Annotated in this window: 109 protein-coding genes and 3 pseudogenes (1 of these 112 cut by a window edge); 68 read left to right on the forward strand and 44 right to left on the reverse strand. The window is 67.1% G+C overall.

The window, feature by feature from the left end:
- Positions 1-72 precede the first annotated feature (72 nt).
- The gene (locus GBA63_RS03200; RefSeq protein WP_166173424.1) at positions 73-576 is read left to right on the forward strand and encodes a GNAT family N-acetyltransferase; all 504 of its coding nucleotides are present in this window, start codon (positions 73-75) and stop codon (positions 574-576) included.
- 130 nt (positions 577-706) lie between these two features.
- On the opposite strand, the gene GBA63_RS03205 is transcribed toward GBA63_RS03200, so the two are convergent.
- Positions 707-967, reverse strand: coding sequence for a hypothetical protein (locus tag GBA63_RS03205; protein ID WP_166173426.1), 261 nt, complete (start codon positions 965-967; stop codon positions 707-709).
- A gap of 98 nt (positions 968-1,065) precedes the next feature.
- On the opposite strand from GBA63_RS03205, the gene GBA63_RS03210 reads away from it, so the two are divergent.
- The 10 genes from GBA63_RS03210 (at position 1,066) to GBA63_RS03255 (ending at position 7,840) form a co-directional block, all read left to right on the forward strand.
- Positions 1,066-1,989 (forward strand): hypothetical protein, encoded by a 924-nt coding sequence (locus GBA63_RS03210; RefSeq protein WP_166173428.1) that lies wholly within the window; start codon positions 1,066-1,068, stop codon positions 1,987-1,989.
- A 107-nt stretch (positions 1,990-2,096) separates the two neighbouring features.
- The gene (locus GBA63_RS03215) at positions 2,097-2,669 is read left to right on the forward strand and encodes a winged helix-turn-helix domain-containing protein (protein ID WP_166173430.1); all 573 of its coding nucleotides are present in this window, start codon (positions 2,097-2,099) and stop codon (positions 2,667-2,669) included.
- Between the two features lie 75 nt (positions 2,670-2,744).
- Complete coding sequence (locus GBA63_RS03220; protein ID WP_166173432.1) at positions 2,745-3,341, forward strand: hypothetical protein; 597 nt, start codon at positions 2,745-2,747, stop codon at positions 3,339-3,341.
- Complete coding sequence (locus GBA63_RS03225) at positions 3,341-3,547, forward strand: hypothetical protein (RefSeq protein ID WP_166173434.1); 207 nt, start codon at positions 3,341-3,343, stop codon at positions 3,545-3,547. The genes GBA63_RS03220 and GBA63_RS03225 overlap by 1 nt, the downstream gene beginning before the upstream one ends.
- A 38-nt stretch (positions 3,548-3,585) precedes the next feature.
- Entirely contained in the window at positions 3,586-3,801 is a 216-nt protein-coding gene (locus GBA63_RS03230; protein WP_166173436.1) for a hypothetical protein, read from the forward strand.
- Positions 3,798-4,067 (forward strand): hypothetical protein, encoded by a 270-nt coding sequence (locus tag GBA63_RS03235; protein ID WP_166173438.1) that lies wholly within the window; start codon positions 3,798-3,800, stop codon positions 4,065-4,067. The genes GBA63_RS03230 and GBA63_RS03235 overlap by 4 nt, the downstream gene beginning before the upstream one ends.
- A 174-nt stretch (positions 4,068-4,241) precedes the next feature.
- Entirely contained in the window at positions 4,242-5,087 is an 846-nt protein-coding gene (locus tag GBA63_RS03240; protein ID WP_166173440.1) for a sigma-70 family RNA polymerase sigma factor, read from the forward strand.
- Positions 5,088-5,304: 217 nt separating this feature from the next.
- Positions 5,305-6,240 carry an FAD-dependent thymidylate synthase gene (thyX, locus tag GBA63_RS03245; RefSeq protein WP_228282281.1) on the forward strand — a complete coding sequence of 312 codons (936 nt, stop codon included), beginning with the start codon at positions 5,305-5,307 and terminating at the stop codon, positions 6,238-6,240.
- Between the two features lie 60 nt (positions 6,241-6,300).
- A complete protein-coding gene (locus tag GBA63_RS03250) occupies positions 6,301-6,660 on the forward strand; it encodes a rhodanese-like domain-containing protein (RefSeq protein ID WP_207957049.1) in 360 nt (119 codons plus the stop codon).
- A gap of 13 nt (positions 6,661-6,673) precedes the next feature.
- On the forward strand, positions 6,674-7,840 hold the full coding sequence (locus tag GBA63_RS03255) for an MFS transporter (RefSeq protein WP_166173444.1): 1,167 nt from the start codon (positions 6,674-6,676) through the stop codon (positions 7,838-7,840).
- A gap of 21 nt (positions 7,841-7,861) precedes the next feature.
- Here GBA63_RS03255 and metG read toward each other — a convergent pair whose 3' ends face one another.
- Positions 7,862-9,580: a methionine--tRNA ligase gene (gene metG / locus GBA63_RS03260; protein ID WP_228282282.1), complete on the reverse strand. Its 1,719-nt coding sequence runs from the start codon at positions 9,578-9,580 to the stop codon at positions 7,862-7,864.
- Between the two features lie 166 nt (positions 9,581-9,746).
- Between metG and dut the strand changes: the two genes are divergently transcribed.
- The 4 genes and pseudogenes from dut (at position 9,747) to GBA63_RS03280 (ending at position 11,952) form a co-directional block, all read left to right on the forward strand.
- Complete coding sequence (gene dut, locus GBA63_RS03265; protein WP_166173448.1) at positions 9,747-10,244, forward strand: dUTP diphosphatase; 498 nt, start codon at positions 9,747-9,749, stop codon at positions 10,242-10,244.
- Between the two features lie 73 nt (positions 10,245-10,317).
- Positions 10,318-10,830 (forward strand): annotated as a pseudogene (locus tag GBA63_RS03270) (DUF1990 family protein); the annotation flags it as partial.
- Between the two features lie 144 nt (positions 10,831-10,974).
- Positions 10,975-11,343: a hypothetical protein gene (locus GBA63_RS03275; RefSeq protein ID WP_166173450.1), complete on the forward strand. Its 369-nt coding sequence runs from the start codon at positions 10,975-10,977 to the stop codon at positions 11,341-11,343.
- Between the two features lie 45 nt (positions 11,344-11,388).
- The gene (locus GBA63_RS03280; protein ID WP_166173452.1) at positions 11,389-11,952 is read left to right on the forward strand and encodes a metal-dependent hydrolase; all 564 of its coding nucleotides are present in this window, start codon (positions 11,389-11,391) and stop codon (positions 11,950-11,952) included.
- Here GBA63_RS03280 and yqeK read toward each other — a convergent pair.
- Entirely contained in the window at positions 11,926-12,507 is a 582-nt protein-coding gene (gene yqeK / locus GBA63_RS03285) for a bis(5'-nucleosyl)-tetraphosphatase (symmetrical) YqeK (protein WP_166173454.1), read from the reverse strand. The genes GBA63_RS03280 and yqeK overlap by 27 nt on opposite strands.
- A 56-nt stretch (positions 12,508-12,563) precedes the next feature.
- On the opposite strand from yqeK, the gene GBA63_RS03290 reads away from it, so the two are divergent.
- Entirely contained in the window at positions 12,564-13,808 is a 1,245-nt protein-coding gene (locus GBA63_RS03290) for a competence/damage-inducible protein A (protein ID WP_207957050.1), read from the forward strand.
- 486 nt (positions 13,809-14,294) lie between these two features.
- On the opposite strand, the gene GBA63_RS03295 is transcribed toward GBA63_RS03290, so the two are convergent.
- The gene (locus tag GBA63_RS03295) at positions 14,295-14,618 is read right to left on the reverse strand and encodes an antibiotic biosynthesis monooxygenase family protein (RefSeq protein WP_166173458.1); all 324 of its coding nucleotides are present in this window, start codon (positions 14,616-14,618) and stop codon (positions 14,295-14,297) included.
- A 78-nt stretch (positions 14,619-14,696) separates the two neighbouring features.
- On the opposite strand from GBA63_RS03295, the gene GBA63_RS03300 reads away from it, so the two are divergent.
- On the forward strand, positions 14,697-15,152 hold the full coding sequence (locus GBA63_RS03300; protein ID WP_166173460.1) for a MarR family winged helix-turn-helix transcriptional regulator: 456 nt from the start codon (positions 14,697-14,699) through the stop codon (positions 15,150-15,152).
- Positions 15,153-15,287: 135 nt separating this feature from the next.
- Here the strand turns inward: GBA63_RS03300 and GBA63_RS03305 are convergent, their stop codons facing one another.
- Positions 15,288-16,418, reverse strand: coding sequence for a citrate synthase/methylcitrate synthase (locus tag GBA63_RS03305; RefSeq protein WP_166173462.1), 1,131 nt, complete (start codon positions 16,416-16,418; stop codon positions 15,288-15,290).
- Positions 16,419-16,573: 155 nt separating this feature from the next.
- On the opposite strand from GBA63_RS03305, the gene GBA63_RS03310 reads away from it, so the two are divergent.
- Complete coding sequence (locus tag GBA63_RS03310; RefSeq protein WP_166173464.1) at positions 16,574-17,806, forward strand: citrate/2-methylcitrate synthase; 1,233 nt, start codon at positions 16,574-16,576, stop codon at positions 17,804-17,806.
- A gap of 316 nt (positions 17,807-18,122) precedes the next feature.
- Here the strand turns inward: GBA63_RS03310 and GBA63_RS03315 are convergent, their stop codons facing one another.
- The 7 genes from GBA63_RS03315 to GBA63_RS03345 form a co-directional block, all read right to left on the reverse strand.
- On the reverse strand, positions 18,123-18,824 hold the full coding sequence (locus GBA63_RS03315) for a CPBP family intramembrane glutamic endopeptidase (RefSeq protein ID WP_166173466.1): 702 nt from the start codon (positions 18,822-18,824) through the stop codon (positions 18,123-18,125).
- Positions 18,825-18,840: 16 nt separating this feature from the next.
- Positions 18,841-19,332 carry an NUDIX domain-containing protein gene (locus GBA63_RS03320; protein ID WP_166173468.1) on the reverse strand — a complete coding sequence of 164 codons (492 nt, stop codon included), beginning with the start codon at positions 19,330-19,332 and terminating at the stop codon, positions 18,841-18,843.
- A 33-nt stretch (positions 19,333-19,365) separates the two neighbouring features.
- A complete protein-coding gene (locus GBA63_RS03325) occupies positions 19,366-20,721 on the reverse strand; it encodes a glutamate-cysteine ligase family protein (RefSeq protein ID WP_166173470.1) in 1,356 nt (451 codons plus the stop codon).
- A 289-nt stretch (positions 20,722-21,010) separates the two neighbouring features.
- Positions 21,011-21,439 (reverse strand): molybdenum cofactor biosynthesis protein MoaE, encoded by a 429-nt coding sequence (locus tag GBA63_RS03330; protein WP_166173472.1) that lies wholly within the window; start codon positions 21,437-21,439, stop codon positions 21,011-21,013.
- A 6-nt stretch (positions 21,440-21,445) separates the two neighbouring features.
- Positions 21,446-21,688: a molybdopterin converting factor subunit 1 gene (moaD, locus tag GBA63_RS03335; RefSeq protein ID WP_166173474.1), complete on the reverse strand. Its 243-nt coding sequence runs from the start codon at positions 21,686-21,688 to the stop codon at positions 21,446-21,448.
- The gene (locus tag GBA63_RS03340; protein WP_166173476.1) at positions 21,685-22,614 is read right to left on the reverse strand and encodes a diacylglycerol/lipid kinase family protein; all 930 of its coding nucleotides are present in this window, start codon (positions 22,612-22,614) and stop codon (positions 21,685-21,687) included. Before GBA63_RS03340 ends, moaD begins: the two co-directional genes overlap by 4 nt.
- Before the next feature lie 69 nt (positions 22,615-22,683).
- Entirely contained in the window at positions 22,684-23,220 is a 537-nt protein-coding gene (locus GBA63_RS03345) for a hypothetical protein (RefSeq protein ID WP_166173478.1), read from the reverse strand.
- Between the two features lie 340 nt (positions 23,221-23,560).
- Here GBA63_RS03345 and GBA63_RS03350 point away from each other — a divergent pair, with 340 nt between their 5' ends.
- The 9 genes from GBA63_RS03350 (at position 23,561) to GBA63_RS03390 (ending at position 31,502) form a co-directional block, all read left to right on the forward strand.
- Positions 23,561-24,289 carry a TenA family transcriptional regulator gene (locus tag GBA63_RS03350; RefSeq protein ID WP_166173480.1) on the forward strand — a complete coding sequence of 243 codons (729 nt, stop codon included), beginning with the start codon at positions 23,561-23,563 and terminating at the stop codon, positions 24,287-24,289.
- Between the two features lie 20 nt (positions 24,290-24,309).
- A complete protein-coding gene (locus tag GBA63_RS03355; protein ID WP_166173482.1) occupies positions 24,310-25,041 on the forward strand; it encodes a class I SAM-dependent DNA methyltransferase in 732 nt (243 codons plus the stop codon).
- A 44-nt stretch (positions 25,042-25,085) separates the two neighbouring features.
- Positions 25,086-25,946 (forward strand): bifunctional DNA-formamidopyrimidine glycosylase/DNA-(apurinic or apyrimidinic site) lyase, encoded by an 861-nt coding sequence (mutM, locus tag GBA63_RS03360; protein ID WP_166173484.1) that lies wholly within the window; start codon positions 25,086-25,088, stop codon positions 25,944-25,946.
- Between the two features lie 178 nt (positions 25,947-26,124).
- Positions 26,125-27,612, forward strand: coding sequence for a dihydrolipoyl dehydrogenase (locus tag GBA63_RS03365; RefSeq protein ID WP_166173486.1), 1,488 nt, complete (start codon positions 26,125-26,127; stop codon positions 27,610-27,612).
- A gap of 115 nt (positions 27,613-27,727) precedes the next feature.
- On the forward strand, positions 27,728-28,213 hold the full coding sequence (locus GBA63_RS03370) for an NUDIX domain-containing protein (protein ID WP_166173488.1): 486 nt from the start codon (positions 27,728-27,730) through the stop codon (positions 28,211-28,213).
- Between the two features lie 291 nt (positions 28,214-28,504).
- On the forward strand, positions 28,505-29,428 hold the full coding sequence (lipA, locus tag GBA63_RS03375; protein WP_323127036.1) for a lipoyl synthase: 924 nt from the start codon (positions 28,505-28,507) through the stop codon (positions 29,426-29,428).
- 19 nt (positions 29,429-29,447) lie between these two features.
- A complete protein-coding gene (locus GBA63_RS03380; RefSeq protein WP_207957051.1) occupies positions 29,448-30,425 on the forward strand; it encodes an NAD(P)H-dependent flavin oxidoreductase in 978 nt (325 codons plus the stop codon).
- A gap of 17 nt (positions 30,426-30,442) precedes the next feature.
- A complete protein-coding gene (gene lipB / locus GBA63_RS03385; protein WP_166173490.1) occupies positions 30,443-31,078 on the forward strand; it encodes a lipoyl(octanoyl) transferase LipB in 636 nt (211 codons plus the stop codon).
- Between the two features lie 70 nt (positions 31,079-31,148).
- Positions 31,149-31,502 carry a VOC family protein gene (locus GBA63_RS03390; protein WP_166173492.1) on the forward strand — a complete coding sequence of 118 codons (354 nt, stop codon included), beginning with the start codon at positions 31,149-31,151 and terminating at the stop codon, positions 31,500-31,502.
- Between the two features lie 156 nt (positions 31,503-31,658).
- Here the strand turns inward: GBA63_RS03390 and GBA63_RS03395 are convergent, their stop codons facing one another.
- Both GBA63_RS03395 and GBA63_RS24235 read right to left on the reverse strand, forming a co-directional pair.
- On the reverse strand, positions 31,659-32,183 hold the full coding sequence (locus GBA63_RS03395; RefSeq protein WP_207957052.1) for a VIT1/CCC1 transporter family protein: 525 nt from the start codon (positions 32,181-32,183) through the stop codon (positions 31,659-31,661).
- 272 nt (positions 32,184-32,455) lie between these two features.
- Positions 32,456-35,201, reverse strand: a pseudogene (locus GBA63_RS24235) (bifunctional acetate--CoA ligase family protein/GNAT family N-acetyltransferase).
- A 329-nt stretch (positions 35,202-35,530) separates the two neighbouring features.
- Here GBA63_RS24235 and GBA63_RS03405 point away from each other — a divergent pair.
- Positions 35,531-39,949 (forward strand): Ig-like domain-containing protein, encoded by a 4,419-nt coding sequence (locus GBA63_RS03405; RefSeq protein ID WP_166173494.1) that lies wholly within the window; start codon positions 35,531-35,533, stop codon positions 39,947-39,949.
- 225 nt (positions 39,950-40,174) lie between these two features.
- Here GBA63_RS03405 and GBA63_RS03410 read toward each other — a convergent pair whose 3' ends face one another.
- Genes GBA63_RS03410 through GBA63_RS03420 form a run of 3 tightly spaced genes read right to left on the reverse strand, consistent with a single transcriptional unit; the run spans position 40,175 to position 41,919 of the window.
- Entirely contained in the window at positions 40,175-40,975 is an 801-nt protein-coding gene (locus tag GBA63_RS03410) for a mechanosensitive ion channel family protein (protein ID WP_166173496.1), read from the reverse strand.
- Positions 40,976-41,341 carry a hypothetical protein gene (locus GBA63_RS03415; RefSeq protein WP_166173498.1) on the reverse strand — a complete coding sequence of 122 codons (366 nt, stop codon included), beginning with the start codon at positions 41,339-41,341 and terminating at the stop codon, positions 40,976-40,978.
- Positions 41,338-41,919, reverse strand: a complete 582-nt coding sequence (locus GBA63_RS03420; RefSeq protein WP_166173500.1) for an RNA polymerase sigma factor — start codon at positions 41,917-41,919, stop codon at positions 41,338-41,340. Before GBA63_RS03420 ends, GBA63_RS03415 begins: the two co-directional genes overlap by 4 nt.
- A 197-nt stretch (positions 41,920-42,116) precedes the next feature.
- On the opposite strand from GBA63_RS03420, the gene GBA63_RS03425 reads away from it, so the two are divergent.
- The 7 genes from GBA63_RS03425 to GBA63_RS03455 all read left to right on the forward strand — a co-directional run bounded on the left by GBA63_RS03425 (position 42,117) and on the right by GBA63_RS03455 (position 48,072).
- Positions 42,117-42,449: an STAS domain-containing protein gene (locus GBA63_RS03425; RefSeq protein WP_166173502.1), complete on the forward strand. Its 333-nt coding sequence runs from the start codon at positions 42,117-42,119 to the stop codon at positions 42,447-42,449.
- 310 nt (positions 42,450-42,759) lie between these two features.
- Positions 42,760-44,241, forward strand: coding sequence for a DUF11 domain-containing protein (locus tag GBA63_RS03430; RefSeq protein ID WP_207957054.1), 1,482 nt, complete (start codon positions 42,760-42,762; stop codon positions 44,239-44,241).
- A 38-nt stretch (positions 44,242-44,279) separates the two neighbouring features.
- Positions 44,280-45,020 (forward strand): sortase, encoded by a 741-nt coding sequence (locus tag GBA63_RS03435; RefSeq protein WP_166173506.1) that lies wholly within the window; start codon positions 44,280-44,282, stop codon positions 45,018-45,020.
- Positions 45,021-45,216: 196 nt separating this feature from the next.
- A complete protein-coding gene (locus GBA63_RS03440; protein WP_166173508.1) occupies positions 45,217-46,143 on the forward strand; it encodes a hypothetical protein in 927 nt (308 codons plus the stop codon).
- Between the two features lie 36 nt (positions 46,144-46,179).
- Entirely contained in the window at positions 46,180-47,022 is an 843-nt protein-coding gene (locus tag GBA63_RS03445; protein WP_166173510.1) for a sortase, read from the forward strand.
- A 191-nt stretch (positions 47,023-47,213) separates the two neighbouring features.
- Positions 47,214-47,645 (forward strand): CHRD domain-containing protein, encoded by a 432-nt coding sequence (locus GBA63_RS03450; RefSeq protein WP_166173512.1) that lies wholly within the window; start codon positions 47,214-47,216, stop codon positions 47,643-47,645.
- Positions 47,646-47,703: 58 nt separating this feature from the next.
- A complete protein-coding gene (locus GBA63_RS03455) occupies positions 47,704-48,072 on the forward strand; it encodes a four helix bundle protein (protein WP_166173514.1) in 369 nt (122 codons plus the stop codon).
- A gap of 7 nt (positions 48,073-48,079) precedes the next feature.
- Here GBA63_RS03455 and GBA63_RS03460 read toward each other — a convergent pair whose 3' ends face one another.
- Both GBA63_RS03460 and GBA63_RS03465 read right to left on the reverse strand, forming a co-directional pair.
- A complete protein-coding gene (locus GBA63_RS03460; RefSeq protein WP_166173517.1) occupies positions 48,080-49,093 on the reverse strand; it encodes a class I fructose-bisphosphate aldolase in 1,014 nt (337 codons plus the stop codon).
- A gap of 96 nt (positions 49,094-49,189) precedes the next feature.
- Complete coding sequence (locus tag GBA63_RS03465) at positions 49,190-49,348, reverse strand: hypothetical protein (protein WP_166173519.1); 159 nt, start codon at positions 49,346-49,348, stop codon at positions 49,190-49,192.
- Between the two features lie 359 nt (positions 49,349-49,707).
- Between GBA63_RS03465 and GBA63_RS03470 the strand changes: the two genes are divergently transcribed.
- From GBA63_RS03470 to GBA63_RS03495, 6 genes are all read left to right on the forward strand, one after another.
- Positions 49,708-51,762 (forward strand): thioredoxin domain-containing protein, encoded by a 2,055-nt coding sequence (locus tag GBA63_RS03470; RefSeq protein ID WP_166173521.1) that lies wholly within the window; start codon positions 49,708-49,710, stop codon positions 51,760-51,762.
- A gap of 38 nt (positions 51,763-51,800) precedes the next feature.
- Positions 51,801-52,031, forward strand: coding sequence for a ribbon-helix-helix domain-containing protein (locus tag GBA63_RS24240; RefSeq protein WP_407690824.1), 231 nt, complete (start codon positions 51,801-51,803; stop codon positions 52,029-52,031).
- Between the two features lie 8 nt (positions 52,032-52,039).
- Complete coding sequence (locus tag GBA63_RS03480) at positions 52,040-52,462, forward strand: PIN domain-containing protein (RefSeq protein ID WP_166173525.1); 423 nt, start codon at positions 52,040-52,042, stop codon at positions 52,460-52,462.
- Positions 52,459-52,956 (forward strand): DUF5946 family protein, encoded by a 498-nt coding sequence (locus GBA63_RS03485; protein ID WP_207957056.1) that lies wholly within the window; start codon positions 52,459-52,461, stop codon positions 52,954-52,956. The genes GBA63_RS03480 and GBA63_RS03485 overlap by 4 nt, the downstream gene beginning before the upstream one ends.
- 176 nt (positions 52,957-53,132) lie before the next feature.
- Entirely contained in the window at positions 53,133-53,552 is a 420-nt protein-coding gene (locus GBA63_RS03490) for a YeeE/YedE family protein (RefSeq protein ID WP_166173529.1), read from the forward strand.
- On the forward strand, positions 53,549-54,010 hold the full coding sequence (locus GBA63_RS03495; RefSeq protein WP_166173531.1) for a YeeE/YedE family protein: 462 nt from the start codon (positions 53,549-53,551) through the stop codon (positions 54,008-54,010). The genes GBA63_RS03490 and GBA63_RS03495 overlap by 4 nt, the downstream gene beginning before the upstream one ends.
- Before the next feature lie 59 nt (positions 54,011-54,069).
- Here the strand turns inward: GBA63_RS03495 and GBA63_RS03500 are convergent, their stop codons facing one another.
- The 3 genes from GBA63_RS03500 to GBA63_RS03510 all read right to left on the reverse strand — a co-directional run bounded on the left by GBA63_RS03500 (position 54,070) and on the right by GBA63_RS03510 (position 57,321).
- Positions 54,070-55,005 (reverse strand): acetamidase/formamidase family protein, encoded by a 936-nt coding sequence (locus GBA63_RS03500; RefSeq protein ID WP_166173533.1) that lies wholly within the window; start codon positions 55,003-55,005, stop codon positions 54,070-54,072.
- Between the two features lie 188 nt (positions 55,006-55,193).
- Positions 55,194-56,426: a trans-sulfuration enzyme family protein gene (locus tag GBA63_RS03505; protein WP_166173535.1), complete on the reverse strand. Its 1,233-nt coding sequence runs from the start codon at positions 56,424-56,426 to the stop codon at positions 55,194-55,196.
- 238 nt (positions 56,427-56,664) lie between these two features.
- A complete protein-coding gene (locus GBA63_RS03510; protein WP_166173537.1) occupies positions 56,665-57,321 on the reverse strand; it encodes a winged helix-turn-helix transcriptional regulator in 657 nt (218 codons plus the stop codon).
- Positions 57,322-57,430: 109 nt separating this feature from the next.
- On the opposite strand from GBA63_RS03510, the gene GBA63_RS03515 reads away from it, so the two are divergent.
- The 4 genes from GBA63_RS03515 (at position 57,431) to odhB (ending at position 63,362) form a co-directional block, all read left to right on the forward strand.
- Positions 57,431-58,294: a sigma-70 family RNA polymerase sigma factor gene (locus tag GBA63_RS03515; protein ID WP_166173539.1), complete on the forward strand. Its 864-nt coding sequence runs from the start codon at positions 57,431-57,433 to the stop codon at positions 58,292-58,294.
- 226 nt (positions 58,295-58,520) lie between these two features.
- On the forward strand, positions 58,521-58,844 hold the full coding sequence (locus GBA63_RS03520) for a hypothetical protein (protein ID WP_166173541.1): 324 nt from the start codon (positions 58,521-58,523) through the stop codon (positions 58,842-58,844).
- 315 nt (positions 58,845-59,159) lie between these two features.
- Positions 59,160-62,024 (forward strand): 2-oxoglutarate dehydrogenase E1 component, encoded by a 2,865-nt coding sequence (locus tag GBA63_RS03525; protein ID WP_166173542.1) that lies wholly within the window; start codon positions 59,160-59,162, stop codon positions 62,022-62,024.
- A 33-nt stretch (positions 62,025-62,057) separates the two neighbouring features.
- On the forward strand, positions 62,058-63,362 hold the full coding sequence (odhB, locus tag GBA63_RS03530) for a 2-oxoglutarate dehydrogenase complex dihydrolipoyllysine-residue succinyltransferase (RefSeq protein WP_166173544.1): 1,305 nt from the start codon (positions 62,058-62,060) through the stop codon (positions 63,360-63,362).
- 48 nt (positions 63,363-63,410) lie between these two features.
- On the opposite strand, the gene GBA63_RS03535 is transcribed toward odhB, so the two are convergent.
- On the reverse strand, positions 63,411-63,803 hold the full coding sequence (locus tag GBA63_RS03535; RefSeq protein ID WP_228282450.1) for a type II toxin-antitoxin system VapC family toxin: 393 nt from the start codon (positions 63,801-63,803) through the stop codon (positions 63,411-63,413).
- Positions 63,804-63,815: 12 nt separating this feature from the next.
- Positions 63,816-64,064, reverse strand: a complete 249-nt coding sequence (locus GBA63_RS03540) for a FitA-like ribbon-helix-helix domain-containing protein (protein WP_207957057.1) — start codon at positions 64,062-64,064, stop codon at positions 63,816-63,818.
- A 121-nt stretch (positions 64,065-64,185) separates the two neighbouring features.
- Between GBA63_RS03540 and GBA63_RS03545 the strand changes: the two genes are divergently transcribed.
- Both GBA63_RS03545 and meaB read left to right on the forward strand, forming a co-directional pair.
- Complete coding sequence (locus GBA63_RS03545) at positions 64,186-64,683, forward strand: OsmC family protein (protein ID WP_166173550.1); 498 nt, start codon at positions 64,186-64,188, stop codon at positions 64,681-64,683.
- Between the two features lie 4 nt (positions 64,684-64,687).
- Positions 64,688-65,628: pseudogene (gene meaB / locus GBA63_RS03550) on the forward strand (methylmalonyl Co-A mutase-associated GTPase MeaB).
- A gap of 248 nt (positions 65,629-65,876) precedes the next feature.
- Here the strand turns inward: meaB and GBA63_RS24245 are convergent.
- A complete protein-coding gene (locus tag GBA63_RS24245; protein WP_166173552.1) occupies positions 65,877-66,023 on the reverse strand; it encodes a DUF2256 domain-containing protein in 147 nt (48 codons plus the stop codon).
- 295 nt (positions 66,024-66,318) lie between these two features.
- On the opposite strand from GBA63_RS24245, the gene GBA63_RS03560 reads away from it, so the two are divergent.
- From GBA63_RS03560 to GBA63_RS03580, 5 genes are all read left to right on the forward strand, one after another.
- The gene (locus GBA63_RS03560; protein ID WP_166173554.1) at positions 66,319-66,786 is read left to right on the forward strand and encodes a response regulator; all 468 of its coding nucleotides are present in this window, start codon (positions 66,319-66,321) and stop codon (positions 66,784-66,786) included.
- A gap of 259 nt (positions 66,787-67,045) precedes the next feature.
- Positions 67,046-67,318: a hypothetical protein gene (locus GBA63_RS03565; RefSeq protein ID WP_166173556.1), complete on the forward strand. Its 273-nt coding sequence runs from the start codon at positions 67,046-67,048 to the stop codon at positions 67,316-67,318.
- Positions 67,319-67,330: 12 nt separating this feature from the next.
- A complete protein-coding gene (locus GBA63_RS03570) occupies positions 67,331-68,380 on the forward strand; it encodes a polyprenyl synthetase family protein (RefSeq protein WP_166173558.1) in 1,050 nt (349 codons plus the stop codon).
- Between the two features lie 361 nt (positions 68,381-68,741).
- Positions 68,742-70,979, forward strand: coding sequence for a sensor histidine kinase (locus GBA63_RS03575; RefSeq protein ID WP_166173560.1), 2,238 nt, complete (start codon positions 68,742-68,744; stop codon positions 70,977-70,979).
- Entirely contained in the window at positions 70,979-71,635 is a 657-nt protein-coding gene (locus GBA63_RS03580) for a response regulator (protein WP_207957059.1), read from the forward strand. Before GBA63_RS03575 ends, GBA63_RS03580 begins: the two co-directional genes overlap by 1 nt.
- A 234-nt stretch (positions 71,636-71,869) precedes the next feature.
- On the opposite strand, the gene GBA63_RS03585 is transcribed toward GBA63_RS03580, so the two are convergent.
- The 3 genes from GBA63_RS03585 to GBA63_RS03595 form a co-directional block, all read right to left on the reverse strand.
- Positions 71,870-72,226 carry a nitroreductase family deazaflavin-dependent oxidoreductase gene (locus GBA63_RS03585; RefSeq protein WP_207957060.1) on the reverse strand — a complete coding sequence of 119 codons (357 nt, stop codon included), beginning with the start codon at positions 72,224-72,226 and terminating at the stop codon, positions 71,870-71,872.
- 107 nt (positions 72,227-72,333) lie between these two features.
- Entirely contained in the window at positions 72,334-73,923 is a 1,590-nt protein-coding gene (locus tag GBA63_RS03590) for an acyl-CoA synthetase (RefSeq protein WP_166173562.1), read from the reverse strand.
- A 70-nt stretch (positions 73,924-73,993) separates the two neighbouring features.
- Positions 73,994-74,953, reverse strand: coding sequence for a site-specific DNA-methyltransferase (locus GBA63_RS03595; RefSeq protein ID WP_166173564.1), 960 nt, complete (start codon positions 74,951-74,953; stop codon positions 73,994-73,996).
- Positions 74,954-75,037: 84 nt separating this feature from the next.
- On the opposite strand from GBA63_RS03595, the gene GBA63_RS03600 reads away from it, so the two are divergent.
- Complete coding sequence (locus GBA63_RS03600) at positions 75,038-76,138, forward strand: glutamate--cysteine ligase (RefSeq protein ID WP_166173566.1); 1,101 nt, start codon at positions 75,038-75,040, stop codon at positions 76,136-76,138.
- 290 nt (positions 76,139-76,428) lie between these two features.
- Here GBA63_RS03600 and GBA63_RS03605 read toward each other — a convergent pair whose 3' ends face one another.
- Together GBA63_RS03605 and GBA63_RS03610 are read right to left on the reverse strand one after the other, a co-directional pair.
- Positions 76,429-77,736: an FAD-dependent oxidoreductase gene (locus tag GBA63_RS03605; protein WP_166173568.1), complete on the reverse strand. Its 1,308-nt coding sequence runs from the start codon at positions 77,734-77,736 to the stop codon at positions 76,429-76,431.
- 9 nt (positions 77,737-77,745) lie between these two features.
- The gene (locus GBA63_RS03610) at positions 77,746-78,432 is read right to left on the reverse strand and encodes a VOC family protein (protein ID WP_166173570.1); all 687 of its coding nucleotides are present in this window, start codon (positions 78,430-78,432) and stop codon (positions 77,746-77,748) included.
- A gap of 141 nt (positions 78,433-78,573) precedes the next feature.
- On the opposite strand from GBA63_RS03610, the gene GBA63_RS03615 reads away from it, so the two are divergent.
- The 3 genes from GBA63_RS03615 (at position 78,574) to GBA63_RS03625 (ending at position 80,857) form a co-directional block, all read left to right on the forward strand.
- Positions 78,574-79,749 carry an acetyl-CoA C-acetyltransferase gene (locus tag GBA63_RS03615; RefSeq protein WP_166173572.1) on the forward strand — a complete coding sequence of 392 codons (1,176 nt, stop codon included), beginning with the start codon at positions 78,574-78,576 and terminating at the stop codon, positions 79,747-79,749.
- Between the two features lie 89 nt (positions 79,750-79,838).
- On the forward strand, positions 79,839-80,318 hold the full coding sequence (locus GBA63_RS03620) for a methyltransferase family protein (RefSeq protein ID WP_166173574.1): 480 nt from the start codon (positions 79,839-79,841) through the stop codon (positions 80,316-80,318).
- A complete protein-coding gene (locus GBA63_RS03625; protein ID WP_207957061.1) occupies positions 80,309-80,857 on the forward strand; it encodes a gamma carbonic anhydrase family protein in 549 nt (182 codons plus the stop codon). The genes GBA63_RS03620 and GBA63_RS03625 overlap by 10 nt, the downstream gene beginning before the upstream one ends.
- Before the next feature lie 128 nt (positions 80,858-80,985).
- Here GBA63_RS03625 and GBA63_RS03630 read toward each other — a convergent pair whose 3' ends face one another.
- From GBA63_RS03630 to GBA63_RS03690, 13 genes are all read right to left on the reverse strand, one after another.
- Positions 80,986-81,771, reverse strand: coding sequence for a hypothetical protein (locus tag GBA63_RS03630; RefSeq protein ID WP_166173576.1), 786 nt, complete (start codon positions 81,769-81,771; stop codon positions 80,986-80,988).
- A gap of 426 nt (positions 81,772-82,197) precedes the next feature.
- Positions 82,198-82,884, reverse strand: coding sequence for a hypothetical protein (locus GBA63_RS03635; RefSeq protein ID WP_166173577.1), 687 nt, complete (start codon positions 82,882-82,884; stop codon positions 82,198-82,200).
- A 67-nt stretch (positions 82,885-82,951) separates the two neighbouring features.
- Positions 82,952-87,802, reverse strand: a complete 4,851-nt coding sequence (locus GBA63_RS03640; RefSeq protein ID WP_166173579.1) for an NAD-glutamate dehydrogenase — start codon at positions 87,800-87,802, stop codon at positions 82,952-82,954.
- Positions 87,803-87,952: 150 nt separating this feature from the next.
- Entirely contained in the window at positions 87,953-89,020 is a 1,068-nt protein-coding gene (locus GBA63_RS03645) for a phosphotransferase enzyme family protein (RefSeq protein ID WP_166173581.1), read from the reverse strand.
- A 10-nt stretch (positions 89,021-89,030) separates the two neighbouring features.
- On the reverse strand, positions 89,031-90,050 hold the full coding sequence (locus tag GBA63_RS03650; protein ID WP_166173583.1) for a phosphotransferase: 1,020 nt from the start codon (positions 90,048-90,050) through the stop codon (positions 89,031-89,033).
- Positions 90,051-90,061: 11 nt separating this feature from the next.
- Entirely contained in the window at positions 90,062-91,123 is a 1,062-nt protein-coding gene (locus GBA63_RS03655; RefSeq protein ID WP_166173585.1) for a phosphotransferase family protein, read from the reverse strand.
- 70 nt (positions 91,124-91,193) lie between these two features.
- Positions 91,194-92,864, reverse strand: coding sequence for an ELWxxDGT repeat protein (locus GBA63_RS03660; RefSeq protein WP_166173587.1), 1,671 nt, complete (start codon positions 92,862-92,864; stop codon positions 91,194-91,196).
- Positions 92,865-94,316, reverse strand: coding sequence for an alkaline phosphatase family protein (locus GBA63_RS03665; RefSeq protein ID WP_166173589.1), 1,452 nt, complete (start codon positions 94,314-94,316; stop codon positions 92,865-92,867).
- A gap of 24 nt (positions 94,317-94,340) precedes the next feature.
- Entirely contained in the window at positions 94,341-96,101 is a 1,761-nt protein-coding gene (locus GBA63_RS03670) for a sulfatase-like hydrolase/transferase (protein WP_166173590.1), read from the reverse strand.
- A gap of 17 nt (positions 96,102-96,118) precedes the next feature.
- Positions 96,119-97,945, reverse strand: a complete 1,827-nt coding sequence (locus GBA63_RS03675; RefSeq protein ID WP_228282451.1) for an ABC transporter ATP-binding protein — start codon at positions 97,943-97,945, stop codon at positions 96,119-96,121.
- Positions 97,945-98,817: a hypothetical protein gene (locus GBA63_RS03680; protein ID WP_207957062.1), complete on the reverse strand. Its 873-nt coding sequence runs from the start codon at positions 98,815-98,817 to the stop codon at positions 97,945-97,947. Before GBA63_RS03680 ends, GBA63_RS03675 begins: the two co-directional genes overlap by 1 nt.
- The gene (locus GBA63_RS03685; protein ID WP_166173595.1) at positions 98,802-101,537 is read right to left on the reverse strand and encodes a glycogen/starch synthase; all 2,736 of its coding nucleotides are present in this window, start codon (positions 101,535-101,537) and stop codon (positions 98,802-98,804) included. Before GBA63_RS03685 ends, GBA63_RS03680 begins: the two co-directional genes overlap by 16 nt.
- Before the next feature lie 436 nt (positions 101,538-101,973).
- The gene (locus GBA63_RS03690) at positions 101,974-102,663 is read right to left on the reverse strand and encodes a response regulator transcription factor (protein ID WP_228282288.1); all 690 of its coding nucleotides are present in this window, start codon (positions 102,661-102,663) and stop codon (positions 101,974-101,976) included.
- A 529-nt stretch (positions 102,664-103,192) separates the two neighbouring features.
- On the opposite strand from GBA63_RS03690, the gene GBA63_RS03695 reads away from it, so the two are divergent.
- From GBA63_RS03695 to GBA63_RS03720, 6 genes are all read left to right on the forward strand, one after another.
- Positions 103,193-104,380, forward strand: a complete 1,188-nt coding sequence (locus GBA63_RS03695; protein ID WP_166173597.1) for an acyl-CoA dehydrogenase family protein — start codon at positions 103,193-103,195, stop codon at positions 104,378-104,380.
- Positions 104,381-104,430: 50 nt separating this feature from the next.
- The gene (locus GBA63_RS03700) at positions 104,431-105,585 is read left to right on the forward strand and encodes a glycosyltransferase (RefSeq protein WP_166173599.1); all 1,155 of its coding nucleotides are present in this window, start codon (positions 104,431-104,433) and stop codon (positions 105,583-105,585) included.
- A gap of 30 nt (positions 105,586-105,615) precedes the next feature.
- The gene (locus tag GBA63_RS03705; protein WP_166173601.1) at positions 105,616-107,304 is read left to right on the forward strand and encodes an acyl-CoA mutase large subunit family protein; all 1,689 of its coding nucleotides are present in this window, start codon (positions 105,616-105,618) and stop codon (positions 107,302-107,304) included.
- A gap of 59 nt (positions 107,305-107,363) precedes the next feature.
- Positions 107,364-107,924 carry a GNAT family N-acetyltransferase gene (locus GBA63_RS03710; protein ID WP_166173602.1) on the forward strand — a complete coding sequence of 187 codons (561 nt, stop codon included), beginning with the start codon at positions 107,364-107,366 and terminating at the stop codon, positions 107,922-107,924.
- A gap of 113 nt (positions 107,925-108,037) precedes the next feature.
- Entirely contained in the window at positions 108,038-108,421 is a 384-nt protein-coding gene (locus tag GBA63_RS03715) for a PaaI family thioesterase (RefSeq protein ID WP_207957063.1), read from the forward strand.
- Between the two features lie 109 nt (positions 108,422-108,530).
- A complete protein-coding gene (locus tag GBA63_RS03720; RefSeq protein ID WP_166173604.1) occupies positions 108,531-108,788 on the forward strand; it encodes a hypothetical protein in 258 nt (85 codons plus the stop codon).
- Here GBA63_RS03720 and GBA63_RS03725 read toward each other — a convergent pair.
- The gene (locus GBA63_RS03725; protein WP_166173605.1) at positions 108,764-109,012 is read right to left on the reverse strand and encodes a hypothetical protein; all 249 of its coding nucleotides are present in this window, start codon (positions 109,010-109,012) and stop codon (positions 108,764-108,766) included. The genes GBA63_RS03720 and GBA63_RS03725 overlap by 25 nt on opposite strands.
- A 242-nt stretch (positions 109,013-109,254) precedes the next feature.
- Between GBA63_RS03725 and GBA63_RS03730 the strand changes: the two genes are divergently transcribed.
- The 6 genes from GBA63_RS03730 to GBA63_RS03750 all read left to right on the forward strand — a co-directional run.
- On the forward strand, positions 109,255-110,193 hold the full coding sequence (locus tag GBA63_RS03730) for a thiamine pyrophosphate-dependent dehydrogenase E1 component subunit alpha (protein WP_166179784.1): 939 nt from the start codon (positions 109,255-109,257) through the stop codon (positions 110,191-110,193).
- A 3-nt stretch (positions 110,194-110,196) separates the two neighbouring features.
- Positions 110,197-111,183: an alpha-ketoacid dehydrogenase subunit beta gene (locus GBA63_RS03735; RefSeq protein ID WP_166173606.1), complete on the forward strand. Its 987-nt coding sequence runs from the start codon at positions 110,197-110,199 to the stop codon at positions 111,181-111,183.
- 13 nt (positions 111,184-111,196) lie between these two features.
- Positions 111,197-112,522, forward strand: coding sequence for a dihydrolipoamide acetyltransferase family protein (locus GBA63_RS03740; RefSeq protein ID WP_166173607.1), 1,326 nt, complete (start codon positions 111,197-111,199; stop codon positions 112,520-112,522).
- Positions 112,523-112,735: 213 nt separating this feature from the next.
- The gene (locus tag GBA63_RS03745) at positions 112,736-113,350 is read left to right on the forward strand and encodes a LysE family translocator (RefSeq protein WP_166173608.1); all 615 of its coding nucleotides are present in this window, start codon (positions 112,736-112,738) and stop codon (positions 113,348-113,350) included.
- Positions 113,351-113,431: 81 nt separating this feature from the next.
- Positions 113,432-113,530, forward strand: coding sequence for a type II toxin-antitoxin system HicA family toxin (locus GBA63_RS24250; RefSeq protein ID WP_407690829.1), 99 nt, complete (start codon positions 113,432-113,434; stop codon positions 113,528-113,530).
- A 211-nt stretch (positions 113,531-113,741) separates the two neighbouring features.
- Positions 113,742-114,400: the 5' portion of a M20 family metallopeptidase gene (locus tag GBA63_RS03750; protein WP_207957064.1), read on the forward strand. It continues 577 nt past the right edge of the window; only the first 659 of its 1,236 coding nucleotides appear in the window; the start codon lies at positions 113,742-113,744; its stop codon lies off the right edge, out of view.

Genomic DNA, 114,400 nt, shown 5'->3' on the forward strand with positions numbered 1-114,400 from the left:
CGCGCGCCCGACGGGTGTAACATTCTGTTTTTCGAGAAGGGGGCAGCCATACACGCCGAAGAGGTCCAGGTTTTGAGCGGGGAGTCGATCCTCCTCAGGCCGCCGCGCGAGTCGGACGTGGAGGCGGCCTACTCCTGGGACCGCGACCCCGAGCTCGCCGCCTGGAACGGACGCTCCCCGATACGGGTCTCCCTCTCCGCCGCCCGTCGCGACTACCTGGCCCGCTGGGAGGACCGCTCCGTCAAGACGTTCATCATCGAAGCCGAAGGTGGTCCCATAGGCATGGCGACCCTCTACGACTTCCGCAGGGGGGGCTGCGAGCTCGGCATCAAGATCGGGCCCGACGCCCTCCGCGGCAGGGGATACGCCACCGAGGCCGTCGAGCTCCTGGTCGAGTACGTCTTCGACACCTTGGGCCTCGAAAACATCCGCGGCTCGACGCTCTCCCACAACCACCGCATGCAGCGCGTCTTCGAGAAGAACGGCTTCACGCAGGTCGGCGACGGCAGCCTCCTCAGCCGCTACGACAACCGCCGCTACACAGAGCTCTTCTACGAACGCCGGCGCGAATCCTGAACGCCCCGCGGTCCTGAAGGGTTGATGCCGAGCAGACGCGCTACCGACGCACCCATCGTCGAAGAGAGAAAGCTGACGGTGAAACCGATTTCCCCTCCTTCCTCCACGACGGTGGACAGCAAGAGCAAGACTATTTTCGCGAGCATGAAGACGAGAGGGCCAACGACGGAGGCCAGCAACAGCAGCGCGGCGATGCGCTGCCGCTTCGCGGGGACCTCGTCAGCAGCATTACCGGGATCAGGCCGGGCACGCCACCGGCCGCGGAGCGCAACAGGTCGGAGGCGAGCCCGAAACCAGCCAGGGCGAAGAGCGCTAGGGCCGAGACGGCGAGCAACGCGCCGAACGCGGCCAGTGAGAACAGCGCCTTCTCCACCTTGCTGTGACCTTCCACGCGGGCCCATCCTTGTTGTCCCGGGCCCTACGGGATCAGGATAGCCGATCCCCGATGCCAGGTGCATCTCCGTAGCGTCACCAGCTACAATAAGACCGATGAAGACGCAGCTGGAACTGAACGTCAGCAGCCGGGGCGCGATGAGCGGGGTGCTCACGATGGGCAGCCTCGACCCCGCGTTCGCTGCCGCCACGGGGGTGGACGGGGGGCCGGTGGCGCTCGACTTGAGCACGGTCGAGTTCGTGGAGCCTGCGGGTCTCTGCGGCCTGGCGGCGCTCTTGGAGTACCTGTGCGAGCGGTGCGAGGACGTCAGCCTCGCGCTTCCGAGGCGCGACGTGCCGGCTTACCTGGAGCGGATGGACTTCTTCAGGATTTTCGGAGATAGGATCACCACGAACGCGGACCTCGAATCCCTGGGGGAACGCCGTCGACACAACCCCGGAACGCTTCAGGAGCTCGTCAACTTCCACACCGAGGAGGAGATACCGGGCATCATTCACAGGATCTCCGAGATCCTGGAGAACCAGGGATACCGCCTGCGCGAACGCGTCGCGATCTGCTCCACCCTCTCCGAGGTCTGCGCGAACGCCGCCGAGCACGGCGTCTCCTCTTTCGGCGCCTACGCTGCCGTCCAGGCCTACCACCACATCGTCAGCGGCTCCCGCCGCCGCGGGGAGGAGGTCCTTATAGCCATCGCCGACGGGGGGGTGGGCGTGCGCGAGACCCTGTCTCGCAACCCGAAGTACGCCGAGGAGACCGCCACAGACAACGACGCCCTGCGCCACGCCCTCGAGATGGGCGTCTCCGGAACCGGTGAGATCGGACGCGGCGGAGGACTCGCCCTCGTAGCCGGCATCGCAGCCCGCTCCGGGGGCTCCCTCTCCCTCCGCTCCGGCAAGGGCCGTGTAACCGTCTACGAGAGCCGCAAGAACTCCCGCAACGTCCCCCAGTTCCCAGGCACCTTCGTCCGCGTCTCCCTGCCGAGAACAGCTGTCAGCAGTCAGCAAGAAACAAAAGGCTGAGAGCTGAAAGCTGATGGCTGAAAGCCCCAAAACACCGTTGACTTCTCCCACCCCGGCCGGTACAATCCTCTCATATGATTTCACTGACGACAGTGAGGACGGGCACGGTGCCTGAGGAGCGGGCGCGGCGGACCTTCGAGGTGGCCGGCGGCGACTTCGGGGGCAAGCTGATGGTCACGCGCCGGACGGGCCGGTCGGTGCGGGCCGCGCTCGAGGAGGCTCTGACGGATCTCCCGAAGGGTGGCACGTTGTACGTGGACACCCGCGGGGTCGAGCTCATGGACTACTCTTTCGCCGACGAGGCGCTCGGGATACTGGCGTCCAGGGTGGCGAGCGGGGAGTACGGGGAGCGGCATCTCGTGCTGGTCGAGGAGGACCGGGATCTTCTGGAGAACGTCGAGGCGTCCTTGATGCAGCGGTCGCTCGCCATGATCCGGGTGGACGAGGTGGGTGCGGAGCCGGCCATCGTCGGCAAGGTGCCCGACCACCTCGTCGACACCCTGAACGCGATCTACGACGCCGGTTCGATCACGAACACGGCCCTCGCCGCGAAGCTCGGGCTCAATAACACCGCCTGCAACAACCGGGCGACGAGGCTCGCCAAACTGGGCCTCATACACCGCAGAACCGAGACGGCCGCCCCCGGTGGCCGCCAGTACGCCTACGAGAGGATCGCCTAGTGTCCTTTTTTGCTTTCAGTCTCACTAGGTTCAGTGAAGGTAGCGACGGTGAACGGCACCGGAGGAGGTACAGCCGTGCGTGAGGAGTACATGATCGAGCGTCAGGGCAAGCGTTTCGTCCTGTACGCGGGTCTTTTGGAAGAGGCCCACAGCAGGGGACTCAGGAGCATCGAGACGGAGCTGTTGCAGGTGCCGACGGCCGAGAACGGCCAGGCGGCGATAGTCAAGGCCGTGGTCCGGATGGAGGACGGCAAGTTCGCGGGCATTGGTGACGCGAGCCCGCAGAACGTGGGGCGTCAGATCGCGCCGCACATCATCAGGATGGCCGAGACGCGGGCCAAGGCGCGGGCTTTGCGGGACGCTATCAACGTTGGCGTTACCGCCTTCGAGGAGCTCGGCGGGGAGGAGGCGCCCGGGGAGAGGTATCCGGCCGCGTCCTTCTCCAAGGAGGAGGCCGCCTCCGGCCAGGGCGGGCGTCAGGCGGCGCGCGAGGAGAACAGGGGAGAGTTGCCGGCCACGCGCAAGCAGCTCAACTACCTGGAGGCCCTCGTCTCCGACGTGGTCGAGGACGGCATCGGGAAGTTCGAAGAGATGGTGGGCAAGCCCATAGGGGAGCTCACGCGCGAGGAGGCGAGCGAGTGGATCGGCCGCCTCTCCGGGAGGGCCGCTTAGTGCGAGGCTTCGCCTGGATCGCGGCTCTGGGTGAGGAGGTCGTCTACGAGGCCGACCTCCCCGCCTGCTGCGCCCGCACCGCGCGGTCCCACGAAGACTCGTTCGAGTGCCCCGGCTGCGGGGCGATGTGGCGCAAGCCGTTACCCGTGGAGCCCGAGCACGACGCGTTCATGCGCGGGGACGAAGAGCAGAGAGGCGCGGCGTAGGAGACCTATGAAGACGCGGAGGACGGGGAGGTCCGAAGTTGCACGGGATGGGGAACGACCCCCGGCTCGCGAGGCTGCACCGGGAAGAGGTGGCGCGGGAGGTCCGGTCGCTGCGACGGCCGCGGTCGTCCGGGGCGCGGGGGACCGCGGGCCTTCTATCGGCCTTCTGGCGGGAGCTCGGGGCGGACGCCGGGCGTCTCGTCGGGGTCTTCGGGCTGTCGGTGAAGGTTCGCAAGCGGAAAGGAGCGGCGTGAGGAGAAAGAGCGCCCTCAGGCCGGACACGACGCTCGCGCCGGCGGGCGACGTGGAGGGAGAGATCTACGTGCGGGGGTTGCCGGCGTGCTGCCTGCGTTCGTTCAAGGAAGAGGCGCTGGCCGAGGCCGGCGAGCGTCGCCGGCTCGGGTTCGAGTGCGGGTGCGGCAGGAGTTGGCGGATCACATCAAGCCTCGACGACCGCGTGCTCGACCGCTTCGTCACGCACGCGGGGCCGAGGGCCGGCGGCTCGTACCCGGCGGCGTGAAGGAGCTGTCAGCTTTCAGCGATCAGCGGCGACCCGGGGTGTGAACCTTGTCCGGGTATCGGTTCCTTCTCTGGGTGAGCAGGGTTGGCCAAAGCGCAGGCTCGGGCGGTAGAGCAACGTGGAGAGAAGCTGACGGCTGAAAGCTGACAGCTAACAGCTACAAAGGGAGAAGAGATGACACAGGCGGCGCAGGACGTTCTCACGCAGTACCTCGGTAGGATCAGGGACGGCAGGTTGCTCGACGCGCGGGAGGAGAAGGAGCTCAGCCGTCGCGCGCGCGAGGGCGACGAGTTGGCGCGAAGGCGGCTCATCGAGTGCAACCTCAGGCTCGTTATCTCCATCGCCAAGAAGTACAGGGGGAGGGGCGTGCTATTCGAGGACCTGATCCAGGAGGGGAACGCCGGCCTGATTCGCGCGGTCGAGAAGTTCGACCCGGAGATGGGCAACCGCTTCTCGACCTACGCGACGTGGTGGATCCGTCAGGCCGTCACCCGCGCCGTCGCGGACAGCGCGCGCACGGTCCGCCTCCCGGCCCACGTCGTCGACGCCCTCTATCGCCTGCGCCGCGCCGAGAACTCGCTCAGCCTGGAGCTCGGCCGCGACGCCACGGAAGAGGAACTCGCAGACAGGCTCGACGTGAAGCCCCAGGAGGCCCGCCGCCTGCGCGAGGTGGGGCAGCCGATCTCCAGCATCCACGCGAAGATGGGCTCGGAGGACGGCTCCGAGATGGGCGAGCTCCTACCCGACGAGAGGAGCGGCGAAGACTACGCCCGCGTCGAGGTCGGCCAGTGGGAGCGGACGCTCGTCGAGGCCGTGAGGTCCCTGCCCGAGCGCGAGGCGAAGGTCATCCAGATGCGCCACGGCCTCGACGGCAGCGAGACCCGCACCCTCCGCGAGGTCTCCGAAGTCCTCGGCATAAGCCAGGAACGTGCCAGGCAGGTCGAGATGAAGGCGCTCAGGACCATCCGAACCGGCCGCTACGCCGGCACCCTTCGCCGCGCCCTCTCGGAGGCCGTGTAGCGCGCCGGCTTCGCCGGCGAGCACGCTACGCCCTTCGGGCTCCGCTCTCAGCGCGGCGCTTCGCGCCTCTCAGCACGCTTAGGGCCTTAGCAGGCCCTCGCTTTCAGCTCGTCAGCTTCTTGTTGAGGTGCTGACGAGCTGAAATGCTGACCGGATGACGAGCTAATCCGCCGTCGATGGGCTACCCTGTTCCCAGTTCGTAACAGAAGGGAGCCCATTGGAGACTACCGAGCGGAACGCCGCGCGCGCAGCAGAGCTTTTTGGGGAGATGGGCGGGGTCGTCCGGGATGGTTTTCCGGCCATCCACTCGCCCGTCTACCACACCGCATCGGGTACGGCCTATCTCAAGAGGCCTGGCGTCGTCGTCCTTACGAAGCCGCAGACCAACGTCGCGGGGCTCGGAGGTTTTCTCGAGGGCTTCGACCCCGAGCTTCGCTTCCCGGAGTACCTCGAAGACCCGACGGAGCTTCCGGATTCCTCCCAGCTCTGCAAGACGGCGGGCCAGCTCTGCTACGCGTCGTTCGGTCCGAGGCGCACGACGAACGAGAACGCCGGCGCGTACTTCGAGCGGTTGACCTCCGCGGGACACGGTTCTGTTCTGGAGCACGCGAGCTTCAGCTTCGTGCTCTACGGGATAAGCCGCAGCGTTACCCACGAGCTGGTGCGGCACAGGGCTGGGGCGGCTTTCTCGCAGATCTCGCAACGCTACGTGTCGGGGAGCGTCCTGCGCTTCGTGGAGCGGCCCGAGTACCAGGAGGACGAGGAGTTGCACCGGCTCTTCGAGGAGCGGGCCGACGGGGCCGCGGCCGGGTACGAGGAGATGGCACAGCGGTTGCTCGGGCGGCAGGGGGAGGGGCACGCGATGCTCTCCGCCGACCAGAAGACGGACGCCCGCAAGAAGGTGCAGCAGACGGCGCGGTCGCTGTTGCCCAACGAGACCGAGGCGCCGATGGTCTTTACGGGCAACGTAAGGGCTCTGAGGCACATCATCGAGATGCGGGCGGACGCGCACGCGGAGAGCGAGATCCGGGGCCTCGCCCTGCGTCTCTTTCTCTGCCTGAGGACGGCCGACCCGATCCTCTTCGGCGACTACGAGCTCGGAGACCTCCCGGACGGCACGGTTACGGTCTCGACCCGCAACAGAAAGGCATAGCTGCTCCCGACGGCTGCTAACATTCGGACCTTGACGTGCGATGCGAGAGGGAGGAGCGTTGTGGCGAAGAGCTACGAGGAGCTGGTCTCGGAGGCGAGGGCCGAGACCGAAGGGACGGACGTCGAGGCGGTGCGCGAGGAGCTCCGCTCCGGCGGGGGCGTCACGGTGGTCGACGTGCGCGAGCCGGACGAGTACGAGGCCGGGCACATCCCCGGCGCGAAGCCGCTGCCACGGGGCCTGCTCGAGTACAAGGCGGCCGAAGAGCTTCCTGACAAGGACGCCCGCATCGTGGTCCACTGCGCCCTCGGCGGGAGGGGCTCCCTGGCGGCCAAGAGCCTCAAAGAGATGGGCTACACCAACGTCGCCAACATGGAGGGCGGCATAAAAGACTGGAAGGAAAAGGGCTACGAGGTCGAGTAGCCAGCCCGACGGCATGCCGCGCGGGCTCCTGGCCGTCGGGCTGGGAGCCTTCGGCTTCTTCGGGCTCTTCTGGGGCGTCTTCGCGGTCCTGCTCACGGACCTGACCCGCGCCCTCTCGCTCTCGCCGGGCCCGCTCGGGTTCGCATTATTCGTAGGCGCCGGGGCTTCCATAGTCGCGATGGCCGCCCTCGGTTGGACGGCAGACCGGCTGGGAAGAAGGGCGTTTCTTCTCGTTTCGGGAGTCGTGATGGGGTTCGGGATCTCGGGCCTCGCCCTCTCGGGGGGCTACGTGGCCCTGCTCTTGACGCTGGTCGTGCTCTACTCTGCATCGGGGCTCTACGACGTCGGCATCAACTCGGCCGCCGTGGACCTGGAGCAGACGTCGGGCCGCCGCTTCATGACGCTCCTGCACGCGGCCTTCTCCGCCGGGGCGACCCTCGGTGCGGTAGCGGCCGGCGTGCTGGTCCAGGCCGGCGCCGACTACAGGCTCGTCTACCTGGGCCTGCTCCTCCCGCTAGCCGTTCTGCTCGTGGCGTTCGCGGCGACCCGGTTCCCCGCGGGTACGCGGAACACGCCAGGGAGGGATGAAGAGGGGGGGCGTTACGGGCTGTATCGGCACCTGCCGCTGCTGCTCGTCGGTGGGATCGCGCTGCTCGGGCTCGGCTCGGAGGGGGAGATGGAGCACTGGTCGGGCCTCTACCTGCGCGACACTCTAGGGCTGCCGGCGCTTCTCGGCGGGTCCGGGGTCGCCGTGTTCTACGCGGCCATGGCCGTCGGCAGGCTCGGGACCGCGGGGGTGGTGCGCCTCATTGGGAACCGGGGGACCCTGATCTGGGCCGGCTCGTTTACGGCCGCCGGGATGGTCCTCGCCCTCGCCACCCGCGAGCCCTTGCTGGTGGTCGCCGGCTTCCTGGTGGTCGGCCTCTCGCTCTCGGGCGTCGCGCCCATAGCGTTCTCCGTCGCGGGCGACCTCGCGCCCGACCGGGCCGGCGCCGCCATCTCCGTCATCACCACGATGGGGTACGGCGGCTTCCTGCTCGGTCCCGTCGTCGTGGGCGGACTCGCGGAACTGGTGGGCTTGAGGACGGCCCTCCTCACCATAGCGGCGGCCGGGCTGGTAATAGCCGGCCTCGGCTACCGGGTTCCCGTCGCCAAGGTCAGGCCGAAACAGGCGGGCTGACGACGGCCCCGCGAGGAGATGCTACTCCCCGCGCATCCTGCGGGAGAGTTCCTCCTCCGCGGCAAAAACTTCCTCGTTCTCGATCCTCTTGAATAGCGGCTTCGCCCCGGTCGAGCGGTAGCCCTCAGGCAACTCTTCGAGATCCAGGACACGGGCCACCGGTCCTTCGAAGAACTCCTGTAGCCGTCCGACGGCTTCGGGGACGTACGGGGCGGCGTGGTAGGCGATGGAGCCGAGCAGGACGGAGCAGACGTAGAGGGTCGTCCGGGTGAGCTCAGGGTCTTCCTTGCGGGTCTTCCACGGAGCCGAGGCGTCGAAGAACCGGTTGGCGCGGCGGCCCATGGCGAGAAGCTCGTAAAGCGCCTCGCGCGGTTTGGGGGCCAGCATCCGCTCCTCGTAGCGCCTCTCGAGCTCCTTGAAATCCTCGATGACGTCGCGGGCTGCGTCCGGCAGGGAGGCCGGACGCAGGGCCTCGCCGTCGGCGTACTTCTCGGTAAAGGAGAGAACGCGGTTTATGTAGTTGCCGAGGTTGCCGATCAGGTCGGAGTTCACCCGGCTCCCGAAGTCGCGCCAGGAGAAGACCACGTCGCCGGTCTCGGGCAGGTTGGAGGCGAGGTAGAAACGCAAGGGGTCAGCCGGGAAGCGGTCGAGCGCCTCGTGTACCCACACGGCCAGGTTGCGGCTGGTCGACATCTGCATCGCCCGCCGCTCGCCGTCCACCACCACTTCCAGGTTCATGAACTCGTTGGCTGGCACGTCGTGGGGCAGGATGAAGGGCTCCTCGCCGCTCTCGCCGACGCCCATGAGCTGGGCCGGCCACATCGTGGTGTGAAAGACGGTGTTGTCCTTGCCGATAAAGTGATAGAGCTTCGTCCCCGGCTCCTGCCAGTACTCGCGCCAGCGGTCGGGGTCCCCCTCCCTCTCGGCCCACTCCGCCGTCGAGGAGACGTAGCCTATGCAGGCGTCGAACCACACGTAGAAGCGCTTGTCCTCGAACCCGGGCTCGGGTACCGGGACGCCCCACTGGATGTCGCGCGTGATCGGGCGCTTCTCCAGCCCGCCGTCGATGATGCCGAGGATGAAGTTCTTGACGGAAGATCGCCAGTGTTTCTGGCTGCCCACGTACTCCCTGAGCCTGTCGGAGAACCTGGGGAGGTCGAGGTAGAGGTGCGTGGTCTCGCGGACCTCCACCGGGCCGCCGGTGACCTTGGAGTGGGGCTCTATGAGCTCGTAGGCCTCGTACCACGAGCCGCAGTTGTCGCACTGGTCTCCCCGCGCCTCCTTGTAGCCGCACACCGGGCACGTGCCCTCGACGTAGCGGTCGGGCAGGAAGCGCCCCTCGGTCGGGCTGTACATCTGCTTGCTCTCGGCCTCGGAGACGTAGCCGCCTTCCTTGAGCTTGCGGTAGAAGAGCTGCGTGTTCTTCGCGTGCACCTCGGTGGAGGTCTGCGAGAAGTTGTCGAAGGAGATGCCCAGGCGCCCGAACGTCTCGTTCATGTGCGTCCACCAGTAGTCCACTACCTCTTTCGGGTCCTTCCCCTCCCGCTCGGCCCTGAGCGTTATGGGCACCCCGTGGTCGTCGGTGCCGCAGACGTAGACCACGTCCTCCCCGCGCATCCTCAAGTAGCGCACGAAGGCGTCGGCGGGCAGGTATGCGCCCACGATCTGGCCCACGTGCAGGGGCCCGTTGGCGTACGGCAACGCGGAAGTCACGAGATAACGTCGTCTATTTTCGCTCATGGGCAAAGAATAGCACTTCGTTGTAGGTTTCAGGCTTCGGGCATCAGGTGTCAGGTCGCCCGGCTTGCGGCCTTCGGCCTTCCGCCTTCGTGCCCCGTTCGGCCCTGGGTTCTACCTGAAAGCCGAAGCCTGAAACCTGAAGCCTTCTGCTAAGATCACGCTCCGTATGAGCCCCGAGCGTACTCTCCGCGTCGCTTTTCGCCGTCTTCTGCCGGAGGCCGGCGCGCCTGAGAGGGCGCACGCCGGGGACGCCGGGTACGACCTGCGCTCGGTCGAGGGGGCACAGCTCCGTCCGGGGGGACGCGCCCTCGTCGGGACGGGCATCTCGATCGCCATACCAGAAGGTTACGCCGGGCTCGTGTTGCCGAGGAGCGGGCTCGCGGTGAAGCATGGCATCTCGCTGGTCAACGCTCCCGGGCTCATAGACTCGGGGTACAGGGGGGAGATCCTGGTCCCCCTCATCAACCACGACCGCGGGAAGGCTTTCCGGGTGGAGCCGGGGATGAGGATCGCCCAACTCGTCCTCGTCCGGGCCGCGGGTGCGACCTTCGAAGAGGTCGAGTTCCTCGAAGCCGGGACGGACGGCAGGGGGCGGGCGGCTTCGGATCTTCGGGGAGTAGCTATCAGCTTTCGGCCTGGTTTGGGTGGGACTCCGTGTTTTTGATTCGTGAGCCGTCAAAGCTACAGGTCTCCCGTATTTTCGACGGGCAGCGGGGGCGCCGTTCTCTTACGCGGAGGTTGGGGTTTCGCGGGAGGGGCCGGGGAGGGTTCCTGGATATACGGTGGACCACAGCCGCGTGAGGCTCGGTGAGGGGGAGGAGGTTTTCGGGCGGGCGGTGGGGGCGCTGTTTGCCTGGAAGATGTTCGACGTGGGATGGGCGCGTCTGTTGCCGGAGGACGCCCGCGTCGAGGTTGGAGCGACGGTCGGGGTCCTGGCCCGGCACTACGGATTCTGGTCGCTGAACCTCAGCCGGGTGGTGTACGGGATCGAGGCCGACGGTCCGGTCCGCAGGCGCGGCTTCGCCTACGGGACGTTGCCGGAGCACGGCGAGAGCGGCGAGGAGCGGTTCACCGTCGAGTGGCACGAGGACGGGTCGATCTTCTACGATCTCTACGCCTTCTCCCGGCCCGCTCATCCCCTGGCGCGGCTGGGACGCCCGTTCGCCCGCGGGCTGCAGCGACGCTTCGCGCGGGACTCCCTGAGGGCGATGGTCAGGGCCGCCGGAGGGGAAGGCGCGCCGGGGCGCTAGCGCGAACGGCCCGACGGGGGAGCGGCGGACGAATCATACGCGGGGGCCGACCGGTCCACCTTTCGGATGATGCGCTTACCGGGCTACTTCTCTACAATGCCGGGTGTTGGCAAGGTCCTGTAGCGGTCTTCCGGGGAGGAAACGATGAAGGGTAAGTTGATGGCGGCCTGTGTCGTTATGTTGGTTGGTGTGTTTCTGGTCGGAGGGGTGGCGTTGGCGGATGGGTTCAGAGGGACCTCCGGCCCGGACGAGATCTCCGGTACCGATAGGGCGGACCTGATCAGGGGCCTCGGAGGCAACGACCGCCTCTCCGGCCGCGGCGGGGACGACGACATCTACGGGGATGGCGGCTACGACAAGATCCGGGGCAACAAGGGCGACGACTACCTCGTCGCGAACGACGGCAAGAAGGATACTATCTACTGCGGCGACGGCAGGGACTTCGTCTACGCCGACCCCACGGACCTTGTCTACTACGGCTGCGAGACGGTGAGGATAGACAGGTCCAAGTAAGAGGGGGCACCCGCCCGCTTCCGAGTTGCTAGACTGCTCCCCGGATTGAACGGGACCACGCACGCCGTCTTCGGGGTCGCCGCCCTGGCCGGAGCCGCCCTCGTAGCGGGGGCGGACCCGCCCGCCTACGTCTACCCGGCGGCCGTGGCGGCGGCCTGGCTGCCCGACGTGGACAACCCCCGCAGCACCCTGGGCAACGGCCTCAGCCGCTCGAAGAACCCCATCTTGAACGTCCTGAGCAGGCCCGTTAGCTGGGTCTTGCGGACCACCTCGTTCGTGCTCGTCAGGACGGTCGGGCACCGGACGCTGACGCACTCGATCCTGGGCTCCCTCCTCTTCGCCCTGCCCGTCTACCTCTTCCTCGCTGACTACCCGAACCTCTCCCTCGCCCTCGTCGCCGGCTACGCCTCGCACGTCTTCGCCGACGCGCTGAACACGAGGGGCGTGCCGCTTCTGTGGCCGGTGGGACGGCCTTTCAGGTTGCTGCCCGGGGGCATAAAGTCCGGGGGCGCGGTGGAGGTCGCCGTCGCCCTCGGGGCCTTGATGGCGGCGCTCTACGCCATCCTGCAGCTCAACCCGTCGCTACGCGCCCTCCTCGGCCTCGTCTAGCCAGGCCAGCGTCTCGATGCTCATGGGATGCGTGGGACGGCCGCGCTCCTCGTTGTGCGCGATAGACCGCCGCAAGGACTCGGCGGCCGCCGCGCGCAGGTCCTCCCTGGCCAGGCCCCTCAAGCGCCCGACGCTCGGGTAGTCCCTGGCCGGCTCTATCTTGTCGGCGACGTACAGGACCAGCGAAAGGGACCCCATCCCGGGCCGGCCCGTAGTGTGCTCCCTGACCGCGTCGAGCACCCCTTCATCTCTCACGCCGAGTTCCCGCCGGGCCAACTCCGCGGCGACCGGGCCGTGCAAAAGCTTCGGGCTCTCCCGCTCCGGCTCTCCGATGGGCAGGCCCCAGCGTTCGGCAAGATCCAGGAACTCCTCCGAAGTGACCTCGCGGGCCGCGTCGTGCAGGAGGCCGGCGAGGCGCGCGCGGTAGGGGTCGAGTCCGTGGACCCGCGCGAGGTCCTCCGCCGTGTCGGCGACCCGTAGGGTGTGGCCGTAGCGTTTGGCCGAGAGGCGTTCGCGGGCAAAGACGTCGGCGGCCTCTGCGGGGTTGATCTTCACACGGTCTTCCATCCGGCGGATTGTAGAATAAACGGATGCAGAATGGACAGAGAGACATGAGAAGCGCCGAGATAGTAACCATAGGGACCGAGATGCTGCTCGGAGACCTGGTCGACACGAACACGGCCTGGATCAGCAACAGGCTCGCCGCCCTCGGGGTGGGCATCTACCGCCACACGACCGTTGGCGATAACACCGACCGTATCGTCGGGGCCCTCAAAGACGCCGCCTCCAGGGCCGACCTAGTGGTCACGACGGGCGGCCTCGGCCCCACCTCCGACGACCTCACAAACGCGTGCCTGGGCCTGCTCACGGGCCGGGAGATGGTCGAGTACCCCGAGGCCCGCGCCCACGTCGACGAGAAGTTCGCGAAGTTCGGCCGGGAGCCGACGCCGTCGAACTACAAGCAGGCCCTCTTCCCCGAAGGCACGAAGCTTATCCCCAACCCGCTCGGCACGGCGATGGGGGCCCTCGTGGAGTGGAACGGAACGCTCTTCGCCACCCTACCGGGCGTTCCCTCGGAGATGAAGGGGATGTTCGAGGAAACGATCGCCCCCCTGGTGAGCTCCCGCAGCGACGGCTCGATCGTCTCGAAGACCCTGCACTTCACGGGCATCGGCGAATCGGCCCTCGCCGAGAAGGTCCAGGACTTCCTCGACGCCGCCGACCCAACGGTCGCGCCGCTCGCCGGCCAGGGACGAGTCCGGCTGCGCATCACCACCCGGGCGGCCACGGAGGCCGAGGCCGAGCAGAAGATAGCGCCGGTCGAAAAGGAGATCCTCGCCCGCCTCGGAGAGTTTTTCTTCGGCGAAGACGAGGAGACGCTCGAAGGCTCCGTAGGCCGTCTCCTGCGGGAGCGGGGCGCAACGGTGGCGCTGGCTGAGAGTTGCACGGGGGGCCTGATCTCCAAACGCCTCACGGACGTCGCCGGCTCTTCGGAATATTTCGGGGAGGGCTTCGTCACCTACTCCAACGAGTCCAAGGAACGCCTGCTCGGCGTCCCGAAGGAGACACTGGTCGAGCACGGAGCCGTCTCCGAGCCCGTCGCCCGCGCCATGGCCGAAGGCGCCCGCAAGCTCGCCGGCGCCGACTACGGCCTCTCCGTCACCGGCGTCGCGGGACCGGGCGGAGGCTCCCCGGAGAAGCCCGTCGGCCTCGTCTTCGTCGGTGTGGCCGATGCTGACGGAACGCGCGCCGAGAAGGTGGACCTCACGGCGTGGGCCCGTTCCCGCACCTCCATCCGGGAGCGCAGCGCCAACCGGGCGCTAGACCTGCTGCGGCTCCGGATCGAAGGAAGATAGCTGTCAGCAATCAGCCCGCTACGGCCTGCGGCCTCCGCTCTCAGCCTTCAGCTCCCGGTCTTGCAGGCGCACTCCATCCTGCAAAAGTCTTGCTCTCGGTGCGGTGGCGCAGGAAGTACGGTTTCGTCAAAAGGTTTCAGCTGATAGCTGACGGCTAAAAGCTGAAAGCTATAAAACATCTCTTGCCGCGTGTCTATTGCGGTAGTAGAATCCTCGCTAGTCGAAAGCACGCGAGAGGAGGTGATCCAGATAGACGCATCGAGCAGTAGTAGCCGCGGGTATCTTCTGGGAGAGGTGGCTCTGACCTAGCCCCACCTAAATCCCATGTGGGATCCTGGGTTATCTCTAATCCGCCTCTCTGGTTGTTTAGGCGGACGTGCTAGAAACAAGGATACCTGCGCAAGGCTCAAATGGGTACGGCCCCCGGATCTTCTCCGGGGGCTCGTTTTTTTGGTATCGAGTTTTGGACGCCAGCTCTTCTTCTGCCTACGCTTCGTCCACGTAAGCGACCTCGTAAAGGTGGGGCTCGAAACTCTCCGCCAGCCCCGCGGCTTGTCTCATGTGTCCCACGGCTGCCGGGTCTTCTAGCATCGCCTCGAACGCCTCCTTGCTCCGCCACTGGGCGTAGTTGACGACGCGGGTGCCGTCGAAGCTCTTGTGCAAGTTGGCCGACACGAACCCCGGCCGCCGGTTCATGACCGACTCGGTCGCCTCCACGAGCAGGTCGAGCAAAGGCTGCTGATCTTCGGGCCTTACGGTGAACACGTTGATCAGGGTCACGACGTTACCACTCTGCGAGATCTCGGCCACGTATGCTCCTCTATGTCGAATTTATCAGTGTACTGATATTATATAAGGGTATTGATAATAAGAAAGGGGCAAAATCCGATGGTCGAGGACGGGACGCGGCGGCGGATCGGCTATCAGATGAAGCGGGCGCAGCACGCGTTGCGGCTGGCGATGGACGCGGCGGTCCGGGATCTGGGGTTGACGACGCCGCAGTACGCGGCGCTCGCCGTCTTGGAGGGGGAAGCGGGGTTGTCGGGGGCGGGGCTGGCGCGGAGGTGCTTCGTGACGCCGCAGACTATGAACGGGATCCTGGCGAAACTGGAGGGTGCCGGGCTCGTCGAGCGTCGACGGCATCCGGAGCACGGGCGTGTACTGCAGGCTTACCTTACGGAGACCGGAGGTGCGGTCGTCTCGCGGGCCCACGCGCTCGTGGAGGCCGTGGAAGGGCGCATGCTAGAAGGCCTCACGGAGCACGAGCGGGGGCGTCTTTTAGTCGTGCTTCGTGGCTGCGCCGAAGCACTGGAGCGCGACGATGGGCGGGCGGGGTTACCCTAAAGCGGTTAGCAGTCAGCCCGCTGCGGCTTCGCCTCCGCTTTCGGCGGTCAGCTTTCAGCAAGAACAAAAAAGCTGAAAGCTGACCGCCGATGGCTGACAGCTTTGCAGAGAGGTAGAACCTCTCTGCAAACCGCTTTAGCGCTCTTGCGCTGGGAGCCAGGTACGATCCGTCGCGCCCACGTATTCGGATTGCGGCCGGATGAGGCGGTCTTCGGACCGCTGTTCGAGGCAGTGGGCGGTCCAGCCCGCAACCCGGCCTATGGCGAAGGTCGGGGTGAAGAGGTCTGTGGGGAGGCCGAGGCCGTGCAGGAGCAGGGCCGTGTAGAACTCGACGTTGGTCTGGAGGTTGCGGCCGGGGCGGTGCTCTTCGAGAAGGCGCAGGGCGGTCTTCTCCACTTCAAGGGCGAGGGCGTAGAGGTCCCTATCCCCGTCCGTGGCGAAGAGTTTCTCTGCTGCTTCGGCCAGGACGTCGGCGCGGGGGTCGCGGACGCGGTAGATCCTGTGCCCGAATCCCATGAGCCGCTCGCCGCGCCGGAGCTTCTCGCGCAGGACGGGCTCGGCGTTCCCCGCTTCCCCGATCTCGAAGACCACGTCGAGCGCGGGTCCCGGCGCCCCGCCGTGCAGCGGCCCTTTTAGCGCCCCTATGGCCCCGACGATGGCCGAGACGAGGTCGGAGCGGGTGGCGACGATGACGCGGGCTGCGAAGGTCGAGGCGTTCATGCCGTGGTCGGAGACGGTGTTGAGGTAGGTCTCCAGAGCCCGCACGGAATCCTCTCCCGGCCTCTCGCCGTCGAGCATGTACAGGTAGTTGGCGGCGTGGCCGAGGTCGGGATCAGGGACCACGGGCTCCTGACCATTGAGCAGTCTGTGGTAGGTCGCCACTATGACGGGCAGGCGCGCGACGAGGTCGAGCGCGGGGTCGTCGGGGGCATCGAGGCCGAGGGTGCCGGCCGCCATGCGCAGCGCGTCCATCTGCGGGACGTTGCGCGCGCCCGCCGCCCGCAGGAGCTCCAGGGTTGCCGCCGGCAGCCCCCGACGTCCCGCCAGAGCCCCCCGAAACGCCGCGAGTTCCTCGGTATTCGGCAACTCGTCGTGCCAGAGGAGGTAGACCATCTCCTCAAACGAGGCGCGGCCGGAGATCTCCTCGACCGGATAACCCGCCAGCGTCAACGCGCCAGCGTCGCCGTCCACGCCGCTGATCCTCGTCTCGGCCGCCACCACGCCCTCTAGCCCCGCCACGAAAGAAGACCCCGAACTACCGCCCATCCCGATACCTCCCGTCGCACGCACGCTGGCCAAACCGGAGCCCAAACGCCCCCATGCCCACCATCGTAGGCTTTCGAAGCTTCATTATCAATATTGATCTATAAATCAATATGTCGTAGGATGCGGGTGCCATTCAAGGGTCTTGCGGGGGTGGGATGGGTTCTGGGCGCTACATGACGGCGCGGGAGGCGGCCGGGGAGTTGGGGGTGAGCCTGCCGACTCTGTACGCGTACGTGAGCCGGGGGATGGTCAGGTCCGAGGCGGTCGAGGGCGGGCAGCGCAGCCGGCGGTACAGGGCTGAAGACGTGCGGGCGTTGTTGGAGCGCAAGGAGAGGAGGCGTGACCCGGAGAGGGCCGCCGAGGGGGCGCTGCGCTGGGGGGCGCCGGTGCTCGAGTCGGGCATCACGCTCGTCGAAGGGGGGCGGCTGTTCTACAGGGGGCGTGATGTGGGGGAGTTGGCGGCGGGGAGCAGCATCGAGGAGGTGGCGGCCCTGATCTGGGCGGGCGACCCTGGCGAGGCGGATAATATCTTCGCCCGTCATGAAGACTTGTCCCGACCGCTACGTGAGACGCTCGCGACGCTGGGAGGTCTCCCGCCCGCCGAGGTCTTCCAGGCGTTGTTGCCCGTGGCCGCGGCCTGGGACCCGGTCGGGTACGACCTCAGGCCCGCGGCCGTCGCCCGCACGGGCGTGAAGATCCTGCGCCTCATGGCCCGCGCGGTCGGTGGCGACGGGACCGGGCGCACGGCCGAGACGCTCGGGCGCGGCTGGTGCCCGGGCGAACCGGACGCGGCGGCGCTCATAGACGCGGCGCTCGTCTACTGCGCGGACCACGAGCTGCCCGTCTCCACCTTCGCCGCCAGGTGCGTCGCCTCGGCGCGGGCCACCCCTTACGCCGTCGTGCAGGCCGGCCTCGCGGCCCTCGGCGGCGTAAGGCACGGGGGGCAGGTGGAGCTCGTCGAGGCCTTCCTGCGCGAGGTCGAGACGGTGGGAGACGCACGGGCCGTCGTCTCCGGCCGGCTCAGGCGGGGGGACGGAATACCGGGGTTCGGACACCCACTCTACCCGGAAGGGGACCCGCGCGGCGCCGGTCTGCTCCGGGCTACCGTCGGGTTCCATCCGGAAATCCCCGCCGTCGCGCTGGCCGACACCGTCTCCGAAGCGGTGCTCGACCTCACGGGGGAGCGGCCGACCGTGGACCTGGCGCTGGCGACCGTCGCGCGCGCCCTGGGCCTGCCGCCAGGCGGCGCCGTGGCCCTGTTCGCGGTCGGCAGGACCGTCGGCTGGATCGGGCACGCCATAGAGCAATACGCCAGCGATACCCTGGTACGTCCGAGGGCCCGATACGTCGGGCTCCTCCCTTCGGTCGTCGCGCACGCTACGCCCTGACGGGCTCCGCTTGTCAGCCCGGCGCTTCGCGCCTTTCAGCACGCTTCGGCCCGCTCCGGCTTCGCCTCCGCGGGTCCCGCTTTCAGCACGCCGCCTGACGGCGGCTCTCAGCCAAGTCGTCTGTGCGCGTTACGCCCCGCGACATCCGAACCGCCGCGCAGGGCGCAGCCCGGTCGGGCTCTGCGCGGCAAGAAGCTGACAGGCTGAAAGCGAGGCCCGCGAAGCAGGCCGAAGCGTGCTGAGAGCGGAGCCCATAGGGCGGAACGTGCTGACAAGCGGAGGCGAAGCCGGAGCGTGCGCGCCGCCAAAGGCGGCGCTACACGGGCAGTTCGAAGACGCCGAGGCCGTTCAGGATTATCAGCGAGGTGGCGAAGGAGTTGAAGGTCGCGTGGGCTATGAGGGGGGGGAGGAGGCTGCCGGTGCGTTGGAAGAGGGCGCACAGGGCGATGGCGAGGATGAAGATGGCCGGCAGTAGGACCGGCTCGAGGTGGAGCAGGGCGAAGAAGACGGAAGAGACGAGGGCGGAGAGGACGAAGGCGGTTCTGTTGGTACGGTTTGCCGGGTTCCCGCTTACCGTGGTGCGGGAGAAGACGAGGGCGCCGAGGCGGTTCAGGCCGTTGAAGATCGCGCCGCGGAAGACCAGTTCTTCGACGGCCGGGCCGAAGAGGACGACGACCAGGAGGATAGCGGGTATCGCCAAGGAGGGGTTGCTCTCCACCCAGCCGACGAGGCCGCGCATGAACGGTTGCTGGACGGTGGACTCGGTCGAGTAGCCGAGGCTGTCAAGCAGGTAGGCGCTTATTGGGTTGACGATCACGCTCATCACAATCGCCCCGACGCCGACGGCGATCCCGGTACCGATACCGGCGAGAACGCCCCCCTTGGGGCGCGAGAAACCGAGAGGCGCCAGCGAGAAGCTCGCCTTCCGGCCCAGGGCGCGGGCGACCGTAACCCCGAGCCAGAAAACGCAGATCACGAGAGCCGCGACGGCGGTGTTCGTCATAACGACGGAGAGCAACGTTCCCTGCGGGTCGTTAACGGCGCCCGCCTCCCAGGTAGATCTCGCCCGCCGCCCACCCGCCCGAGGCGTCCTCCAGCAACCGTTCCTTGAGCTGGACCGGAAGGAGCCCGATCCCAGCCAGTTCTTCCACACTGACCCAGCGCAGCTCGCGCAGGGTAGGCTCCGAGCCTGGCTCTACTTCCGGGTCGTTCCCGAGGGCGGCCTCGGACTTGCCATCCGCGGCCATCCTGGCGGTTACGTCTACCGTGTGCCGGCCTTCGCGCAGGAACTCGCCCACGTAGAGGATGCCGGAGAACCGGGCGTCGAGGCCCGTCTCCTCCGCCACCTCGCGCGTGGCGCACTCGGGGATGGTCTCGCCCGGCTCCAGCCTGCCGCCCGGCAGGACCCAGTACGGGTCCCGGTCAGGCTTCTGGTGGCGGACGAGCAGAAGGCTGCCCCCGCGTTCGATCACCGCGGCCACGCGCACCCCGAAGTCCATGCCGGTCGATGACCTGTGCTTGCCCATGCCGCGTGAGTATAACCGCGAGTTACGCAGGATCTACGACGCGCCCGCGGTCTCCCCTTCGGGTTCGAACTGCCGGTCTAGACGGGAGACCTGGGCCTCCAACTCCTCGCAGGCCCACAGCACGAGGCGGAGACCTTCTTCCCGGGAGATGAGGCCATTCTCAGCGGCGTGGGTTGCGAGGATCTCCCCCTCCGTGGTCGGGTAGGCGCCTTCCCGCGCGCGACGGTCCCGCAGCTTTTCTAGGCGTCCTTCGGCGGGCTCGGCGAACTCTAGGATGGAGTCGAGGTAGGTGGTCGTCGTGGGGTCCTCGGCGTTCCCGGAGACCGCCGCGCGGAACATCTCACCGCTGAGGCGCTCGAAGCCGGGAACGAGAAGCCTGCCGCCCGAGACCTCGAAGGTCGAGATCTCCTCGTTCGGGGTGACGGTCAGGCCGTATTCGCGGACGCGGGCGGCGGAGGCGAGCACCAGTTCGACGGCGGCGAAGGTGGCTTCGGGCAGGTTGCTGTCCAGGCCGCGGAGTTCCAGCGTGCCCTGGCGGTTCAGCCTCACCGGGTTCCAGGCGGGCCTGAGAAGGTCCCCGCCCGACTCCAGGAAGAGAGCCAGGTTCACGCCCGCTTTCTCCATGGCCGAGAGCCAGGTTTCGTAGCGGTCGAACTGCTGGCGGACGAGGTGTTCGGGGTTCCGGGCGTAGGGGCGCAGAGCCCCGACTTCCGGGAGATGCCTGTAGACGCCATCCCAGCCGAAGGCGTCGCTGCCCCGGTAGCGGGTGGTGCGGGGTGAGAGGCCCGTCATCCGGCCCTCGTAGAACGGGCAGGATCTGGACAGGAAGATCAGGGCCGGGTCGAGCGCCGTCGCCAGGTTGTAAAGGTCGAGCAACTCTTTACGCGCCCCTTCGGAAGCCGCAGGCGAGAGGCCGTGTTCCGTATCCACCGTGCCGGCAGGGAGCCCCAGGTGCAGGTGGGTACCGGCGCATCTCCCGGCGTCCATGAACCTCTCCGGGCCGACGGTGCGGACCTGGACCTGGTAGTCGGGCTCCTCCCTGACGGCGGGTTCCAGCGGCAACGGGTAGGTGCCCAAAGGGTAGATCCTGAGCCCGATCTCCCGCGCAGAGCGGAGGGCCAGGCGCACGTTTCCCGCGTATTCCTGTTCTAGATCCGCCAGCGAGCGCACGGGCGGCGTGTTGACCTCGACCACGCCTTTCACCCACTCCGGAGCCAGGCATGCCGCGCCGTCTCCCTCGGATACTTCCCTGCAGCGCTCCAGAAACTCGTCCGCCCGCACCGAAGGCTCGCCCGAGTCCTCGACCAGGAAGAACTCCTGCTCCAGACCTATGCTGCGGTCCGGGGGTTTGTCTCCTTCGTACCCCTTGCCCCCGGAAAAATGTCTCACGCTCCTCCTCCCATCGGAGAACTCTACCCCAAGGCGGGCCCCCGCGTAACTGGCCGCCCGGAGAGAAATTCGCCACGGAGGCCCCGCGGTCTTTGCGCCAACGTGCGAAGAACCCTCGCCCGGAACCCCGCGCCTTACCGGAGCGTCTCGTCTCGGCAAGGGCGCGGGATACGGTGGCCAGATAGCCAGACGACGTAGGCGTTGAGCTGATAGCCGAAAGCGGAGGCGAAGCCGCAGCGGGCTGATGGCTGACAGCGCGGGTTGGGGAGGTATTACCTCCCAACCCGCTTCAGCCTGGGCGGGTTCCGACCTGGCTGCCGACCCAGACGTAACCGTCGGACCAGACCTCGCGCTTCCAGATCGGGACTATCTCCTTGATCCTCTCTATCGCGTACCGGCTAGCCTCGAAGGCCGGCCCGCGGCGGGGCGAGGCGACGACGATGGCGACGCTCGCCTCGCCAGGGTCGACGCGTCCGACGCGATGGACTATCGCGACGTGCCCCACGTCCCACCGCTCCTCTATCTCGGCCCCGATCTCCTCCAGCTTCCGGTCCGCCATCGGCCTGTAGGCCTCGTACTCCAGGTACTCGACCGAATTATCCCCGGCCTCGTCCACCCGCGTCGTCCCGACGAAGGTGGATACCGCGCCGCAGTCGGGCCTCCGGGCGCCCTCGATCAGCGCCCCGACGTCTATCTTCTCATCGACGATTGCGAACAATTCCCTCTAACCGCCGGAGACCGGCGGGAGCACGGCGACCTCGTCGCCCGGCTCCACGCGTCCGTCCATCTTCGCGTACTCACCGTTGACGGCGAAGGCTAGAGTGTCGCGCATGGAGGCGAGGTCCGGATACCTGTCGGCGAGCAGCGGCCAGATCGCCGCCAGGGTGGAGGCCTCTTTTACGTCCAGCCGAACCGTCCGCGTGCCGGCCCGGTCGGCCGCCGCGCCGAAGAGGAGGACCTCGATCACGACCCTGTCCCCTGCGGTTCGGGGTCGTAGTCGGGACCGACGATGACCTTGAGCGCCCGGGGCACCACCGAGAAGCGGGCGGGCTCGTCGCCGACGACCTCGCCGTCGACGGTGAACTCGAGGCCCGGAGGCTCGGTCTCTACCCGGATCTCCCTGGCCCGCGCGCTGAACACGCCCTCCTTGCCCGCGTAGTCCGACCTCGCCATGGACGCCGGCGCGAGCTGGAGCAGATCCGCCAACCCCAGCTTCTCTATGATGACCACGTCGAGCAGGCCATCCTCGGGGTTCGCCTTGGGCGCCGCGAGCCAGCCGCCGCCGGCGAAGCGGCAGTTGGCGACGACCACGTTGACGGCCCTCACCTTGCGAAGCTCGCCGTCCAGGTAGAGGTCGAGCTCCTTGACGTCGAAGTCCTTCGCCACTTCGAAGGACGCCCGCAGGTAGGAGAGCTTGCCCCACCTCTCCTTCAACTCGCCCTCGTTGGCGTCGGAGATCTCGGCCCCGAGCCCCCCGGTCGCCACGTTTATGAAGAACCGTTCCCCGATCCCGTCCGAGCGTACCCGCGCCACGTCGAGCGTCCGCACCCTGCCCTGCCGGATCACGTCCTCAGCCTCGTCCGGGTCGTTCGGGATACAGAGGGTCGCCGCCAGGTCGTTGCCCGTACCCGCGGGGAGGATGCCCAAAGTGACGCCCTCGGGGAAACCGGCCTTTCCGAGGCCGTTGACGGCGTCGTTGATGGTGCCGTCGCCCCCGGCGACAATGAGCAGGCCCTCCCGCCACTCACCGGCGGCCTCGCTGGCGTCGCCCGGCCCCCCGGTTTGGACCCAGTCGAGTTCGTAGCCGTCCAACTCAGCGCGCAACTCGTCCGGGTCGTAAGCGCCGCCGCCCGAAGTGGGGTTGCAGATCACCCGCGCTTTGGGCCGTCCCATCGTCTGCTCCTCCGTAGCCTCACGTCCGCCGTAGTCTACCCGGAAAACCACGGGCCCGATGCCGCGAGGCTACGAGGCTTCGCGCACCTCCGCTTCGGGACGCGAGAGCCTCGCGACCGGCAACCACACCTCCTGCCTGGACCCGCCGTCGAGCCGGATCGCCGCGTCCTGCCCACCCTCCGAGACGTACCTGACCTCCCCCGTCCCGAACGGCGTGAGCACCTGCTCGCCCACGGTCAGCTCACCGAGGAAAGCATCCCTCAAGGCCTCCACGTAGGCGAGCGCGAGCGACCGCCCGAGGTTCGCCCCCTCGTCCCGCCTGTCGGCCACGAGAATACCCGCGATCCTGTACAGGTTCGCCCTGCTTACCTGCGAGACCAGGCAAGCCCTGACCGTCTGCCGCACCAACTCCTTCTCGAAGGCCGAGTACCGCTCCCCACTCCGCTCCAGGATGTTCACCACCCGGGGGGCCGCCCGCCGCACAGCTTCCTCGACCGTCAACCCATTAATCCCACGCTTGTAAACGTGGGGATCCAACCGCTCCTCCTCCCGCCGCCGCGGGACGCTCAACCATTCCTGTCGCATCTCGTTCCTCTTCTCTGTCATGCAGGAATTATACCTCACTGAAGCTAGTGAAACCACTGCTAGTAGCTCGCTCCGGCCTTGCGGCCTCCGCTTTCAGCCCGGCGCTTCGCGCCTTTCAGCGGTCGGCTATCAGCAAGTCGTCCGTACACCCCACGCCAAGCGACAACCGGACCGTCGCGCCCGGCGCTCACCGGTTCGGCCCTGCGCGGCTGAAAGCTGATTGCTGAAAGCGAGGGGCTGCGAAGCAGGCCCGACGCGTGCCGAGAGCGGAGCCCATAGGGCGCAGCGGGCTGAAAGCTGCCCGTAGGGCTGCGTGCCCTGTTGCGTTAAACTAGGGGACCTGCGACGGACGGAGTGCGAGATGAACCCCGAAGAGTTTCTCAACAGCTTAAAGCGCGAGGTTATCGGGCATCCGGCGTTGAGGCATCCGTTTCTGGAGAGGTTCGGGGATGGGGACGTTGGGGTCGAGGGGGTTCGGACGTTTGCGGTGCAGTACTACCGCCACGTCAGGGTGAGCCGGCTGTACCTGGCGGCGCTCATCTCCAACTGCGGGCACGACGAGGCTTTGCAGCTCGCGCTCGCGGAGGTCCTCTTTGACGAGTATGGGCATCTGAAACCGGATGAGACGCACCCGGCGTTGTACCGGCGGTTTCTGGGGGCGCTCGGGATCACCGAGGAAGAGTGGGAGGGGCCGGCGACGTTGCCCGAGATAGACCTCTACGTCTCGGCGCACCGGGCGTTGTCCGGGCATCCCGACTTCAGGCTCGGGCTCGGGGCTTTGGGGCCCGCGAGCGAGTGGCCCGTGCCCCCGATCTACGTGCGGCTCGCGGAAGGATTGAAAAAGGCGACGGGGTTGCCGGAGGAGGCGTTGGAGATCTTCACCAGCCACGTCACCATGGACGTTACCCACGCCCGCATAATGATGGACGCCATAGCCCCATACACGCAGGATGAACAAGGCCAGGCACGGGTACGGGAAGGGGCGATGCGCTCCCTCGACGCCCGCTCCGTGATGCTCGACGGGCTCTACAAGGCGGTCTTCCGCGAACCGGCCCCGCTGCTCGACGTCTCCGCCCGAGTAGGCGGCTAGAAGGTCCGCCGGACCGCGGCATGGTCGACTGGTACCGGGAAGACCTCGCCTACATCCACGACGTCGGCCACGCCGACTTCGCCCTCAAATCGGCGCCCGGTATCCTGGAGATCTTGAAAGACAACGGGATACCGGACGGTCTGGTAGTGGATCTTGGGTGCGGCAGCGGGCTGTGGGCGCGGGAGCTTCTGGGGGCCGGGTATCGGGTGCACGGGATCGACATCTCGGAGGCCATGATCGAGCTCGCGTGGCAGAAGGCGCCCGGCGCCGAGTTCAGGGTTGGGTCGCTATTCGAGGCGGAGATCCCGCCCTGCGACGCGGTCACGGCCGTGAGCGAGGTCCTGAACTACCTCTTCGACCCCGCGTACGAGGAGCGGGGGCTGAGAGATCTCTTCGGGCGCGTTCATGGGGCGTTGAGACCGGGCGGCGTCTTCGTCTTCGACGTCCTGGGACCGGGTCAGGTCCCCGCCGGCGTCAAGAAGCAGGGCTTCTCGAAAGGACCGGACTGGGCGGTGCTCAACGAGAAGGAAGAGGACGAGGAGACGGGCACGATGGAGCGCCGGATCGTCAGCTTCCGGAGGGTTGGGGATCTCTACCGGCGGACCGACGAGGTCCACCGCGTAAGGCTCTACGGCCCGCAGGAGACCGCGGCCGCCCTCGGTAGGGCGGGCTTCGAGGTGAGGACGATGGGCTCTTACGGGGGCTACCCCCTCGGGGAGAACCACGCCGCGTTCGTCGCCCGCAAGACGTGAAGGCGTCGCGGGTTCCGACGGCCGGGGAGGGGTATAACTAGTTCGTGCCCGAACTGCCCGAAGTAGAGACGATAAAGAGGGACCTTGGCGAGCTCGTCGTAGGGGCGAGGGTGGAGGACGTTGAGATCCCGTCCCCCGTTCTCGTGGAGCATCCTTCGAGAGAGGACTTCGTCCGGCGGCTGAGGGGCGCGCGGGCAGCCGGCGCGCGCCGGCGTGCCAAGCACCTCATCGTCGACCTCGACTCGGGGGACGCGCTCGTCCTGCAACTGAAGATCGGCGGTCAACTCCTGCTAGTTCCCCCGGTGAAGGAACCGGCGACGGCCCTCATGCTCGTGCTGCGCCTGGAGGGGGGCCGGAGCCTCTTTTTGCGGGACGAGACCGGCTTTACCAGGGCGCGGCTCCTGGACGCCGGTGAGTTGGAGCGCCGCTTCGAAGACCTCGGCCCCGAGCCTTTGGGCGACGAGTTCCGGCCCGGCTACCTGCGGGAGAAGCTCGGCGGGCGCAGGGCGCGCATCAAGGGTCTGCTCCTCGACCAGAAGGTCGTGGCCGGCGTCGGCAACATCTACGTCGACGAGGCCCTCTTCGACGCCCGGATACACCCCACGCGCAAGGCCAACACGCTCACGGAAGACGAATGGACGAGGCTCCAGGCCGCCGTAAAGGAGAACCTCAGGGCCGGCATAGAGCACCGGGGCACGACCTTCAGCCTCTACAGGGACGTCCTCGGGCGCAAGGGACACCACCAGGACCACCTCAAGGTCTTTGTACAGGCGGGCAAGCCTTGCCCCGGCGGCTGCGGGGGGAAGGTCGTCAAGGAGAAGGTCGGGGGGAGGGCGACGTTCCTGTGTCCCGCCTGCCAGCCCGAAGATGGCTCCGGGGAAGCGGTACGATTAGAATTCGGTTAGGAGGTTTCAGGTGTCAGGCTACAGGCATCAGGAAGGGGAGGTACTCGGCGCAAGTTACGTTGCGGAATTCGGGTCGATTTTTGGGAGGCTTTTGGTTCGGTTGTCGGCGCGGGTCGGGGTCACAAGACCTGAAGCCTGACACCTGCGGCCTGAAGCCTACAAAGAAAGGAGATAGCAAGTGGCGGAAAAATTTGATCTCGTGATAATCGGTGGAGGGAACGCGGGGTACATCCCGGCGATCAGAGCGAGCCAGCTCGGCATGAAGGTCGCGCTTATCGAGAAGCGGGAGGGGGGGCATCTCGGCGGGACGTGCCTGAACGTGGGCTGCATCCCGACCAAGGCCCTGCTCCAGACGGCGCACCTGCTCCACGACGCGAAGAACGGCGAGGAGTTCGGGGTCAAGACCGGCGAGGTCGAGTTCGACTACCCGCAGGCCGCCAAGAGGAGAGAGCAGGTGGTCACGCAGCTCCGCAGGGGCGTGCAGGGCCTGATGAAGAAGAACAAGGTGACCGTCTACAACGGCGTGGGTTCGTTCGTCGAGCCGAAGAAGATCAAGGTGGAGAACGGCGAAGGGACCGAGGAGCTCGAGGCCGAGAAGGTCCTGATCTCCACCGGCTCCGCCGTCAACACGCTGCCCGGGCTCGAGTTCGACGGGGAGAAGGTCATCTCCAGCGACGACATCGTCACCAACAACGAGAGTTATCCCAAGAGCGTCATCATCCTGGGCTCCGGCGCTGTGGGGGTAGAGTTCGCGAGCATGTACAAGGACTTCGGCACCGAGGTGACCATCGTCGAGATCCTGGACAGGCTCGTGCCGCTGGAAGACCCGGAGATATCCGAAGCCCTCCGGAAGAGCTTCGAGAAGCGCGGCATCAACGTCATGACCGGCACCAAGGCCGATCCGGAGAGCCTCGAGAAGACGGATTCCGGCGTCAAGATCAAGATAGCCTCCGCCGACTCGGGCGAGAAGGAGGAGACCAAGGGCGAGGGCGGCTCCTACGGCGGCGAGGACCCGCCGACCGGGGACGCGGACGGTGGGGATACCATCGAAGCCGAAGCCCTGCTGGTCGCGGTCGGCCGCAAGACCGTTACGGAGGACCTGAACCTGGACGTAACGGACGTCGAGATCAACGAGCGCGGGATCATCCAGGTCGACGGCTACGGCCAGACGGCCGCTGACGGCATCTACGCCGCCGGCGACGTCGTCGGCGGGTACTGGCTCGCGCACGAGGCCGGGCACGAGGGCATCATCGCCGCCGAGCACATGGCGGGCGAGGACCCGATGCCGATGGACCGGAGCCTGGTCCCGCGGGTGACGTACTGCCGGCCCGAGATCGCCTCCTTCGGCCTCACCAAGGCGCAGGCCGAGGAGGAGGGCTACGAGGCCAAAGAGGCCAAGTTCCCGTTCCAGGCGATCGGCAAGGCGCTCATCGAGGGCGAGCCGAACGGCTTCTTCAAGATCGTTACCGACGCAGAGACCGACATGATCCTCGGGATGCACGCGATCGGCCCGAAGGTGACGGACCTCATAACCGAGGGCGTCTTCGCCAAGCTCGTCGAGGGCACGCCGGAGGAGATCGCCATGACGATCCACCCCCACCCGAGCCTCTCGGAGGTGGTCGGCGAGGCCGCGATGGCCGCGGAGGGGCATCCGATTCATTTCTAGGTTTCAGGCTACAGGCATCAGGCTTCAGGTATTGTGGCGATGCCGCCGTACGGGGAGCCGCCGCGAGTTCTTCACGGTGGCTCCCCGTTTGGGTTAGGCGCTTTCCTGTAACCTGATGCCTGATGCCTCCAAAGCCGAGTTCTTTTACGGGGACCCGAACGCCCCGCGGCCCAACCGGCCGATAGGCGTGGGTGTCCTGGCGCTGATCGAGCGCGGCGGGGAGCTTCTGATGGAGAGGCGGAGCGACTGCGGGCGGTGGGGGTTCGTCGGGGGCGCGATAGAGGCCGAGGAGTCGCTGGAGGACGGGCTGCGGCGCGAGACGCTGGAGGAGACGGGGCTCGTCGTGGTGGAAGAGGAGCTGTTCGCGGTGTTCCCCGGACCTTCGCGGGTCGTCCGGTACCCCGACGGGAACGTGGTGCGGCTTATGACGTTCGTCTACAGGGCCGAGGTCGAGGACTTCGGGACGCTGCGGCGTTCGGAGGAGTCCCAAGAGCTTCGGTTCTTCCGGCGTAAGGAGCTTTCCGGGCTCGACGTGATAGAGACTTCAAAGCCCATCCTCGAGGCGTACCTCGACCCGCCACGAGAACTCTTCTTGAAATAGCGCTTGGGACACGCAATCGCCACGAGTGCCGGACTATCCGTAAGAAGCCGACTGCTGAAAGCCGATAGCTGAAGGCGCGGTTCGCGCAGCGAACCGCCAGAGCGCGGTTTCACGGCGGGCGTAGCCGGGTCGGATACAATACCCATCTCAGGGGAATACGACATACGAAAGAGGCGAACCGTGGCCCGCAGGCAGATCAACGTCAAGGTCCTTGAAAACGGTACGAAGACCTTCGAGGTGCGTCACCGCTGGGAGGACAGGCCCGTCGCCCCGCCGCCAGACGGGACGCCGGTGGAATATCTGCCCTTCAGGCAGCAGGTCAAGGGCACGCCCGGCCTGCACGGCCGCCCCGACTGGCTAAAGGCGAAGGTGCCCGACGGCGAGGTCTACAGGGATATCAAGGAGACGATGCGCGGGCTGAACCTGCACACCGTTTGCGAGGAGGCCCGCTGTCCGAACATTGGGGAGTGCTGGAACAACCGGACCGCGACGTTCATGATCCTCGGCAACGTCTGCACCCGCTCTTGCGGCTTCTGCGCCGTCCTCACGGGCAAGCCGACCGAGCTCGACCTCGACGAGCCCCACCGCGTCGCCGACGCGGCGAAGCAGATGGGGCTGGAGCACGCCGTCATCACGAGCGTGAACAGGGACGAGCTCGCCGACGGCGGAGCCTCGATCTTCGCGGCCGTGATCCGGGAGATCAGGGAGCAGGTCCCCGGCTGCGCCGTCGAGGTCCTCACCCCGGATTTCAAGGGGAACCGGGACGCCATAAGGACCGTCATCGACGCGAGGCCCGACACCTTCAACCACAACATCGAGACCGTGCCGCGCCTCTACCCGGCCGTCAGGCCGCAGGCGAAGTTCAAGAGGTCCCTCGAAGTGCTCCAGTACGCCAAGGAGCTCAACCCGGACGGGTTGACCAAGAGCGGGTTCATGGTGGGCCTCGGCGAGGTGGAGGAGGAGATCCACCAGACGATGCGGGACCTCAGGGACCACGACGTGGACATCCTCACCATCGGCCAGTACCTCCGTCCGTCGGAGAACCACCTGCCGATGAGCCGCTACTACAAGCCCAAGGAGTTCGCCGACCTGCGCCGGTACGGCTTCTCCCTCGGCTTCAGGCACGTCGAGAGCGGGCCTCTCGTGCGCTCCTCCTACCACGCCCACGAGCAGACCACCGACGCCCGCCGCGGGGTATTGGGGGCGAAGGCCTAGAGAAGCCGGGCCAGCGGCCGTGATCTCGACGGACTTCACCCGCCTCCTCGGCGTCCGCCACCCCATGGTCTCGGCCCCGATGGCCGGGTGGTCCGGGGGAGGGCTGGCCGGCGCCGTCAGCGCCGCCGGGGCTCTCGGCATGATCGGGGTCGGGTCCGCCACCCCCGTCGGCTGGATCCCCGAGCAGGCAAAGCTCGCCAGGGGGCGCGGCCCGTTCGGGTTCGGCCTGATGTCGTGGGTTCTCGAAAGTCGTCCGGAACTGCTCGAAGCCGTGCTCGCGGAGGAGCCCGCCGCGGTCTCCCTCTCTTTCGGCGACCCTGCGCCGTTCGTGGGGAGGGTGCGTGAGGCTGGCGCGATCACGATGAGCCAGGTCCAGGATGCGGGAAAGGCCGAGGCGGCCGTCGGGGCCGGCGTGGACGTGCTGGTGGCCCAGGGCACGGACGCCGGCGGGCACACGGGCCAGGTCGGCACCCTGCCGCTGCTGCAAAGGGTTCTGGAGATCGGGGAGCGGGCCGGAAAGCCGGTATTGGCGGCCGGCGGCATAGGGACCGGGCGCGGCATCGCGGGCGTGCTGGCGATGGGGGCCTCGGGGGCCTGGATCGGGACGCGCTTCTGCGCGACCGTCGAGTCTACGGGGACCGACGAGGCCAAGCGCCTCATCCTCCAGGCCGACGAGACCGCCACCGTCCACACCCGCGTCTTCGACCTCGTCCAGGACATCCCCTGGCCCGAGGAGTTCGCCGGAAGGGCGATCCGAAACTCCTTCTCCGACCGCTGGCACGGCCACGAGGCACGACTCGTAGAACAACGTTCTTCGGTAAGCGCCGGGTTCGAGGCCGCGCGCGGGGACTACTCAGAGGACTTCGTCTACTCCGGACAGGCCGCCGGCCTCATAGACGACCTGCCTCCGGCCGGGGAGTTGGTGGACCGCATGATGGCCGAGACCGAGGCTAGACTAAGAGCCTGCGGCGCGTTGCTCGGGGGACGTCCTTGTTAGAAGAGAGAAGAGGGTCGTTGAACGACCTGGAAGTGCGGCGGCTGCCGGGGCTGACGCCCTACGCGGAGGCCTGGGACCTCCAGAGAGACCTGGCCCGGAGGCGCAAGAGAGACGAGGTTTCGGACACCTTCATCCTGTGCGAGCATCCGCCCGTCTACACGGTGGGGCGGGCGGCCAAGGACGGGTCGAACCTGGGGGCGGGGGAGGAGTACCTGCGCTCGCTCGGGGCCGAGGTCTTCTGGAGCGACAGGGGAGGGGACGCGACCTTCCACGGGCCGGGCCAGATCGTCGGTTATCCGATTATTCGTCTCAAAGATCGCGACACGCACGGCTACCTGCGGCGCCTCGAAGACCTCCTGATCGGGGTCCTCGCAGAGTACGGGCTCCAAGGTTGGCACCACCCGGAGTACACCGGGGTCTGGGTGGGGGAGAAGAAGATCGCGGCCATCGGCGTGAAGTTCTCATCGGGCTGGATCGCCTCCCACGGCTTCGCCCTGAACGTGAACACGGACCTCTCCTGGTTCGACCGCATCACCCCGTGCGGCATAAAGGAGTTCGGCGTGACGAGCCTCGCCCGCGAACTGGACAGGGACGTACCCCTCTCAGAGGTCGAGGAGAGGGTCGTGCCCCATTTTCTCGACCGCTTCGGTTAGTTTACTTACTGCCTACCCGGGTACTTCCTGACAAGCTAACCCCGTTCACGAAACGCAGAGGAGGCAGCACATGCTCAAGGGCATAGCGGTAGTATGGATGCCGGTCCAGGACATCGACCGGGCCAAGAACTTCTACGGGAGCACCCTGGGGCTCTCCATCACCAAGGAGGACGGCGACTGGGCCGAGGTCGACGCCAACGGCCTCACCATCGGCCTGAACGGCCGCGAGCCCGCCGGCGCCCAGTCCGATGGCGGCCCCGTCGTCACCTTCCAGCCCGAGGCCAGCCTGGAAGACACCGTCAGCGAGCTCCAGAACCAGGGCGTAGAAGTCCCCGCCGGCATCTCCGAGCACCCCTGGGGCCGCGTAGCGACCTTCAAAGACTCCGAAGGCAACGACGTCCAGCTCTACGAGCCGCCGAAGTAAATAGCTGTCAGCTTTCAGCGGTCAGCCAAGAACAGCCAGGGCGTCAGCCGGTAGCGAAAAGCGAGGGCGCCGGACCGGGTTTACTCCCGGTCCGGCGCCTGACGTTTGGCCACGAGTGGAAAAAGCTGAGAGCTGACAGCGCGGCCCGAAGGGCCGCTAAGCGCTTCCTATGAGGACGCCCGAGCCGAAGACTAGCGCGCCGCCGAGGATTACCTGGAGGGCGCTCATCGTGAAGCTCATTGCGAAGTACCTGTAGCGGATGTAGGAGATCGCGAGCAGCTCGACGCCCACGACCGCGAAGGCCAGGTAGAGCGCCAGGCCGATGTCGGGCAGCAGGAACGGCAGCGTGTGCATGATGCCGCCTATAAAGGTCGCGAACCCCGTGATGGACCCCCGCAACCACGGCCCCCCGCGCCCGGTCAGCGACCCGTCGTCCGAGAGGCCCTCGGAGAAGGCCATGCTGATCGCCGCCCCGACCGCCGCCGCCAACCCGATCAAAAACGTCAGCCGCGCGTCCCCGCTCGCAACCGCAACCGCGAACACCGGCGCCAGCGTCGAGACCGACCCGTCCATCAAACCGATGAGCCCCGGCTGAACCACCCTGAGCACGAAGTCCTTGCTGTGCCCGGAGACCGTCATCTCCCGACCCCCAAGCCCCAACTTCTCCATCAATGCCGCCAAAGAACCATCCTCCCACGTACCCGAAAACCTCCCTTATTCTAACGGGATACGAACATATATCAAGAACGATTCTTGTTCCTGGTTAATGGGAGTCATTGTCGGTTCGGGGGACTGTGGAGGCCCTTTTCCGAGCCGTTAGGGGCGGTATTGCGAAGGGTTCCCTGTTAGCTGGTGGGGCAAGAGGGGCGCGGGGCACAACGATGACCGTCCCGGGCGCGACCGACGTGGCAAGGGCCGCGCCCGGGAAACCGAAAGCTGATAGCTAAAAGTTCCTACGCCCTCTGGTACAGGTCCAGCTCGGCCTTCACCACCATATCCTCCATGTCGCGGCGGAGTTCGAAGCCGAGGCGTTTGCTGATGCGTTGCATGGGGTGGTTGTCGAGCAGGATCTCGGCGGTGATCCGTTGCAGGCCTTCGGCGCGGCCGACTTCGAGGAGGCGTTCGACGAGGAGGGTGCCGACGCCCTGGCGCTGGAAGCGGTCGCTGACGAGGACTGAGAACTCGGCCTCGTTGGGGGCGGCTCCGTGGCGGCTGAGGCGGGAGACGCCCATGATCTCGCGCTCTCCGGTCTGGGGGTCTGTGTGCTCGGCGACGAGGGCCATCTCGCGGTCGTAGTCTATAAAGCAGATGCGTGTCAGGCGGTCGTGGGCCGTGCGCTGGTCGAGCTTCATCATGTGGAAGTAGCGCATGTAGACGCTCTGCTCGGAGAGCGACTCGTGGAACCTGACCATCAACGGCTCGTCCTCCGGACGGATGGGCCGGACCCTGACCCTGGCGCCTTCCTGCGGCTCCTCGTCGAAGACGTACTGGGTCGGGTAGGGCCGGATGGCGGTGGTTGGGAGGTCCTCCTCGGCGGTCTGGGGGTCGTGGAGGACGATGCGGGCGTCCAGGGCTATCAGGCGCTCGGGGGAGGCGAGGAGCGGGTTTATGTCGAGCTCCTTGATCCAGGGCTGCTCCACCACGAGCTGGGAGAACCGCACGAGAAGCTTCTCGAGCGACGCCACGTCAACGGGCGCCCGCCCGCGCACGCCGCCTAAAGCGCCGAAGATGCGGGTCCTCTCCATCATGCGCCGGGCGAGCGTGGTCGTTAGCGGCGGCAGGGCGAGCGACCTGTCCCTGTAGACCTCGACCAGAGAGCCGCCCGAGCCGAAGAGGAGCACCGGCCCGAACTGGGGGTCGAGGCTGCTGCCGACTATGAGCTCGTAGCCGTCGAGGCTCACCATCTGCTGCACCGCCGCGCCGCCGAAGTCCTCCGGCCGGAAGTTCTCGAGGATTGAAGACCTCATCTCCTCGAAGGCGCGCCTGACTTCTTGGGCGTCCTGGAGGTTCAGGCGGACGCCGCCGACGTCCGTCTTGTGGGTTATGGTCTCCGAATCGAGCTTGAGGACCACGGGGTAGCCCATGCGTTCGGCTATGCTGACGGCCTCATCAGCGGTTCTGGCGACCTCCGTCCGGACGGTCGGGATGCCGTAGGCGGCGAGAGCCTGCTTGGCCTCGAACTCGGTGAGGATCGTGCGGCCCGAGTCGCGGACGCCGGCGATTATGTCTTCCACCGCTTCGCGGTCGGCGTCGGTCTCCTCGGCGGGTTCGGGGGTCTCGTAGATGCCGCGGAGGTTGTACGTGTAGCGCCACATGTTCGTGAAGGCGCGGGCGGCGGCGTCGGGGAAGTCAAAGGTCGGGATGCCGGCGCCGTTTAGGATGGACTCGCCGGCGGCGATCTCGGCGCCGCCCATCCAGCTCGCCAGCACCGGCTTGCCGGTCTTGTTGGCGTAGGGGACGAGTCGCTCGGCGGTCGCGGTCGGGTCTGTCATGTCCTGGGGGGTGAGGACGACGAGCAGACCGTCGCTCTCCGGGTCGTCCGCCGCCGTTTCGAGCGTTTTGGCGTAGCGCTCCGGGTCGGCGTCGCCCAGCACGTCCACGGGTTGCCGTGGCTCCAGGGGCCGGGAGGAAGTCGTCTAGCTTCTCCATGGTTTGCGGGGAGATCTCCGTCAGCTCGCCGCCGCCGCTTATGAGGGCGTCGGTCGCGAGGACGCCGGGGCCGCCGGCGTTGGTGAGGATGGTCAGGCGGGGGCCGCGGGGGCGGGGTTGCTTGCCGAGGACCTCGGCCATGGCGAAGAGATCGGAGATCTCGTCCACGCGCAGCACGCCGCTGCGGGCGAACGCCGCGTCGAGCACCTCGTCGGAGCCTGTGAGGGAGCCGGTGTGGGAGGCGGCGGCCTTGCCGGCGGCCTCGGTGCGGCCCGCCTTAATTACTATGATGGGCTTGGTGAGGGCCACTTCTCTCGCGGCAGACAAGAACGAGCGGGCGTCGCCGACGGACTCCATGTAGACGACTATGCTCTTCGTCTTCGGGTCGTCGCCGAGGTAGTAGATCAGGTCCCCCCAACCCACGTCCATCATGGTCCCGACCGAGACTATGTTCGAGAAGCCTACGTTCTCCTGAAAGCTCCGGTCGAGAATGGCCGTGAGCAGGGCCCCGCTCTGGCTAAGAAAGCCGACGCTCCCGGGACGGGCCATGGCGCCGGCGAAGGTCGCGTTGAGGCCTGTGGTCGGGTTCATCACGCCGAGGCAGTTGGGGCCTATTATCCTCATCCGGCCCTTGCGGGCTTCCGCGAGGATCCGCTCCTCCAACTCGAAGCCCTCCCGGCCCGTCTCCCTGAAACCCGCGGAGATGATGATGGCGCCCTCGACGCCCGCCTCGACGCACTCGGCGATGATGCCGGGCACCGTCGGGGCGGGGGCCACGATCACGGCGAGGTCCACCTTCTGGGGGACTTCCGAAACGGAAGGGTAGGCCTTGATGCCGAGCACGTTCGGACGCCTAGAGTTGACGGGGAAGACCGTTCCTCCGAAGGGGCTTGAGACGAGGTTCCACATGATCGTGCGCCCAACGCTCCCGGGCCGCTCGGTCGCCCCGATGACGGCGACCGTCTCGGGCCGGAAGACGGCGTCGAGCGTCCCGCCCTCGTACCCGAGGACGTCGTGCGCCGGGTCCCCGCTCCTGGTGCCTCGCTTCATGCTTCTCCCTTCGGTCGTCGCGGCACGCCTCCTTCGGAGGCTCTCAGCACGCTCCGGCTTGCGCCTGCGCTTTCAGCACGCTTCGGCCTGCTACGAGCAGGCCTCGCTCTCAGCCTGTCAGCTTTTGGCTATGTTCCTTTTGCATCTACTTTTGTAACATCGGGCTTTGTCGTGGGGCGTGAACGCTTGTACCGCGTCTTTCCGTAGCATGCGGGGACGAGAAAAACTTAGCCCATTTTCGGGATGCCGTCTCTCCGCCGCGAGTCTATTGTTTTCCGTGCAGGGTCTTACGGGACGCCTCCCGTTGGCGGGCAGGGGAGCTGGATATCATGACCATCACTAACATCGCATTCGTTTCGCGAAGGGGCGCGGTCATCCTCGTCGCGCTCGCGCTGGCATTTGCGTTCTTCGCCGGGCAGGTTTGGGCGCAGGAGACGGACACCACACCGCCCACGGTCGAGGCCTTCTCGCCCGCGGATAACGGCACCGCCCGGCCCACGGACAACGTCACGGTCACCTTCTCCGAGCCGATGGACGCTTCTAGCGTGAACACCGCCTTCACCCTTACGAGGGACGGCGCGGCCGGTCCGGTCGCGGCCTCCGTCACGCCCGGTACCGGAGTAGACACCTCCTTCACGCTTGACCCGTCTGGCGACCTTGCCCAGGGCGCGACCTACACCGCCCGCATCGAGGGCGCCGCCGACGTGGCGGGCAACGCGCTGGATACGGACCCGGCCGCCGATGGCAACCAGCCCAAGGTCTGGAGCTTCCAGGTCTCGGATATCGAGGACCCGGCCATTACGCTCGACGGCCCCGGCCCGAACACCGAGGCCCGCGATTCCCTGCGGGCAACGGCGACCGCCACGGATAACGTGGGGGTCGACCGGGTGGAGTTCGTCATAGACGGCACGGCGCGGGTGCAGGCCGTCCGCTCCGGGGACTCCTACTCGGCCGAGATCGACACCAGCGGCTTCGCGCACGGCTCCACCCACACGTTGGCCGCCCAGGCGTTCGACACCGGCCAGAACGCTTCCGCGGTCTCCCCTTCCCCGGCCAGGAGCTTCACGATCGACCGCCAGGTCTCGCTCTCGCTCGGCAATACGCCCGCGCCGGGCGGCTTCGTCACCGCCCTCCCGGCGCCTCTCTCGTTTGCGACCGATGATGACGTGTCGCCCGCAAACCGCGAGTGCCGGGCCTTCCGGACGGCGACCACGGCCGGGGCCTTCGCGGACTGCTCCTCGCCGTTCTCCCCGAACCTGGCCGCGGATGGCGCCTACACCTACGAGGTGCGAGTCACGGACAACGTGGGGAATACGGACTCCCAGACCCGCACCTTCACCCTCGACAGGGTCGACCCGACGCTTACCATAGACGGCGGCCCGAACGACGGCGCGACCTTCGGCCCGAACACGACCCAGAGCTGGACCTTCACGGCCGGGGACGCCACGAGCGGACCGCCGCGGGTCGAGTGCAGCGTCATAAAGACCGGGGCGCAGGAGCAGCACGTCTTCGGCCCCTGCAGTGGCGCCTCCTCCCACTCCGTCTCCAACAGGGGCGGCGGCCAGCACGAGTTCAAGGTCAGGGCCACGGACGGGGCTGGCCACCAGACGACGCTGACGCGGAGCTTCTCCATAGACGCGACGGCGCCCGCGGTCTCCCTCACGAGCCCCTCGGAAGGCCAGGAAGCCAGGGACTCCGTGACCGCCGCGGCCACGGCCACGGATACCGGCGGCGTGGCCCGGGTCGAGTTTCTGATCGACGGCGCGCTCAGGGCGACGGACACCACCTCGCCCTACTCGGCGGACCTGAACACGGCGGCCCTCCCGCACGGTACCACGCACACGGTCACGGCCCGCGCCGTCGACGCCTTCGGCAACGAGGAGTCCGCGTCACGGACGTTCGTCGTCGACCGGCAGGTCTCGCTGACGCTCGGCGCATCGCCGACCGCGGGCGGCTTCACCAACGCTCCCTCCGTGCCGCTCTCGTTCACCACCGACGATGACGTGGCGGCCGGCGACCGGGAGTGCAGGGCGACCAGGACTGGCGCGGCGCAGGGAACGTTCGTCGCCTGTGCCTCCCCGTTCTCGCCCACGCTCTCGGCCGACGGCGAGTACACCTACGAGGTCAGGGTTACCGACAACGTCGGCAACGTCGCCGGGGCTTCGCGCGTCTTCACGCTCGACAGGACGTCCCCCAACCTCGCCATCGGCACGGGCCCCGACGGCGGTACCTTCGGGCCGAACACCACGCAGACCTGGACGTTCACGGCGGGGGACGCGACGAGCGGGCCGGCGACCGTCGAGTGCAGCGTCGCGGCGGCCGGCGGCACGCACGCCTTCGGCGCCTGCAGCGCGGCCGGTTCGCACTCCGTAACGAACAGGCCCGACGGGTCCTACGAGTTCAAGGTCAAAGCCATCGACAAGGCAGGCAACGAGCGGGTGCTGACGCGGTCGTTCACCATCGACGCCACGGACCCGACCGTTGGGATCTCGGGCCTCGACGAAGGCCAGAAGGTCGGCGCGTCCGTTACGGTCGCGGCCACCGCCTCGGACAACATCCCCGGCGCCCCGAGGGTCGAGTTCCTGGTCGACGGCGCGGTCAAGGCCACCGACAACGACGCCCCGTACTCGGCCGGCCTGAACCTGGCCGCCTTCGCCCACGGGTCTTCACACACGATCAGCGTCCGTGCGACGGACGGCGTGGGCAACACCGCATCGGCCTCAAGGACCGTCACCCTGGACAAACTGGTCTCGCTGACGCTCGGCGCATCGCCGGCCGCCGGTGGCTTCACAAACGCCGCCTCCGTGCCCCTGTCATTCGATACCGACCCCGACGTCGTGAAGCGCGAGTGCCGGGCGACGAGGAGCGGGACCGTGGCCGGAAACTTCGCCCCGTGCGCCGCGCCGTTCGAGCCCGCCCTCACCCAGGACGGGGTCTACACGTACGAGGTCAGGGTTACGGACGACGTGGGCAACACGAAGACCGAATCCCGCGCCTTTACCTTCGACAGGACGAGCCCGAACCTCGCCCTGAGCAGCGGCCCCGACGGCGGGACCTTCGGCCCGAACACGACCCAGAGCTGGACCTTCAACGCCGGAGACGCGACCAGCGGCCCGCCCGAGGTGCTCTGCAGCGTCGCGGCCGTCCCCCCGGTAGGCGCTGCCGCACACGAGTATGGTCCTTGTGGCGGGGCGGGCTCGCACTCCGTAACGAACAGGCCGGACGGGACCTACGAGTTCTCCGTGCGGGCCGCGGACAGGGCCGGTAACCAGAGCGTGGTGAAGACGCGTGCGATCCGGATAGACGCAACGGCGCCGACCGCCACGCTTACCGGGCCCGCGACCGGGACGAAGGTCGGCAAGACCATGACCGTTACCTTCGCAGCCTCGGACGACCTCACCGGCGCGCCGCGGGTCGAGTTCCTCGTAGACGGAACGGTCAGGGCGCCGGTGCCCGGGTCAAGGACCCCCAACTCCGCGACGCTGGATATGCAGGTCTACGATCAGGACAGCACCCACACGGTGGCGGTCCGCGCGACCGACGACGTCGGCAACCGGTCGGCGTCCTCCGGGGCGGAGGTCACGGTAGACAGGCAGGTCTCGCTCGCCCTCGGCGATTCCCCCGTCCAGGGCGGCCAGACAAACGCGGCCTCCGTGCCGCTCTCGTTCACGACCGACGCCGACGTGTCCGACGCCGGGCGGGAATGCCAGGTCGAGCGCAGGGGCACGCCCCCCGAGCCATACGCGCCTTGCGCCTCGCCCTACGCGCCAGATCTAACCGCCGACGGCGTCTACATCTACAGGGTCAGGGTCACGGACGACGTCGGCAACGTCGCCACGGCCTCCCGCGCCTTCACCTTCGACGAGACGCCCCCGGCGTTGACGGTCAACGGCCCCAACGACGGGGTCTTCGGGCCGGGGACGCGGCAGGAGTGGACGATCTCCGCGGGCGACGCGACGACGGGACCGGCCAGGGTGCAGTGCAGCGTCGCGGCGGCCGGGGCGTCCCCGAACTACGGCCCCTGCGCCACCTCCACCTCGCACTTCGCGGCCAACAGGCCGGAGGGCTCTTACGAACTCCGCGTGCGGGCCACCGACGGGGCGGGCAACGCGACCGAGGTGGCGCGGACGTTCGCCATAGACGCCACGCCGCCGGCCGTGGCTATAGACGCCGGCCTCCCAGACAACGCCATCACCAACCGGACGAGCCTCACGTGGACCTTCTCCGCGGAGGCCGGCGCGACCTTCCAGTGCCGGGTCTACGCCGCGGGGAGCACCCCGCCGGCCTTCGGGCCCTGCTCCGGTGACGGCCGGCACACGGCGGGGCCGCTGGCGCAGGGGAAGTACACCTTCGAGGTCAGGGGTCTGGACACGCTCGGCAACCGCCTCGACGGACCGTCAGCGGGCCGCACCTTCACCGTGGACACCACGGCGCCCAGGATCTCCGGCGTCACGCCGGCCAACAACGCCAGGAACGTGGCGCCCAACGCCAACGTGGCTGCCACCTTCACGGAGGCGATGAGGCTCACCACCCTGGGCAAGGCGAACTTCAAGATCATCCGGTCGGGCACCTCCACCCCGGTCGCCGCGTCGGTCACCTTCAGCCCGGTCACGAACCGCGCGACCCTCAACCCGGTCAACCCCCTGCGGCAAGGGGCGACCTACAGGGTAGTCGTAACGACCGGCGCGAGGGATCTCGCGAACAACCCGCTGCAAGTAACCAAGTCCTGGAACTTCAGGGTGAGGTAGCTGGTAGCTTTCAGCTCTCAGCTCTCAACCGTCAGCTTTTCGGTGTGTGTTGCTAACCGCAGCGTCTCTCGCACCGTAGATTGTTCGGACCGCGACCGAAGCCGAATGCTCTCCGACCAACGGCTCGCAGGAGCGAGCTTCAAACCCACCCGCGCCAGGCAAACGGAACTGGTATCGCCCCGAACGGCAAAAAGCCGAGAGCTGACCGCTGACAGCTGGGGACCCTCAGTTTCTCTTGCGTACCACGTTTTCAAGCAGGGTGCGGTTCGGGATGCGGTGGAGGGTTCCGTCTTCGGAGCGGATGGCTATGGAGGCGTAGCCCAGTTCTTCTACGGTTCCTTCTACGTCCAGTACGGAGATGACGTCGCCGACTTCGGTGCCGTCCTGGACGTAGCGGCCCGCGGCTATGTTGCCCGAGAGGAGCGCGAGGCCCTGGCCGAGGGCGAGGGCCGTGACGAGGCCTATGGTCGCGAGGATGACGACGGCGAGGAGGACTATCACGTAGGTTTCGAGGCCGAGTTGGCTGGCGGCTATGAGGGCCGTTACGGCGACTATGGTGGTGAAGACCACGCGGCGGAAGGTGTTGTGGCCGCGCAGGCCGGAGCGTTCGGCCTCGCGGGCCACGAGCTCGGCCAGCCAGCCGGCGCTCATGATGCCGGCTATGAGGATGACGAGGGCCACGAGGGCGCGGCCCGAGAGGTTTACAACCTGGTCCATCGTGCTCTCCAGGGAGGAGAGGCCGAGGACGCTCAAGGAACCGGCGACGCCCGTGAGCATCACGCCCCAGAAGAGGACTATGCCTAGCAGGCGCGAGGGGCCTCCCTCGTAGCCGAGTTGCCAGAGGGAGTTGGCAGCACCCGTCCTGTCGAAGAGGTCGTCGAGGCCGAGGCCTTCGAGAAAGCGGGCAAGGAGGCGCTGGAGGAGCAGGGCGGCGACCAGCGCGGCCAGCAGCACCACGACGGCGCCGACGAGCCTCGGGACGAACTCGGCCAACGTGCCGAACAGGTCGTTTGCGGCTTGTGACAACTAGATCCCTCCTCCGTAACCCTGGCCCGCCGTCTTGGGGCGCAGCCCCAGATAATAGACGAACGCGTCGAGGTATGAACGGCCCAGCGAGGCCAGGAGGACCTCGGCGCTCTGCATGAAGGCCGAGACGTAGGCCCGCCTGATGACGAAGCTTATGACGACCTCGGGAGCCTCGACGGGTTCGTTGCCTAAAGTGTCTAGCATGACGAGCATCCTGGCGTAGGACTCGGCCAGGCGCCTGTAGTCGGCCCGCTCGAAGATCAGCCGCTCCGCCTCGCGGGCCTCCTCGCCCCCGAGTTCGCCGGCGGCGTAGGCCCCGATCTTCTCCAGCACCTCCCAGCGCTCCTGTTCGGCCGAGCGCATCACGGGCCCGTACCTTCGGTCCTGTGGTTGCCGTTCTCTTTGGAGAGGGCGACGAGCATGGCGGCGCGGCCCCTGCTCACCCATCCCTTCGCGGTGCCGTCGGGGACGTCGAGCACCTCGGCTATCTCGGCGTAGGAGAGGCCCTCCATGTGGCGCAACACCAGGGCCGCCCTGTGGTCGGCCCTGACGTGTTCGAGGGCCGCCTCTATCTCGTCGCGGCGCTCGGAGTTCAGGGCCGAGAACTCCGGGTCGGCGTCGCCGCCGGGGGGTTCGGCCAGGAAAGGGACCTCGCCCTCGTAGTGGCGCTCGTCGCGGCGGGCCTCCTTCTGGCGGGCGCTCAGGCAGGTGTTCATGGTTATCCTGTACAGCCAGGTAGTAAAGGCGCTGTCTCCCCTGAAGTTCTTTATGTTGCGCCAGACCCTGATCCAGACCTCCTGGCTAGCATCCTGGGCGTCGCGCGCCCCGAGCACGCGAAGCGACACCCTGTATACGAGGCCGGAATGCTCCTGGACCAGCGCGCTGAAGGCTCCTACGTCCCCCCTGGCTGCGCGCAGGGCGAGTTTCCGATCCTCGGCACTCACTACTGTGACCCTCCCGAACGCCTGTCGGATACGGGCAGCCCCGTGTACGGTCCCATAACCCGGTACGATAACAAACCATTATCTCCCGCGAGATGCGCCGGGGGATCTCCGAAAGAATCCCTCGTTTCCCGTAACTTTTCGGCCCCGGCGCGGGTCTTAAGTTCTGCGGTCGGGAATCGTTCGAGAGGGGAAAGCCCATGTTCGGCGTCCAGGTTGAAGGGAACGGCTCGGAGACGAGGGTAGGCATGTGGGGGGAGTTCGACGCGTTCTCCCTGCCGCGCCTGCGCGAGGCGCTCGACGACGCCTCCGCGTTCGGCGGGCCGGTCGTGGTCGACCTGTCCGGGATCACCTTCCTCGACCTCCAATCCACCCGCGAGCTCGTGGTGCGGTCCCTGATCCAGACCCACCAACTCGTCTTCCGGAACCCCTCGCCCAACGTTCTCGCCAGCATCCAGGCCCTCGGCATGAAGGACGCGGCCCGCGCCTGGAACGGGCCCGACCGCGGGGAGCACATCTTCTCGGAGGCCTGAAGCAAGGTTACAGGCTTCGGGTTTCAGGCATCAGGAAGAGCGTCTCTCCGTTCCCGATCGTCCACCCGGCGATACCGCTCCCCGGCCACGAAAAACCGAAAAGCGCCCACAAAGCCTGCCCGCGAACGTGGTACTAAACTGTCAAACCATGTAGGATTGCAGTTAGCACGGAGGTCTCGGGCATGGCAAGTGCCTGATCTGTAGACCTTCGGGCGCGAGGGAGGAATAGCGGGATGGAGCCGCCGACGGGTGACCGGAGCGTACCGGCGCTTTCGGGCGCGGAAGGAGACGGGGATACGTGAGGTCTATCTTGGGTGGGACGAAGCTCCGGGACGCAGGCAAGTCAAACGCATTCTTCGCGACGCTCGCGGCGGCCTTGATGACGCTTGCGTTGCTAGGGGCTTCACCGGCTTGGGCGCAGGACAACGGTGCCAACCTCCGGATAACCAAGAGCGGCCCTGATGAGGTAAAGCTGGGGCAGAACTTCGACTACGTCCTGACGGTGTCCAATGCTGCGGACGCGGCTGCAGCTGACATGGTCACGGTCACGGATGATCTGCCGGATGGCGTAACATTCGTTAGATCTGAAGGAGCCAACTGCAAACTCGCAGGCGCCCCCGCCGATGAAAACACCGTAACCTGCACCATTCTGACCCTGGCGCCCGGAGGACCGAGCCGAGATATAACCCTGACGGTTAGATCACCGCAAATGAACCCCGGGGTGATTGAGAACCAAGCGAGGGCAAAGGCTACAAATGATGATTCTGGTGCAACCTCGAACGAGGTAACCACCAGGGTCGTACCCAACCTCGTGATTGAAAAGTTGGACGACCCGGACCCGGTCAGTCGGGAAGGCCTGCTTGAATACACTCTCAGGGTGCAGAATCGGAGTGAAGTATCGGTCTCCGGCATATCCATCACGGACGATCTACCGGTGGATGACGTGGACTTCCTCAGGTTCACTTCCTCGGACCCTAACTTCTCCTGTACGGAGACCGCCGGCGCCATACAGTGCGACGGTAGACTTGGGGCGGGCGAGCGTGGTGTAGTCAGGATTCTGGTAGAGGCGGAGAGGGCTGGCACTATACGAAACCGGGCCGACGTCTTTGTCAATGGTATTCGTAACTCCATCGACTCGGATACGGAAACGACTACTGTGAGGGGTAGCGACGAACCGGACGACCCTAATGATCCGGGAGACCCCGGTGATCCTGGTGACCCGGGAGATCCTGGTGCTCCCGGTAACGATTTGCCCCAGGGAGAGCAGTGTTCGCCGGTGGTGAACCTGGATACCGAGGAGCCCATCGGGGTAATCTCCGGCACGGAGAACAGCAGCCTGACTTTCACTAACACCTTCAACGAGCCGTTGCCGTTGCGGATCGTCTACGCCACCAGCTCGGAGGACGGCTCGTTGGGGATCACGGTGACCCCCCAGGATGGGGGAGAGGCGATCCTGGACGAGACGATAGACGGCAAGAAGCGGGGCGTCCTCCAGGTGGAAACGGAGGTCGGCGCAACCTACGACGTCGAGATACTCCCCGAGGAGCAGGGTTTCGCCGTCCAGTTCGAGATCGACCGTGGCGCCGAAGCATGCACGGACCCCGAGACCCTGGACCCGGATGTCGCTTCGTCGTCGAATGATCCCAAAGACGATGTCATAGACAGCTCGATCCCGGACGACGACAACCTCCCCGAGACGGGCGGCTTGCCCATCTCCGTCCTGGCGGGTTTTGCAGCCCTTCTGCTGACCGGGACCGCCGTGGTCGTGGCAGCGGTGAGACGGAAGCCGTAAAAAGCCCTGTTCCGGGCGACCTTTAGAGCGGAGAGCGGATGCTCCTCAAGCTAGGCTTCGTGATGATGGCTCTCGCGGCGGCGTTGACGGGAGTGGTGATCGCGGTCGCCACGCAGGAACCACCCAGGAGCGTCGCGGCCAGATCCGCCGAGCGGCAACCCGCCGAGCCTCTCGAACGCGCGGACCCCGCGGGCCAGCCGCAACGCGAAAAGCAGGTAGCCGCACAAACTTCAGAAGAACCCGAAGCCGCGCCAAAGGACCAGACCGAACCAGAGCCTCTGCCGGACGTCGAAGGCGAGCCGCCGAAGCCCACGGCCGAGGACGTGGCCTCGGCCCACAGGGAACGCCACTACGACCTGCCGGACGGGGCCGTGCTCGGACTTACGGTCAAAGCGCTCGGCATCCACGACGCCCCCGTCTTCGACTCGGTCGGCGAGCGTGCGCTGGCGAAAGGCGTGGGCCACCACCCCGAGACCTCGATGCCGTGGACGGAAGCCCCGCAGCGCAACGTTTACCTGGCGGGCCACAAGCTGGGGTTCCCGGGCACCGCAAGCCACCTGATCTTCTACCGCCTGGGCGAGCTCGGCAGCGGGGACGAGGTCGTTCTGAAAGACAGGGACGGCAGGAAGTACCGCTACGAGGTCAGCGAGAGCTTCGAGGCGGACCCGGGCGACTCGTGGGCGATGGGGCAGGTCAGGAACAGGGACATGCTCACGCTTCAGACCTGCACAGGCCCCGGCTTCTCCAAGCGCCTCATCGTCCGCGCGGACCGGGTCTAGAGGGGCTATCGGTCCCGAGGTCGAGCTGAAAAGTGGCGCTGCGCCGCCTGATAGGGCATAGTTCTTTATGTAGTTCGCGTGACAATGGGAAGTGGGGAGAATGCGTCGGATGGATGCAGGCGCGGTTTCGGTGACGTGTTAGTCAGTGAGTGTACGGGACGCCTGATAGGTGAGACGGCTCGGGGAGAGGATAGGTATGCAGCATAGGATTCTGGCGCTGATCTCGACGGGCCGCCGGTCGAGCGTGACGGTCGCGGCGTTCTTTGTGGGCCTGATCTTGCTGGCCATGCTCGCGATCCCCGCGAACGCCCAGGAGGCCGGGGGCGAAGAAGACGCCGGAACGGTCGAGAAGGATGGGACCGTCACCAGGGTGCAAGGCTCCAGCTCCCAATCGCTGACGGTCACGCAAAAGCAGGACTCCAACGGACAACAGACCGTGATCCAGAGCGCCCAGAGCTCGGACCGGGCGCGGGACCTGCTCGCGGGCATGATGGTGCAAGTCCGCAACACGGGCGACGACTCCGATAGGGCGAACGTCATCGGCCCGATCACGGTATCCGACTGCAAAGAGCTTGAAGTGGATTCGGACGCGGTCGTGGTCTTGCGCGGTGAGAATGACAGGGCTGTTCGTATAACCAACGGCAGCAACAACTTCTTCGTGGCGAAAGACACCAACGAGTTGAGGATAACGGGTCCTTCGGGCGGCGATCTTGTGGGTTCGAACGTACCGAGTCTCAACGAGGGGGGCCGCAATGAAATCTTCAGTTCTTCGGGCATTACGTGCAGACGCGGCGACGCCGCTGACGACGGCGGCGGGAGCGGTGGCAATGGCGACGGCAATTCGGGAAACACCAACACCCTCGAAGACCTGGAGTGCGACGAGTTGCTCCGGCGGTTTCGGGAGGAAGAGACCGGCCAGTATGGTGACCGGTCTCTCTTCTCGGACGTCGAAGTTCGCAAGAAGGTCGAGGTGTGCCTGGAACAGGAAGTGATCCAGGACACCGCGGCGGACGGGCAACTGCCCGACACGGGTGGACTCTCGTTGTTGAGCCTCGCGGTTCTCGGTGCCGTATCGGTCGTTGCCGGGGTTTCCGTGGTTCGCGGAGCCCGAAGGGAACGGTAGCCGGTAGACCGGGACGGGCGGCGAAAGGACGCGCGATTGCACCTGAGGACGGGCATCACCGCGATGGTTTTCGCCCTCGTATGCGCGGTCGCGGTCGCGGCGTTCGCGCTCCTCGGCGGAACACCGGAGCCCGCGGCCGCGGTGAAGTCGGCGACGCAACGCGAGGCCGAGCCCCTGAAACGTTCGAACCCCGGCGTGGAGCCGCAGAAAGAGAGAGTCGTAGACCTCCCAGAACCCGAAGAACCAAAGCCGGAACCGAAACCCGCACCGCCCCCGGAGCCAGACCCGTCGCCGAAACCCGAGCCTGTGCCGCCTCCCGACCGCGAGCCGCGGCCCGACGAGACTCCAGACCCTAGACCGGAGGCCGATCCTGAGCCGCTGCCGGACGTCCAGGCCGAGCCGCCCAAGCCCACGGCAGAGGACGTCGCCTCGGCCCACAGGGAACGCCACTACGACCTGCCGGACGGCGCCGTCCTCGGCCTCACGGTCAAGGCCCTCGGCATCCACGACGTCCCGGTGTTCGACTCGGTCGCGGAGCGGGCCCTCGCGAGCGGCGTCGGCCACCACCCGGAGACATCGATGCCGTGGACCGACGAGCCCCAACGAAACGTCTATTTGGCGGGGCACAAGCTCGGCTTCCCGGGCACCGCAAGCCACCTGATCTTCTACCGGTTGGGAGAGCTCGGCAGCGGGGACGAGATCCTGCTGAAGGACAGGGACGGCAAGAAGTACCGCTACGAGGTCAGCGAGAGCTTCGAGGCGGACCCGGGCGACTCGTGGGCGATGGGGCAGGTCAGGAACAGGGACATGGTGACCTTGCAGACCTGCACCGGCCCCGGCTTCTCGAAGAGGCTCATCGTCCGCGCTGATCGCCAATAGCCCAACGCTTTCGACCCTTCCGGCCGCTCCGGCTTCGCTTCGAGCTGGCCGACTTGCTCGCTTCGGGGCTTCCTCTGGTCGCACCGTGAAGATCGGCTAGTTCATTTTGCGTATATATCGCGGGTTGATACCGTTGTATCGTGGGCCACAGGGAACGCCCCGCTTTCGGGGCCGCGGAAAGGAGATTGGTCGTGGGGAAGAGGTTATCGGTCGCCGTGGCGGCGGCTGTGGTGGCGGCGATGATGCTGGCCGGTCCGGTACTCGCGGCGCCGGTCGTGACGCTCGAGGCAACCCTGACGGGGGAGCAGGAGGTGCCGGGGCCGGGCGACCGGAACGGTAGGGGGGACGCGAAGCTCATAGTGAACCGGGCCAGGGTCTGCTACGTGCTCCGTTCGGACAACATCAAGCGTCCCCAGGCGGCCCACATACACGAGGGGCGTCGCGGGGTGGCAGGCGACATAGTCGTCGAGCTCAGGCCGCCGAGGAACGGCTTCTCAAGCGGGTGCGAGAAGATCAGCCGCGCCCTGAGCCGCGACCTCAGGAACAACCCGACGCATTACTACGTCAACGTCCACAACAAGCGTTTCCCGGACGGCGCGATCAGGGGACAATTGCACCAGTAGCTGTTAGCTTTCAGCGGTCAGCTTTCAGCTTTTTAGCCCTGGAGCCGAGCATTGGTGCGTGAAAGATTTTCGGGGCCTGGAAGTCTGGCGGAAAGGTCACGTGTTGACCCTCGAGGTCTATGCGGCCGCGGCCGGGTTTCCGCGGGATGAGCTATACGGATTGACGAGTCAGATTCGGCGCTCTTGCTCTTCCATAGCGGCAAATATTGCCGAGGGTTGTGGAAGAAATGGAGACGCCGAACTGGCCCGCTTCCTGAAAATGGCCGCAGGCTCCGCCGGCGAGCTCGAATACCACCTGCTGTTGGCCCGCGACCTCCACCTGCTCGGACCACAGCAACACGAACGTCTGGCGGACGCTACGGTGGAAATAAAGCGCATGCTCACAACCTTCGTAAAGCGCCTCAAAGCCCCGCCGCAGAAAAGCTGAAAGCTCTCTACTCCATCGATTCCGAATAGCTGCCGCTCCTCGCCGCACCGTTCATCTTCAAACGGTGGTAGAACGCTTTTTGTGCCTCTTCGACGTTGCCGGTCTGGCCTTTCCAGATCTCCATGGGCGGTTCTTGCAGCGCCCGCGCGTAGGAGAAGGAGAGCTCCCAGGGCAGACCGTCGTACATGGAGTTCATGGCGTTGAGGTGGGCCGTGGCCTGGGTGGTGCTCTGGCCGCCTGAGAGGAAGACGATGCCGGGCACGGCGGCGGGCACGCACCGGCGCAGGCACTCGACGGTGGCCCTGGCGACCTCCTCCACGCCGGCCTGGCGTTCGGCCTCCTTGCCCGAGATGACCATGTTCGGCTTCAGGAGCATCCCGGAGAACTCGACGTTCTGCTCGTAGAGGGCCTGGAAGGTGGCGTGGAGGGTCCACTCGGTCGCCTCGTAGCACTGCTCGATGGAGTGGTCGCCGTCTATGAGGACCTCCGGCTCGACTATCGGGACGAGGTCGTGGTCCTGGCAGAAGGCCGCGTACAGGGCGAGCGAGCGGGCGTTGGCCTCGATGCAGCCCCGCGACGGGATCCCGTCCCCGATGGTGATGACGGCCCGCCACTTGGTGAAGCGCGCCCCCATCTCCCTGTACTCGGGGAGCCTCTCGCCCAGGCCGTCGAGGCCCTGGGTGAACTTCTCGTCTGGGGAGAGGGGCATCGAGACGGTGCTCTTGTCCACCTTTATGCCGGGGATGATGCCGTGGTCCAGAAGCACCTGCGGCAGCGGCCTGCCGTCGGACGCCTCCTGGTTCAGGGTCTCCTCGAAAAGGATCACGCCCGAGAGAAACTCCCCGATCCCCTCCGTCGTAAACAACATCTCCCTGTAGGCCCGCCGGCTCTCCTCGCCCGTCTCTATCCCGACGGCCTCGAACCGCTTGCCTATGGTCCCCATGCTCTCGTCCGCGGCGAGTATGCCCTGCCCCGGCGCCACGAGCTCCCTGGCGGTCCCTTCGAGCGTCTGAACGTTCATCCGGCTCCTCTCCCCGTCTTGAATCCCACGTATAGAACGGGGCCCCGGGCCGCGGCCCGGGGCCCCATCGCTATGGCGTTCTGGCGAGGTCCCTTGCTAGGTCCTTACCAGCTCGCGTTCTTTCTCCGGCACGCGCCTGACGGCCTCCCTCGCCTCTCCTTTTCGGCGCCTGCGCTCCTCTCGCTCCCGCTTCGCCCGCCTGCGGGCCTCTTCCTGGGCTTCCCGGGCTTCGTGGTCCCTGTGGGAGTAGCACACGGCTGCCACCTCCTCGCTAGCTTTCCCTACCGAAACTACTACCCGCCCCCGCGCCCGCTAAACCCTTTGACACCCTTTTCACGCGCGCCACCTCGGGAGGGTTCCGCGCGGGCTCCGATAGGCGGCTCGTGGCGGCCGTTAGGAACGCGGGCAACGATAGGAGAGGAGGCGCCGTGTCCGCAGAGGAGAGCAAAAGCGTGTCCGCCGGTTCGTCGATGAGGTGATGAACGGGGGCGCGACGCCGCAGTCCGAAGACGGCGCCTGAGGCCCGATACCTGAAGCCAGATACCTCCCGACGGTTACGCGACGCCCCGCGTGTGGTACGAATGCGGGCAGTAGACCCTTAGGAGAGCAGACACATGCCGAACCGACTGGCCGGGGAGACGAGCCCCTACCTCCTGCAGCACAAGGACAACCCCGTGGACTGGTATCCGTGGGGCGAGGAGGCCCTGGCGCGGGCGCGCGAGGAGGACAGGCCGATCCTGCTCTCCGTGGGCTACTCGGCCTGCCACTGGTGCCACGTCATGGAGCGCGAGTCGTTCGAGGACGAGCAGACGGCGCGCATGATGAACGAGCACTTCGTGAACATAAAGGTCGACCGCGAGGAGCGGCCCGACATCGACTCGATCTACATGTCCGCCGTCCAGGCCCTGACCCGCAGCGGCGGCTGGCCGATGACGGTCTTCATGACGCCCGACGGTGCCCCGTTCTACGGCGGCACGTACTTCCCGCCCGTCCCGCGGGGCGGCCTCCCGTCCTTCCAGCAACTCCTCCTGACCCTCGCCGACGCCTACGAGAACCGCCGCGAGGAAGTCCTTCAGAGCGCGGGCTCCGTCCGCGACTACCTCCAGGCCTCGACGGGCGCCGCCATGCCGAAGGCGGAGGCGGCGGGGGCCGAGGTGCTGGCGGGCGCGGGCGCCGCCCTGCTCGACCAGCACGACGACCGATTCGGCGGGTTCGGCGGGGCGCCCAAGTTCCCCCAGCCGATGAACCTGGAGGTGCTGCTGCGCCACCACCACAGGACAGGAGACCGGGGCGCTTTGGCGGCCGTGGAGACGACCCTGCGCCGGATGGCCGACGGCGGGATCTACGACCACCTCGGCGGGGGCTTCGCCCGCTACTCCGTCGACGCGTACTGGCTCGTCCCGCACTTCGAGAAGATGCTCTACGACAACGCGCTCTTGTCCAGGATCTACCTCGAAGCCCACCAGGCCACGGGCGACCCCTTCTACCGCCGCGTCGCCGAGGAGACCCTCGACTACGTCCTGCGCGACATGACGAGCCCGGAGGGCGGCTTCTACTCCGCCGAGGACGCGGACTCCGAGGGCGAGGAGGGCAAGTTCTACGTCTGGACGCCGCGGGAGATAGAGGAAGTTCTCGGCCCGGAGGACGCGAGGCTCGCGATCCGGTACTGGGACGTGACCGAGCGGGGCAACTTCGAGGGCAAGAACATCCTCAACGTGCCGCGTCCTTTGGAGGCCGTGGCCGACGAGTTCGGTCTGGCGCCGGGGGCGTTGTGGGACCGTATAGTCGGGATCCGGTCGAGGCTCCTGGCGGCCCGCGACGAAAGGGTGAGGCCGGGCCGGGACGAGAAGGTGCTCGCGGCGTGGAACGGGCTCATGCTCCGCTCCTTCGCCCTGGCGGCCCGCGTTACGGGCCGGGACGACTACCTCGAAGCCGCAAGGAAGAACGCGGCGTTCCTGATCGGGAACATGAAAACTGACGGTCGCATCCACCGCTCCTACAAGGACGGGCGGGCGCGGTTCAACGGCTACCTGGAGGACTACGCGATGGTCGCGGACGGGCTCGTGGCGCTGTACGAGGCGACCTTCGAGACGCGCTGGCTCGTCGAGGCCGACGTGCTCTGCGGCGCGATGAACGAGCTCTTCTGGGACGAGGAGAGGCGGTCCTTCTACGACACCCCCGCCGACCACGAGGAGCTCGTAACCCGCCCGCGCGACGTCTACGACAACGCCACACCGTCGGGAAACTCCGTGGCCGTCGAGGTCTTGCTGAGGCTCGCGCTCCTGCTCGACCGGAACGACTACAGGCAGCGGGCCGAGGAGGTGCTCGACGAGATGGGAGGGGGGATGGAGAAGATCCCGTCGGCCTTCGGGCGCCTGCTCGCCGCCCTCGACTTCTCCGCCTCGGGGACCCGCGAGGTCGCGATCATAGGCGACCCCGACGCCGCCGACACGAGGGCGCTGCTCGACGTCGTCTACTCCCGCTACCTGCCGAACAAGGTTGTGGCCGGCCGGGCGGAGGAGGACGCGGAGTCGGCCGGCCTGATCCCACTGTTGGCCCAGCGCCCAACCCGCGACGGCAAGGCGACGGCCTACGTCTGCGAGGGCTACGCCTGCCAGGCCCCCACCACGGACCCGGAAGAGCTAAGAAAACAACTCGAGACCCATTAGCCGCGCGATATCTTGGCTGGTAGTACCATACATATGGTATGCGCAAGACGACAGTATATTTGGAGGATGAAGAGGCGGAAGGGCTTCGTCGGCTCGCGGCCGAGAGCGGTGAGTCACAGGCGGAGTTGATCCGTGAGGGTGTCCGCCGGCTTTTGCGGGAAGGTACGGAGCGGACTTTTCACAGCATGGGCAAGGGCGCGGGGAGCGGTGAGACTAGGCCCCGCTGGGGCGCGGATGCCGTGCGTGAGAAGACGCGCGGGCGCCGGTAGAAGGAGTTGTGGCCCTCATAGTGGATGCCGGCGGGCTCTACGCGCAGGCAGACCGGGCCGATCCGGCGCACGAGGCTGTGGCCGAGGTTCTCAAAGAAGAGCGTGGGCCGCTGGTGACTTCGGGAATCGCCGTCGCAGAAGCCGATTACCTGATCTTGAACCGTTTAGGTTTCGATGTCGAGCTTGCCTCTCTGGACGATCTGGCCGAGGGAACATTCATCCTCGAAGCTCTGACGCGCGGTGATCTCGATGTGGCACGCGGTCTGGCGCGTCGTTATAGGGACCTGGAGTTGGGACTGGCCGACGTGTCGCTGGTGGTCCTGGCGAAACGTTACGACACCAGGCGAATCGTCACGTTTGACGAACGCGCATTCCGGGCCGTGACGCCCCTGCAGGGCGGGAGCTTCACTATCCTCCCGGCTGACGGATGAAAGGGGCTCGACCGTGCGTCGGGTGCGGGGCGCTCGTGCCGGATATCGGCGGGCCGACGCACCGCTACATCGGCGCCTCGCCCGGATGCTGGGAGATATACGGGGAGGTGCTGGGGAGGGAATACGAGGACTACTCGCGATTCGCGCCCGTCCACCGGCTGACCGTGGATGCCTACGCGGCGCAGCACCCCGGGACGCCCTCTCCGCAGGCGGTAGGGTCCGTGGGGGTGCACCTGATCCGGCTGCACCTCCAACTCGAACGCGGCCTGCCCCACGACCACGCGAACGCCGCCATGTTGCACATATCATCCCGCCTCAAAAAGGACTTCGTCTGGCTCGACCCGCCTGACCACCTCGGGGATCTCACGGTGCTCCACGTTAGCGAGGCCGGGAATCCTGACGACCACGCGGAGCGGGTGCGCGCGTGGGCCCGGTCCGTGTGGGAGGCCTGGTCCCCGCACCACGAGACGGTACGCCGGTGGGCGGGTGGATAATACTGCCGATTCGGTTGCCACTTTACGGGCCGGGTCGTATTCTTACCCGGCGCCTGTCGCCGGGAGACCGGCTATCAGAAGAAAAAGCTGACCGCTGAAAGCTGCGGCGAAGCCGTAGCGGGCTGAAAGCTGACAGCGCGCTTTGCTTACAGCAAATCGCCAGAGCGGAGGCAGAGATGGAAGATTTCACGCCCGTAAGCGGGCTTTTGGGTGGTTTGCTCATAGGGCTCGCCGTGGCGCTCTTGCTGTGGCTCAACGGCAGGCTGGCCGGGATCAGCGGCATCGTGGGCGGCCTGGTGCCGGGCGGGGCGCGCGACGGGTGGTGGCGCTGGGCCTTCGTCGCCGGCCTGGTGCTCGGCGCCCTCGCCTACGTGCTGGTGGCCGGCGGCGCCGACGCCGTCGAGGTCACGGCCTCCCTGCCCGTGCTCGTGGTCGGGGGTCTTCTGGTCGGCTTCGGCACCAGGCTCGGCTCGGGCTGCACCAGCGGCCACGGCCTCTGCGGGCTCGCCAGGTCCTCCAGACGCTCCGTGGTCGCCACGGCCGTCTTCTTCGGCGTCGCGATGCTCACCGTCTTCGTCGGAAGCCACGTCCTGTGAGCCGCTCAGGCGTTCTGCGGTCGTTCGGCGCGCTGGTCTCGGGGGCGATCTTCGGCCTCGGGCTCGCCGTCTCCGGCATGATGAACCCCGCGAAAGTCATAGGCTTCCTCGACGTCGCGGGAGACTGGGATCCCACGCTCGCCTTCGTCATGGGCGGGGCGCTCCTCGTGACCGTTCCGGCTTTTCGCCTGATCCTCGGCCGCGGGCGCCCCGTGTTCGACCGCAGCTTCGCGCTACCCGACCGGACGGCCGTGGACGGGCGCCTGATCTCCGGCGCGGCCCTCTTCGGCGTGGGCTGGGGCATGGTCGGCTTCTGCCCCGGCCCCGCCGTCGCCGCCCTCGCCACGGGCCTGACCCCCGTGCTCGTCTTCGTAGCAGCCATGGTCGCGGGCATGGCTTTGCAGAGCTGTCAGCAATCAGCCCTTAGCTATCAGCGAAGGAAAAAAGCCGAAGGCTGAGAGCGGAGGCCGAAGGCCGCAGCGGGCTGAAAGCTGAACAACGCGGTTTTCGGACGCATCTAGCTTCCGAAAACCGCCAGCGGTAGATACGAGGAGACGATCCAGTTCGGGGCGTCGACGACCTCGGAGATCTTGAGGTCCACCACCAGGCTCGCCAGCGCGTAGGCCTCGACCGGCTCCAGCCCGTACGTGGTGCTTATGTGCTCGACCATCGCCCGGACGGAGTCTTTCGTGGCCTGCATGAGGTCCGGGTTTACGCCCATCGTCGCGTACCAGCCGCCGTCGTCGACGAGCGGCGTCAGCGGGCCGGGCGTCTGGAACTGGGGGGCCGGGATGCTCTTGCCCTTCACCAGGTCGAAGCGAAGCGCCGCGTACATCGGGCACTCGATGCCCGTGACGCAGACCTCGCCGTCGCCCTGGGCGGCGTGGGCGTCGCCGCAGGAGAACAAGGCGCCCGCGTGCTGCACCGGCAGGTAGAGGACAGAGCCCTTCGTGATGTGCCTGGTGTCCATGTTGCCGCCGAACGGTCCAGGCGGCATGATGACAGGCTTTTCGGGGCCGGTGGGGGAGACGCCCATCGTGCCGAAGAAGGGCTCTATCGGGATCACAACGTCGTCCTTGAAGAACGTGTAGTCGCCGTTGGTCAGGTCGAAGATCTTCAAGTAGGCGTCCGGGAAGTCCTCCGGCAGGAGGCCGAAGCCGGGCAGGATCGCCGTCCAGCCCCACCCCACGGTGTGGATGTCCAGAACCTCGACGGCCAGCACGTCGCCCGGCTCGGCGCCCCGCATCGCGACGGGACCGGCCAGCGGATAGAGCTTCTCCCAGTCCAGGTTCGCGAGGTCCTCGGCCGTCGAGTCGGGCGTTACCTGCCCGTCGGAGACCTCCCGCGTCCGGTAGACGACCGTGTCCCCGGGCTCGACGGTCAGCACCGGCTCCTGCTCGTTGTCCCAGACGTAATGGACCCTGTCCTCCGGAAAGTAGTGCGTCCTCGCCACGGGCGTCCTCCTCGTCTCGCTTGGCCTGGGACGTACTTTCTCATAATTCGGCTTTCAGCTTTCAGCTATCAGCCCTCAGCTATCAGCGAGCGAAAAAAGCTGACCGCTGAAAGCGGAGGCGAAGCCGGAGCGGGCTGAAAGCTGACGGCGCGGCCTGTGAAGAGGCTAGATGCCTCTTCACAGGCCGCTCAAAACCTGTCCAACGCCTGTTCGAGGTCGTCCATTACGTCGTCCGGGTGCTCGATGCCGACGGAGAGGCGGATGAGGTTCTCCCCGACGCCCAGCCTCTCGCGCCGGGAGGGGGAGAGCTCGCGGTGGGATGAGGTGGCGGGGTGGATCGCCAGCGTGTAGACGTCGCCGAGGCTCGGGGCTTTTACGCAGAGGTCGAGCGCGTTGAGGAAACCGAAGGCCGCCTCCCGGCCTCTCCCGGGTTCGACGGCCAGCTCGAAGGAGACGAGGCCGCCTGTGTCGGAGAGGACCCGGCCGGCGGTCTTGCGGTCGGGGTGGTCCTCCAGGGAGGGGTGGTTGACCTTCGAGACCCTCGGATGCCCCGACAGACGCGCGGCTATCTCCCGCGCGTTCTTGCACTGGCGTTCCATTCTCAAAGGCAGGGTCTTGAGGCCGCGGTGGGCGAGCCAGGCCTCGAAGGGGCCGAGGACGCCGCCGACGAGCTTGCGGATGCTCTCCACGGCCGCGTCGTAGGGCGGCTTCGCCACGACCACGCCCGCGGTGATGTCGCCGTGTCCCGAGAGGTACTTGGTCGCGCTGTGGACCACGATGTCCGCGCCGAGGTCGAGCGGGCGCTGCAGGTAAGGGGTTCCGAAGGTGTTGTCCACTATAAGGGCCGCCCCAAAAGCGCGCGTTATCTCCGCAAGCCCCGCGACGTCCGCGACCCGCAAGAGCGGGTTCGAGATGGTCTCTACCATAACCGCCCTGGGCTTCGACTCCGCGACTTTCTTCTCGACTTCTCCGAGGTCGTAGGCGTCGAAGAAGCGGGTCTCCACGCCGTTTGCCCCGAAGACCTGAACCAGCAAGGTCGCGGTCGAGCCGTAGAGTTGCTCGGCGGCGAGCGCCGTCGCCCCGTCCGCCAACTCCGCGGCCGCGAGCGCCGCGTGCGTGGCCGCCATCCCGGAGCCGAAGGCGAAGGCGCGGGCCTCTCCCCGCAGGCCCTCCAGCGCCCCGACCGCGCTCTCGAAGGCGCGCACGGTCGGGTTGTCGTAGCGGGCGTAGCTGTAGCCGGGCTCCTCGCCGCCGAGCACCCTGTCCGTGGTCTGGACGTCGGGGTGGGAGAAGGTGGTCGAGGCGTAGATGGGCGTCGAGATCGGGTAGAAGTCCCCACCGCCGTCCGGGGTTCTGTCGGGACGGCCGTGTCGCTCGCCGGCGTGCACGGCCCTGGTGTCGAAGCGTCTGTTCTCGTTCATGGTCGCCTATCCTAACCTATCCTGGTCAGCACGCTGGCTTCGCGAGCTTGTCGGCCCGCTCCGGCTCCGCCTCCGCTCTCGGCCCGCTTCGCAGCCCTCGCTCTCGGCCGTCAGCTTCTTGCCGTGGAGAGTCAGGCCCGGCCGCGTCTGGCGAGACGGTTCGGGGGCCGGGTGCCGTAGGTGTACAGACAACTCGCTGAAATGCTGACCGGCTGAAGTGCTGACAGGCTGAAACGCTTCACATTGCGGAGCCGAGCATTTTAAGGCACCTGTTTCGGGCTTCGGTGTCTTGCTCGTCTCGGGCCTGGATCTTCCCGTACTTCAGTGCTTCCTCGGGTGTCAGCCTCCCGGCCGCGAGGTCCAAGAAGGTGCGGGCCTCGCCGGAGACCGCGACGTCCGGTGCTTCGGCCGGTCCCTGCCTGGCCTCGACCACGCCGTCGTCTATGCGCAGGTGGAACGCCTCCCCGTCGATGCGGAACTCGTAGGTCTCCCGCAGGCCCACCGCCGCGCCGGGCTCGAACAGGGACCTCAACGCCATCGCCGCCCACGCCGGGCGCCGCTCGTCCCCGTCCCGCGGCTCCCCCGCGAGCCTGGAGCCCCACCGCGACAGCGCCACGATGACCGGCTCAAGCGCCCGGCCGAGCTCCGTCAACTCGTAGACGCCCGACCCCGCGGGCGGCGGCAGCGTACCGCGCCGCAAGACCCCGTGCTCCTCGAGCGCCTTCAGCCGCGCGGCCAGAAGGTTCGTCCCGATCCCGGGTAGCCCCCCCAGAAGATCCTTGAACCGCTTCGGCCCCGTCAGGAGCTCGCGCACCAAGAGCAACGTCCAACGCTCCCCCACGACGTCCAAAGCCCGCGCCACCGTGCAGTGCTGGTCGTAACTCCTCTTGCCCATAACCGCAGCTCCCAGTACTGTTTAAAATAACATAGTTGTAGCTTGAAAATTATATAGTAATGGTGTATATTTACAACCGATGGAGAACGAATATTTTGGGGGATCTAATATGGCCGAAGAGGTTCAGAGAACGGTTGCGCCGGGGCGGACTTCGGAGACGCCGGAGTTGTTACCGGGTTATTTCGCGCGAATCGACAAGGGCAGGTTGCTCTCACGGGAGGAGGAGATGGATCTCGCGCGGAGGGCGCAGGCCGGTGATCTTCGGGCGAGGCAGCGGCTCATCGAGAAGAACCTGAGGCTCGTGGTGAGCGTCGCAAAGAAGTACAGGGGGCAGGGCTTGCCCTTCGAGGACCTCATCCAGGAGGGCAACCTCGGTTTGATGAAGGCCGTCGAGAAGTTCGATCCCGAAAAGGGTTGGAGGCTCTCGACGTACGCGACGTGGTGGATCCGCCAGGGCGTGCAGCGCGCCGTCGCCGACAAGGGAAGGACGATCAGGGTGCCGGTGCACAGGGGCGACAAGGTCCGCAAGATGGCCCGCACCTACAACGAGCTCTCCGCCGAACTGGAGCGGGAGCCCACCGACGAGGAGGTTGCCGGGCGGCTTGAGTGGCCCGTGGAGCAGGTGCGAGATCTGAAGAGCTCCCTGTGGGACGCGACGAGCCTCAACCAGTCGCTCTCCTCAGATGGCGACGGTTCGGAGCTCGGCGAGCTCATCACCGACGAGCGGTCCTCGGATACCGCCGGGGAGGTCATCAGCGAGATCGAGACCGCGGGCCTCGAAGAGGCCATCGGGCGGCTCCCGGAGCGTCACAGGACCGTCCTGATCCGTCGCTACGGCCTCGGCGACGAGGGCGTCTCCACCCTGGCCGAGCTCAGCGACGAACTCGGCATCTCCCGCGAGCGCGTCCGCCAGGTCCAGCGGGAGGCCGAGCGGATGCTCGCCACGAGCGAGTACGGCCGGGCGGCGGCCTAGCGCCCAACGATCTACGACACCGACACGAAGCCGCCACGCGAACAGCGCGTGGCGGCTTCAAGGTTTTCAGGTTCCAAGGCTTTCAGGGGTGCCCGGTGGAGCGGGGTGCTGGCTTCCAACCCCTCAAAACCTCAAAGCCTCGAGACCTTCTGCACGACGTAGCGAGGTCTCCACGCCAGCCGCTTCTATACTAGGAAGCCGCAAAGACTTCGACGAAAGGTTTTCCGTGGAGAACGCGCAGAACAGGATCGACTACTTCGAGCGGATGCTGGCGGACAACCCGGAGAACCCGACGGGGCTGCTCGCGCTCGCCAACGAGTACAAGAAGGCCGGGCGCGACGAGGACGAGGCGGCCGTTCTCAAGAGGTACGTCGAGGCCAACGAGGACGAGGGCAACGCGTACCTGCGCCTGGGCGAGGTGTTGACGAAGTTGGGCCGGGAGGACGAGGCCAGGGAGGCCTACGGGACGGGCATTCGGCAGGCCGAGAAGTTCGGGCACAGCGGGATGGCCGAGGACCTCAGGCTCGCGCAGGTCCAGCTCGGGAGGTAGGCTTGAGGTTGCAGGTCGCCTGCTCCGCAGGCTCTCAGGCTTCAGGGTTGCGAGGTCGGGACCTGGACCCGCCGACCGAACCTGTAACCTGAAGCCTGTAGCCTGAAACCCGGCGTCGCGGCCTCCGTTGGTGGCGGTGTAAGAGAGAGCCCCTCTGGGGTAAAACCATACCTGCCATGTGGGGTATCATAAAGAGGATCAAGTTGTCTTCTAGCCTTGCCAAAAGTGCTAAGCGGGGGGAGGCGGGGTTGGTGCCCCGTCTCCCCTCATGGACGCCTGGACTTCTCTGAAAAAGCAACGTGAGGGTGTGATCCTGTGGAGAGACAATCGGAGTACCAGTTTTACGGGCCCAACCTGGGCTACGTGCTCGAGTTGTACGAGAGGTATCGCGAAGACCCGAACTCCGTGGACGAGGGGGCTCGGGAGTTCTTCGAGTCCTGGAGCCCGCCGCGGTCCAACGGGGCGAACGGGAGTGCCGCGACGGCGTCGCGGGATCTCGAGCTCGACGTCGAGAAGGCCGTCGGGGCCTCCAAGCACGTCAGGCACATCAGGGACTTCGGGCACAGGGCGGCCAAGCTCGACCCGCTGGGCAGCGAGCCGCCCGGCGACCCGACGCTCGACCCCGAGTTCTACAGGATCACGGACGAAGACCTGGAGCACCTGCCGCCCCTCATCATCGGCGGCCCCATAGCCGAGAAGAGCGCGACGGCCAGGGAGGCGGTGGAGAAGCTCAGGAACCTCTACTGCAACACGACGGGCTACGACTTCGGCCACGTCCACGACCCGGACGAGCGGTTCTGGCTCAGGGAGGCCGTCGAATCCGGGCGCTTCTACAAGCGCATGGAGGGCGACGCCGCCAAACGCCTGCTCATGCGCCTGACGCGCATAGACACCTTCGAGAAGTTCCTGCACAAGTCGTTTCTCGGCCAGAAGCGTTTCTCCGTCGAGGGCAACGACATGGTCGTGCCGATGCTCAACCTGCTCGCCCGCCGGGCCACCGAGGGCGGCACGCCCGAGATGGTGCTCGGCATGGCCCACCGCGGGCGCCTGAACGTGCTCGCCCACGTGCTGGACAAGTCCTACTCCAGGATCTTCGGCGAGTTCCAGCAGCCGGATAAGGGCGAGTCCTCCTCCGCCGCGAGCCGTCCGGGCGACGCCTGGGTGGGCGACGTGAAATACCACCTCGGCATCCGGGGCTACCACCTGAGCGACGCCGAGGCCGACGAGCAGGTCCTCGTCAACCTCGCGCCGAACCCGAGCCACCTCGAACACGTGAACCCCGTGGTAGAGGGCATGGCCCGCGCGGCGCAGGAGAAGCGCGACAACCCCGGCCCCCCGGTCAGGGACGAGGAGGCGTCGCTGCCGGTGCTCCTGCACGGCGACGCGGCGTTCCCGGGCGAGGGCGTCTCGGCCGAGACGCTCAACCTCAGCCGGCTGCCCGGTTACAGGACCGGCGGGACCATCCACATCATCACCAACAACCAGCTCGGGTTCACGACCGAGCGCCAGGACGCGCGCTCGACCACCTACGCGAGCGATCTCGCCAAGGGGTTCGAGATCCCGGTCGTCCACGTCAACGCCGACGACCCGGAGGCATGCCTGGCGGCGACCCGGCTGGCCTACGCTTACAGGGAGAGGTTCCACAAGGACTTCCTCATAGACCTGATCGGCTACAGAAGGTTCGGCCACAACGAGGGCGACGAGCCCGCCTACACGCAGCCGGTGATGTACCAGAAGATCAAAGACCATCCGACGGTGCGCGAGTTGTGGGCCGAAGAGATCGAGGCCAGGGGCGTCATCACGGCCGAGGAGGCCGAGCAGATGGTCGAGGAGGTCTTCTCCCGCATGGAGGAGGTCCGCCGGAAGCCCAAGGACGAGGTGGGCGACGACGACCTCGAGACCGAGCAGCCCCGCACCCCCGTCGTGGAGGTCCCCGAGACGGCCGTCCCGGCCGAGAAGCTCGTCGAGCTGAACGCCGCCCTCCTGGAGCGCCCCGAGGGCTTCACGCCGAACTCCAAGCTCGAGCGGCTCTTCCAGAAGACGCGGGCCAACCTAGGCAACGAGGGGGAGGACAGGATCGACTGGGCCCACGCCGAGGCGCTCGCCTTCGCCTCGCTGCTCTCCGACGGCGTCCCGATCCGGCTCACGGGCCAGGACTCCGAGCGCGGCACCTTCTCCCAGCGCCACCTCGTCCTGCATGACGAGAAGGTGGGCGAGGACTACGTCCCGATGCAGAACATCCCGCAGGCCAGGGCCTCCTTCGCCGTCCACAACAGCCCGCTCTCCGAGATAGCCGTGATGGGCTTCGAGTACGGCTACACGATGAACGCCGACGACGCGCTCGTTTTGTGGGAGGCCCAGTACGGGGACTTCGCGAACGTCGGACAGCCCATGATCGACCAGTTCATAGTCTCCGGCCAGGCCAAGTGGGGCCAGACCTCGGGCCTGGTAATGCTCCTGCCCCACGGCTACGAGGGGCAGGGCCCGGAGCACTCCAGCGCCAGGCTGGAGCGTTTCCTGCAGCTCGCGGCGATGGAGAACGTGCGGATCGCGAACCTTACGACCGCCGCCCAGTACTTCCACCTGCTCAGGGCGCACGCGCAGCTCAAGGAGAACAAGCGCCCGCTCATCATCATGGCGCCCAAGAGCCTGCTCCGGCACCCGATGGCGGGCTCCGGCCTCAAGGATCTCTCCGAGGGGCGTTTCCGGACAGTGCTCGACGACGAGGAGGCCAGGGGGCGTGCGGAGAACGTCGAGCGCCTGATCCTGTGCTCCGGCAAGTTCTACACGGAGCTCGTGGGGAGCGATTCCAGGGAGGAGGACGACTCGACCGCGGTGGTCAGGATCGAGCTCCTCTACCCCTGGCCCGAGGAGAGCGTTCGGGAGGTTATCGACGGCTATCCCAACCTGCGGGAGGTCGCCTGGGCGCAGGAGGAGCCCGCCAACATGGGCGCCTGGAGCTTCGTCCGGCCGCGCCTGGAGGAGCTTCTCGACGGGGAGGCGCCGCTCCGCTACGTCGGCAAGCCCGCCCGCCCGAGCCCGGCCCAGGGGTCGGCCAGGTACCACAAAGAAGAGCACGCGGCCATCGTGCGCGAGGCCTTCGAGGAGAACGGGGACGCGGGAAAAGACAAAGAGACCGTGGAGGCCACGCAGGACAGGGCCTCCGCCCCGAGCGCGTAGGTGGATGAGATCAGAGAGGTAAGGTGAACCGCCTTGGCGGATGAGATACACGTTCCGGAGCTCGGGGAGTCCGTCGCCGACGCGACCGTCGGGCGCTGGTTGAAGCAGGAGGGCGACGCCGTCTCGGCCGGAGACGCGCTCGTCGAGCTCGAAACGGACAAGATCAACTTCGAGGTGGAGGCCGAACACGACGGCGTCCTCGAGTCCATAGCGAAGGCCGAAGGCGACACGGTAACGGTCGGCGAGGTCATCGGAACTTTAGGCGAGGGCAACGGCTCGGCGCCGCAGCAGGAGGCCGAGGAAGAAGCCTCCGGCGAAGAAGAGGCGGCCGGGGAGCAGCCTGAGCCAGAGGCGGAAGCGGAGCAGGAGTCGCAGTCCGCAGCCGAGGAGACGAACGGACACAGGGAGGATGGGGGCGGGCGGGCCTCGCCCTCCGTGCGGAAGCTGGCCGAGGAGTACGGGGTCCAGCTGGCCGAGGTCTCGGGGTCCGGATCCGGCGGGCGCATAACGCGCGAGGACGTGGAGCGCCTGATCCGACAGCAGGGCGCGACCTCGGCCCCCGAGAAGCCCGCCGAGCCCGAGCAAGACGGCAAGGCGCAGCAGCCCGCCCCTCAGCCCGCGGCCCAGAACGGCCGGGCCGACCTCGAAGAGAGGGTCCGCGTCTCGCGCCGCCGCCAGACCATCGCCCAGCGGCTGGTCGAGTCCCAGCAGACCGCCGCGATGCTCACCACCTTCAACGAGGTGGACATGTCGGCGGTCATGGCCCTGCGCAAGCGGCGCAAGGAGTCCTTCCAGGAGCGTACCGGCGCCCGCCTCGGTTTCATGAGCTTCTTCGCCAAGGCCGCCATCGGCGCCCTGAAGGCCTATCCCAAGGTCAACGCCGAGCTTCAGGGCAACGAGCTCGTCCTCAAGCACTACTACGACCTCGGGGTCGCCGTCTCGACCGACGAGGGGCTCGTCGTCCCCGTCGTGCGCGACGCCGACCGCAAGAGCTTCGCCGAGATAGAAGGCGGAATAGCAGATTTGGCTGTCAAGGCCCGCGAGGGCAAGCTCAAGCTGGAGGACCTCACCGGGGGGACGTTCACCATCACCAACGGCGGCATCTTCGGGAGCCTGCTCTCTACCCCGATCCTCACCATGCCGCAAGTCGCGATACTCGGGATGCACAAGATCCAGGAGCGCCCGATGGTCGTCGACGGCGAGGTCCAGGTCCGCCCGATGATGTACCTCGCCCTCTCCTACGACCACCGCGTCATAGACGGCGCGGAAGCGGTTGGCTTCCTGGTGCGCATCAAGGAACTCATAGAAGACCCGGAGTCGCTGCTGCTGGAGGGGTAGTAAGGACTAGGTTTAACCTCTGGGGGCTCCTTCCGGGGCCCCCTTTGCTTACCCGAAGACTTCCACCTCGGCCCGTATTCCGGGAGCGCGGGCGAGCTTGGCATCGCGGGTGACGAGGGGAGCTTCGAGCGTCTCGGCGAGCGCGATGTAGGCGGCGTCGTAGGCCGAGATGTTGTCCCGAAGCTCCCAGACGCGGGGCAGCAGGGCGGTGTGGGGGTAGAGCGAAATGCTCAAGGTTGCGAGCCGACCCAGGGCCAGGCGCGCCCGACCAGGAGAGAGCGAGCCGTTCAGGGCGTAGCGTCTCAAAACGCTCGCGACTTCGACCTCGAAAAGGTGCGGGGCGTGCAGGTCGTCGCCTGCCCGGCCCATCCTCTCACGGATACGCGACGCGTCTGCGCCGCGGTTCAGCAGTACGGTCGCCGCCGCCGAAGCATCGAGCACTATCAAGGCTCGTTAGCCGAGATCTCGCGGGTCGTCCGCGTCACGCATCCGGCGGATCGTCACCTCAGGCGGCTCGTCCACCTCGACCGGCTCGTCACGACTCACCTTCTCAAGCCACTCTCTTATCGTGGGCTTTGCCGCTACCTTCTCCACCTCCGAGAGGAGGTAGTCCGAGAGCGTCATGCCTTCTTGCGCCGCCCGGACCTTTAGCTTGCGGTGGAGGTCATCGGGGACGTTCCTGATCTGGATCATCTTCGTCATGTGGAAAATAGTAACACATGTGCTGCACATGCAAAAAGTTGGGCCGGGCCTGTGCTTCTCTTGTCGCGGCTGATGTCGTAGCGTACATTGGGTTTTCGGACGGGGATACGTTAGGAGGAGCATGGATCTCAGGGCCGTACAGAAGCCGTTGAAGGACAGGTACAGGAGCGAGCCTGGTTCGTCCAGGATCACGCTGGAGGCGAAGGCGAGCCAGGAGGACACCCCGATCTCCTGTTCCGTGGACATCGGTCGCGCCGTCTACGAGGCCCAGGCCCACGCGGGCGTCGGCGGCGCGGGCACGGCCGCCTGTTCGGGGGATCTTCTGCTCGGGGCGCTGGCCGCCTGCGCCCAGGTAACCTGCCAGATGGTCGCCGAAGCGATGGGCGTTGAGACGGAGCGGATAGAGGTGACGGTGACGGGCGAGATGGACCTCGCCGGAACCTTGGGCATCTCTAGAGACGTGCCGGTGGGTTTCGAGAGCATCCGTACCCGTTTCGAGGTGGAGGCGCCCGGGGCGACGGCGGAAGAGTTGGAGGGGCTCAAGAAGAGGACGGAGCAGTACTGCGTCGTGTTCCAGACCCTCACGCGGCCGCCGCGGCTCGACACGGAGTGGGCCTAGCGGGGTGGCGGAGGGCGATCTTGTCGAGAGGTTGCTCTCCGGCGACCGGCGGGCGCTTGCGCGGGTCATCTCCAAGATAGAGCGAGAAGACCCCGAGACGCCGGGGATTATCGAGGAGATCTACCCGAGGACCGGCAAAGCCCTGACCGTCGGCTTCACGGGGCCGCCGGGCGTCGGCAAGAGCAGCATAATCGCCAAGCTGATCGAGCTCTACCGCAAGGAAGACAAACGCGTCGGGGTGGTCTCCGTGGACCCTTCGAGCCCTTTCTCGAAGGGCGCCATCCTCGGGGACCGCATCCGGCTGTCGGACCATTTCCTGGACCCCGGTGTGTTTATCCGGTCCATGGGGAGCCGGGGCATCTCGGGGGCCTTGCCGGCGGCTCGAGGCTGGCGGCGATGGCGATGGAGGCCGCGGGGATGGACGTGGTGCTCTACGAGACCGTGGGCGTCGGTCAGGGCGAGGTCGAGGTGGCCTCGGCGGCTGACACGGTCGTGCTGGCGTTGCAGCCCGGGGCCGGGGACGCGGTCCAGGCATTGAAGGCCGGGGTCATGGAGATCGCGGACGTCTTTTGCATCAACAAGGCGGACCACCCGAGGGCCAAGGGGGCCGCCTCCGAGGTAAGGTCCATACTGGAGATCGGGCAAGAGCTCGACCCCGACCCCTGGTTCCCGCCCATCGTCATGACCCGCGGCGACACCGGGGAGGGCGTCGAGGAGTTGAAGGAGGCGATCCACAAACACCGCTCCTACCTGGAGGAGAGCGGGAAGCTCGAAGACCGCCGCAGGGCCGCGCTCAAGAAGTTCGTGGTCGAGTGGGCGACGGACAGGCTGGAGAAGGAGATGCGCGGGCGCCTCGAACGCGAGGACACCGAGACCATGGAGAAGGTCTACGGCCGCGAGCTGGACCCGATTGCCGCCTCGGAGAGGATCTTCCGCAAGACGTAGCTCGCTCGCTTCGCGGGCTTGTCAGCGCGGCGCTCCGCGCCTCGTCAGCATTTCAGCCTGTCAGCAAGTCGTCGGTACACGTTACGCCCCGCGACAACGAAATCGATCCGCAATGCGCTGCCCTGTCGAGATTTGCGGGGCAAGAAGCTGAAATGCTGAAAGCGAGGACTGCGGAGGCGAAGCCGGGGCAGTCCGAAGCGTGCTGAAAGTGGAGCCCACAGGGCGGAACGTGCTGACCAGCGGAGGCGTCAGCCGGAGCGTGCTTCCTTCCGGCAGCGGGCGCTGCAGTAGACGACCGACTCCCAGTCGCGCTCCCACTTCTTGCGCCACCGGAACGACCGCCCGCACACCGGGCAAATCTTCTCGGGAAGGTTCCCTTTCTTTACGCCACGCACGGCAGAAGTCTAGACGCCGCGGACGCGCACCAGAGTAGTCTCTCTAACGATTCGGAACCACGCCACCAAAAAGCTGAAATGCTGACAGGCTGAAAGCGAAGCGTGCTGAAAGCGCAGGCGAAGCCGGAGCGTGCTGACAGACACGATCCCACCAAAAGTCCCTGACGGTTCGGGATGGGTCGGGACAAAACTTCCCGGCAAAGTCGGGACAGCGCTCCCATGACGGCGGGATAGAGCGGGCTCTAGAGTACCTTTCAGGTTCCCAGGGCCGCGCGGCCGGCGAGAGGAGATCAGGGTGAACGACGAGACCATACTTCTGGTGGAGGACAACCCCGACGACGAGCTGCTCACCCGACGCGCCTTGAAGAAGAGCGGCATCCCGAACCGGGTGGCCGTCGTTCGCGACGGGGCAGAGGCCCTCGACCTGCTGCTCGGGGCCGATGAACTGCCGCGCATGGTGCTGCTCGACCTGAACCTCCCGAAGGTCGACGGGCTCGAGGTGCTGCGCCGGCTGCGGGCCGACGCGCGCACGAGGAGCCTCCCCGTCGTGGTCCTCATCTCCCGGGAAGGGGAAGGACCACCCGGTGGGGGCGACCACGTCTGGCGGGCCGACGTCTGCATAGACAAGGGCGTGGACTACGACGCCTTCCAGCGCGCCGTGCGGCGTCTAAGGGCGCTGCTGTCGGAGGCGAGGCCCCTTGCGTCGGGCCGGACATCGTTCTGGAACGCCGCGCGCGGCGGGACCGGAGTTCGGACCGCCTGAACGACCGTCGCGCCCATCGAGGGCTCAGACCAGGGCTCGGGTTTCGCCCTCCGGGCGCGAGCCCGACCGAAAACGCGAACCAGACAGCTTGCGACGGGGCCTGATCCCCGAATGCGCCCGCGGTTTGCGGCAAATGTTCCTCGGGGTATGCTGCCGCCCTGGAGGACGGCGAGGGGCGAGCCGCCGCAAACGGCACCCGTGGCGAACAGATGGTCGGTTGCCGCGAACCCGACAAAGAATCCGAACAGAAAGGAAGCTAGTGGAACGACAGGAAGGAACCGGGGGATACCGGCGGGACGAGGCGCTCATGGCGGTGGCCCGCTTGTCGATAAGCGACGCCGATTTCCTGAGGGGCATGAAACGGGACCCGGCGTCCACGCTCTGGCAGTACGGGTTCGCCCTGAGCCCGCAGGAGATGCGAGAAGCGGAGGATTTCCTCGGCAACAGGAGAGACGCCGGAGACGACGACATCCGTGAGGACCTGGAGAGGGAGATCCGGGCTTCCGCCGAACGCCGTATCTGGAACAACTAGGTATCCCGCCGCGTGGACGCGCGCGGCGACGCGCCGGGGGTCGGTGGGGAGCCGGGCGAAGACCTGGAGCCGATGCGCCGTCGGGTCGAGAGGGTCTTCGCGTTCCTGGAGGAGCTCGTCTGTGCGCTCCCCGTACCCGTGGTTCACAAGGGGTTGCTCCAGGCGCACGTGATAACGGTCGGCGAGGGGGCGATGGCCTACCCCAGGATGGCGGCCGTCCAGGTGCCGCTTCTGGTCCACGCGGCCGTCACGGGGGACGAGGAGCCGGCCATCCCGGTGGCCGCGGCCTGCACCGCCCTGCACCTGGGAGGGCAGTTGCAGGACGGCATCCTGGACGATGAGCTGTCGCCCTTCTGGTATGCACGGGGCACGGGGATCACCACCCTGGCGGCGACCACCCTGTTGGGTTCGCTCCCCCAGCGCTCCATCGACCGTCTGCGGCTCCAGGGGGCGCCGCCGGACAGGCTCTGGGCGCTTGCCCGCCGGTTCGCGGACGCCCTGCTGGCGGCGATGGCCGGCCAGCACGAGGACCTGATCTTCCCCGACCTGAAGGACGTGTCCCTGGAGGAGTGCCTGGCCATGGTGGGGCGCAAGAGCGGCGCCCCGACCGCCCTGCTTGCGAGTTCGGGCGCGACCCTGGCGACCGGGGACTCTTCCAGGATCGAGGCGTTCGCGGCCTTCGGCCTTTGCTACGGCGTCGCCAAGCAGCTCATAAACGACGTGCACGGCATCTGGGGCGAAGCCGCAAGCCAGGACCTCCTGAACGGCAGGCGCCCGTTCCCGGTGGTCCACGCCCTGACCGTCCTGGACGGAGACCGCCGGGAAGAGCTGCGGGGCCTGCTCGCCCTCTCCCGCGAAACCAAGCGGCGTCACGACGGGGTGAGGGCCATGCTCGAGGCGGCGGGATCCGTCCGGTATACGGCCTCGATGGTGTGGCTTCACAGGGAACGGGCCAAAAGACACCTGGCCGTCGCATCACCCCAAGAACCCGCCGGCCGGGAGCTCCGGTCGCTGCTGGATGGCCTGACTATCCTGCCCAAAGCCGAGGGTGCCCTGAGGTAAACACGGCCCCAGACCGGACCCCGCGGCCCCTAGCCGGGACGAGGACCTCGGACGACGGGCGCGCAATGTCCCGGGCAGATCGGGACACGAGACCCATGACGGCGGGACAGCCGGGAAAGTAGGCTTATCCCGATGGTCGTACCAGGTCTCGTGGTTTGGGAGATACGGCATTGAGACGCGGGAGAAAGAACGAACATACGCCCAGGGGCCACCGCGCCCGGTACGCCGGGGTGCAACGCCGTGGGGGGACTAGAATGCCAGGACGGATACGGCGTGTGGGACCTGGCGGTCGGGGCGGCGCGGCTTCGTTGTGGGCGAAGCTGCCTGGAAGCGAGGGGTGCGGCGGGTATATGCTGTGGTCGTGAGCCCCAGGTTCGACAGCCGCGGGGAGCCCGCGGGTAAGCCCGACGCCGTGGCGTCCCGTTCGCCGAACCAGCGCAGGTCCCACCTGACGCTGGTGGGGTGGATGGTGTTCGTGGCGTTGAGCGTGGGGCTGCTCCTCGCCAGCATCCCGGCGCACTACGAGGCCCTCACCAACTTTGCCGGCGCCGATGCGGGCCCCGACGTCTTGCGCGCCAACCTGGAGAAGGCCGGCGTCTCCGTGGAGTTCTACGCCACGTACCTCATCTCCACCGGCGCGGCCGTGGCGGCGGTGTGGGTGGCGGTGGGCGTCGTTATCCTGCTGCGCAGGCCCGACGACAGGATGGCAATCTTTACCGCCGTGACCCTCGCGACCTGCGCCGTGTTCTTCCTGAACAACGGGCCCCTGGTGCTGGCGGAAGAGTACCCGGTCGCGTGGCTGCCGGTTCGTCTGATGGCGGTCTTCGGCTCGGTCTCGTTCATGGCGTTCTTGTACCTGTTCCCCAACGGCCGGTTCGCGCCGCGCTGGACGCGGTGGCTGGTCCTCTTCTGGCTCGCGCACGAGGCCGGCTACTACCTGTTCCCCGGCACCGTGTTGGACGTCGAGAGCGCGTCTCCGCTGATCGACTTCGTGCTCGTCTGCACGGTCCTGTTGGTCGGCCTGGGCTCGCAACTCTACCGCTACCGTCGCGTGTCGGGCCCGATCGGGCGCCAGCAGACCAAGTGGGTGGTCTTCGGGACGGCGTCGAGCCTGCTCGGGGTCATAGCGCTCCAACTGCTCTTCTTTACCTCTCCCACGCTTCTCAACTATGGCTCGCCGTACAGCTTCGTGGTGGCGGCGGGCAGCGACGGTTTCACGCTCCTGATCCCGCTGTCGATAGGCGCCGCGATCCTGCGCCGGCGGTTGTGGGATATCGACATCGTCATCAACCGGGCGCTGGTCTACGGTATCCTCACCGCCGTCGTGGTCGGCGTCTACGTGCTGGTCGTGGGCGGCCTCGGGTCGCTTCTGCAGGCGCGCGGGAACCTCGCGCTGTCGCTGACGGCCACGGGCCTCGTCGCCGTCCTCTTCGCGCCGCTGCGCGAGCGCCTCCAGCGCGGCGTGAACCGCCTGATGTACGGGGAGCGGGACGACCCCTACAGGGTCCTATCGCGCCTCGGGCGGCGCCTGGGGGCCGCGATCGAGCCGGGGACCGTCCTGCCCACCATCGTCGAGACGGTGGCCGGGGCGCTCAAGCTGCCCTACGCGGCCATCTCGATCCGGCGCGGCGAACGAGGCTTCGAGGTGGCCGCGGCCCACGGAACCCCGACGGGCGAGGAGACGGTGTTGCCGCTCACCTACGGCGGCGAGACCCTGGGCCAGCTCCTGCTGGCCCCACGGACCCCGGGGGAGCCCTTCAGCCCGGCGGACAGGAGCCTGCTCGAGGACCTCGCGAGGAACGCCGAGGTGGCCGTCTACGCCGTGCGACTGACGGACGACCTGCAACGCTCGCGCGAGCGGCTCGTCACGGCGGGCGAGGAGGAGCGCCGGCGCCTGCGCCGCGACCTGCACGACGGCCTCGGCCCCACGCTCGCTAGCCTCACTTTAGGCCTCGACGTCTCGCTCAAGCTGCTCAAGAAGAACCCGGACGAGGCCGAGGAGATGCTCTCGCGCCTGAAGGCCCAGACAAAGGAGGCCGTCGTGGATATCAGGCGGCTGGTCTACGGGCTCAGGCCCCCCGCCCTCGACGACCTCGGGCTCGTCGCGGCCATCAGGGAGCAGGCGGCGGCCCACGGGCGCCTGCGCGGGGAAGGCGAAGGGGGGAGTGGGCTCGGCTTCCGGATCGAGGCTCCTGATGAGTTGCCGCCGCTGCCCGCCGCGGTCGAGGTCGCCTGCTACCGCATCGCCCAGGAGGCGATCACGAACGTCGCCCGCCACGCCCGCGCCTCGCTCTGCCGCGTGCGCCTCTCAGTAGATCCCAACGGCAGGACACTGGGACTTGAGGTCACCGACGACGGGGTCGGCCTGCCGGACGCCGCCTCGCGCCGGCCCGGCGTCGGCCTCTCGTCCATGCGCGAACGGGCCGAGGAACTCGGCGGGAAGCTCTCCGTCGCCCCCGCGCCGGAGGGCGGCACCCGCGTCTCCGTGGTCTTCCCGCTCCCCGCCACCGCGGCACAGAAAGATTCGGAGACCGAAGGGCCGCAGGAAGAGGGCGCCCCGGCGCCGGTTCGCGTCCCCGGCCGGACCCTCGGGGCCTGATGGTCGAAGTACCCACGATAAAGGTCCTTATAGCCGACGACCACGCGCTCTTCCGGTACGGGGTCAGGGCCATGCTCGCCTCCGAGGACGACTTCGAGGTGGTGGGCGAGGCCGCGACCGGGGAGGAGGCCGTCGCGCTCTCCGCGGAGCTCGGGCCCGACGTGGTGCTCATGGACGTGCAGATGCCGGGCATAAACGGCATAGAGGCGACGCGGCGCGTCGTCGAGAAGGATCCCGGGATCGGCGTCGTCGTCGTCACCATGTTCGAGGAGGACGACTCCGTCTTCGCGGCCATGCGGGCCGGCGCCAGGGGCTACGTGCTAAAAGGGGCCGACGCCGACGAGGTGATAAAGGTGGTGAGGGCCGTCGCCGGCGGGGAGGCCCACTTCGGGCCCGAGATAGCCAGGCGGCTGATGGGCTTCTTCTCGGCCCCCAAGCCGGAGGCCAGGGAGGTCTTCCCCGAGCTCACCGAGCGCGAGCGCGAGGTACTCGATCTCGTGGCGCGGGGCCTCGGGAACCCCGAGATCGCCCGCAGGCTCTACCTGAGCGAGAAGACCGTCCGCAACCACGTCTCCCACGTCTTCCTGAAACTGCAGGTAGCCGACCGCTCCCAGGCAATCGTCCGCGCCCGCGAAGCCGGATTGGGCGGCGCGTGAGAGCTAGTCAGCCCGCTCCGGCCTGAGGCCTCCGCTCTCGGCACGCGTCGGGCCTGCTTCGCAGCCCCTCGCTTTCAGCAATCAGCTTTCAGCCGTGCAGGGCCCGGCCGGGCCGCGCACGGCGTGGCGGTTCGGGTACCGGGAGGCGTAGCGTGTACAGACGACCGGCTGACAGGCTGAAAGCGGAGGCGAAGCCGGAGCGGGCTGATGAGGCGCGAAGCGCCGGGCCGACAGCTACTCCAGATCCACCGCTACAGGCAGGGCCCTTTCCCGCCAGCTCGACAGGCTGCCCGGATTTCTTTCGTACTTCTCGACCAGCAGGTTACGAGCAAGCTCGTCCTCGTCCGCGTCTTCGACGACGCGGGCCCGACCGTCGATGACCTCTCCGGAGATCCGCAGTGTTACGTCCTGCCTCTTGCGTAGGTTCTTCACCCAGTCGGATCGGCCACCGCCGCCCGCGAGCATGAAGAGGGTGCGCGTCTTCGGGACGATAGCAAACCAGATCTCGATCTCGTGCGGGTCGCCCGTTACCCGCCCGACGGTGGTCAGGTAGCAAAAGTCCTCGTTCGCGAGGACGCGGAGATCAGGCATCAGGCCTCAGGTCGCAGGCTTCAGGGAGGCTGGGACGAGCCAAAGCGCGCACGACGGAAGCGTTCCGTGATTTCTTACCTGGAACCTGAAGCCTGATGCCCGAAACCTCACCCTCTCAGCTCCACGCGCCGGATCTTGCCGCTCGTCGTCTTCGGGAGGTCGTCTATGAACTCGATCTGTCGCGGGTACTTGTACGGGGCCGTGTTCGCCTTGCAATAGTCCTGGATCTCCTTCTTGAGTTCTTCCGACGGCTCGTGGTCGGCCCCGAGCACCACGAAGGCCTTGACGACGCTGCCGCGGTCTTCGTCGGGGGCGGGCACGACGGCGCTCTCTACGACGGCGGGGTGCTCGATGAGCACGCTCTCCACCTCGAAGGGACCGATGCGATAGCCGGCCGAGAGTATGACGTCGTCTGAACGCCCGACGAACCACAGGTAGCCGTCGGCGTCCCGGTAGGCCCTGTCGCCGGTCAAGTAGTTGCCGTCGAGGAAGACGCCTTCCGTCTCATCGGGCTGTTTCCAGTACTCTCTGAAGAGGACGGGCGGGCGTCCCGCGAGGGCGATGTCGCCCGGCTCGTCGGGCGGGCACTCGTTGCCTTCCATGTCGACGACCTTCACGTCGCAGCCGGGGGAGGGTTTGCCCATCGAGCCGGGGCGCACTTCGAGGCCGGGGAAATTGCCGACGAGGAGGGTGTTCTCCGTCTGGCCGTAGCCGTCGTAGATCGTGAGGCCGTGCAACTCCTTCCACCGCTCGATGACGGCCGGGTTCAGCGGTTCGCCGGCCGAGACGGCGTGCCTGATGGTCGAGAGGTCCGCCCTTTCTAGCTCGGGGGTCTTGGTGAGGAGGCGGTATTCGGTTGGGGCCTGGCAGAGAACGGTTATGCCGTACTGTTTGATGAGGTCCAGGCGTTCTGCGGGGTCGAAGCCGCCCTCGTGGAAGAAGATCTCGGTCCCGAGGCTCCACGGGCCGAGAAAGACGTTCCAGATGCTCTTGGCCCACCCCGTCCCTGATGTACACCACAGCCTGTCGCCTTCTTGCAAATCGAGCCAGTATTCCGCCTGCATCCTCTTTGCGTGGGTGTAGCCGTGGGTGTGGAGCACGCCCTTGGGGTGCTTGGTGGTCCCCGAGGTGTAAAGCATGAAGGCCCCATCTTCGGCGGCCGTGTCCTCGGCGGCGAACTCTTCGGGGGCTGCTTCCATGAGCCCCTCGAACGGCTCCCAGCCGTCCCTGCGCTCCCCCAGGGAGACGAAGTGCTTCAAGCCCGGCGCTTCGCCGCGCATCTTCTCGACCTCGTCTATCCCTTCCGGACCGGAGACGATGGCCACGGAACCGGAGTGCTCCGCCCGGAACTTCAGGTCGCCCGACCGGAGCTGGGGGGCGCAGGGGATCGCGATGGCGCCGAGCTTGAGGAGGCCGATGAGTATAGCGTGCCACTCGGGGACCTTGCCGAGAAGGACCATCACCCGGTCGCCGCGGGCCACGCCGAGGGAACGCATGGCGCCCGCGAACCGGTTGGAGAGCCGGGAGAAATCCGCGAAGCTCAGGCGGCTCTCGCTGCCGTCGTTGCCGAGCCAGATCATGGCCGGGCGATCCTGCCCGGCCCACCCGTCCACGACGTCGCGGCCGAAGTTGAACCTCTCGGGCGTCCCCCAGTCGTAGCTGGCGCGGGTCTTCTCGTAATCGCCGATGTTCGACACGACTCCTCCCTTTCCCCAAAGGCGGCTTCTCGCGACGCATTTTACTAGAGCGCCGCGAGACGGGCTCCGGTCAGCGGACCTCGTCCAGCTCGTAGAAGTCGAAGCCTGCGGACGAACTCCGATCCCCGCCGCTGAGGACGCGCCGGACCCGTTCTGCGGTCAGGTCGTTGGCGAAGCCAGCCATCTCGACGAGGACGAAGCGGCGGTCCCCGCCGTCCCACGCGTTCTGTTCCAGTACCGCCTGGGCCGTGGTCCCTGAGCCGGCGAAGCAGTCGAGGACGACGTCGCCGCCGCGCGGGTCCGTCGCCGCTTCGACGATGCGCCTGACGAGGCGGGTCGGCTTCGGGATGGCGAATAAGTCTTCTCTTTCCGGGAAGAGCGCCTCTAGCTCCCGGCGGGCCTCCTCGCTGTCGCCGAACTCCCCGGCGGTCCACCAGGTCGTCGGGAGGTTCGCTTCCGGCTTCGGGGCCGCGTTCTTGGCGTGAACCACCACGTAGTTGTGGGTTTTGGACAGGAAGCCGGCATTCTGGCCCGGCGAGGGACCTTTGTGCCAGGCGGCGCAGCCGAGAAAGGTCCCGGGTCCGAAGACCTCGTTCATCAGGAGCCTGAGGCGGGGCGCCTCGTTCTCGCCCATGGTGACGAAGATCCTGCCCTCCGGTGAAAGCAGGTCCCGCAGCAACTCGAGGCGCGGGTACATCATGCAGAGCCATTTGTCGTGGCGGAGCGGGTCCTCGTCCTCGGCGCCGACCTCGCCGAACCAGCCCTCCGCCGGCGGCTCGTAGAGGCGGTCTTCGTAGGGCCAGCGTTCGCCGGGGGCGTTGTACGGCGGGTCTATGAAGACGAGCTTCACCTTCTCCCTGTAGGCGGGAAGGAGGGCGGCGAGAGCGAGAAGGTTGTCGCCGTGGACGATGGTGTTGGCTGGACCGGTGCCTGTCAGGGAGAGTTCGGGGGCGCGGCGCAGTGCGCGCGGGGGTATCCCGGTTGCAAGGTCGACCACCTGCTCTTTTCCGATCCAAACGAGTTCCGGCAAGCCCTTCCTCTCCGGTCGCGCGGGTAGGGAGTATAGCCGGGCCGGTCGTCCGAAGGGGCGCTCCCAAGCTGCTAGAGTTGCCGCATGGAGACCAACTTCGGGGCCTCTGCGCCCTACACGGTAGGGGTCGAGGAAGAGCTGCAGCTCGTCGACCCGGCCTCGCTCGCGCTGACGCCGGGTATCGGGGGCGTGCTCGCCGCCCGAGACGCCGCCGAGCTCCCGAAGGAGTCGGTCTCGGCAGAGCTCTCGGCTTCCTGCGTGGAGTTACGATCCCCGGCCAGGAATACGGTCGGGGAGTTGGGGAAGGAGGTCTTTGCTCTGCGGAAGACCGTCAGGAGTCTCGCCGAGGAAGGCGGGATCTGGCTCGCGGCGGCGGGGGCGCATCCGTTCAGCGACCCGGTCCTGCAGGAGATCACGGCGGACGACCGCTACAGGCAGGTGGAGGAGCGGATGGGCTGGCCGGCCCGGATGCAGGCGATCTACGGCCTCCACGTCCACGTGGCCGTCCCGGACGGTGAGACGGCCATAAAGGCGGTCAACGCCCTCTCACGCCACGTCCCGCTCTTTCTGGCCCTCTCGGCCAACTCCCCCTTCTGGAACGGCGTCGACACGCGCCTCGCCTCGACGCGCGCCAAGGTCTTCGCCCTCGTCCCCCGCTCCGGCCTGCCCCCGGCTTTTCGCGCCTGGGAAGAATTCGAGGTCTACGTGGGCAAGCTGGTGGACGCCGGCCTGATCCCGGACTACTCCTGGTGCTGGTGGGACGTCAGGCCGCACCCCAGGCTCGGCACGGTCGAGCTGCGCGCCCCGGACGTCCAGACGGACCCTGCCCGGACATCGGCCCTCACCGCGCTCGCCCAGTGCCTGGTCGCGAGCGCCGACGAACACCAGCCCGAGGCCCCGCTCTTCACCGAAGAGAATAAGTGGAGCGCCACCCGCCACGGCCTCGACGCAACCCTCCACGACTTCTCGACGGGCCACGCCACACCGGCCCGCAAGCTGGCCCGGACCCTCGTGCGGAGCCTGGCCCCCGTCTCCCAGGACCTCGGGTGCGAAGCGGAGCTCGAAGGAATCCTGCAGATAGTAGAAGCCGGAAACGGCGCCCAAAAGCAGCGCCGCGTCCACAACAGGCGCGGCTCTCTGGAGGACGTGGTGAGATACCTGGTTGAAGCGACTTGCGGAGGTTGATACCTCCGCAAGTCGCGCTATCAGCGGTCAGCTATCAGCGGTCAGCTATCAGCGGTCAGCTATCAGCGGTCAGCTATCAGCGGTCAGCTATCAGCGGTCAGCTATCAGCGGTCAGCTATCAGCGGTCAGCTATCAGCGGTCAGCTATCAGCGGTCAGCTATCAGCGGTCAGCTATCAGCGGTCAGCTATCAGCGGTCAGCTATCAGCGGTCAGCTATCAGCGGTCAGCCAAGAGCAAAAAGCTGAAAGCTGACCGCGCGGGTCGAAGAGGCGTCGCCTCTTCGACCCGCCCTAATGCCCGAGACTTGATTCTGCGGCGATTCTTCCGAAGACCACGGCCGCGGCGAGGCCGCTCGTGTACCCGCCGGTCGAGACCCCGCCGACCTCGACCCCGGCCGCGTAGAGGCCTGGAATGGGTCCGCCGTCTTCCAGGCGCAGTACCCCGCAGCGCTCGTCTACCGCGAGCCCGCCCACCGTGTGCGTTATCGTCGGCGCGACCTCCACGGCCACAAACGGCGGCACGCGGGCGGGCGCGGCCGGCCCGGTCCTCGGCGGGGAGAGTTCGTCGCCCCTTCCGTCCGCGACGGCCTGGTTGTATTCGCGCAGCGTGCGGAGGGTAATATCGCGGGGGAGCCCGTGTTTCGCGAGGGCTTCCGCCAGTTCTTCGAGGGTCGGGGTTTCGAGGACGGTGCCGCCGGCGCGTTTGGCGGCCTCGACCATCTCGCCCGCGGTTCGTTCGCGTACCCGGCCTTCGAGGCCGGCCGCGTCGAGGACGTACCAGGCGCGGAGGCCGGGTTGGCGGGCCGTGGTGCGGGTCAGGGCCGTCTCCGACCAGTCGGCGCCCTCGTCGGCGTAGCGTTCGCCCCTGGTGTTGATCGCGACGGCGTGGCGGCCGTAGAGTTGGGAGACCTCCACGAACTCCGCGGGGGAGAACTCCGCCGGGGGGGCCGGCAGGTTGCGGCCGTAGAATTCGTCCATACCCGCGCTAGTCCGCGCCCCGACGGCCTGCGCGGCGAGGAAACCGTCCCCCGTGCTCCTGGGATGCGACCGCAGCCGCATCCTGCCGGGCCCCCCGATTATGTGGCGGCTGACCAGCTCCGGGTTGCCCGCGAAGCCACCGGAGGACAGGATCGCGGCGTCCGCCGCAAGCTCGTCTCCGTGGTTCGTTCGCGTGCCGGTCACGCGGCCTGAGGTATCGTTCAGGAGCCCGTCGAGCGCGGTATTCGGTAGGATCTCGCCGCCGAGGTCCGCGATGCGCCTCGCGAGCGCGCCGACCGTCCCCTCCGGGTCGAGGCGGGCGCCGAACGTGAGCGGGTTGCCCGTCTCGCGCGAGAGGACGGGGCAGCCCTGCCTCTCAAGCCAGCCTATGTAGGGTTCCAGGCGTTCGAGGATTAGGTTCTGGAGGCCGGGATCTCCGCCCGGCGCCTCCCGGCGGAAGGTCGGCAGGTCCCTGTAGGACCAGGCGTAGCCGCTGGAAAGGAGGAAGGACCCGCCGGGCAGGCCGCCCTTCTCGAGCAGCGTCGTCCGCGCGCCGAGCTCTACGGCTCTCAGGGCTGCGGTGAAGCCGGCGAGCCCGCCGCCGGCGACGATGACGCGCATCGGGCGGTTCTAAGTCAGGGAGAAGGTGGGCTTGTGCTCGACGTACTCGACGCTCACGCCCTCCGGGCCGCGGACGAAGACCGCGAGGGTGTTCGGACCCTCGACGAAGTCCTGGACCTCCAGCCCCCGCTCCTCGGCCTCCCTGCGATGGTCCTCGGCGGAATCCACGAGGCAACCTACGTGAAACAGCATGCCCCCGCTCCCGGGAGCACGTTCGGCCAGGCGCAGCCGGTACTCTCCGGCCCCGAGCGTCCTCGAGTCCTCACCGGGGGCGAAGCCCATCTCGAGGAAACCGCGCGCGGAGGCTTCCGGGTCCGCCGAGCGCAGCACGAAACCTTCGAGGTCGTAGTCCGTGAAATCTCCCTCGCCGGGGACCAGGGCCAGCGGGAGGTTTTCGGGGCCGGTGAAGACGAAGCCGGGGCCCTGGCGTTCGGGGTTGGTTTCGGATGGGAGCTTCGCTGCGGCGGATTCCGGGTCGGCCACGCGGAGGTTTATGCGTTCTATGGGGTCGGGGGAGGGGGCGCCTGTCGGGGCGTCGAAGAGGGTGAGCTTGCCGACCCTGCCCCCCGCGCCGACGAGGGTGTAGCGGTCGGTGTGGTCAACGACGTGGAAGCCGAGGTTGGAGGTCAGGAAATCGGCGGCGGAGGCGCGGTCGTCCATGTAGAGGGCGATGTGATCCAGCTTCTTCACTTTCATGGGTTTCTCCCCTGTACTGGAAGCGGTAGTCCGCCGAAAAGATAGCATGTAGAAGCGCCCCCGGCGCGCGCGTTCGGCCGCACGCGAAGCTCTCGGAGGGCTTAAACTGTGGTCGTTGGTTTCTACGTCGGAGGAAGTCCTTTGGAGAGGGTTGTGGTTCTCGGGGCGTCGCGGACGCCGTTCGGGAGGTTCGGCGGGGCGTTGGCCTCTTTAGGCGCGCCGGAGCTTGGCGGGGTGGCGATCCGGGAGGCCGTGGACCGCTCCGGCGTGGAGAGTGCGGAGTTGCAGCACTCCCTGTTCGGGATCGTGGTGCAGGCCGGGGTCGGCCAGATCCCGAGCCGGCAGGCGAACCACCACGCAGGCCTTCCCTTCACGCTCACGACCGAGACGCTCAACCAGGTCTGCGCCTCGGGCCTCAGGAGCGCGACCCTGGCGGAGACCATGATCCGGGCCGGCGATTACGACGTCGTCCTCGCCGGCGGCATGGAGAGCATGTCCAACGCCCCTTATCTCTTGCCCAAAGCCCGCTGGGGCGCGCGCATGGGGGATACGCCGGCCTACGACTCGATGATGCACGACGGCTTGCTCGACGCCTTCGAGCACGTGAACATGGTCCGCTTCGGCACCGACGGGGCGAAGAAGTTCGGCATCTCCCGCGAGGACCAGGACGAATGGGCGCTCCGCAGTCATCAGCGCGCCGCCGCGGCCACGGACGAGGGACGGTTGGCCGACGAGATCGTCGGCGTCAAGGTGTCGGGCAAGAAGGGACAGACGTCCTACGTAGAGCACGACGAGCCGATCCGGCGCGACACCACCATCGAGAAGCTTTCTTCCCTGAAACCGATCGACGAGGGGGGCACCGTGACCGCCGGCAACGCGCCCGGCGTCACCGACGGCGCGGGCGCGCTGGTCCTGGCCGGTGAGTCCTTTGCAAAGAGGCGCGGTCTCGAACCGCTCGGGACCATAGTCGCCCACGCCAAGATCGCCGAGCAGCCGCCGAACCTGCTTACGGTCCCCGGCAACGCGGGCAAGCTCGCGCTCGAGAAGGCCGGCTGGAAGTCTGAGGACCTAGACCTGGTCGAGATCAACGAGGCGTTCGCGGGCGTGGCTATCCACTCGACACGAATCCTGGACGTTGACCCCGATAGGGTCAACGTCAACGGCGGGGCGCTGGCGCTCGGGCATCCCGTCGGGGCAAGCGGCGCCCGTATCCTGGCGACGCTGCTGTACGAGTTGCGGCGCAGGGGAGGCGGCAGGGGACTCGCGGCGATCTGCTCGGGCGGAGGGCAGGGCGACGCTGTGCTGGTGGAGGCGTGAGGCGGTCGGCAGGGCGGCGGGTTTGTTCGGTATAGGGGCGCTTCGCGAAGCGCCTTTACGGTGTCGGGAAAGGACGAGGAGGTTCAGGGATGGGCGATGGCAACGGAGAGAGGGCTGACAACCCGGGCGTGGTCGCGCCGCCGCCCCTGATCTTCGCGGGCGGCCTGGCCGCCGGACTGCTCACGAACCGGCTCCGCCCGACGCCGTTCCTGCCCCGGGGTCTTTCGCGCGCCCTGGGCTGGCCGCTCGTGGTCGCCGGTCTCGCGCTGGGGCTCTGGGGCTTTCGCGAGATGCGCCGGGCCGGGACGAACGTCGACCCTTATCACCCCACGACGGCCATCGTGGACAGGGGGCCTTACGGGTTCACGCGCAACCCGCTCTACGTCGGGATGACCCTCATATACTCGGGCCTCAGCGCCAGGGCCAACGCTCTTCCGGCCGCGCTGTTGCTCCCGGCCGTACTTCACGTCGTGGACCGCGGCGTCGTAAAACGGGAGGAGCGGTACCTGGAGGGCAAGTTCGGGGACGAGTACCTCCGCTACAAGGGGCGGGTGCGGCGTTGGATCTGAACCAGAAAAACGGCCCCTTGCTTCCGCACGGGGACGTCCTGCCGCAGCTGGCTTCCTCCGCCTGGGTTGCGCCGGGGGCCTTCGTTATCGGGGACGTGAAGCTTGGCGACGAATCGAGCGTCTGGTACGGGGCCGTGCTGCGCGGCGACACGGAGCCGATCCGGATCGGGGCCCGGACCAACGTCCAGGACGGTTGCGTCCTGCACGCCGACCCCGGTTTTCCCGCGGTCGTCGGCGAGGGGTGCGTGATCGGGCACAACGCCGTGGTCCACGGGTGCGAGGTGGGTGACGGGTGCCTGGTGGGAATGGGCGCCACGATCCTGAACGGCGCGAAGATCGGCGCCGGCTCCATTGTGGCCGCCGGCGCGATGGTCCCGGAGAACCGGGAATTCCCTCCCCGAAGCCTGATCGTCGGCCTCCCGGCCAAACGCGCCGGAGAAGTCACCGGGGAACAAGCCACAGATATAGAACGCGGCGCCCGCGAGTACGTCGAACGGGCCGCCGCGCATCGGCGCTCCTTGCACGATAGGGACGTATAGAGCTTTCAGCTTTCAGCCATCAGCTATCAGCAAGAACAAGAAGCTGAAAGCTGAAAGCGTAGGCGAAGCCGGAGCGGGCTGACGGCTGACAGCTCGGATCGCGGGGGCTTTGGCCCCCGCAACCCGCCCTAGCTCTCCCTCCTGCCCTGGACGGAGAAGAGTCCCGTCTGTTTCTTGTTGACGCCGCGTCCCCCGACGTTCGGGCCTTGTATGCGGAAGAAGTTGGTGCCCCTCGGGCTGCCGACGACCTTGTGGGGGATCGTGGGGTTGCCGAGGAAGTTGGGCGGCGCTTTCGGCCCCACCCTCGGGTCCCACCTCAGGAAGCCCCGGAAGACCCGGCTCCGAAGGGCCAGGCCGAACCTGCAGGGCGTGGCGGCGCAGCCGACGTCGCTCGAGATCCGCAGCTCTCCTTTCGCGTCCGTTCTGGCCCTTAGCCGGCCGTAGGGGTGGGTGACCGTGTACACGGTCCCCGGCCTCAGGTTGTTCGCCCGGACGCGTATCCGCCCGAAGCTTATCTGGGAGTTCGCCCCCGCGTTGGCGTAGGCGGCCTCGACCGCCAGGACCAGCCTGGCCTGGCCCGCGCGGTTGAAGCCCACCCGGGCCATCTGGGCTTCGGCGTTCCACCAGAACGCCTCACCGTTCGGGGGCCTCATGCCTTCCCGCGTCGCCAGGCAGAGCGGGGGGCCGGCGAGGCACAGGCCCAGGCGCGTGCCCCTGGCGTCCTGGTACCAGATCGGGAACCCCTTGTCGCCGCGCTGGATCGACATCGCCCGCCTGTCCACGGCCGCCCCCGCGTCTGGAACCTGCGCCACAGACATGGTCAGCAGGGCGAGCAGGAGCCCGGCGAGCAACGCGGCGACGGGCGCCGCCGACGCGTACTCCTTCTCTGCATGCCCTCCGTGCTGGCGCTTCATCGTCTCTCCTCTCCTCGTCGAGTACGGCTTCGCACCGTGGCCGGTATTCCCGCGCGTCTTCGCCGTGAAAGGGCGGCCGGACCCTCGGATACCCGGTTGCGCCGATGCGTCCTGCGGTTTCTCTGGAGCCGACGCAGCCGAAAGTTACTTCGGACGATCAGAGCCACCCGGAAGCCACTTCCCCTCTGCGCCCCCCGTTTACCGTGAAGGTACGTCGCCCACCCGCCCCCTTTCCTGCCGGTGATGAGACAAATGAATCTTGGCCCTAAGAGAGGCCAACGCCATCGTACCGATGCACCGTTTATTACTAGCCCAATTTGGCTAGATCCTCGATACGGATCGCCCTGGACCCGGCTGGGCGACGAAGACGACCGGGCGCTCGGGGTTGGGTCGACGACTAGCTTGCGGGGAGAGCACCGCGGGCGGCTACCTGGTGTTGCGGGTGCCACGCTCCCTGACGTAGCCGAGGTGGACATGTTTATCGTGGAGGTCCAGCTGGTCTTTGTCCAGGATCCAACCCTCCTCGTAGCCGAAGCCAAGCTCTTCGGTCCACTCTTCGGGGCCGATGATCTGGTCCGGCCTTTGATCGGCGGGAAGGTCCGCGAGGATTCCGCCGACGTCGAGGACTTCCGGGCTCGACCCGTTGCCCTCGACGGGCTCGCCGTCGACGTACCGGATGTCCGCGGCCCGGCCGAAGTAATGCGTGTTGGGCAGGCCGCCGGCCTCGCCGTAGCCGTCGGGGATGCGCGGGCCGTCTTCCACGCCCTGGATAAAAAAGTGGCCCTCCTTGAAGACGTCCACGCAGATGGCGTGCTCCTGCGAGATCCTTTGCAGGGTCGTCACGAGGCGGGGGTCCACCACGCCGCGCCTGAGATCCTCCGCCGCATCGCCCGAAGCCCCGAAGTCCGGGTTACGCAGGAGCTTGCGGACGGCCGGACCACCGCGCCCGTCGTCGGGACCGAGAAAACTCGGGTCCAGAAGACCCCGACCGAGGCCGGGAGGACAGGCGGGATTCCACGTAGCCCGGTCCAGGCCGTCCGGCGGACTGCAGGATGCGGCAAGAAACACCGCCGCCAGTATCACGACGGCCGTCAGAGTGCGTACTACCTTCACCCGATCATTCTACGTCGCGACTCCTGATGCGGCGGATTGCGGGTGGGGGCGTTTCGCGATGCCCCGTTCAGCCGGCCGGTGACCCGGCCTTCTCGATTGGGGAGGACGGCACGAGGTTTCGGACCTCCCTGAGCGCCACCGACAGCGTCGCGAGGTCGAAGGCGCCGCTGGCGTTTATGTCCGAGAGGACGTGGAGGTTACGGTCCACCGCGCCGTCGTTGGCCGAGATCCAGGCCTCGATGCGGTCTTGCACCGGTGCCTCCTCCGGGGTGTCCCTGAGGACGGCGGCGGTGAGGGCCGCCTGGAGGCCGTAGACGTCGTCGCGGAGGGCGGCGCGGGCGAGGGCGCGCCAGCGGTTGTCGCGGGGGAGGGCCTCGATGTGGTGGCGGAGCCAGTGGATCCTGAGCCGGTCCCCGAGCGCGAAGTACACCTCCGCGGCCGTCCCCGGCCGCTCCCCGGCCGCGACGGCGACGTCCACCACGTCGAGCGCGCTGAACATGGCCCCGAAGGTCGCCACCCTATGGGCCAGGTCCGCCGGCGTGCCGGCCTCGACTAGCCGTTCGGTCTCCTCCTCGACGCCCCGCTTCTCGCCGTCGATCATGTAACCGTGGATGTTGCTCGCCAGGCCCGGTGCCTCCTCCCGGAAGTACGAGACCGTCCCCGAGACGTCCAGCGGCGGGCGGCGGTTGCGCAGGAGCCAGCGGGTCGAGCGCTCGACGAGCCTGCGCCACTCCAGGAGCATCCCCGTCTGGGTGGCGGCCTCGACCTCGTCGTCCAATCCCTCTATCTCCCCCCAGGTTTTGCGCAGGTCGAAGACCTCCATGGCGGCGGTGAAGGCGCGCGAGATCTCCGCCGGGGTGGCCCCCGTCTCCTCGCCGAGCCTGAAGACGAAGGAGGGGCCCGCCTTGTTAACGAGCTCGTTGGCCACGCGGGTCGCAACGATCTCGCGCCGCAGCCGGTGCTCTTCCAGGCGGCCGCCGAACCGTTCGCGCAAGGGCTCCGGAAAGTACCGCGCGAGCTCCGCGGAGATGTACGGGTCCTCGGGGAGGTCCGAGCCCAGGAGTTGCTTGTAGAGCGTGATCTTGGCGTAAGAGACCAGGATCGCGAACTCCGGCGCCGTGAGCCCCCCGCCCTCCGAACGCCGCTCCGCGAGCGTCTCGTCCGAAGGCAGGAACTCGAGCTCGCGGTTGAGCGCGCCCGACTGCTCCAGGTGCCTGATGTACCTGACGTGGACGTCCACCATCGGATGGGCGAGGGCCAGGGCGTTGCTTATCGCGAGGGTCTGATCGTAGTTGTCCCTGAGGACCAGGCGGCCCACCTCTTCGGTCATGCTGGCCAGAAGTTCGTTGCGCTGCTTCTGGGTCATGTCGCCGCTCTTTACGATGGTGTCCAGCAGGATCTTGATGTTCACCTCGTGGTCCGAGCAGTCCACCCCGGCCGAGTTGTCTATGGCGTCCATGTAGATCCTGCCGCCCGAAAGCGCGTACTCGATGCGCCCCCTCTGCGTGAACCCCAGGTTCCCGCCCTCGCCGACCACCCGGCACCGCAAATCTTTTCCATCCACCCGCAAGGAATCGTTGGTCCTGTCGCCGACCTCGGCGTTGCCCTCGGTGCTGGCCTTGACGTAGGTCCCTATTCCACCGTTCCAGAGCAGGTCGACCTCCGCCCCGAGCAGGCCGCGTATGAGCTCGTTGGGGGTCAACGATTCGGCCTCCGTGCCGAGCAGCTCCTTGACCTGCGGGGAGAGCGGTATGGACTTGGCGGTTCTCGGGAAGACGCCGCCGCCCTCGGAGATGAGTTCGGCGTCGTAGTCGGCCCACGTCGAGCGCTGCAGCCCGAAGAGGCGCCCGCGTTCCGCGAAGCTCGCCCCGGGGTCGGGGTCGGGGTCGAGAAAGACGTGGAGGTGGTTGAAGGCCGCGACGAGCTTCGTGTGCCGGCTCAAGATCATACCGTTGCCGAAGACGTCGCCCGACATGTCGCCGATGCCGACTACCGTGAAGTCCTCTTCCTGGACGTTCTTGCCGAGCTCGCGGAAGTGGCGCTTGACCGACTCCCAGGCGCCCCTGGCCGTGATGCCCATCTCCTTGTGGTCGTAGCCTACGGAGCCGCCGGAGGCGAAGGCGTCGCCGAGCCAGAACCCGTACTCGGCCGAGATGCCGTTGGCGATGTCCGAGAAGGTCGCGGTGCCCTTGTCCGCCGCCACGACGAGGTAGGGGTCGTCATCGTCGTAGCGGGTTACGTCCGGGGGCGGAACCACTTCGCCGTCAGCCAGGTTGTCCGTGAGATCCAACATGCCGCAGATGAGCGTGCGGTAGCAGGCTATTACCTCCTTCTGGAGGGCTTCGCGGCCCCCTCCCGCCGGCGGGCGTTTGACGACGAAGCCGCCCTTGGCGCCGACCGGGACTATGACGGCGTTCTTGACCATCTGGGCCTTCATGAGGCCGAGGACTTCCGTGCGGAAATCCTCGCGGCGGTCGGACCAGCGGATGCCGCCGCGGGCCACTTCGCCGCCGCGCAGGTGGACGCCCTCGGCGCGGGGGGAGTAGACGAAGATCTCGAACCTCGGACGCGGCAGCGGCAGGATCGGTATCCCCCGCGGGTCGAACTTGAACGAGAGGTGTACCTTGGGCTCCCCGCCGTCGTCCGTCTGGTAGTAGTTGGTCCGAACCGTAGCGAGCGTCACGTCGAGGAAGTTGCGCAGGATGCGGTCCTCGTCCAGGCTCACAACCTCGTCCAGCGCCTCTTCCAACTCCCCTTTCAGGCGCTCCGTTTCGCGTTGCGCCCCACCCGCGTTCCTCGGGTCGAAGCGGGTCTGGAAGAGGTCCACGAGGAGTCTTGCTACGTGGGGGTTGGCGAAGAGCGTGTCCTCCATGTAGGCCTGGGAGAAGGTCGTGCCGGCCTGGCGGAGGTACTTGCAGTAGGCGCGGAGGATAGTTACCTGGCGCCAGGTGAGGCGGGCGCGGAGGACGAGGCGGTTGAAGCCGTCGTTCTCGACCAGGCCGCGGTAGGCGCGGGCGAAGGCGTCTTGGAAGATCTCACGCACCTCGCCCGTCTGGAACTCGCCGCGGGACTCGTCGACGAGGCCGAAGTCGTAGATCCAGACCGGCGGAGAACCGAGGGGCTCGACCTTGTGCGGCCTCTCGTCCACGACCTCGACCCCCATGTCTTCCAGAAGGGGGAGGACTGTGGAGAGGGAGATCTGATCCCCCGAGCGGAAGAGCTTGAACCCGAGGAACTCGTCCGGTTCCTCTATCGGGTGATACAGGCTCATCTCCAGGTCTTCCTCGGAGGCGAGCTCCTCGATCCTCCTGATGTCCGTGACGGCCGTCCTGGCGAGAAAACCCGCCCGGTAACCCGCCGGAAAAGCCTCGCGGTACTTCTGGAAGAGCTCGTTGCCGCGCTCTTCTCCGACGCCTTCTATGAGGGCGTCGTACAGGTTGTCAGACCACGAGCGGGTGGTCTCGGCGAGCCGCTCCTCGATGTCCTCGGCGTCGTAGTCCGGCACGTTCCCGGGGTCCACGTAGACTATGAAGTGCAGCCGCGCCAGCACCGACTCCGAGAGCCTGACGTCGAAGGCCGAGCCCACGCCGCCCAGAGAGTCTTTGAGGATCTTCTGCATCCTGCGCCTGACTTCGGTGTCGTAGTGGTCCCGGGGGACGTAGACGAGGCAGGAGAAGAAGCGCCCGTAGGTGTCGCGGCGGACGAAGAGGCGGGTCCGCTGGCGCTCCTGCAGGTGGAGGATGCCCATGGCGATATCGAAGAGCTCTTCTTTGGAGATCTGGAACAGCTCGTCTCTGGGGTAGGTCTCGAGGATCTCGACGAGGTCCTTCTCGTTGTGGCTCCCCTTCGGGAACCCGGACCTCTCCATTACGTGCCGCACCTTGCGCCTGACGATGGGCATCTCGAAGACGCTCATGCTGTAGGCCGAGAACGTGTAGAGACCCAAGAACCGCCGCTCGCCCGTGACGTTGCCTTTATCGTCGAACTTCTTTATGCCGACGTAGTCCATGTAGGAGGGGCGGTGGACGGTGGAGCGGGAGTTCGCCTTGGTGAGGTTGAGGAGGTTTGGCCTGCGGGCTAGCCGGCGCACCTCGGGGGGCAGTTTGGCGAAGCTGTGGGAGTGGGGTTTGCGGCCGGTCTCGCGCAGGATGCCGAGTCCCGTGTTCTCCACGCTCATCAGGGCGTCTTCGCCGTTCTCTGTGATCAGGTCGTACTCCCGGTAGCCGAGGAAGGTGAAGTTGTCGTCCGAGATCCAGGCCAGGAAAGCCCGAACCTCGGCGAGGTCGTCCTCGTCCAGCGGTGGGGGATTCTCCTCGAACCCCGAGATGACATCCCCGACCCGCTCCGTCATCGACGGCCAGTCCTCGACGGCGGCCCGCACCTGCGAGAGCACGCGCCCCGTGCAGGCGCGAAGCTCTTCGAGGACCTCGGGCTCCGTCTGCCGGTCCACTTCGACGTGGATCACGGACTCCGAAACCGCGTCCTCGTCCTCCGCCCCCGACGGCAGCACTTCCAAAAGCCTGCCCTCGTCGTCGCGGCGGACCTTCATTATTGGGTGGAGCATCAGGTGGATGCCGTAGCCGCGGGCGTTGACCTCCATTCGGGTCGAGTCGACGAGGAACGGCATGTCGTCGGTGACGATCTCGAGCGCCGTGTGGGTGGACTGCCACCCGTGCTCCTCGAAGTGCGGGTTGTACACCCTGACCTTAGCCTCGCCCGGCGTTCTCTGGTACGCGAACCCGAAGTGGGCCATCGCGGCTCCGTAGAGGTCGATGGGGGAGCGGCCGTCGAGGTCCTCGCGCGGGATCCAGGCAAAGAACTGCCGCGCGAACTCCTCGGCCTGCGCCCCCCGGTCCTCGGGCATGTGCTCCCGAACCCTGTCCACGACCCTGTCGAGAAGTTCGTCCTTGGCAAGCATCGCCACGCTCCCCGTCGCGTTTCCTTTCCACCGGGACCATTCTAGCCCAACCCCGAATCCGGGGGCTCGCGACCGCCGCGGAAGGTCGGGTTGACCGAGGCGGGAAGATTCGTCGGCCGCCTCGCGACGGCCGCGATTCCGAGCGGGCGTCTACGAGCGAGCCCCGGAACCTCGCGTCGCCCCGTGGAGGATCTCCCGCAGCCCCCTTCCGTGATCCTCCAACCATCGTACGCGAGAGACCTCTTGGGCGGTCTTCCTTGTATGGCCGGGCGACAGCGCCCGGTCTTCGATCATCGAGCGGTACTTGCCGAGCGCCCTCTTCAGCGGCCTCGCCTGCAACACGGCGGGCAGCGCCTCGATCTCGGCAGGCTCTAGCGGGTTGACCTCCTGGTAGGCATCGAGAAAGCGCGAAACGACTTCGAGGTCCAGGGGCACCTTGAAGCTAGGAGAACCGGGATCGCCCCACACCTTGCCGAAATCGTGTAGCGCGATGGCGAGATCCACGACTCTGGCCTCGCGGCGTGCGCTGTCGAAGTCCAACATGGCGACGAGACGATCACCCCTATACAAGGTGCTCCCGCGTCGACAACCGCCGTGGATGATGAGTTTCGGCAGGTCCGGGTAGAGCAGGTCGAGGAGGCTAAGGACCGCCTCGCCCCTTCTCAGGACATGGGGTAACGAAGCCAGTAGATCCGGGACCCGGGAGTGGTGGTCGCCGTATCGGGCCATGAAGTCGCCTATCACCTCGGGAGAGAACGTCCCAGTAAGCCGCTCGCGCAAGGTCTCGCTCAGAAACGGTTCCCGGGACCGTGGGGGAGACGACTCGAAAGAGACGACAATCTGATGGTACCTGGCCAGCGTGCGGGCCGCTTCCCGAAGGTGTTCGACGTTACCGGCCCGATACTGGGACCCCTTCACGAAGACGGAGGCGCTGTAAAGACCCCCGTTCACGGCGACGGACGTACCCCCGCCTACGCAGGGGACGAACCTGGGGGCCGGGAAACCGTTGCGGCGCAGATAATCCACCAGCGCGTGCTCGAAGCGCACTTCGTCTGACGTTCTCGAGGGGTGAGAGCGCCTGAAGATGTACTCGCCGCCGTCGGTGACGACACGATAGTGCCGGCTCTTGCCCGCCGGAAGCAACTCGACCGACCGCCACGGCCTAAGGTCGTAAGCCTCCGTGAGGGCGTCCACGGGTAGATCTTCTCTCGCAAACAAGACGCGCCTCCTAGATGACGAACCGGCCTCCGAGCACGTCCTCGAACTCCGAGTGGTAGAACGCCACGATACGGTCGAACTCGGGTTCGCCGGTCTGGTCGTCCTTCATCTCGCCGTTCAGGCCGTGCAGGATAAAACGCGCCCAGTGAAAGGACAGGTTGGCCAGGTACGAGCGATCCGGCACCGCCGAGACGTAGGTCTCCAGGAACGCCCGGGTCGGAGCATCTGCGGGCTCCACGGAGCCCGCGTACTTGAGCACCGACTTCCTCAGGCGAACGAGAAACTCGACCACGTCGTAGGAGGGATCGTAGGGTCGGCTCCTGTCCATGTCGATCACCGTCACCGACGGGCCGCCGACGAAGACGTGGATCGGCCGGTACTGGCCGTGGCCCTGCACCAGAAGCCCGTCCACGGTGTCTTCGGCCATCCTCTCCATCCTCCGGATCATCCCGTCGGCGGTCTCGAGGTGTCCGGGGCTCCTGGTCATAACCTTGGCCAGGCGCCGGGCCACGGAGAGCAACTCGCTGGACGCCGCCAGCGAGCGGGGTTTGCCGATCCGCACGGGCGAGGAGTGCAGCCTGGCCAGCCAGCGGGCCGACTCCACCGCGCCGGAGAACAGGGCATCCCGATCGCCCCCGATGAAATCCGATACCGCCGGGCCCTCGGCCCCCTTCGTCAGAAGCATCCCGTACTCCGGGACGACGTCGAGCGGCTCGGCCACCTGGTAGCGTTCGCCTGGACCGAAGCCGGCGGCGCGAAGGGTCTTCAGCTTCTCGTAGATAAGCGGGGCGCCCTCGTCGTCCGGGCGGTAGAACTTGGCGAACACCTTCTGGCCGCCGAGGCCGATCTCGAGCGTCGCGGCGCCCGTGCCGTCGAGTTGGAGCACCCGCGTCTCCCAGCCACCACCGTTCACCCCGTCGTCCGGGAAGTGCGGCCGGATCCGAGAGTTTAGAAACCCCGGCTGCTTCACCATCTCGATACGCCGGCTCAGATCCTGCTTGATCTCTTTGGAAGACATTTCAAGGGTCATTCGGCCTCCCATCAGGCTTCGCTTTCGCGCCTCGACAACCGGGACTCGCCGCGCTCCGCTTCCGGGGAGTCGTGCGCTTTGCCCAGCCATCTTTCGCATTCGTCGAGCCAGGCGGGCAGCAGGCGCGCGTTCTTGGCGGGGTCCAGAAAGATCTTGTGCTTCAGTACCTCCATAAACGTCCGGGCCACGAAGACGGGCATCGCCGCGAGCGCCCCCGGGGGGGCGAGGCGGGCGTACTCCTCCAAAAAAGCGGCGTTCCAAGGTCCTATCGCCTCGAACGAACCCGCGCGCGCGCAGGACATGGTCATGCTCTGCCCGACGAAGTGGCCCAGATCGCGCGCGGGGTGCGCCAGGGCGAAGCGGTCGAAATCTATGACGGTCACCCGGTCGCGCAGCACGTACACGTTCTTGGGTTGGAAGTCGCCGTGGGTGGGGACCACCCGGCGCGGGTCGAGCGCCTTCAACGAGGAGATTATGTGCTCGGTGAAGTCCTCCACCCGCCGCGCGTGCGGTGGGCAGATCTGCATGAGCATCTCCTTGTAGGCGCGGAGTTTGGACTCCTCGAAGTCGGGCGGTAGGACGGGAGCGTCCGTTACGCCGGTAGCGTGCAACTTCGCCAGCCAGCGCGCCGTCAGCCTCACCGCCCCCCGGGCCTCGCCGGGGTTGTCTATGTAGTCGTAGAGGGCCTTCCCCTCCGCCTGGCTCTGGAGCAAGAGCCTCATCTCTGGTAGGTAGGCTATGGGTTCGGGGATGGTCAGCCGATCGGGCTCGGCGAAGCCCTCCGACCAGAGCCGGTTCATGAAACCGAAGGTCTCGGCCCCGTCGTAGCGGTAGTATCCCTTGCCGATGATCACCGCCCGGAACGGGGCGCCCCTCTCCCGGTCGAAGCCGGTTACGGTGTAGCGCAGGATGGGGCGCGACATGGAGGTCTTGATCACCCCCGCCCGGTAGCTCCGTACGGTCTTGCCGTCCCGAGAGAGGGCCGAGACCGGCGGGTTCATCAGCTTCTCGGCCAGCGAACGTTCCGCCATCGTCTTGGCTTCATCCACCGAACCGCCCGTCCTGCCTGCCACCAAAATCTCCTCGCAAGCGATTCCCGGCGGGTGCGCGACACGAGAGCGGGTCGCGCACCCGCCTCAAGGCCTACCTGACGTCTCTCGTTCGCACGGCCCACAATGCCTCGCCGGCGGAGGGGTTGGAAGCCGCGAAGTACAGCAACCTGCGGGCATCGATCAACTCGCTCGGATCCGAGCCGGCCGGTCCGGGTTCTATGTCCAGAAGCAGCCTCGTGCCGGCCTCCGTGCCGTTGCTCCCCCACACCTCGATGCCGTGCTGGCCGTCGTCGGCCGTGAAGAGCAGCCTTCCATCGAACTCCGTCAACTGGTCCGGGCCCGAATCGGCCGGGCCGGGGTTGACGTCTTTGACCATGACGGTGCCGCCGGCCGTGCCGTCGCTCTTCCACAGCTCTAGACCGTTGGTCCCGTCGTTGGCGCTCAGGAAGAGCGTTCTGCCCACCGCTACCAGGTTGGCCGTGTCCGAAGCCCTGATTTCGGAGCTGGGGTTGATGTCCTTTACCAGGGTAGTGCTACCCGCCGTGCCGCCCGTCTTCCACAGCTCGACGCCGTTGGTCCCGTCGTTGGCCGTCAAGAAGATTTGCCCGTTCACGACCGTGAAGTCGTCGACGAACGAGCTCCCGGCGCAGCTCTTCGCCCTCTTGCAGGCGGTGGTGGTGGGGCCTGGGGGGGTGGTGGGGTTGATGTCCTTTACCAGGGTGGTGCCGCCGGCCGTGCCGTCGGTCTTCCACAGCTCTAGACCGTTGGTCCCGTCGTTGGCCCTGAAGTAGAGCGTGTCGCCCACGGCGAACAGCTTCTCGACCTCCGCGCTGCGGGTGTCGGCGCCGGTGGTGTCGTTGGGGTTGGAGTTGCCGGGGATGGTGTTGATGTCCTTGACCATGACGGTGCCCCCGGCCGTGCCGTTGCTCTTCCACAGTTCGACGCCGTGTACGCCGTCGTCGGCCGCGAAGAACACCGTCTTGCCCATGGCCGTCAGCGTATCGGGATGGCTCCAGCCCATGGGGATGCCGCACTGGTTCTGCGGGCAGCGGGCCCCGGGGGGGGCGTCGGGGTTTATGTCCTTCACGAGGGTGGTGCCCCTCTGCGTGCCGTCGGTCTTCCACAGCTCCTCGCCGTGGTCCGCGTCCCAGGCCCTGAAGAACGTAGTTTTTGCGCTTACCGGCTCGAAGTCTTCGGCCCCCGAAGAGCCCGAGCCGGGAACAATGTCCTTGACGAGGACGGTGCCCCTATTTGAGCCGTCGCTCTTCCAGAGCTCCTCGCCGTTGCTGGCGGTGGTGGCCGCAAAGTAGATCCACCTCTTCGTGAGCATCACCTTGTCGGGGGCCGACGAGTTGGGCACCTCCACGTCGTTGATCACCAGGCGGCCGGGATCTATGTCCCTGACCAGCTCGGTGGTCTGCGCCGTGCCGTTGCTCCTCCACAGCTCCTCGCCGAAGTCCGGGTGGTTGGCCGAGAACAGCAGCCTTCCCCTGAGGTTCATGAGGTGATTGGGTTCCGAACCGGTCGCGCCGGGGTAGATGTCCTCTACGAGAAACGGTCTTGGGGAGGGAGGACCGGGCTGGGCGGTCTGCGCGGAGGCCAGGTTGGTTAGGACCAGCAGCATGGCCGCCAGCACGACGCTGCCGGCCAGCGCGACGCCGATACGCCGGCCGCCGGGCCGGGAGGGGGATGGCTTGTCCGGGGTCTCCGGCGCGCCGCTGCCACGCGGGCCGCGGCGCACGAAGGTGGCGATGTAGCTCATTTAGACGCTCCTTTGTGCCGGTTTGGTGGGACGCACTTCATTGCCGTGAGATCGCGGGGGTACCTCCTGTTTGCCGAGTAGCCCGACGGGATGACCTTCCATTCCTCCGGGCGCGGGGACGCCCATCAACTCCAGGACGGTCGGGGCAACGTCCAGGATGCTCGCGCCCTCCACCCTCCGGGCGTACCTACGCGTTGGGTCGTAGAGGACGAAGATGCCGTCCATCGAGTGCACCGAGTCGTCGGGGCCGGTGTCGTTCTCGGAGAGGTAGAGCCCGCCGTGGCCGACGGTCCCCGCCGAGCGCCAGTCGAGGTCGTCGAAGTAGACCATGAGGTCCGGCGGGTTGCCGAGGGCGGCGGGGTAGAGCTCCTCCGGGCGGAACACAGCCACCCGCATCCGCTCCCCGTCCGGGCGCTTTATCGTCCGAAGCTCCTCCGCCAGCTCCTCGCGCGCCTCTTCGTAGCGGCCACCGGGGATGACACCCCGCGGCTCGCGCCCCTCCAGGTTGAGGAAGATGCGGGCGTAGTAGCCGCCCCAGCCCCAGGCCCTGGTGTTGTCCCAGTCCACGGAGGCACCGTCCAGCGCGACGGCGCCCTCTGGCGCCTGATCCAACTTCAAGTAGCCCCGCTCGATGAGCCACTCGTTTATGCAGAAGGCGCCGCGCATGGCCTTGGAGCCGTGGTCGGAGACGACGAGGAAGACCGCGTCGTCCAGGAGTTCGAGCAGCTCTCCGAGGCGACGGTCGATCAGGCGGTAGTACTCGTCGGCGACGCGCTCGTAGGGGTTGTTCGGGACGTACCTGGGGTGCCCGGGGTCGAAGAACTTCCAGAAGGCATGGCCCAGGCGGTCCACCCCTATCTCCACCAACATGAAGAAGTCCCACGGCTTCGTGGTCGCCAGGTGGCGCACCACGTCGAAGCGCTTCTCGGTCATTTCAAAGAGCTTCTCGCGCAGGGTCTCGCGGTCCTCCACGCGGAACTTCACGTCGAAGAGGTACTCCCCGACCAGGCCCTCTATCTCCCGGCGGAGATCCGCGGGGTGGGTGTACCGCTCGGCGTTCGGCGGGGTGAGGAAGCACGAGACGCTCCAGCCCTTGAGCGGTTTTGGCGGGTAGGCGGGGGGCACCCCGATCAGGCACGACCGCTTCCCGTGGCGCGCCAGAACGTCCCAGATCCGGGGCAGGCGAACGGAGTAGGAGTTCGGGGTCCAGGCTTCGGCGTAGGAGTGGCCCTTGCGGTGCCGGAAGCCGTAGAGGCCCAGCCGTCCCGGGCTCGCGCTCGTGGACATCACCTGCCAGGCCGGGACGGTGATCGGGGGGTCGCAGCTGCGCAGCGGGCCGTGGAGGCCGGCCTCCACCATCGCCCTGAGGTTCGGCATGTGCTCCAGCATCCGTCCGAAGAGCAGCTCCGGCGGGGCGGAGTCGAGCCCTACGACGATCACGCGTCGGGACACGGTACCTCCTTTAGATCCGGCTCGTCATTCGACGTAGCCCATCAGCCGGAGCTGCTCCATGGTCTCCGGGTCCACGTCCACGTCGCCCGTGGTCGTGCGGCTCCGTCCTTCGAGGGACTCCGTCCAGAGGGCGAGCGTCTCTTCGAGCTGCTGGGCCACGTCCGGGCGCTCGTCGACGATGTTTCGGGCCTCGAGCGGGTCGTTCTCGATATCGTAGAGCTCCCGGCCTACCTCGATGAAGTCGCCGGCTAGCACCCGCTCAACCGGGCTCTCCCGCCTCTCCTCGCGGTTCCCGTTTTTCAACGCCCGCACCTTCACGTTGCCGTCGATCAGGACGTCCATGCCCAACACGGTTACGGAGCGCAGCCCGGCGCCCAGGTCCCGGGCCTCCTCTATGGGCCCCCATATCTTCGACTTCCCCCCGGCGGCCTTGCGCCGTATCTTCGTGGCCGTGCGAAGGCCGTCGGGGCCCGTGGCGAAGTCGACGGTGACGTGGTCTCCCGCCTCGAGCGCTCCGAGGGAGAGCGCGCTGCCGTCGTTCGTGACGAACCGGGTGGCCCCGTCGACCTCGAACGCGATGCCCATAACCGTCACCGACCCGTCGGCCTCTTCGACGCCGTCCACCACCCCGCTCAGCGTCGGCTCGTCCTCCGGGTCTTCTATCAGTACCTTGGTCGCCATGAACCGCCCGCCCCGGATCGGCTGCCCCTTGACCGCGACACAGACGCCAGGGCGCAGGTCGTCCGGGGAGCCGGTGCGCGTCTCTTCCAGGAGGTAGTCCTGCACGTACTGGTGCCTCCGGGTGGTCACCGACTGCCCGTACCGGTGCGGCTTGAGGTACTCGGAGAAGGCCGCGCCGCCGTCGGCCTCTTCGCCCCGGATAAGGGGCAGTATGCTCCTGCCTGGCACGTCGGCCGGCGGGCACCCCAACTGTTCCAGGACGGTGGGGAAGAAGTCTATGCACTGGACCGGCTCGTAGACTTCTTCGCCGGCGAACGCGCCCCCCGGCAGGCGTACGATGAGCGGGACGTTGAGCGTCTCCCGGTAGAGGGTGCGGCCGTGGGAGAGCATGCCGCCGTGCTCCCCGAGCTCCTCGCCGTGGTCGGCGCTGACGATGATCAGGGTCTCCTCCAGCGTCCGCGCCCTCTTCAGGGCGCGGACGACCCGCCCGATGTGCTCGTCGGCGCGCCGTACGGCGGCGGCGTAGTAGTTCATAAGCTCCTGGCTGCTCTCCTCGACCAGCGAGAGGTCCAACCCCGTGTCGAGCCGGGCTGGTATCGTCCCCGCCGGCATTGGGTTGTGGACGTCCATGAAGTGCGCGTAGCAGAAGGAACTCTCCGGCCGTTCGGCCAGCAGCCACCGCTCGAAGTCTTCGGCGGCGACGGCCCCGTCGCTGGTGGAGCGCCACATGTTGTGGGTGAAACCCCGGGTGATGCCGAACAGGGGCTTGAGGTTGGCGTTGCCACCGACGAAGGCGGTGGCGTGCCCGGCGGCGGTGACGAGCTCGGCCAGCGTGGGGATCGAGGGGTCGAGGGTTCGGGTACGGAGCCTGCCCTCCCTCGTCCTGTTCCACTTGCCGCCGAGGCCGGTCTGGCTGGGGTAGAGGCCCGTCATGATGGAGGCGGTAGACGGCCGCGTCCAGGACGCCTGGCTTACGGCGTTCCTGAACAGGACGCCCTCCCCGGCAAGGGCGTCCGCGTTGGGCGTGCCCCTGTCTTCGCCCGCGTAGCAGCCGAGGTGGTCGGCCCTCAACGCGTCGACGAGAATCAGCAGTGCGTGTGTCATCCGTCGCATCCTCCTCCTTATCGGCCAGCGTCCCCGCCCGCCACGGTCTGCAGCTGGAACGCCCGCGCGTACGCTCCGTCTCTGGCCATCAGTTCCTCGTGCGTGCCCTCCTCGACGATGACGCCGCCGTCTAGGACGCAGATCCTGTCGGCCCTGCTCACGGTCGAGAGCTTGTGCGCGATCATGAGCGTCGTGCGCCCGCCCATCAGCCGCTCCAACGCGCGCACCACTATCCCCTCCGACGCAGCGTCGAGCCCGGCGGTGGGTTCGTCCAGGATGAGAACGGGGGCGTCGCGGATAACCGCGCGCGCGATGGCTATGCGCTGTCGCTGGCCCCCCGAGAGGGTCCCTCCCCGCTCCCCGACCACCGTGTCGTAGCCTTTCGGCAGTTTCTCGATGAACTCGTCGCAGTAGGCGACGCGGGCGGCCTCCCGGATCTCCTCGAAGGTCGCGCCGGGTCTGCCGTAGGCGATGTTCTCCCTGATGGTGGTCTGGAAGAGCAACGACTCCTGGAGGACGACGCTGATCTGGTCCAGCAGGGACTCAGGCTTGTACTCGCGGATGTCGCGGCCGTCGACGAGCACGGCGCCCGCCTGGGGGTCGTAGAGGCGCAGGATCAGGCTCGCCAGCGTGCTCTTGCCGGCGCCGGTGGCCCCGACTATCGCCATCGCCTCCCCCGGCTCGATCTTCAGGTTTATGTCTCGCAGCACCGGCCGTTCCGGTTCGTAGCCGAAGGAGACGCCTTCGAACCGGATCCCCCCCCGAAGACGCGGCGCGGTCTTGGCCCCCGGGCGTTCCTCTACGGCGGGCCGCTCGTCGAAGACTTCCACTATCCTCTCTACCCTCACCATGACCCTCGCGAGCTTCGCCCACAACCTCGAGAGGGTGTTCAGCGGGCTCTGCAGGTCGCGCATGTACTGGATAAAGACGACGAGCGTACCGGCGGTGAGGGCGCCGGCGAGCACCTGGTAGGAGCCGAAGACCACGAGTGCGGCCAGGCCGGTCGCCGACAGGATGGTGGTCGCCCACGAGAAGCGGGCCTCCAGCCGCGCCACGTTCACGTTGCCCTCGGCCATCTCGCCGGTCTGCTCCTCGAACCTGCGGTTCGCGAACCTCTCCCGGCCGAATGCCTTCACCACCCGGATCGAGGAGATCGTCTCCTGCGCCAGGGAGGTGACGTCGCCCTCCCTCTGGCGGACCCGGACCTCCTCGTCCCTGATGCGTCGTCTGAAGTACGCGGAGGCGAGCACTACGAGGGGGGCCCACGCCGCGGCGATGAGGCCGAGCCTCCAGTCTATGACGAGCATCACGGTGAGCATGCCGGCGAACTGCAGCACGCTGCTTATCCCGTCCACCAGCAGCTTGTCCGTCACCAGCTCCTGCACCTTGGTGACGTCCGTGGTGACGCGCGTGATCATGTCCCCGGTCCGCTGCCGGTCGTGGAACGCGAGCGAGAGCCGCTGCATGTGGTCGAAGAGGGCGCGCCGCAGGCTGAACGCCACCCTCTGGCTGGTGGCCGAGAGGAAGAACTCCTTGAGGTAGGTGAACAGGCCTTGCAGCACGGCGATGCCCACTATGGCGCCCCCGATGGCGAGGATGATCGTGGTGGGCGAGGTGGTCCGCGGGCCGGCCTGACCGACCTGCAGGACGTTGTCTATGAGGAACTTGAGCGGCCAGGGCTTGAGCAGCGCGACGAGGCTGGTCGCCACGACACCGACGAACGCCGGGACGAACCCGCGCCAGTGGGGCCGGATGAACGGGAGAAAGGTCCGAAGGGCCTTGAGCGTGACCGCCTCCTCACCCGTCCCGGTCTGCCCGAAGCGGCCGAACTTGCCCCTAAACATCACCTTTCCCCTCCGCCACCCGGCGCGGCCGGTTCCCTCCGGCTCGGGCGGACGGGTCCGACCGGCCTGGAGACGGCGCGGCCTCGCCGCGCGCCGGTATGCTCCGCCTCCTCGCCGACCTCGTGGAGGACGTCCATGCCCTCCCTGAGGAGCGCGCGGCAGCCCTCGTCGTCGATCTCCCCGCAGCCCAGGAGCAGGTGGAAGTGCTCGGAGTTCGCCCGCGCGCGGACGTTGAGGCCGTGGCCGACCTCGGGGGAGGCGGGCTCTCCCCAGCGGGTGTCCTCGTCGTGGGCGAGGGCGAGCCACACGGCCACGTCGCCGTTGCGGGCGCCCTGCCGGCGCTCCCCGCCGGACGTGGCGCTCAGGCCGCTGCGCCCCCACCTCAGAAGCCGGTAGTAGTCCGGGGAGAGGCACGCCTCCGTCTCGATGGCGCCGAAACCCTCGGGCAGGCGGTAGCAGACGAGCAGGGCGGGGCCGTCCGGGGAGAGGAGCACGGTCTTCCTGGCGCCGCGCATGCGGCTGCCGGCCTGCACGTTGGTCATCTCCACGAAGGCGTGCGAGTCCACGTCCACCAGGGAGGTTTGGTAGCGGTCGTGCTCGAAGCCGACGTCCGCCAGGGCGCCGGGGTGGTTCGCCGGTCGGTCCATGTAGCGGTTGATCTCTTCCTGGAAGTTCCAGTCGTCCGTGGGGTTGCCCACCACCAGGGCGCCCCCCCGCGGGCCGCGGGTAAACAGGTAGATCAGGCGCCCACCCTGCCGGGGGGAAAGGACGGCGTAGAGGCCGTCGTTGCGCAGGATCAACTCCCTGCCGCCGTCGCGGTCGAGGTCGGTCATCTTCAGCGATGCCCGCGGCCCCCTCATCTGGCGAACCACCTCGCGGCGTCGCTTATCACCTGGCAGGTCCGGGAGTGGCTCGCCACCGCCTTCGCCCAGGGCGCCGGACCGAAGCCCTCGTCGGTGTCCTCGTGCCAGGCGGTCTCGTAGGTGGAGGCCATGAGGTGTTTCCAGGCCAGATCGAGGAGCCGCCCGTCCGCGCCCGTCTGTTGCGCGGAGCGCACGGCACTCCGGGCGTCGGTCAGGTGTCCCTTGTAGGAGGACCACGCGGGGTCCTCCCACCAGCCAAGATAATCCTCCCTGGCCCGCCAGTCCCTGGCCAGCTCGAAGAAGGAGCCGCCCTCCAGCTCTCTCTCTTCTTCGGCGGGGTGGTCGGAGAGCCAGCCGCCGAGGCGCACGGGGACGACGTCCTCCCTGGAGGAGATCCAGCGCAGGAAGGCCTCGTACCGTCCCAGGGCGCTCGAGTCCCACCCGCCGATGCCGGCGGTGTTCTCCAAATCGTCGGCGTAGACGAGCAGCGTGTGGTCGTCGCCTCTCTGGGCGAGCGACTCGACCGTCTTCTCCAGGTAGCGCCAGTGCTCGGGGAACAGGGGCGGTACCCAGTAGCGCAGGTTGGCCGACATGGGCACCATCGTCAGGCCGTTGGCGCCGGAGATCCTGTAGGCTCTGTGGGTCTCGACGGGGCCGAGCACGTCCTTCGACCGCCTCTTGCGGCCGTTGCGCGAGGCGGATACCGAGGCGTATGGTCCCGCGGAGTCGAAGCGCGCCCTCGGGCTCTCCTCGTAGGAGCCGTTGGTGGGGTACAGCAGCCGGTCGTCGAGCAGGACGTAACGGTAGCCGCCGTTCTCCAGCCGGCCGCTCGTCAGGACGGGGGCCAGGCTGGAGGTGTCCCACACCCGCTCCGGGACCCAGCAGACCTTTACCTCCCCCGGCGGGCAGCCCAGGTGGTGCTCGTAGAGCCACAGGAACTCGTCGAGCTGGCGCAGGTTGAAGGAGGGCGGGAACACGGGCATCACGTTCTCCGCGTAGGTGCCGCCTATCAGGTAGACGAGGTCCTTCTCCCGCAGGTCCCTGACCATCCTTAGGAGCCACGGGGAGTACCAGGCGAGCGTCTCGACGAGGGTGCCGCTGATGTGGAGGTTGGCCGGTATGCCGTACTTCTCGTGCAGCCGCAGGGCCGCGGCGTAGCCCTCCGCCAGCTCGCCGATCCCCTCCCGGTTGTCGTAGCCGTCGGTGAGCAGGTACTGGTTGGCGTGGTGCACGAGCGCCAGGGGCACGGGCCTGACGGTCCGCGACTCTTCCGCGCTCAGGGTCCGCGTCCCGGCGGGCGCCGCTTCGGCTGCCGGGACGCTCGCCCGGCTCCCCGAGAGGGCTCGCGCGTACAGCCTCTCGTACTCACCGACGGCCCTCTCCCACGAGAAGTTCGCGGTCATGCACCGCTTCTGCAGGTCCAGCCACTCCACCCGGCGTCCGTACGCCTGCAGGGCTCTGCCCACCGTCTTTACCAGGTAGCGGGGGGAGCGGCGGGCGAAGTTGAACCCCAGTCCGTCCGACGGCCGCCGGTCGTAGTCCGGGATGGTCTCGGCCAGGCCGCCGGTACGTCTGACGACGGGCACGGTGCCGTAGCGAAGGGCGATCAGCGGCCCGAGGCCGCAGGGCTCGAAGGCGGAGGGCGCGAGGAAGAGGTCCGACCCGGCGTACACCTGCCTCGCCAGTGCTTCGTCGGGGGTGGCGTGGTACGCGACCGCGCCGGGGAGGCGCGTGGCAGCCTCCTCCAGCGCCCGCTCGTAGTGCTCGTCGCCCCTGCCCATCACCACGAGCTGGGCCCCCAGGGCCGCCACCTCGTCCACGGCCGCGCAGAGGAGGTCCAAGCCTTTCTGGTCCACCAGCCGGGCCACCATCCCCAGGAGCGGGAGGTCCGTGGCGACCCTTAGCCCGCTCTTGCGTTGAAGCTCCGCCTTGCAGATCCGCTTGCGCTCCAGGGAGGACTCGTCGTAGCGCGCGGCGATGCGCGGGTCGGTGCGGGGGTCGAAGTCCTCGTAGTCCACGCCGTTCAGGATGCCGTGGACGTCCCCGCTTCGGGCGCGGAGCAGGCCGTCCATCCCCATCCCGTGCCTGACGGTGAGTATTTCTTCCAGGTAGCGCCGGCTGACGGTGTTTACTACGTCCGCGTAGGCGATGCCCCGGGCCAGCATGCTCCCCTCGCCGTCCATGCCGACGAGCGCCTGGGTCTCCGGACCGAAGTGACCCTGGTAGGCGAGGTTGTGGATCGTGAACACGGTCCTCGTCCGGCCGAACGCGGCCCCGTGGCGCCCGTGACGGAGGTACTGGGGTACCAGCCCGGCGTGCCAGTCGTTGCAGTGCAGGACGTCGGGCCTCCACCCCGACCGCGCGACGAACTCCACCACGGCCCTGGAGAAGAAGATGAAGGGGGCCACGTCGTCGTCTTCGTAGCCGCCATAGACCGCCTCCCGGTCGAAGTATCCTTCACCACCCACCGAGTAGACGTCGACGCCCCGATGCCTGCCGTGATGCGCGAAGGTCGCCCTCTCCGTCCCCGTCCCCATGGGAACCCCGAACGAGAGCAGGGGCACCCCGGCCCCCACGCAAGAGTATCCCGGCAACACAAGCTTTACGTCGTGACCGGAGCGGGCGAGGGCCTTGGGCAGCGAAGCCCCCACGTCGGCGAGGCCGCCTACTTTGATGAAGGGATAGGCTTCGGCGATGGCGAACACGATCCTCAAGCGCTCGCTGATCACCCTATTCACTCCCCTTCCTCGGGAAGGGTTCCGAGCCCGGACGGCCCGTGCCTACCGCACGGATCGCGGGGCCGCTACGATACCTCCCTCTCCCGGCAAGGCCCCCGTATGCGCCGACCGCCCCGCGTGTCCCCCGGGTGCCGAGATCGGCACGTACAGCGCCCCAGTCCCGAGCCGGTCCGCCCGGGATCGTGCCTGCCGAAGGATTCCAGGTCGATAAAGCAGCCTGTGAGCACATGGCGTACCCCTACGTAAGCCTTCCCTTATCCCACCTTACGGGAGTTAACCCGCATTTAACTTTGCGTGGACGGGACGCTAACAAAATCCATTACGGCGGTAAATCGGTAATATTACATAGCCCATTTGGGGGGTACACTTCTGCGGAGAGTTGGTCCTGTTGGCGCACGCTGGGGGGTACTTGCGAGGCCCCCGGCGCTCACCCCTCGTCGATGGAGAAAGGGCGTATACGCACGATCCCGAAGCGCACGGCGTGGACGACGGCTTGAAGTTGCGAGGTCACGCCGAGCTTGCGGAGGATGCTCGCCACGTGGGTGTGCACGGTTCGCTCGCTCATTCCGAGGCGGGCCGCGATATCCCGGGTCTCGAAGCCGTCGGCCAGCGCCTGCAGTATTTCGCGCTCGCGCGGGGTCAGGCGTTCGACCCCCGAGCGCCTGACCAACTCTCGGAACCTCTCGCTCAAACGGAGGAGCCTGGCGGTCTCCGGCAACGAGTTCAGCGCCTGACTTTTCAGGAGGCGCCGCACCGCTTCGACTATCTCTTGCGCCCTCGAAGACTTGTGCATGACGCCGTCCGCACCGCCTGCGACAGCCGCGCCGTGTCGCACGGGATCGGTCTCCGCCGTGAGCACCAGGATCGCCGCCGAAGGGTTGGCCTTTCGCAACTCGTGCACGAGGCCTGTTGCGCTCCCGTCAGGCAGCGTAAGCTCCACCACGGCCGCGTCGAAACCGTCGCCAAGCATCTCGCATGCCTCGGCGAGAGACCCCGCCTGGCCCGTGACCTCCAGGTCCGGCTCTTGATTCAAGAACAGAGCCAGCGCCTCCCGAAGGACCGCGTGGTCGTCAACTATTAGTACCCGCGCCACGACCGTGCTCTTCGTCTTTGGCAAGGGCCGAAAGCCTTGCTTCCTCCGGACGCGCGTGGATCGGTCGGCGAAACAGCGGAGGAGGAGCCGCAACGCACGGCCGCGAGCCCGCACTCGAATGGGGGACCTTCTCGATGATGCTCGTGGTCGGCAAGGGCTTAGACTCCCTCGTACCACGGCCAGGCGGTCATCCGCATGACAACAGAGACCGCCAAACCGCCCCGGCTTCCGTATCGTGCTCCGCCGGTTGTCCCGCCGGCGGACGTCAAACCGTATCGTGTCCGAACCTTAACACAAATGCGACAAGGTTTGTCGGATTTCGTTCTGGCGTCGACCGTAGGCGGAGCACGGTTTGTACGGGCGGGGTGCACATTGCCAAAGAGTCAGAGGAAGGTTCGAGGTGCAGGTCGTTCGGGGCAACCTCCTCGTGGTGGCGAAGCCGGTTCCCCTCGGACGCGTCGCGGGTCGATCTGCGCGCAGCCGGGCATGATGGTGCGGAGCATCCACCGGGCTTACTATACGTTCGGGAGACGGGCACGAGGTATTGGAGCGTATGGACTTCGGATTGGGCAGGGAGCAACGGGAGTTAAAGGATCGGGCGACGGAGTTCGCCGACCGGGAGGTAGCTCCGCGGGCCGCGGGGTTGGACTTGGAAGACAGGGTCCCGTTCGAAACGCTGGAAAAGCTCTCGGAGATGGGCTTCATGGGTCTCTGCGTGCCAGTGGAGTACGGCGGGGCAGGCCTGGACTTCCTCTCTTACTGCCTCCTGATCGAGGAACTCAGCCGGGCCGACGCCGGCGTCGGGGTAACGCTCGCGGTCCATACGAGCGCGGGAACTTTGCCGATCCTGCTCTTCGGCACGGAGGAACAGAAGGCGAAGTGGGTGCCGCCGCTCGCACGCGGCGAGAGGATCGGCTCCTTCGCCTTGACCGAGCCTTCGACGGGCTCCGACGCCGCCGCGATCGAGACGAAGTCAGAGAAGGTCGAGGGCGGGTACAGGATCAGCGGCCACAAACAGTGGATCACGAACGGCCGCATAGCCGGCACCACGATCCTCTTCGCCCGCGCCCCCAAAGGCGTTACCGCGTTCATAGTCCCGATGGACGCCGAAGGTATCTCTTTCGGCAAGCACGCGAAGAAGATGGGCGTCATCTCCGCTACCACAGACGACCTGCTGCTCGACAATGTCTTCGTGCCCGAGGAAGACCGGTTGGGAGAAGAAGGTAAGGGGCTGGGGGTGGCGCTTGGGACGCTGGACCCTGGCAGGATCGGGATAGCGGCCCAGGCGGTCGGTATCGCCGAGGCCGCCTTCAGGTACGCGGCGGGCTACGCCGCGAGGCGCACGACTTTCGGCAAGCCCATAGGGGAGCACCAGGCGATAGCTTTCAAGCTCGCGGACATGCAGACGAAGATCCGGGCCGCCAGGCTGCTGGTCCACGAGGCCGCGTGGATGAAGGACCAGGGGATGCGCGTAACCGAAGCGGGCGCCAGGGCGAAACTCTACGCTTCGCAGGTCGCGAACGAGGTGACGAACGACGCGTTGCAGGTACTTGGGGGGTACGGGTACATGAAGGACGAGAGCCCTGTCGAGAGGTATTACCGGGACGCCAGGGTTACGGAGATCTACGAGGGTACAAGTGAGATCCAACGCCTCGTCATCTCCCGCGCCATCCTGCGCGAGCAGAACGAGCCTCTGGAGGAACCGGGCGGGGTCGAAGGCTCGCGGACCGTCGTCGGGTGAGGGCCGGCCGCATCCGGGGTGGTGGGAGGGCGCTCGGAGGTCTCGGGACATTGCTTCTGGTCCTCGGTTCGGCGGGTTGGCTCGCGGCGTGCGGCGGGTGGTTTCGCGGCGTGCGGCGGGTGCCCGTGCTCAGCGATGTCGGGGGACAACAGGACTCTCTTGATGAATACCCGTCGGTCTCGGTGGTCCTGGCGGCGCGGGACGAGGGGGCGGAGGTGGGGGAGGCCGTGCGCTCTGTCCTGGAGCAGGACTACCCGGGACGGCTGGAGGTAGTGGCCGTTGACGACCGCTCGACCGACCGCACGGGCGAGATCTTCACCGAGCTCGCGGCCGAATATCCTGAAAGTCTCAAGCCGCTGCGGGTGGACTGTCTACCCGAAGGTTGGCTCGGAAAGAACCACGCGCTCTACCTCGGGGCAAAGCAGGCCGAAGGCGAGTGGCTGCTCTTCACGGACGCGGACGTCCGCTTCGCGCCAGGGTGCGTGGGCGACGCGGTCCGGTACGCCCTGCGGGAGAGACTCGACCACCTTACCCTCTCGCCGGAGCTGATCTCGCGCGGCGTGGCCTTGAAGAGCTTCGTGGCGGCCTTCGTGCTCGTCTTCGAGGTCACCCAAAGGCCGTGGCGGGCCGCGGACCCCGGGGCGAAGGAGGCCGTCGGCGTGGGGTCTTTCAACCTGCTGAAGCGCGAAGCCTACCTTGCGTCCGGGACCCACCGGGCCATCCGTCTGCGCCCCGACGACGACATGAGGCTGGCCCGGATGCTCAAGGAGGCAGGGTTCTCCCAGGGCGTCGCCTACGGCACCGGGTCCATCAGCGTCGAGTGGCACCGGAGCCTCGCCGGCGCCGTCCGGGGACTAGAGAAGAGCATCTTTCCCGGACTGGACTACAGGCTATCGACGGCCCTGGTGGCATCCTTTGTGCTCTTCCTGATCAACGTGGCGCCTTTCTTCGGGACGCTCTTCGCGCGCCGCCCGGCCGTGAGGGCGATCTGCTTTGCCGACGTGCTGGCCGTGGTTGCCATGTACGTTTACGGGCCGAGGATCTCAGGCTCGAAGCTCTCGCCCCTCTACGCGGCGCTCCATCCCTTCGGGGCCGGCGCCCTTATCTACGCCACGCTCAGGTCTGCCGCCGTGACGCTGGCGAGGGGCGGCGTCGAGTGGCGGGACACCTTCTATCCCCTGGACCTCCTGAAGAACGCCCCGTAAGGCCCCGCGCCACGGACCCCGCCGGACGCTATGCTACAGTTCGAGCATAGGGACGAGAGGACGGAGGAGCACGTCTTGGATACCAGGAAGAGCGCCAAAGACCGCTGGGAAGAGGCCTACTCGAAAGCGCCGGAACGCGACGCCGAGTTCTCGACCATGTCGGGCGTCCCGATCAAACCGCTCTACACCCCGGAAGACGTGGAGGGCGACTACGACGAGAAGATCGGCTACCCCGGAGAGTATCCTTACACCCGCGGTGTCTACCCGAACATGTACCGGGGACGCCTGTGGACCGTGCGCCAGTTCGCCGGCTACGGGGACCCGGAAGAGACCAACAAGCGCTTCAAGTACCTGCTCGAACACGGCCAGAACGGCCTCTCCGTCGCCTTCGACATGCCCACCCTGATGGGGCTGGATTCGGATTCGCCCCTATCTCTGGGTGAAGTTGGAACAGAAGGCGTTGCCGTGGACTCTCTGGAGGACATGGAGAGGCTCTTCGACGGGATACCGATGGGCGAGATCTCGACCTCCATGACCATCAACGCCCCCGCCATGGTCCTGCTCGCGATGTACGTAGTCGCCGCCGAGAAGCAGGGCGTCTCGCCCGACCAACTCGCCGGCACCAACCAGAACGACATCCTCAAGGAGTACATAGCCCAGAAGGAGTGGCTCTTCCCGCCCCACCCTTCCATGCGCGTCTTCAAGGACATGCTCGTCTACGCCACGGAACACATGCCCAAGTGGAACACCGTGAGCATAAGCGGCTACCACATCCGCGAGGCCGGGAGCACGGCGGCGCAGGAGCTCGCCTTCACCCTCGCGGATGGGTTCGCCTACATAGACGCCGGGATAGAGGCCGGCCTCCACGTCGACGACTTCGCGCCGCGCTTCAGCTTCTTCTTCAACTCGCACGTGGACTTCTTCGAGGAGATCTGCAAGTTCCGGGCCGCGAGACGCATCTGGGCGACGGTGCTCCGGGAGAAGTACGGCGCCGAGGACGAGAAGAGCCTGCTGATGCGCTTCCACACCCAGACCGCGGGCGTCTCCCTCACGGCCCAGGAGCCGTACAACAACGTTGCCCGTACCGCCTTCGAGGCCCTCGCCGCCATCCTCGGCGGCACCCAGAGCCTCCACACCAACTCCCTGGACGAGGCGCTCGCGCTGCCGACGGAAGAGGCCGTGCGGATAGCGGTAAGGACCCAGCAGATAGCGGCCCTGGAGACCGGGGTGACGAACACCATAGACCCGTTGGGCGGCTCGTATTTCGTCGAGGCCTTGACCGACGAGTTGGAGCGGCAGGCCTACGAGTATTTTCGTCAGATAGACGAGATGGGGGGCATGATCGAGGCCATAGAGGCGGGCTTCCCTATGCGCGAGATAGCCGAGGCCTCCGCCCGCTACCAGCGCGAGCTAGAAGAGAAGAAGCGCCACATGGTAAACGTCACCATCTACGAGCCTGAAGTAGAGCAGGACGTAGAGACCCACCGCATAGACCCCGAGATCTCCCAGAGACAGTTGGACCGTCTCAAAGAACTCAAGGGGAAGCGGGACAACGACCTCGTAGAGAAGTGTCTGGAAGAGCTCAAAGAAACGTGCCGGGGCGAAGGGAACACGATGTACCCGATCATCGAGGCCGTGCGGGCCTACGCGACGGTCGGGGAGATAAGCCACGCGATGCAGGAGGTCTTCGGCCCCTACCGCGAGACGCCGGTGATTTGAGAGCATTTCAGCTTGTCAGCCGGTCAGCTTTGTGAGCAGCAAGGAAGGGTTTTCCGGGGATGATTCGCGTGGTCGAAGAGTCGGCCGCCCGCCTGGCCGAGTACGGCACGGTGCCTATAGCTTTCTGGGTCCGGTCTCGCTTCCGCGTGGAACCTGTCCGCGGCGGCCTGGCTCTCGTCGAGGAGCGAGTAGCACCTTACCTCAAAGATTACGACAGCATTCGGGGCGAGGGACCGTCGTGCTGGTCGGATACCTTCGATCTCTCGCGTTGGGCCGTCCTATCTGCCTTCGAGGGGTCGCGCCGGGTCGGTGGCGCGGTCGTCGCGTGGAATACGCCCGCTGTTCACATGCTCGAAGGACGTAATGACCTGGCCGTTCTCTGGGACCTGCGGGTCCACCCGGAGCATCGAGGTCTTGGTATCGGCCACCGGCTGTTCGATAGCGCCGTCGCCTGGGCCCGCGGGCGACGGTGTCGTTCGTTCAAAGTCGAAACACAGAACGTCAACGTACCGGCGTGCCGGTTCTACGCGCGGCGCGGCTGCGAACTCGGGGTCATAGACTTCCACGCGTACGGCGACGTTTCCGACGAGGTCCAACTCTTGTGGCACATGGACTTGTGAAGGATCGAGGCGGCAAGTACGGCATGGACGAGGGCGTAGGACAGCCGGAGGGATCGTCTGAGAGACGCGATCCGCTCGAACGGGTGCGCACAAGCTTCGAGAGGCAAGGGCTCATGCGACTGCTCGGTGCCAGGGTCCTGGAGGTGGGGGAGGGATCTTGCACCATCGAAGTTCCTTTTAGCGACGAGGTTACGCAGCAGGAGCGGTACTTTCACGGGGCCGTGATCGGCGCGGTCGGGGACAACGCGGGCGGGTATGCCGCCCTTACCCTGGCCCCGCCGGACCGGGAGGTCTTGACCGTCGAGTACAAGGTGAATTTTCTCGCGCCGGCTTTCGGCGAGAAGCTCGTCGCCCGCGGGGAGGTCGTGACGGCGGGCCGCAGGCTCTTCGTCTGCAAGGCCGACGTCTCGGCGGTGGGCGGGAACGGGGAGCGAATCTGCGCGACCGTGCTCCAGACCGTCTCCCTCTCGCCAATAACCGCCCGAACATCACGCTAAAGACACCGGCATCCCGCCGGTGTACACTTCATTTGTTACTTATATATCAAAAAATTCCGGAAGGAGGCCTGGCGTGCACGCGAGGGTTGTTGACCTCAGGATGAGGCCTGTGGAGACGAGGGATATGGTGCGTGTGTACCGGGAAGAGGTGGTGCCCGCGGCCAGGAAGCAGGGAGGGTTCAAGGGGGCGATACTTCTGACGGACCCGGAGACGGGGATCGGCATCTCCATCACCCTCTGGGAGACGGCGGCCGAGCGGGAGGCGGCGGTTGACGGCGGCTTCTACGACGAGAAGATAGAAAAGTTCGCGGCCCTGCTGACCGAGACGCCCGTCCGCAGGCACTACGACGTAAGCATGGTGGTCTGAAGCGAGGCTTGCGGACGGAGTTGGGGCGGGAGCCCGTCGAGCCGCTCCTTCATCCTGTAGGGTCGCCCGACGTTCACCATCACGAGGTGATCCGACCTCGCCGGCATCGCCGGCTCCTCCACGTCCCGCGCTATCCGGGCGGCGACGTTGTCCCACGAACGCCAGGTGCCGGACGGCGTTCCCGGTAGCCCCCGCGCCGCGAGGCTCTCCACTGCCTCTTCCATGCGCCAGTGCGCCAGATTGTGTCGGAAAGGACGGCCGGGCGCATCCCTCAAACGGGTGATGTTCCGGCCGAAGACGCCCCGGGTTCGCGGCCCGGAGCATGTTCGTCTGGTAGCATTAACGTTCGAGGAGCTCTCCGCTCCGGTGCTGGGGAAAGCGCGATGAGGAGGTCTCTACTGTGGCTATTGGGGAGACCCGGACCGAACACGAGGTGCTTGGCCTGGGCGAGGAAGATCTACGAAAGATGTACCGTTACATGTTGCTCGCCCGGAGGACCGACGAGCGGTCCTGGATCCTGAACCGTCAGGGCAAGGCCGCGTTCGTCATCTCCTGCCAGGGCCAGGAGGCGGCCCAGGTAGGCGCCGCCTACAACCTCCGCCCCGGCCACGACTACGTCTACCCGTACTACAGGGATCACGGCATAGTGATGACCCTCGGCATGACCCCCCGCGACGAGCTTCTCGCACTCCTGGGCAGGAGAGAAGACCCCAACAGCGGCGGACGCCAGATGCCCGGACACTTTAGCAGTCGCGAGCTGAACATAGTCACGGCTTCGGCGCCCATCGGCGTCCAGTACCCGCAGGCGGCCGGCACGGCGCTCGCCTTCAAGATGCGCGGCGAGGACGGGGTCGTGCTGGCGTGCGGCGGCGAGGCGTCCACGAGCGGCGGCGACTGGCACGAGGCCATGAACCTCGCAGGCATCCACGACCTGCCCGTGGTCTTCATGATCGAGAACAACGTCTACGCCATCTCCGTCCCCGAGAAATTTCAGGTGGCGGGCTCCATCGCGGGCCGCGCCGAAGGCTACGGTTTTCCCGGCGTTGCCGTCGACGGCAACGACGTCCTCGCAGTCTACGAGGCCGCCAGGGAGGCGGTGGCGCGGGCGCGCCGGGGGGAAGGCCCGACGCTCATCGAGGCGAGGACGTACCGGATGACGGCCCACTCCTCCGACGACGACGACCGGCGTTACAGGGAGCGGGAGGAGATCGAAGCCTGGAGGCTGAAAGACCCCATCACCCGCTTCGAGAAGTATTTGCTGGAGCACGGCGTCCTCGACGAATTCCAGAGGGACGAGCTTGACGAGGAGGTGAAGGCTGAGGTCAAAGAGGCTTCTGCCTACGCGGAGAACGCGCCCTTCGCCGACCCCGACGAGGGGTTCGCCGGCGTCTACGCGGAGGTGTAGGAGATGGCCACGAAGAGCCTGCTCCAGGCCATCCACGACGGCCTCGCCGAGGAGATGCGGGCGGACGAAACGGTGATGGTGATGGGCGAGGACGTTGGGCGGGCCGGGGGCGTCTTCAGGGTAACGCAGGGGTTGCAGGAGGAGTTCGGGGAGGCGCGGGTCTTCGACACGCCGCTCGCGGAGAGCCTGATCGTGGGCTCCGCGATAGGCCTCTCGGTCAACGGGATGCGGCCCGTCGCGGAGATCCAGTTCGCGGACTTCATACCGCCGGCCTTCGACCAGATCGTCAACGAGGCGGCCCTGTTCTACTACCGCTCCAACGGCGCCTACAACGCCCCCATAACCATCCGCGCCCCCTACGGCGTCGTCCCCGGCGGCGCGTTGTTCCACTCCCAGTCCGTTGAGGCGTACTTCTGCAACACCCCCGGTCTGAAAGTGGTGGCCCCGACCTTCCCGGCCGACGCCAAGGGCGCGTTGAAAAGCGCCATCCGGGACCCGAACCCCGTCCTCTTTCTGGAGCACAAGAAATCCTACCGGCTACTCAAGGGCGAGGTGCCGGACGAGGACTACGCCGTTCCGCTGGACCGGGCGAGGGTGCATAGGGAGGGAACGGATCTCACCGTTATCTCCTACGGGTTGATGCTCAACGACGTCTCGCGGGCGGCGGAGAAGATCTCCGTCGAGCACGGCATCGAGACGGAGGTGGTCGAGCCGATCTCGCTCTACCCGTTGGACAAAGAAACGATCCTGCGTTCCGCGAAGAAGACCGGCAAGACCCTCGTCGTCTCCGAGGCGAACCTCGAAGGCTCGGTGTCGGGCGAGATCTCGGCGCTCGTCGCCGAGCACGCCTTCGAGTGGCTCGACGGCCCGGTAAGAAGGATCGGCGGCCCAAACAGCCCGGCGGCGCCTTTCGCCAAGCCCTTGACCGACGCCTTCGTCCCCTCGGCGGAGAAGGTCGAGGCCGCCATGCTTGACCTGGCGCGCTACTAGGTAGGGGGAAGAGATGGCCGAACCGATAACGATGCCCCAACTGGGGGAGAGCGTCACCGAGGGCACCATAACGCGCTGGCTCAAGGCCGAGGGGGAAGAGGTCGAGCAGGACGAGCCGATCGCGGAGGTGGAGACTGACAAGGTCAACACCGAGCTGCCGTCGCCGCTGGCCGGAAAGCTTCAGAGACTGCTCGTCTCCGAGGGGACCACGGTTGACGTGGGGACCGAGATCGCGCTGGTCGCCACCGGCGGCGAGGAACCTATCGAAACTCCCCCACGCGAGAACGCAGTGGCCGAATCTCCCACGGAAGAGTTCCCGGCCGCCGGGACAGAGGCCCAGCCCGTCGCGTCGGCGGCCAGGCCCGCCGCGGAGGCCCGGACGGCGGCTGGAGGAGACGGCAACGGTCGGGCTTCCGCGAGTGCCGAGGAACTCAGGCTGCGGCGGTCTTCTCCCGTCGTGCGCAGGCTCGCGGCCGAGCACGGGGTCGAGATCTCCTCCATCTCAGGCACCGGCACCGGCGGCCGGGTGACGAAGAAGGATATTGAGGTCTTCCTGGAAGAGCACGAGGCGGCGCCCGAGATGGCTGCGCAACCGGCGCCCACCACGCCGGAAGCCGCGCCGCGGCGCGCGACCGTCCACGATGGGGATAGGGTGGAAGATGTGACGGGCATCCGGCGGGCCATCGCCAACCGGATGGCGTTGAGCAAGCGGGAGATCCCGCACGCCTGGACCCTCGTCGAAGTGGACGTGACGGGCCTGGCCGCGTTGCGCGAGAAGGAGAAGGCCGCCTTCCTGGAGCGGGAGGGCGTGAAGCTCACGTACCTGCCGTTCATCGTGAAAGCGGCAGTCGAGGCGCTCGGGGAGAACCCCGTTCTGAACTCCGTCTGGGACGGGGACAGGATAGTACTACGGAAAAAGATAAACGTGGGGATCGCGGTAGATCTGGACGGCGCCCTCATCGTCCCCGTCGTCCCCGACGCCGACGAGCTCAACATTACCGGCCTCGCCCGCCGCGTAGACGCCGCGGTCAAACGTGCGAGAGCGGGCAAACTCGGCACGGAGGACGTCTCCGGCGGGACCTTCACCGTCAACAACCCTGGCTCTCTGGGCAGCGTAGCGTCCACACCAATCATCAATCATCCGCAGGCCGCCATCCTGCAGGCCGAGGCGATAGTCAAGCGCCCGGTCGTCTTAGACGACGCCATCGCCATCCGCAGCATGATGAACCTCGAGGTCTCTTTCGACCATCGCATCCTCGACGGCGGCGCGGCGCTCAAGTTCTTGAATGCGGTGAAGCGGCGGTTGGAGGGCTATGGGCCGGAGGATGGCGTCGGCTAACGGGCAAGGCGCGCCGGCGGAGGGGGAAACGATACAAGGGGATCGGAAGACCGCCGACTAGCGAGGGCCCGTGCGAGACGCGCCGCCAGACTTTTCCGGGGATCTGTCGAGGGACCTGTGGCCGGGTTGTCCGGGTGATTAGATCGGCTCGATCCCTACGCCTGGCACGTAAAATCCTTGACGGGCTTTCCCCGAACGGCTAGCCTCCGGGGCATGTCCGTCGAGTTCTTGTTGACGTCGCTCGTCGTGGTCCTCATCCCGGGCACCGGGGTTGTCTACACGATCTCGAGCTCGATCGGCGGTGGCCGGCGGCGCGGGTTGTTCGCGGCCGTCGGCTGTACGTTGGGCATCGTCCCCCACATGCTGGCGGCCATGCTCGGCCTGTCCGGGATCATGCAGGCCGGGTCGGTCGTGTTCGAGGTGGTCCGATACGCGGGGGTCGCCTACCTCCTCTTCATGGGCTTCTCGATGATCCGCGACGCCGGTGACCTACGTTTGGACGGCGAGGCCGCCCCGGTCGAACCCATGAACCTGGTCGTGCGGCGCGCGATCCTTTTGAACGTCTTGAACCCGAAGCTCACCCTGTTCTTCTTCGCCTTTCTGCCGCAGTTCCTCGACGCTTCGCCGGGCCTGCTCGACGCGAGGCTGATCTGGCTCGGAGGGGTCTTCATGCTCATGACCCTCGCCGTGTTCGCCGTCTACGCGCTCGCGAGCGCCGCCCTTCGTGACCTCGTGCTCTCGGCGCCCGTTGCCCGCCGGTGGGTCGAGCGCGCGCTCGGCGCGTTCCTGATAGGGTTCGCCGCCAAACTCGCCCTCACAAACCGGTGAGCCCCAAAACCCGGGGTTGCCCGCCGACTAGAGGTTCGGTCGGCAGGCGCGGACAAACCATGCACGAAAGCGCGCCACGCCATCAAGCCGATCGAGCGGGACGGTTGGCGATTGGTCAGAACGCGGGGCAGTCACCGACAACACAAGAACCCTGACAGCTCTGCAAATTGCTGTGAGTAGCCGGTCCGCACAAGCGGCATGAGAAGGTCCCAGGCTGCCCGGTCCGGCCTCCGCTTGTGGCCCGCGTGGGCCGTTGCTAATCTGCACCGGGGAACAGGCTGATGGGAGCAGGCGGTTTTGGAGGAGGTTGTCTCGAACGCTACTGATGCGCGCGCGACGATAACGGTTGGTCGGAGGTCCACCTGCCTGGACCGGATCGGCGTTTAGTCCTTTGCGCGAGCCCGGAGATCTGCTAGAGAAGGTCTGGGAGCTTATCGACCGTGAGGAGCCGGTCCGTCTGGCCCGGGAGCTGGTCCGCATCCCGAGCGTCTACCGGCCCGAAGACCCGGCCGGCAACGAGGAGGCCGCCGCCCGGTTCGTTGCCGAGTACCTGGAAGGGGCCGGCTTCGAGGTGCGGACAGAGGAGGTCGCGCCGGGGCGGCCGAACGTGTGGGCCGTGTGGGAGGGGGATCTCCCGGGCAAGACCCTTCTCTTCGAGGCTCACACGGACGTGGTGACGGAGGGGGTGGCGGAGGATTGGGAACATCCGCCTTTCGCGGCGGAGCGGGAAGGGGGGCGCCTCTACGGCCGGGGGTCTTGCGACACGAAGGGGAATTTGGCGGCGGCTGTGGTCGCCGTACGCGCGATCAAGGACTCGGGCGTCTCTTTTCCGGGCAGGTTGGTACTCTGCCACCCCGTCGACGAAGAGGGAATGATGGCGGGGATCAAGGCGTTCGTCGAGGGCGGGCACGCTTCCGGGGTGGATGCGGCCGTGATCTGCGAGCCCGAGGAAAACCAGCTCTGCGTCAGGCAGAAGGGCGCTCTGCGCGTAGAGGTCACGGTGCGGGGGAGGATGGCCCACGGGGCGATGCCCCTCAGCGGCGTGAACCC

It is taken from the genome of Rubrobacter tropicus (genome assembly GCF_011492945.1).
Taxonomy (GTDB): domain Bacteria; phylum Actinomycetota; class Rubrobacteria; order Rubrobacterales; family Rubrobacteraceae; genus Rubrobacter_D; species Rubrobacter_D tropicus.

What these genes read in the sequence shown, in the direction of transcription:
- GBA63_RS03610 (WP_166173570.1), bottom strand. Translation starts at nt 78,432, where the DNA reads ATGAAAGTGAAGAAGCTGGATCACATCGCCCTCTACATGGACGACCGC.
- GBA63_RS03745 (WP_166173608.1), top strand. Translation starts at nt 112,736, where the DNA reads ATGTCCGTCGAGTTCTTGTTGACGTCGCTCGTCGTGGTCCTCATCCCG.
- GBA63_RS03440 (WP_166173508.1), top strand. Translation starts at nt 45,217, where the DNA reads ATGCAGCATAGGATTCTGGCGCTGATCTCGACGGGCCGCCGGTCGAGC.
- GBA63_RS03485 (WP_207957056.1), top strand. Translation starts at nt 52,459, where the DNA reads ATGAAAGGGGCTCGACCGTGCGTCGGGTGCGGGGCGCTCGTGCCGGAT.
- GBA63_RS03350 (WP_166173480.1), top strand. Translation starts at nt 23,561, where the DNA reads ATGAACCCCGAAGAGTTTCTCAACAGCTTAAAGCGCGAGGTTATCGGG.
- GBA63_RS03310 (WP_166173464.1), top strand. Translation starts at nt 16,574, where the DNA reads ATGGGTTCTGGGCGCTACATGACGGCGCGGGAGGCGGCCGGGGAGTTG.
- GBA63_RS24240 (WP_407690824.1), top strand. Translation starts at nt 51,801, where the DNA reads ATGCGCAAGACGACAGTATATTTGGAGGATGAAGAGGCGGAAGGGCTT.
- GBA63_RS03300 (WP_166173460.1), top strand. Translation starts at nt 14,697, where the DNA reads ATGGTCGAGGACGGGACGCGGCGGCGGATCGGCTATCAGATGAAGCGG.
- GBA63_RS03460 (WP_166173517.1), bottom strand. Translation starts at nt 49,093, where the DNA reads ATGAACGTTCAGACGCTCGAAGGGACCGCCAGGGAGCTCGTGGCGCCG.
- GBA63_RS03340 (WP_166173476.1), bottom strand. Translation starts at nt 22,614, where the DNA reads ATGGGACGGCCCAAAGCGCGGGTGATCTGCAACCCCACTTCGGGCGGC.
- GBA63_RS03490 (WP_166173529.1), top strand. Translation starts at nt 53,133, where the DNA reads ATGGAAGATTTCACGCCCGTAAGCGGGCTTTTGGGTGGTTTGCTCATA.
- GBA63_RS03675 (WP_228282451.1), bottom strand. Translation starts at nt 97,945, where the DNA reads ATGTTTAGGGGCAAGTTCGGCCGCTTCGGGCAGACCGGGACGGGTGAG.
- GBA63_RS03600 (WP_166173566.1), top strand. Translation starts at nt 75,038, where the DNA reads ATGGAGACCAACTTCGGGGCCTCTGCGCCCTACACGGTAGGGGTCGAG.
- GBA63_RS03725 (WP_166173605.1), bottom strand. Translation starts at nt 109,012, where the DNA reads ATGGAAGAGGCAGTGGAGAGCCTCGCGGCGCGGGGGCTACCGGGAACG.
- GBA63_RS03240 (WP_166173440.1), top strand. Translation starts at nt 4,242, where the DNA reads ATGACACAGGCGGCGCAGGACGTTCTCACGCAGTACCTCGGTAGGATC.
- metG (WP_228282282.1), bottom strand. Translation starts at nt 9,580, where the DNA reads ATGAGCGAAAATAGACGACGTTATCTCGTGACTTCCGCGTTGCCGTAC.
- GBA63_RS03545 (WP_166173550.1), top strand. Translation starts at nt 64,186, where the DNA reads ATGGATCTCAGGGCCGTACAGAAGCCGTTGAAGGACAGGTACAGGAGC.
- GBA63_RS03630 (WP_166173576.1), bottom strand. Translation starts at nt 81,771, where the DNA reads ATGAAGCGCCAGCACGGAGGGCATGCAGAGAAGGAGTACGCGTCGGCG.
- GBA63_RS03640 (WP_166173579.1), bottom strand. Translation starts at nt 87,802, where the DNA reads ATGCTTGCCAAGGACGAACTTCTCGACAGGGTCGTGGACAGGGTTCGG.
- GBA63_RS03355 (WP_166173482.1), top strand. Translation starts at nt 24,310, where the DNA reads ATGGTCGACTGGTACCGGGAAGACCTCGCCTACATCCACGACGTCGGC.
- GBA63_RS03510 (WP_166173537.1), bottom strand. Translation starts at nt 57,321, where the DNA reads ATGGGCAAGAGGAGTTACGACCAGCACTGCACGGTGGCGCGGGCTTTG.
- GBA63_RS03305 (WP_166173462.1), bottom strand. Translation starts at nt 16,418, where the DNA reads ATGGGCGGTAGTTCGGGGTCTTCTTTCGTGGCGGGGCTAGAGGGCGTG.
- GBA63_RS03740 (WP_166173607.1), top strand. Translation starts at nt 111,197, where the DNA reads ATGGCCGAACCGATAACGATGCCCCAACTGGGGGAGAGCGTCACCGAG.
- GBA63_RS03650 (WP_166173583.1), bottom strand. Translation starts at nt 90,050, where the DNA reads ATGACCCTTGAAATGTCTTCCAAAGAGATCAAGCAGGATCTGAGCCGG.
- GBA63_RS03670 (WP_166173590.1), bottom strand. Translation starts at nt 96,101, where the DNA reads ATGACACACGCACTGCTGATTCTCGTCGACGCGTTGAGGGCCGACCAC.
- GBA63_RS03435 (WP_166173506.1), top strand. Translation starts at nt 44,280, where the DNA reads ATGCTCCTCAAGCTAGGCTTCGTGATGATGGCTCTCGCGGCGGCGTTG.
- GBA63_RS03425 (WP_166173502.1), top strand. Translation starts at nt 42,117, where the DNA reads ATGTTCGGCGTCCAGGTTGAAGGGAACGGCTCGGAGACGAGGGTAGGC.
- GBA63_RS03505 (WP_166173535.1), bottom strand. Translation starts at nt 56,426, where the DNA reads ATGAACGAGAACAGACGCTTCGACACCAGGGCCGTGCACGCCGGCGAG.
- GBA63_RS03515 (WP_166173539.1), top strand. Translation starts at nt 57,431, where the DNA reads ATGGCCGAAGAGGTTCAGAGAACGGTTGCGCCGGGGCGGACTTCGGAG.
- dut (WP_166173448.1), top strand. Translation starts at nt 9,747, where the DNA reads ATGAGCCCCGAGCGTACTCTCCGCGTCGCTTTTCGCCGTCTTCTGCCG.
- GBA63_RS03255 (WP_166173444.1), top strand. Translation starts at nt 6,674, where the DNA reads ATGCCGCGCGGGCTCCTGGCCGTCGGGCTGGGAGCCTTCGGCTTCTTC.
- GBA63_RS03405 (WP_166173494.1), top strand. Translation starts at nt 35,531, where the DNA reads ATGACCATCACTAACATCGCATTCGTTTCGCGAAGGGGCGCGGTCATC.
- GBA63_RS03345 (WP_166173478.1), bottom strand. Translation starts at nt 23,220, where the DNA reads ATGACAGAGAAGAGGAACGAGATGCGACAGGAATGGTTGAGCGTCCCG.
- GBA63_RS03540 (WP_207957057.1), bottom strand. Translation starts at nt 64,064, where the DNA reads ATGACGAAGATGATCCAGATCAGGAACGTCCCCGATGACCTCCACCGC.
- GBA63_RS03320 (WP_166173468.1), bottom strand. Translation starts at nt 19,332, where the DNA reads ATGGGCAAGCACAGGTCATCGACCGGCATGGACTTCGGGGTGCGCGTG.
- GBA63_RS03585 (WP_207957060.1), bottom strand. Translation starts at nt 72,226, where the DNA reads ATGCCTGATCTCCGCGTCCTCGCGAACGAGGACTTTTGCTACCTGACC.
- GBA63_RS03290 (WP_207957050.1), top strand. Translation starts at nt 12,564, where the DNA reads ATGAGAAGCGCCGAGATAGTAACCATAGGGACCGAGATGCTGCTCGGA.
- GBA63_RS03580 (WP_207957059.1), top strand. Translation starts at nt 70,979, where the DNA reads ATGGTCGAAGTACCCACGATAAAGGTCCTTATAGCCGACGACCACGCG.
- GBA63_RS03620 (WP_166173574.1), top strand. Translation starts at nt 79,839, where the DNA reads ATGGGCGATGGCAACGGAGAGAGGGCTGACAACCCGGGCGTGGTCGCG.
- GBA63_RS03605 (WP_166173568.1), bottom strand. Translation starts at nt 77,736, where the DNA reads ATGCGCGTCATCGTCGCCGGCGGCGGGCTCGCCGGCTTCACCGCAGCC.
- GBA63_RS03390 (WP_166173492.1), top strand. Translation starts at nt 31,149, where the DNA reads ATGCTCAAGGGCATAGCGGTAGTATGGATGCCGGTCCAGGACATCGAC.
- GBA63_RS03370 (WP_166173488.1), top strand. Translation starts at nt 27,728, where the DNA reads ATGCCTGATGCCTCCAAAGCCGAGTTCTTTTACGGGGACCCGAACGCC.
- GBA63_RS03470 (WP_166173521.1), top strand. Translation starts at nt 49,708, where the DNA reads ATGCCGAACCGACTGGCCGGGGAGACGAGCCCCTACCTCCTGCAGCAC.
- GBA63_RS03710 (WP_166173602.1), top strand. Translation starts at nt 107,364, where the DNA reads ATGATTCGCGTGGTCGAAGAGTCGGCCGCCCGCCTGGCCGAGTACGGC.
- GBA63_RS03695 (WP_166173597.1), top strand. Translation starts at nt 103,193, where the DNA reads ATGGACTTCGGATTGGGCAGGGAGCAACGGGAGTTAAAGGATCGGGCG.
- GBA63_RS03660 (WP_166173587.1), bottom strand. Translation starts at nt 92,864, where the DNA reads ATGAGCTACATCGCCACCTTCGTGCGCCGCGGCCCGCGTGGCAGCGGC.
- GBA63_RS03210 (WP_166173428.1), top strand. Translation starts at nt 1,066, where the DNA reads ATGAAGACGCAGCTGGAACTGAACGTCAGCAGCCGGGGCGCGATGAGC.
- GBA63_RS03735 (WP_166173606.1), top strand. Translation starts at nt 110,197, where the DNA reads ATGGCCACGAAGAGCCTGCTCCAGGCCATCCACGACGGCCTCGCCGAG.
- GBA63_RS03275 (WP_166173450.1), top strand. Translation starts at nt 10,975, where the DNA reads ATGAAGGGTAAGTTGATGGCGGCCTGTGTCGTTATGTTGGTTGGTGTG.
- GBA63_RS03715 (WP_207957063.1), top strand. Translation starts at nt 108,038, where the DNA reads ATGCGACTGCTCGGTGCCAGGGTCCTGGAGGTGGGGGAGGGATCTTGC.
- GBA63_RS03730 (WP_166179784.1), top strand. Translation starts at nt 109,255, where the DNA reads ATGTACCGTTACATGTTGCTCGCCCGGAGGACCGACGAGCGGTCCTGG.
- GBA63_RS03705 (WP_166173601.1), top strand. Translation starts at nt 105,616, where the DNA reads ATGCTACAGTTCGAGCATAGGGACGAGAGGACGGAGGAGCACGTCTTG.